This is a genomic window from Pseudomonas sp. DVZ6 (genome assembly GCF_024259445.1).
Classification (GTDB): Bacteria; Pseudomonadota; Gammaproteobacteria; order Pseudomonadales; family Pseudomonadaceae; genus Aquipseudomonas; species Aquipseudomonas peradeniyensis.
Map to the genome: position 1 here is coordinate 1 of NZ_JANCLM010000011.1, position 111,763 is coordinate 111,763.

Sequence of the window (111,763 nt, forward strand, 5' to 3'; positions counted from 1 at the left end):
CCCCCCCGGGGGGGGGGGGGCGCCCCCCCCCCGCGACAGCGTTCAGCGCTTGAGTTTGCCGCGTTACTCGGCCACTACCGCCTGCAACCGGGCCCACAGCCGCTCGACATGCGCACGCTCGGTCGGCAGCGCCCCCACCGACACCCGCACCATCCAGCGCCCGTCGAGAGTCGCCGGGGTCACGTAGGCATCGCCCGAATTGTTGAGACGTTCGGCCCAGGCACGGGTATGGGCATCCAGCGCCTCACCCGCGAGGCCCGCCGGGCAATGACGGATGCACAGGGTCTGCAATTGCACCGGCGCCAGCACTTCCCACTGCGCCGTCGCCTCGACCTGGGCAGCCAGCCAACGGGCGTTGTCCAGGTCGCGACGCAGGCGTTGCTGCAGGGCCTCGACCCCTTCGCTGCGCAGCATGAACCACAGTTTCAGCGCGCGGAACCGGCGCCCCAGCGGGATGCCCCAATCGCGCAGGTTCTTCACCTCGCCATCGACCGCCGATTGCAAGTAGCTGGGGTTGGTGCTCATCACCCGGATCAGATGCTGCGGATCGCGCACGTAGTAGATCGAGCAGTCGAAGGCCACACCCAGCCATTTGTGGGCGTTGACCACCACCGAGTCGGCCAGCTCGATGCCGTCCCACATCCAGCGGCACTCCGGAAGGATCATCGCCGAGCCGGCCATGGCCGAGTCCACATGCAGCCACAGCTGGTTGGCCTGGGCGATCTCGCCGATGGGACGCAGCGGGTCCAGCGCGGTAGTGGTGGTGGTGCCGGTGGTGGCGACCACGGCGCAGGGCTGGTTGCCGGCGGCCAGGTCCTGCTCGATGGCCTCGCGCAGCGCCTCCGGACGCATGGCGTAGCGGGCGTCGGTGGGGATCAGGCGGATATTGTCGCGGCCGAATCCGGCCAGCAGCGCGGCCTTGTCCACCGAGCTGTGGGCGTGGGCGCTGACGTAGACGATCAATGGCCTGGCCTGGGCCTGCAGGCCGCCGTGCACCTGGGCGTGGTCGGTGGCGCGTTCGCGGGCGCTGATCAATGCCACCAGGGTGCTGGTCGAGGCAGTGTCCTGGATCACCCCGCTCCACTGCCCGCTCAGGCCCAGCAGCTGGCGCAGCCAGTCGAGGGTGGTTTCCTCCAGCTCGCTCAGTGCCGGGCTGGACTGCCACGACAGGCCGAGCACGCCCAGGCCGGTGCTGAGGAAATCGCCGAGCACCGACGACAGGGTGCCGTTGGAGGGGAAGTAACCGTAGAAGTCCGGATGCTGCCAGTGGGACAGGCCGGGCATCACCAGCTTGTCGACGTCGGCGAGGATGGCTTCGAACGGTTCGCCTTGCTGCGGCGCGCCCTCGGGCAAGGCGGCCTTGAGGTAGCCCGGCTGGACCTGGGCCATGACCGGGCGCTCGCCGACGGTCTGGCGGTAGTCGGCGATCAGGTCGATCAGTTGGTGGCCGTACTGGCGGAATTGTTCGGGGGTCACGGGGGCTCTCCTGTGGATTGTCAGGTGCGTGTGCCGGCCTCTTCGCGGGGCAAGCCCGCTCCTACAGGGACCGCGCAATCCTGTAGGAGCGGGCTTGCCCCGCGAAGAGGCCGGCACAGGCAACACAATGCCCGCAGTCTAGGCGCCTGCCGGCTTGCGAATAACCCCGCTTCGCGCATAGCTGCTATGGCGAAGGCGCATGCCCACCTTGCACGCCGAACTGCGACTGGCGCCACACCTCGAATACCCGGTTGCGCAGCCAGCGGTGCTCGGCCGAGGCCTGCAGGCGCTGGTGCCACACCACCCAGTAGCGCTGGGTGTGGTCGATGAAGCCCATCGGCCGCCAGCTCAGGCCGTGCAGCCGCGCCAGTTGCCGGGCGATGTGCTCGGGCACTGTAGCCAGGGCCTGGCCATTGCCGAGCACCTGGACCATGGCACTGAAGAACGGCACCTCCAGGCTGATGCGCCGCTGCAGCCCCTGGGCGCGCAAATGACGGTCGATGAAGCTGTCCTTGTCGCCGCCCCCGGACACCCGCACATGCTTGAAGACCAGGTAGTCGTCCTGGCTCAGCTCGGCGCGGGTGCTCAGCGGATGGTCATGGCGCATCAGGCACACCGCCCGGTCCTCGCCCAGCAGCCGGCCGTGCAGGTTGGGCGGCGATTCGTCGAACAACGTGGTGGCCAGGTCGATCTCGCCGCTGGCAAGCAAGGCGTACTGCCCAGCCTGCCAGGTGCGGTACTCCAGCGACACGCCCGGCGCTTCCTGCTCCAGCACCGCGACCAGCTGCGGCAGCATGTGCTCGGCCACGTAGTCGGAGGCGGCGAGGCAGAAGCGCCGCTCGCAGCGCGCCGGGTCGAACGCCGCGGGCTGGCGCAGGGCGTTGAGCTCCTCCAGCACCTGGCGCAACGGCTCGACCAGCGCCTCGGCGTGCTCGCTGAGTACATAGCCACGGCCCTGGCGCACCAGCAGCGGGTCATCGAAGGCCTCGCGCAGGCTGGCCAGCTGGCGGCTCAGGGCCGATTGGCTGCAGCCCAGGCGCTCGGCGGCGTGGCTGAGGTTCTTCAGCTGCAGGAGGCAGTCGAGGGTGCGCAGGTGGGCGAGGCTGAGGGAGGCGAAGGTGGGGTGCATGGCACGGGTCCGGAAATGATCGCGGGGCAAGCCCGCTCCCACAGATATGCTGGGAGTGGGCTTGCCCCGCGAGGATGACGCGCGGATCAGTCGGTCAGGCCGACATAGACGTTCTGCACGTCTTCGTTCTCGTCGATCGCCTCGAGGAAGGCCTCGACCTCGGCCAGCGCTTCGGCGCTCAGGCTGGCGGCGCTCACCGGGTTCTTCGGGGTGTAGCCGATCTTCGCCGAGGTGACGGTGAAGCCATGCTCCGGCAGGGCCTTCTGCACGGCGTCGAGGTCGGTGGTGTCGGTGATGAACAGGGTCGAACCCTCTTCCTCACCATCCTCGAAGTCCTGGGCACCGGCTTCGATGGCCGCCATTTCCGGGTCGGCGTCGCCTTCCGGGGTGGCCTCGATCAGGCCGACATGGTTGAAGTCCCAGGCCACCGAACCGCTGGCGCCGAGCTGACCCTTGCGGAACAGCACGCGGATCTGCGCCACGGTACGGTTGATGTTGTCGGTCAGGCACTCGACGATCAGCGGCACCTGGTGCGGGGCGAAGCCTTCGTAGCTGACCGCATGGTACTGCACGGCCTCGCCGTCCAGGCCTGCGCCTTTCTTGATCGCACGCTCCAGGGTCTCACGGGTCATCGAGGCTTTCTTGGCCTGGACGATGGCCAGGCGCAGGCGCGGGTTCATGTCCGGGTCGGCACCGGACTTGGCAGCGATCTGGATCTCCTTGGCCAGCTTGCCCATGATCTTGCCTTTGGCATTGGCCGCTGTTTCTCTATGTTTGGCTTTCCACTGTGCGCCCATATCGACTCTCTTTGTTTCCGCGGCCGGTTCAGGAAGCGACCGGCCTTAATAAAGTGGGGAGAGTTTATACGCCCTGCGCACCGGGTTCGACAAGAAATCGCATAACCCACATGGGAGCTCAGCCCTTGTCCGCCTTCCCCGCCGCCGCCGCGAACTTCGCCAGGCGCACGTCCAGCCGGCGCGGCCGCACACCGCGGTCTTCGGCGCGCTCCTTGCGGCGGATGGCATTGCGCACCAGCAACGAGCCCAGGTAGCGCACCGGTTCCGGCGGGAACTGCCCCAGCGGCCCCTTGACCAGCGGCGAGCGGGTCCAGGCGTTGTCCAGCCCGAGTGCCAGCGACGACAGGATCTGCCCGCCCATGTGGCACGGCCCCACCCCGCTGCCGGAGTAACCGAAGCCGTAGAACACGTTGCCCTGCCCATCGAGCCGACCGAAGAACGGCAGCCCGGTCACCGAGCGGTCCGACGGCCCGTTCCAACTGGCCGCCAGCGGCACCTCGGCCAGCGCCGGGAAGAACTCGGCCAGGCTTTCGCGCAGCAGCGGCTGGTACGGCGACGGCTGGTCGAACACCGGCAGCATGCGCCCGCCATAAGCAAAGGTATTGCCGCCCTTGCCGAGCATCAACCGGCCATCGGAAGTGTTGTGGTAGTAGTGCACGAAGATCCGCGAGTCGAGCACGCTGACGCCACTGTCCAGGCCGATCCGGCCCAGCAGCTCGGGGCACGGCTCGGTGATCACCATGTCGCTGGAGACGATCGCCACGCTGCGCCCGAACTGCGGGAAGGCCCGCGCCATCCAGGCATTGAGGCCCAGCACCACGCGGTCGGCGCGGACGGTGCCGGCGCGGGTGCGCACCTGCACCGGCGCGCCATGCTCCAGGCCGGTCATCGCCGTGCCCTCGTGGATGCGCACGCCACGCTGCAAGGCCACCCGGCGCAGGCCGCGCACCAGCCGCCCCGGCTGCACCGTGGCCGCGGCCGGCGAGTACCAGCCCTCCAGATGCCGGTCGGAGCCGGCCAGGCGCTGCACCTGCTCCAGCGCCAGGCGCTGAAACGAATTGATCCCCTGCTGCTCCAGCGCGGCGATCACCGCATCGGTGCCACCGAGCTGGGCCTGGTTGGTGGCGGTGTAGAGCGTGCCGTCCATGCGGTAGTCGCAGCGAATGCCGTTGGCCGCGCAGAACTCGCCGATGGCGCCGATGCTGCGCTCGGACTCGCGCACCAGGCGCACCGCCTCGGCCACGCCGAACAAGCGCTCGAGGGTGAAGTACTTGGCCGACCAGGACAGCGCGCAGCCACCGTTGCGCCCGCTGGCCCCGGCGCCGCAGATGTCCGCCTCGAGCAGCAGCACCTCCAGCTGCGGCGCCTGTTCCTTGATCATCAGCGCGGTCCACAAGCCGGTGTAGCCACCGCCGACGATGCACACGTCGCAGCGCACGTCGCCGGCAAGCGGCGGGCACGGCGCCTGGTCTTCCTGGTCCAGGGCCTGTTGCAGCCAGAAGGGTCTCATCTACTTGCTTTCCTTTAGGTACGCAGTGGCTTGATCGCCATGCTGGTGTTGGGTGCCACATCGGTGGCCTGGGGTGCTGTTGCCGGGCGGCTGTTCCAGTGCGGCAGCAGCACCAGGGCGGAGAACAGCGCCGTGCCGGCGAAGACGATAAACACCGTGACGCTGTCGAAGTAACCGGGCAGCAGGCCGCCGAGCACCGCACCCACCGAGCCGCAGCCATTGACGAAACCGGCCGCGGTGGCGCCGGCCTTGGCCGTGCCGAAGTCGATGGCCGCGGCGCCGCTGATCATCGAGTCCGGGCCATACAGGGTCAGGCCCATCACAAACAGCAGGGCCACCACCAGCAGCACGCTGCCGCTGTGCATCGCCGCCATGAAACCGGCCAGGGTCAGGGTCAGCAGCACCAGGCTGATCACGCAGGCCGGCATGCGCCGGGCGCCGAACAGTTTGTCCGAGGCCAGGCCGATGAGGATCGGCCCGAGCAACCCGGCCAGTTCGAAGGCCGTGGGAATGATCGCCGCGCCGACCTTGCCCACCGACGGCATCTGCTCGAAGACGATCACCGGGCCCCACAGCAGGATGGCGTAGCGCGCAGGTTTGAGCATGAAGTAGGCCAGGCCCAGGGTCAGCACCGTGCGGTTGCGCAGGATCTCGCGCAGCGGCGCCCACACGCTGCACAGATTGCCCCCCGGGGCCATGCTCTGCGGCTCGGGCTCTACCGCCGGCAAGCCGACGTCCTCGGGCTTGTTGCGCTGGAAAATGAAGAACAGCACCGCCACCACGGCCACCACCACGGCGCTGGAGAAGAACGCCGCATGCCAGGTGCCGACCAGGGTGTAGGCCCACCAGCCGGCGAACGGCGAGGCCACCAGGCCGCCGAAGGCGTAGCACGAACTCCACAGCCCCAGCACCCGTCCGCGCTGGGAGGCCGGGAAGAAACTGCCGATGTTCTTGCACAGCCCCGCCCAGCCGGTGGACTGCGCCAGCCCCTGGATCAGCATGCAGGTGGCGAAGATCGGGAAGGTCGCGTAACTGCCCATCACCACCGCGGCCGCCGCCGAGATCAGCAGCCCGCCCAGCACCACCACACGGGGGCCAAAGCGGTCGGCGAGCATGCCCCAGGTGAACTGGCCCACGGCGTAGGCGGCCAGGTAGATCGCATCGAGGTTGGCCATGGCGGCCTTGTCGAGCATGAAATTCGGATCCTCGCCGATACCGAGCTTGGCCACCGAGAAGGCTTTGCGGGTGAAGTAGAAGGCGGCGTAGGCCAGCCAGGTGATCGCGAAGATCTGCACGCGCCAGCGTTTGATAGCGCCCAGGGATTGATTCATTGACTCTGACCTCTTGCTTGAGTGTGCCGGCAGAATGTGAAGAAACGCCTGTCTTGTTGTTGTGTTGCGCACTGCGTGACGGAGGGACGTCACCTGGTCAGATGGCGGTGGTGCCGCCATGGCCGACATGGCGCCGCTCGTGGCGGCGCAGCCGGGTTGAAACACATGGAAACAGCTGCTGACTGATAAATAAAATCGATTTATCGTATTTCACACATAAGCCCAGCTTGTAAGCGGAGTGTTCGATGTCGGTCTCCCATGCTCAACTCAAGGCCTTTCATGCAGTCGCCGAACAGGGCAGCTTCACCCGTGCGGCGCAGAAGCTGTTTTTGACCCAGCCGGCGGTGTCCGACCAGGTGCGCAAGCTCGAGGAGCGCTTCGGTGTGCTGCTGTTCCAGCGCAACAAGCGCTCGGTGCAGCTGACCGACCTGGGCGAGCGCTTGCTGGGCGTGACCCAGCGTCTGTTCGCCTGTGAGGCCGAGGCCGTGGAGCTGCTGCAGGACTCCCGCGCCCTGCACACCGGCAGCCTGACCCTGGCGGTGGACGCGCCGGTGCACGTACTGCCGCAGATCGCCCGGTTCTGCCAGCGCTATCCGGGGATCCAGGTGAAGATCGAGACCGGCAACACCGACGAGTCGCTGGCCCGGCTGTTCAGCTACCAGGCGGACCTGGCCCTGCTCGGGCGCGATGTCGATGATGAGCGGTTGTTCTGCGTGCCGATGCGGCGTGACCCGATGGTGGCGTTCGTTTCGCACAACCATCCGTGGGCAAGCCGGGGGCAGATCAGCCTGGCGGACCTGGATGACACGCCGTTGGTGCTGCGTGAGCCGGGGTCGGTGACGCGGCAGACGCTGGAGGAGGAAATGCAACGGGCCGGGTTGCGGATCCGGCCGGCTATCCAGGTCGAGGGGCGTGAGGCGGCGCGGGAGGCGGTGGTGGTGGGGATTGGCGTGGGGGTTGTTTCGGCGGCGGAGTTTGGGGCTGATGCGCGGGTTTGTGCTTTGCCGATTGTGGATTGTCGGCGGCATTTGACCGAGACGCTGGTTTGTTTGAGTGAGCAGAGGACGCGGCGGGTGGTGGCTACGTTTTTGGAGATGGTTTTGGAGGGGATTTAGGGGTGGGTCTGGGGGTGGGTCTGGGCCTTTGGTGATTGTTTTGGTTTTTGTATGCGCATTCGTAGAATATAACGACATTTAGGCACCTTTCCGCCCTTACGGCGGGTTACTTTGGTCTTGGCCAAAGTAACCAAAGCCGCCCCGCTCCGTTCATCCGGCCCCTACGCTGCGCTCCGGGGTTCCCTCGCTCCGTTCTTGCTCCCGGGAGGACCGCGCTGAACGCCCCATCCTGGGGCGCAGCGCTTGACGGCCATCCATGGCCGTCACCTCCCTTCGCAAGAACTCCGCTCGGCCTCCTGAAGTCGCAATTGGTGTTGCCTGAACTATTGCGCGCTTAGAAGCAAGAGCAAGAGCAAGAGCAAGAGCAAGAGCAAGAGCAAGAGCAAGAGCAAGAGCAAGAGCAAGAGATGCGAAGTTAGTTGTTTGACAGTTAGTTATGTATTGATTCTACCGGCCCTTTCGCGGGGCAAGCCCGCTCCTACAGGGATCTATATAACGGCGACTGTCGTGTAGGAGCGGGCTTGCCCCGCGATGCGATCGAGAGATTAATTAGATTTAAACTAGCGACAGCGGCGCCAGTCCAGGCGCCGCCCGTAACTTCGCGACTTCAGGAGGCCGAACGCAGGCCTTGCGGAGGGAGGTGACGGGCATGGATGCCCGTCAAGCGCTGGGGCCCAGGATGGGCCCTACAGCGCGGTCCTCCCGGGAGCAAGGCCGGAGTGAGGGAACCCGGAGCGAAGCGGAGGGCCGGATGAATGGAGCGAGGATTTTTTGGTGACTTTTTGATCCTTCAAAAAGTTACCCGCCGTAAGGGCGGAAAGGTGAATAAGCGTCGACATCGCAAATGAATGCGCATACAACTATCAAAACAACTACCGCCCAGCCTCAAAAACCCAGAAACCCAGAAACCCAGAATCAAAAAACCATGACAAACTAACCCGACTCCAACAGCAAGGCCCCACCCACCATGTTCTACCGCCTGGCCGCCGACACCCTGGTCCTGTTCCACCTCTCGTTCATCCTGCTGGTCCTGTTCGGCGGCCTGCTGGTGCTCTGGCGCCGCCGCGCCCTGCTGATCCACCTCCCCGCCCTCGCCTGGGGCCTGGCCGTGGAAGGCCTGCACCTGGAGTGCCCCCTGACCGACTGGGAAAACCACCTGCGCACCGCCGCCGGCGACGCCGGCTACCACGGCGGTTTCGTCGAACACTACGTCTGGCCAGTGATCTACCCCGCCGGCCTGACCCCACAGATCCAGCTGTGGCTGGGCACCGTCGTGCTGCTGCTCAACCTGGGGGTCTACGCCTGCGTGATCTGGCGCCTAGCGCGTCGCCACCACGAATAACCGCGGGAACGGCAACAACACCCTGCCATCGCTGGCCGGCGGATAGTCACGCTGCATGGCCTGCAGGTAAAGCTGCAGGAAACTCGCCTGCTCCTGCTCATCCAGCCGCGCCAGGTAAGGCCGCAGCGCCGAGCCCTTGAACCACTCCACCACCGCCTCGGCACCACCTTCCAGCGGGTGGTGATAGGTGGTGCGCCACACATCCACCCGCGTACACAGCGGGCTGAGCAGGTCGTAGTAGAAGCCGGCGTTGTGCCGCGGCGGCAGGCTGAAATCGGCGAACTTCCCGGCCCAGGGCCCCTGGCTGGCAATCTCGCGCAGTTGCCGGTGCGCCGGCTCATCGAGGTTGTCGGGGGTCTGCACGGCCAGGCTGGCGCCCTCGCTCAGTTGCCGCACCAGGTGCGGGTAAAGCTTGGCGTGGTCCGGCACCCACTGTAGCGACGCGTTAGCAAGGATCAGGTCCTGAGGCTCGTGGGCCGTCCAGCTGGCAATCTCGCCAATCTCGCAGCGCACCCGCGGAATGCTCAGGCGTGGCCGTTGCCGGGCCTTGTCGATCATGTCCGGGTCGCTGTCCAGAGCGACGACCTGGGCATCCGGACAGCGCTGCAGCAATACCTCGGTAGAGTTGCCGGGGCCGCAGCCCAGGTCCGTGGCGTGCCGCGCCGGACGCGCCGGCACGGCAGCCAGCAGATCGCGCACGGCGCGGGTGCGTTCGTCTTCGAACAACGAATACTGGGTGGCGGACCAGGCCATGGGCGACTCCTTGTAGGGCAATTGTGTGCAGCATAAGCCATGTCGGCATGTAGCAACGTAAGGATGATCTGACTGGCAAAGGAGGCGATGCCCACAAATGAAAACGGCCGATCCCTTAAAAGGGACCGGCCGTTGCCAGAGGCACTGCCGCGATCAGTGACGCGTGGCGGTACGGATCTGGTGCACCACGCCCATCGCCACCACGATCGCCGCGGCGATGCCGGTGGAAATCACCAGGATCTGGTAGTCAGGCATGAAGGCCATGGTCACCAGGGCCGCCACGATGAACAGGATCACCAGGTAGGTCAGCCACGGGAACAGCCACATCTTCAGGCGCACTTCCTTGCCCTCGGCGATCAGCTTGCGGCGCATGCGCAACTGCGAGAAGGCGATCACCAGGTACACCAGCAGGGCGATCATGCCGGTGGTGTTCATCAGGGTTTCCAGCACGTCCTTCGGCCGCAGGGTGTCGCTGAAGTTGATCAGCGCGCAGAACACCGCCACCAGGCACGAGCCGATGATCGCATTCACCGGCACGCCGGTACCGGTGCGGGTGTACTTGAACAGGCGCGGCGCGTCGCCGCGCTGGGCCAGGGAGAACAGCATGCGCGAGGCGGTGTAGTGGCCGGAGATCAGGCAGCTGCTCACCGAGGTCAACACCACGAAGTTCATCAGCAACTCGGCATACGGCACGCCCAGCAGCTCCAGGGTACGGCGGTAGGCGCCATAGCCGGAAACGCCCAGGTGCGGGTCGTTCCACGGTACCAGGCAGACGATCAGGAAGATCGAGCCGACGTAGAACAGACATACCCGCCACACCACCGAGTTGGTCGCCTTGACGATCTGGGTGGCCGGATCCTTCGCCTCGGAGGCCGCGATGGTGACGATCTCGGCGCCAAGGAAGGCAAACATCACCCCCAGTAAGGCCCCAATCACCGTGGTGATGCCGTTGGGCATGAAGCCTTCGGCAGTCAAATGAGTGATACCGCGCACTTCGCCGAACTGCCAGATGTTCATCACCGCGGCGGTGCACACCACCAGGAAGCAGACGATCGCCACCACCTTGATCAGCGCGAACCAGAACTCGAACTCGCCGTAGTGCTTGACGTTGAAGAAGTTGACGGTGATCAGCAGCAGCGTCGTGGCCAGCACGAACACGTTGACGCTCACGTCGGGGAAGAAACCGTGCAGGATCTTGCCCGCCACGTAGGCCTCCCAGGCCATGAGGATCACCCAGTACCACCAGTACAGCCAGCCGATGGTGAAACCGGCCCAACGGCCAATGGCGCGGTCGGCGTAGGTGGAGAACGAGCCGGTGTCCGGCGAGGAGGTCGCCATTTCGCCGAGCATGCGCATGATCAGCACCACCAGGATGCCGCCGGCGAGATAGGCCAGCACGGCGGCCGGGCCGGCGCTGTGGATCACGCTGCCGGAACCGACAAACAAGGCGCCGCCGATCACCCCGGCGATCGACATCATCGTCAGGTGGCGCGACTTGAGCGAGGCACTGAGCTTGCTCTCGTGCCCATCCTTCGCGGTGGTGGATGTGGATGTTGCGTCCATCAGTTATTTACCCCGTGCTTCTTTTTATCCAAGGAAAAACTGTGAAACCCCGATGGTTATCGGTCTCACCTGTACATCAGTGCTACTGCGGGCAGGGAGGTGTGCGGAGCACACGCAGGCCATCCGTGGCGGCCTGCTTACGCGGCCAGAGGCAACCCTCTGGACGAACTGAACCATGCTGGGGACGGACGAGAAGCGTCCGGCCAGGCGAAAGGAAGGTGCGGGGCAAACCCCGACGGCAAAGCAGCGATGTTGTGATTATTCATGGCGCTGGTACGTGCTGTGTTGGCTATATCTGACACGTAATGTAAAAATGTCGAACACATAGGGCCATGCACAGCGGCATGAAAATCGCACTGCACTGTACAGGCCGCCGATGCAATACACCCGCGATACCCCCTGCAGGCACCCGAATGCTCCAGCTCCATCCGGACTCCTCCACCCCGCTGGTCAACCAGATCATCGACGGGCTGCGCGCGCTGATCGACGACCAGACCCTCAAGCCCGGGGCCAAGGTCCCGTCGATCCGGGCGTTCGCCTCGACCTACTCGGTGAGCACCTTCACCGTGGTCGAAGCCTATGACCGCCTGGTGGCCCAAGGGTTGCTGGTGAGCAAGGGCAATGCGGGGTTCTTCGTCAATCGTGCGGCGAACGAGTTGCTGGACAAGCACAACGTCGAAGTCGACACCAGCCGCCCCACCTTCAATTCCGAGTGGTACCTGCAGCAGATCTTCGAGATCCGCCAGTTGCCATTCAAGCCGGGTTGCGGCTGGCTGCCCAACGACTGGATGTACGAGGAGGGCCTGCGCCGCGGCCTGCGCCAGGTGGCCGGCAGCCCGCTGGAGCTGTCCGGCTACGGCGACCCCCTGGGCCTGCCGGAGCTGCGTGCGCTGACCGCGCAGAACCTGCAGCAGGAACTGTCGATCGTCGCCAACCCGGCGCAGCTGATGCTCACCCACGGCGCCAGCCAGGCCCTGGACCTGGCCGTGCGCACCCTGGTACGCCCCGGCGACGTAGTGCTGGTGGACGACCCCGGCTACCCCAACCTGATGAGCATCCTGCGCACCCAGGGCGCCACCCTGGTGGGCGTGCCTCGCACTCCGGCCGGCTACGACCTCGACCAGCTAGAGCGCCTGCTGGCCCACCACCGCCCAACGGCCTTCTTCACCCAGCCACACCTGCACAGCCCGACCTGCTCGCGCACCCCGCTGGCGCAGCTGCACCGTTTGCTGCAACTGGCCAGCCAGCATGGTTTCCGCCTGGTGGAAAACAACCTCTACGCCGACATGATCGCCGACCCGCTGCCGTGCCTGGCCAGCCTCGACCACTTGCAGCAGGTGGTGTACGTGGGCAGCTACTCGAAAAGCATTTCACCCAACGTACGGGTCGGCTACCTGCTGGCCAACCCCGAACTGACCCAGCAACTGCTGCACCTGAAGATGCGCTCGGGCCTGACCACTTCGCAGGTGATGGAACGGGTGGTATACGCCGCGATCATCGACGGTCGCTGGCGCAAGCACCTCAAGCGCCTGCGCCAGCGCCTGGCCGAGGCGCACCAGGAAGTGGGCCGGCACCTGCACCGGCTGGGTTTCGAGCTGTTCATCGAATCGGATGAGGGGATGTACATCTGGACCCGCCATCCGGCGATCCCCGACAGCGCCGCGCTGCTGGATGATGCCCTGGAGAAAGGCATCATGCTCGGGCCCGGGCAGTTGTTCATGGTCGATGCCAAGGCCACCGGCTGGATGCGCTTCAATGTGGCGTTCAGTACCGATCCGGCGATGTGGGAGTTGCTGGAGAAGGTGTTGGTCAAGCACGTTCGCCGAGGTTGAAGTCAACACTTCTCATAAGCGCGGAAGTAGCCCGGCGTACTCACCTAAAGAGAGTGCGAAACACCCGCAGCCCTGCTCCGCCCCAGCCACGCATACGCCAACGCCAGCAACCCCAGCACCAGCCCGGCAAACACCGCCACCACCAGCTGGCTGTAGCGCGCCAGCAGCGCCGGGAACCCCACCACCTCGCGGGTCACCTGGATATCGGCGCTGCCATCGGCATCGCGGATGCTGATGCCGCCCTGGCGGATCTGCGAATAGTCGGCGTCGAAGTACACCCAGACCTTACTCTCGCTCACCCCGTCGATGGCCGGCAGGTCGATGCTGCTGGTGGGCGTCGGCACCAGCGTGTCATTGCCGGCGGCGTCGCGCACCTGCACCAGGCCTTTGGCCGGCAAACGGATGTGCACGGCCTTGAGCGGCGTCTGCGCGGGGTTGTACAGCTCGATGAGCAGGCCGGTGCGGTGATCCACCAATCCGGCCTCGAACGGCCTGGCAAACAGCTGCAGATACGGGGCCTGGGCCAGATCGACCAGCTTGTCGATCTGCGGATGGCTGAGGGAACCAGCGCCGATCTCGCTGATCTGCGAGTGCAGCCGCTCGTACTTGAGCAGGTCGTTGGCCTGGCTGATACGCTCGCTGAACTGGCCCGGATAGGTGAGATGGGCGTAGGTCAGGCGCGCCTGCAGGCGGTCGTCGTCGCGCAGCACCGCATAGAGCGCGGCGGCGACGGTGACCAGGGCCAGCAGGCCCACCAGGGATTTACCGACTTTTTCCCAATTCACCTTGAGGGTTCCTTGTTTACGGGTGTGACGAGAGGCAAGGCAGGCAAGGGTGCCAAGAACACCGGGTTCGGGCAAGGGTTGGCTGCCTGTGATGAAGCGGTCTTGTGCGATGACCGAAATGTAAGCGTTTCCCTGTAGGAGCGGCCTTGTGCCGCGAAAGGGCTGCGTAGCGGCCCCTGGATTTCAGCGTCGATGCAAAGATCGCCGGGGACGCTTTGCGGCCCTTTCGCGACACAAGGCCGCTCCTACAGGGGAGAGTGATCGGCCGTATCAACCCCGCGCCAGCAACCCCGGTACCGCGACCACCAGCATCGCCACCCCGGACAGGGTCAGCAGCCCCAGCACGATCCGGCGAAACGCCAGTTCACTGATCCCCAGGTACAGCCGCGTACCCAGCAGCGTCGGCACTGCCATCGCCAACGCCACTACCGCGAACGCCGGCAGCAACGCCGGGGTCACCAGTCCGCTGCCCAGGTAGGTGAGCATGGTCACCGCCAGCATCGACAGGTTGAAGTTCTGGATCACCGCCCGCTGGGTGTCGCGCTCGAACCCGCGCAGGGTGCACCAGAGCGTCGGCACCGTGCCGGTAAAGCCACCGATGCCGCCCAGCACCCCACCGACCATGCCCACCGCGCCATCGGCCAGGCGCCCGCCCTGCAGACGCGGCAGGCGCGGCGCCAGCAGCATCAGTGGGCACCACACCACCAGCAGCGTGCCGAACACCGCCTTGAACCACAGCATGTCCAGGTAAGGCAGCACCCACACGCCCAGTGGAATCCCCGCCAGCCCGCCCAGCACGAAGGGCCACAGCAGCGTCCAGCTGAAGCCCCGGCGCACGCTGAACACGGCGATCAACTGCCCGGTAAGGCTACCGAACACGGTCAGCACCGCCGCCACCCGTGGCTCCAGCCCCCAGGCCCAGAACGACATGGCCACCATGCCGAAGGCAAAGCCCGACAGACCCTGGACGAAACCGGCGACGATGGCGCCAAGGGCGATGAGATAGAGCGGATCCATGTGGGCCCCCTGCGACGATCGATGACATCGGCTGGGGAGCATTCCCCACCCAGCAATGGGTGTCCAGCCCCAGGTTTGCGGCAACACCTTGAGCGTTTCTCGTTCGCAACACTGCAACATCTTGAAACAACTGGCGTTTGGCCATTTACCGCTTGGCACAGCCGTTGCTGACCTCTGTTCAAGGCACATCGCCGCTCCTCGAGTGGCAACAGATGCCAGTCTGCACAACACGGGGCATACGGCAATGAAGAAACCAGCTGCAACATCGACCCAGGTGTCCAGGTTGTCCTCCCTCACGGCACTGCTGCTCAGCCTGGGGCTGGCCAGCGCGGTCGCCGGGTCGCTCGACGACGTGAGCCAGCCACCTCCTACCGATCCTTCCGCGTACAGCGACCCGCCCGCCACGCCAGCGGCCCAGGCGGCGGCACTGGAGGCCCTGAAGTCGATGCCCGAGGCCAACGAAGGCTCGCTGGAGCTGACCAATGGCGTCTACGGCACCCGCGCCACCGTGACCAGCAACAACGTGCTGCCCCCTGCGTTGCAGACTTCGCGCAAGTACCCCACCAACGGCAAGCCCAGCCCCTTGTTCGGCGCCGAGCCGTTCACTCAGCAACTGCTGCTGTTCGAAGAGTTCGGCCCGGAGAAACTCGACCCGGCCACCCCGCCCTACGCCATGACCTTCCCGCCGCCCGTGATCGGCGCGGCCCCCGCCCAGGACCCCGACTACGCCGCCCGCAGCAGCCCCAACGGCAACGCCCTGGAAGCGTTCCTGACCCAGCCGGGGCTGACGCCGTTCCCGTCGCAGTACGCCAACGTGCTCGACCGCAACCCGTGGAAGGCGCAGATCGAGATGTTCCTCAACCGCAGCGGGGTCGGCTCGCCCGCCGAAGGCCGTCCGCCAGGAAAGGGCTGGTCGCACCAGCGCTGGAACGAGTTCTACCCCCAGGCCGCGTTCAAGACCGCCCAGGCCGGGGCGCGCATCAACCAGGGCCTGCGCGACCGCAAGCAGCTGCACAACTACGCCAAGGGTGAATTCGCCCCGGGCGGGCTGTACTACCAGACCTCCGACATCCCCACCACCCTGGGCACCACCAAGGGCATCGACACGCGCTTCCACCCGAAAATGCCCCTGCAGGGCCACAAGGCGCTGTGGACCTTCGACGGCACCTTCCCGGTCAAGCTGCTGATGGTGCGCTACGGCCAGCCGGTACTGATGCGCCACTACAACGCCCTGCCGATCGACCCATCGGCCAACAACGGCTTCGGCCTGCACACCATCTCCACCCACGAGCATAACGGCCACTCGCCGGCCGAGAGCGACGGCTTCGCCAACGCCTACTTCTTCCCCGGCCAATATTACGACTACCGCTGGCCGATCCAGCTGGCCGGCTACGACACCATCAACACCCGTGCCCAGGACCCGCGCGCCGCCTTCCCCTGCGCGCCGGGCGAAACCCTGTACGTCAACGACGCCTCACCAGGCCTGAAGACCTGCGAGAACGGCAGCATCAAGATACGCGGCGACTGGCGCGAGACCATGAGCACCCACTGGTTCCACGACCACATGCTCGACTTCACCGCGCAGAACGTCTACAAGGGCAACGCGGTGATGATGAACTACTACTCGGCCATCGACCGCGGCAACGAGGCCCTGCAGGACGGCGTCAACCTGCGTTTTCCCAGCGGCGCGGCGATGCCGTGGGGCAACCGCGACTATGACGTCAACCTGGTGATCGCCGACAAGGCCTGGGATGCCAACGGCCAGCTGTGGTTCAACCCGTTCAACACCGACGGCTTCCTCGGCGACCAGATCCTGGTCAACTGGCAGTACCAGCCCAAGCTCAAGGTGCGCGCGCGCAGCTACCGCTTCCGCATTCTCAACGGCTCGGTGTCGCGTTACTTCAAGTTCGCCGTGGTGCGTGAAATCGCCGGCACCAGCGGCGAGTTCAAGGGCCCGACCGGCTCCAACCTTTCCTACGCCCGGGTGCCGTTCCACATGATCGCCAACGACGGCAACATCATGGAACACGCCGTGCCGTTCGACGGCACCCTGGACCTCAACGGTGACGGCAACCTGCAGGACAACAACGCCATCATGCCGCTGCAGGGCATCGCCGAGCGCTACGACATCATCATCAATTTCGCCAGGAACGGGATCAAGGTCGGCGACAAGCTGTACTTCGTCAACCTCATGGAACACGAGACCGGCAAGGGCCCGAAACAGCCCATCGCCCTGGCCGACGTGCTGTCGGGCAAGTACAAGCCTGTGATCAAGCAGACCAGCAACGGCCCGGAATGGGATGGCGGCGACCCGGTGGTCGGCAAGTTCATGCAACTGATCGTGCAGCCCTACACCGGCCAGGACGTCAGCATGGACCCGAGCCTGTATGAACCGGCCAAGCCCGGCAAGGCTGCTGGCCTGGCGATGATCCCCCTGCCCATCGACCGCAACAGCGCCAGCGATCAGGTCAAGATCAAGGCCGCTCGCCACCGCGAGTTCATCTTCGGCCGCTCCGACGGCACCGACAGCACGCCCTGGACTATCAAGACCGACGGCGGCTTTGGCTTCACCATGGACCCACGGCGTATCAGCGCCGCCCCGCAACTGGCCAACGAAGCCACCGACGCCGGCTTCAGCGGCGATGGCACCCTGGAAGTGTGGAAGATCAAGAACGGCGGCAACGGCTGGAGCCACCCGGTGCACGTGCACTTCGAGGAAGGGGTGATCCTCAGCCGCGACGGCAAGGCGCCGCCGGAATGGGAAAAATGGGCGCGCAAGGACGTGTACCGCATCGGCCCGGATGCTGATTCGTCGGAAGAAGTGGAAATGGCCATTCGCTTCCGCGAGTTCGCCGGCACCTACATGGAGCACTGCCACAACACCCAGCACGAGGACACCTCGATGCTGCTGCGCTGGGACCTGGAACACCCCGGCCAGTTCCAGATGATGCCGACGCCGCTGCCCGGCTGGGATGGCGTGGAATACATCAACTCCGCCGCCCTGCCGACCTTCCGCACTGCCAGCAGTGGCCCCGGCAACGACAGCAACAAGCCGCCGGTGGCGGTGAACGACAGCGCCGCGACCATGGCCGGCAAGCCGATCGTGCTCAACGTGCTGGCCAACGACACCGATCCCGACGGCAACCTGCCGCTGAGCATCAGCAGCCTGGCTCAGCCCGACTCCGGCCAGGGCACGGTGAGCAGCAACGGCACCCAGCTGACCTATACCCCCCCGGCCACGGTCGCCACGGCATTCACCGCCAGCTTCACCTATGCCGCGCGCGACGCCAAGGGCCTCGAGTCGCTGGCGCCGGCCACGGTGAGCATTGCGGTCTCGCCGGCGGTACCGATGGACCAGATCCAGGTCAGCAGCGCCACGGTACAGTTGCGCAGCAACAGCCGCTGGACCTGGGAAATCGCCGGGACCACCTCGGTGGCCGCCGGCAACAGTATCCGGGTCTCCACCAACACCACCAGCGGGCCGCTCGACCTGGGCCTGGCGACCCTGACCACCAGCGGCAGCGGCGCGCGCTGGAAGTTGTCGGTGACCACCACTGGCAGCGGCCCGGCCTCGCCACCGGCGGTGACGGTGAAGTCGGCGCTGGGGCAGAGCGTGACGGTGCCGCTGAGTATCCGTTGATTTCGCCAAGCCCCCATGAGGATTGGCGTGGGAGCGGGCTTGCCCCGCGATGGACCCACCGCGTGGCACCGGCTCTGCCGGTGTTCGCGGGGCAAGCCCGCTCCCACGCTGTCCTTGCCTGTCCCCTGACCAGAGGGTAGAACCATGCCCCGCCTTTGCCGCCTGCTGCTCCTGCTGCTGCTCCCCCTCAGCCTTGCCTGGTCGCTCCCCCCCAGCACCCGCGCAACGCCCTCCACACCCTGGGGCGCCGACTACTTCCCCAACATCCCCCTGCTCACCCAGGACGGCCAACAGGTGCGCTTCTTCGACGACCTGATCAAGGACAAGGTGGTGGCCATCAACTTCATCTTCACCGGCTGCGGCGACTCCTGCCCGGTGGAAACCGCGCGCCTGCGCCAGGTGCAGAAGCTGCTGGGCGAGCGCGTCGGCCAGGACATCTTCATCTACTCGATCAGCATCGACCCCTACAACGACACCCCCGCCACCCTCAAGCGCTACGCCGAGAAGTTCGCCATCGGCCCCGGCTGGACCTTGCTCACTGGCGAAGCCGCCGACATCGAGCAACTGCGCCGCAGCCTCGGGCTGTACATCGAAGGACTGGAGAACGGCCGCAGCAAGGACCACAACCTCAGCCTGATCATCGGCAACCAGGCCACCGGCCGCTGGATGAAGGCCTCGCCCTTCGAAAGCCCGTACATCCTCGCCGACCGCCTGGCCAACAGCCTGCACAACTGGAAGACCGCCAGCGCCCAGCGCCGCGACTACACCCAGGCCCCGGATATCCGCCCGCCGAGCGCCGGCGAACAACTGTTCCGTACCCGCTGCTCGTCGTGCCATACCCTGGGTGATGCCGAGCCCGGTGCCACCCGTGGCATCGGCCCGGACCTGCTGGGGGTGACCCGTCAGCGGGATGAACAGTGGCTCAAGCGCTGGCTGAAGGAGCCGGATCGGATGCTGGCGGAGCAAGACCCGCTGGCAATGCTGTTGTACGCGCAGTACAACCAGCTGGCGATGCCCAACATGCGCCTGGGGGAAACCGAAGTGGCCGCGCTGATCAGCTATCTCGAGGAAGAAACACAACGGCGCCAGGTGCCCTCGGCGCAACGTTGAACCTCGACCCTTGACCGCCAGCGCCGCCCCAGCCCATGCTCAACCGCTTCCATCCCACGCTCAAGGAACGACCGCATGAAGCTGGAAACACTCGCCATCCACGCGGGCTTCAGCCCCGACCCGACCACCAAGGCGGTGGCCGTGCCGATCTACCAGACCACCTCGTTCGCCTTCGACGACACCCAGCACGGCGCCGACCTGTTCGACCTCAAGGTCGCGGGCAACATCTACTCGCGCATCATGAACCCCACCAACGACGTGCTCGAGCAACGCATGGCCGCCCTCGAGGGCGGGGTCGGCGCGCTGGCCGTGGCCTCGGGCATGGCCGCCATCACCTACGCCATCCAGACCGTCGCCGAAGCCGGCGACAACATCGTCTCGGTGGCCAAGCTGTACGGCGGCACCTACAACCTGCTGGCCCACACCCTGCCGCGCATGGGCATCACCACCCGCTTCGCCGCCCACGACGACATCGCCGCCCTCGAGGCCCTGATCGACGCGCGCACCAAGGCAGTGTTCTGCGAGTCGATCGGCAACCCCGCCGGCAACATCGTCGATATCGCCGCGCTGGCCGAGGCAGCCCACCGCCATGGCGTGCCGCTGATCGTCGACAACACCGTGGCCACGCCGATTCTCTGCCGCCCGTTCGAGCACGGCGCCGATATCGTCGTGCACTCGCTGACCAAGTACATCGGCGGCCACGGCACCAGCATCGGCGGCATCGTCATCGACTCGGGCACATTCCCCTGGGCCGACCACAAGCAGCGTTTCGCCCTGCTCAATACTCCCGACCCGTCCTACCACGGCGTCACCTACACCGAAGCCTTCGGCCCCGCCGCCTTCATCGGTCGCTGCCGCGTGGTGCCGCTGCGCAACACCGGCGCCGCGCTGTCGCCATTCAATGCCTTCCTGATCCTGCAAGGCCTGGAGACCCTGGCCCTGCGCATGGAGCGCCATACCGAGAATGCGCTCAAGGTCGCCCGCTACCTGCAGGAACACGACCAGGTGGCCTGGGTGAAATATGCCGGCCTGCCGGACCACCCCGAGCACCAACTGGCCCGGCGCTACACCGGCGGCAAGCCGGCGGCGATCCTGTCGTTCGGCATCAAGGGCGGCCAGGCCGCCGGGGCGCGCTTCATCGATGCGTTGCAACTGGTGGTGCGCCTGGTCAACATCGGCGACGCCAAGTCGCTGGCCTGCCACCCCGCCTCCACCACCCATCGTCAACTCAACGACGAAGAGCTGGAGAAGGCCGGCGTACCGCGCGACATGGTGCGCCTGTCGATCGGCATCGAGCACAGCGACGACATCATCGCCGACCTCTCCCAGGCCCTTGAGGCCAGCCGCGGCTGATCGACCCGCGCCCCACCCAATGCCGACGGCGGGCGCGTACCCTGCAGAACCGGAACCTCGCGTAATGACCCTTTTCTACCTGAAACTCCTGGTCACCCCGCTGCTGATGTGGGCCATCTCCCTCGCCTCGCGGCGCTGGGGCGGACTGCTCGGCGGGCTGCTGTCCGGTCTGCCGATCACCTCGGCCCTGGTGATGACCTTCCTGTGCCTGGAGCAAGGCACGGGCTTCGCCCTGGGCGCGGTGCCCGGCGCGCTGGGTGGGTTGGCGGCGGTGCAGGCCACCTACGCCTTCTACCTGTTCGCCACGCGCAGGGTCGATATCGCCCCGGCCGTGCTGCTGGCGATCCTGTTCTACGGCCTGGCGGCCTATGCCTTCACCCACTGGGGTGGGCTTTACCTGTCGGTGGCCGTGGCGCTGCTGCTGATCGGCGTGCTGATCCGCGCCAGTGGCCGCGAGCCCAGGCCCGACACCCTCGCCCGTCCCCGGCAGCGGTATTGGGAGATTCCCTTGCGCATGGTATCCGCCACCTCGCTGCTGATGATCACCACCAGCCTGGCCAGCTGGCTGGGGCCGGCCACCAGCGGCATGCTGGCGCCAATTCCGGTGATCGCCTGGCCGCTGGTGGTGTTCGCCCATGTGCAGGGCGGCCGAGCCGGGATGGCGGCGATGGTGCGGGGCAATGCCATTGGTGCGCTGGGAGTGATTGCATTCTACCTGGCGATGGCGGGGTTGCTGGAACGATTGGGGGTTGCCGTGACCATCGGCCTCGCCATGGGCCTGGCAGTGGCACTGACCGTCGCGTTGGCGGCGGCGCTGCGCCGGGTACCGACCGATTGACCAGTGATTCGAACAGGTCCCGGGTTTGATCCATCCTCCCTGGGGCCAGCCCCTCCAGCGAAATATCGACTAGCCTGAATGCTCCTGTTGCCAACCTGACAAGGTGAAGACGATGAGCATGATGGACTGGGACGCCTACCGTAAGCAGTTGATGGCCGGCATCGGCGATCTCAAGCAACTCTCACCCGATACCGTGGCCGGCTACGCGACCGCCAGCGGCGCCGGGGCCAAGACCAATCACCTGGACGCCAAGACCCGTGAGCTGATCTCGTTGGCCGTGGCCGTCACCACCCGCTGCGACGGCTGCATCGCCGTGCATTCGCAGCAGGCGGTCAAGCACGGCGCCACCCGTGAGGAGATCGCCGAGGCCCTGGGCGTGGCGGTGGCAATGAACGCCGGCGCCGCGCTGGTCTACTCGGCCAGGGCGCTGGACGCCGTGGGCAAGACTGGCGCCTGAAACTTCATGGCGCCGCCGCCCTTGCGCGACGGCGCCGCGACACCCAGACTTGGCGGTTCAGTCCGTGCAGGAACCACCATGATCCAGATCCGCCCCATGACCCCGGAAGACTTCGAACGCTTCTGGCCGACCTTCCAGGCCATTGTCCAGGCCCGCCAGACCTACGCCTTCGACCCGGCCCTGGACGTCGACCAGGCGCGTCGGTTGTGGCTGGAAACCCCGTTGCGCACCCTGGTGGCCGAGGACGACGGCGTGCTGCTCGGCTCCTACTTCCTCAAGGCCAATGCCGCCGGCCCCGGCGGGCATGTCGGCAACTGCGGCTACATGGTCTGCGAGCAGGCCCGCGGCCGGGGTGTGGCCAGGCTGATGTGCGAGCACTCGCAGAAGCTGGCGCGCCAGGAGGGCTTCCTGGCCCTGCAGTTCAATTCGGTGGTGGCGAGCAACGAGGTGGCGGTGGCGCTGTGGCACAAGCTCGGCTTCGAGACCGTCGGCCGCCTGCCCAGGGCTTACCGCCATGCCGAGCTGGGCCTGGTGGACTGCCTGGTGATGTACAAGTGGCTGGCAGACGAGCCGGTGGTGGAAAAACCCGCGCTGCTGATCGGGCGCAAGAACATCGAGGCGCGAGTTTCGCGTCGGCGCGGGCGCTGAACCCATCGCGGGGCAAGCCCGCTCCCACGATCCGATTGCCTGGAGCTGCCAGGGTATCGCCGTGGGAGCGGGCTTGCCCCGCGATCAGCGACAACGCAATTGCAGCTAACCCATTGCCCCACCAGATATTTTCCTGCCACCCAGGCGATTGACTCGCCACCCGTTCGATGGTCAGATGCGCGCCAGTTTCAGGTGTCCTGCGCCGCCGCGCGCAGGGTGAAACGGGAAGCCGGTGCGTCGTTGTCACGACAAGTCCGGCGCTGCCCCCGCAACGGTAAGCGAGCGAATCCTTCGACAGACCACTGTGCGCACGCATGGGAAGGTGAAGGCTTCATGCTCCTCGCAAGCCCGGAGACCGGCCTGAGGCTTCACTTGGCAACCCGCGGTGGGCGGGCGCAGGCCGGTATCCGCGCGCGCCTGCGTGCGCGCTTCGCCGTTGCGTGTTTTCCACCGGGATCCATTCCTTCCTGCAGCAGTGGAACGACATGTCCCGATTCAACAAGCTTCACACCCTGGCGGCCTGCCTGGCCGTGTCCCTGCCAGCCCTGGCCGATGACCATGAAGTGGCGCCCCTCACCCTGCCCTCCACGGCGATCACCGACACCCGCGAGCCACAGGTCATCGACCTGGCCACGCCAACCCCGGCCGGCTCGCGCCTGAACCTCAGCGCCCTGGACACCCCGGCCAGCACCAGCAGCCTGACCGAGGCGCAGATCCAGCAGCGCAACAACCTCACCGTGCAGGACGCCGTGACCCGCTCGCCGGGCCTGACCTTCATCGGCACACCGGGCGACGGCGGTACCGGCCTGTCGGCCCGGGGCTTCACCGGGCAGAGTTCGGTGATGACCCTGTTCGACGGCTCGCGCCTGTACGCCGGCGCCGGCACCCTGACCTTCCCGGTCGACCCGTGGATGGTCGAGCGCATCGACGTGATCCGCGGCCCCGCCTCGGTGCTGTACGGCGAAGGCGCCACCGGCGCGGTGGTCAACGTGGTGCCGAAGAAGCCGTTCGCCGGTGACATCCGCAACCACCTGCGCCTGGGCTACGGCTCCTGGGACCGCCAGCAACTGGGCCTGGACAGCGGCGGCAGCCTGAGCGAGCGGCTGAGCTACCGCGTGACCCTCAACCAGCAGGCCGGCAACGGCTGGGTCGACCGCACCGACTCGCGCAGCCTGGCCCTCAGCGCCGCCCTGCGCTTCGATGCCAGCGACGACCTGAGCTTCACCCTCGCCCACGAACGCGGCGATGCGCAACCAGCCAACTACTACGGCACCCCGCTGATCGACGGGCACCTGCGCAGCAGCGTGCGCCGCAAGAACTACAACGTCAGCAACGACGAACAGCGCTACCACGACGAGTGGACGCGCCTGACCACCGACTGGACCCTCAGCGACAGTGTCATCGCCAGCAACCAGCTCTACTACATCAAGAGCCGCCGCCAGTGGCGCAACGCCGAGTCCTACGCCTGGGAGGCCGCCAACGGCGTGATCCAGCGCGGCAGCTTCCTCGAGATCCGCCACAACCAGGAACAGCTCGGCGATCGCCAGAGCTTTACCTTCGACCATGGCCTGTTCGGCCTGGCCAGCAAGACCGTGGTCGGCGCCGAATACAACCGCATCCGCTTCAACGTCGACAGCAACTCGCCCTACAGCGATGGCAATAGCGACCCGCTCGACCCGTGGCATCCGGCTCCGGGCGGTTTCCACAGCCTCAGCCCGACCCGCGCGCAGACGCTGTCCAAGGTCGACACCTTCGCCCTGTTCGCCGAAAACCGCACCCAGCTGAGCGACCGTCTCGCACTGGTCACCGGCATCCGCCGCGACCAGAACCACATCGACCGTGACGACCTGGTCAACAACGCCCGCAGCGACCGCAGCCTGCAAGGCGGCAACTGGCGCGCCGGGCTGGTGTACGCCCTCACCGACGACCTGTCGCTGTACGGGCAGTACTCCACCAGCGAGGACGGCGTCGGCGACCTGCTCACCCAGCGCCCGAACAAGCGCCTGGAGCTGACCGAAGCGAAGCAGACCGAGATCGGCCTGAAGCAACGCTTCTGGGATGCGCGTGGCGAGTGGACGTTGGCGGCCTATCACATCGTCAAGAAGAAACTGCCGGTGTACAACCCGCTCACCCACGACAGCCAGCAGGCCGGCCAGCAGACCTCCGACGGCCTGGAGGCCAGCCTGGAACTGGCGCTGGGCAACCAGTGGCAGCTCTCGGCCAATGCCGCGCTGGTGCGGGCCAAGTACGACGACTTCCTCGAGGAAGGCAGCAACGGCACGGTCCACGACCGTGCTGGCAACCGCCCGCAGGATGTGCCGCGGCGCACCGCCAACCTGTGGCTGAGCAAGGGCTTTGGCCAGACCGTGGACGCAGGCATCGGCCTGCGTTACGTGGATGAGCGCTACGCCAGCGCCGCCAACGACCAGCGCGTGCCGGGCTACGCCGTGGTCGATGCCAACCTGGGCTGGCAGGTACTGCCCGATGTGCGCCTGGGCCTGCAGTTGAACAACCTGTTCGACCGCCAGTACGCCCAGTCCAGCTACAGCGGCGAGCAATGGCTGCTGGGCGCACCGCGCTCGTATTTCGCCACGGTCGACTACAGCTTCTGAGGCAGGTACAGCCCACTCGGGGTTCAAAATGTAAATCTCCGATCTGACTGGGGCAGCGTGGGAACGGGCTTGCCCCGCGATGCTTCGCCAACCTGGGCCGACGTCATCGCGGGGCAAGCCCGCTCCCACGCTGTCCCTGCAAAGCCTCGGCGCCTGCGCCTGTCGCGCGGCGCTTGATCGGCGCCGCGCCAGGTGCTCGACTTAGCGCTACGCCTCCGTCACAAGCAGCGCGCCATGACCGACATCCCGCAGATCCCCACCCCGCCCGTGCACGCCCTGGATCAGCCGCGCACCCTGCTGTTCCTCGCCTACCCGCAGATGGGCCTGCTCGACCTCACCGGCGCGCAGACGGTGTTCTGGGCCGCGACCAAGGCCCGTACCGCGCGTGGCCTGCCGGGCTATCGCCTGGTCACTGCCAGCCTCGAAGGCGGCCTAGTGCCCACCGCAGAAGGCCTGTCGATAGGCACCGAACCGTTGGCCCCCTGGTTGCGCGAGCCGTTTGACACCCTGGTGGTGCCCGGCGCACCGGAGATCGTCCACACCCTCCCCGATCACGCCGAGCTGATCGCCTGGCTGGCCCAGGCCGCCCAGCGCGCCCGACGCACCGCCTCGGTGTGCAGCGGCACCTTCCTGCTGGCCGCCGCCGGCCTGCTCGACGGCCGCCGGGCCGCCACCCACTGGGCGATGTGCGATGCGCTGCACCGGCGCTTCCCGGCCATCGAGGTGGATGCCGAGTCGATCTTCGTGCAGCAGGACCAGGTGTGGACCTCGGCCGGGGTCAGCGCCGGCATCGACCTGGCGCTGGCCCTGGTCGAGGCCGACTGCGGCCGCGAGGTGGCGATGCAGGTGGCCCGCGAACTGGTGGTGTTCCTCAAGCGCCCCGGTGGCCAGGCGCAGTTCAGCGAACTGCTCAAGGCCCAGGGCGAGGACGGCGCCGCCTTCGAGGCCCTGCACCTGTGGCTCAACGAGCACCTGGGCGACCCGCGCCTGACGGTCGAGCGGCTGGCCGAGCAGGCGCGCATGAGCCTGCGCAACTTCACCCGGGTGTACAAGCACAAGACCGGCCGCACCCCGGCCAAGGCCATCGAAGTGTTCCGCCTGGAGGCGGCGCGGCGCTTGCTGGAGAACTCCGACCAGCATATCGAGCAGGTTGCCCGCCACTGCGGGTTCGGCAGCGAGGAGCGCATGCGCCTGGCGTTCCAGCGCCATCTGGCGGTGACCCCGCGGGACTACCGGGCACGCTTTGCCCGCAGCGTGCCGCTGGCCGAAATCCAGGGTTCTTTGGCCTAGGGGCAAACGGGGCACGCCTTTAGCATCTGCTGCACGCCTGTCGGGCCGCAATCCAGGCCCACCCACAAGGCGTACCCTTTTCCCACTGCCGCAGCGACAACATCGATAATCGCGGCATCCAGGAGCACCCCATGAAACAGATCCTGATCATTGGCGCAGGCTTCGCCGGGCTGTGGAGCGCCCTCGGCGCCGCCCGCCTGCTCGACCAGCACAAACACGACGACGTGCAGATCACCGTGCTCGCCCCCCAGGCGGAACTGCACATCCGCCCACGCTTCTACGAACCCGACGTGCACACCATGGGCGCGCCGTTGCAGGCGCTGTTCGACGCGGTCAACGTGCGCTTCGTCAAAGGCAGCGCCTACCACATCGACCAGGCCAGCCGTGAAGTGGCGTACCGCCAGCCCGGCGGCATCGACGCCAGGCTTGGCTACGACCGCCTGATCATGGCCTGCGGCAGCCTGCTCAACCGCCCGGCGCTGGAAGGCTTCGACCGCCACGCCTTCGACGTCGACAAGATCGAGTCAGCCACCCGCCTGGAAGAACACCTCAAGTCCCTGGCCGCCCGCCCCGACAGCCCGGCGCGCAACACCGTGGTGGTGGCCGGGGGCGGCTTCACCGGCATCGAGACCGCCACCGAGCTGCCCAGCCGGCTGCGGGCGATCCTGGGCGACAAGGTCACGCCGCGCATCGTCGTGGTCGACCGCGGGGCGAAGATCGGCGCCGCCCTGGGCGACGGTATCCGCCCGGCCATCGAGCAGGCCTCGGCGGCGCTGGGCATCGAATGGGTCTGCGGCGCCACGGTGGCCTCGGTGGATGCTGGCGGCGTGCTGCTCGACAACGGCGAACGCATCGCCGCCAATACGGTGGTCTGGACCGTCGGCTTCAAGGCCAACCCGCTGACCGAGCAGATCACCGGCGAGCGCGATCGCCAGGGCCGCCTGCATGTGGACGGGCAGCTCAAGGTCATCGGCAACCCGGATGTGTATGCCGCGGGCGATGTGGCCTACGCGGCCTGCGACGAGGTCGGCAACTTTGCCGTGATGTCCTGCCAGCACGCCATCCCCCTGGGCCGCTACGCCGGCAACAACGCCGCCGCCGAGCTGATCGGCGTGGCGCCGATGACCTACAGCCAGCCCAAGTACGTCACCTGCCTGGACCTCGGCGCCTGGGGCGCGGTGTACACCGAAGGCTGGGAACGCACCGTTTCGCCACCGACCGACAAGGCCGAGGCCAAGCAGCTCAAGCAGCAGATCAACTCGGTGTGGATCTACCCACCGGCGGCGGACCGGGCCACCGCACTGGCAGCGGCCGACCCGCTGATACCGGTCGCCTGACAGCACTGCCAACCTGCCACAGATCGCCCGCCCCCGGGGCTGCGCTGTTACTGAGAGCAGTCAGCGCAGCCCCTGCCGGCTTGCCCCGCAATGGCGGCAATAGCCGCCATTGCCTCGCCCCGCTCACAATCCAACCCTGTATTCATGACTCCAGGTCAAAGGACCTTGGCGCGTCGACGCCTTAATCAATCCCGCCGAACACCGCACACTGCGCCTACCCGTTCGATCCCGTGCCCCACTGCCCGGGCCTCGATCCCCTCACTCGACAGGAGCAGTTGCATGAGCATTCCATCCTTTGGCCTGGGTACCTTCCGCCTCACCGGCCAGGCCGTCATCGATTCGGTCAAGTCGGCGCTGGCGCTGGGCTACCGCGTCATCGACACCGCGCAGATCTACAAGAACGAGGCCGAGGTCGGCCAGGCCATCGCCGAAAGCGGCGTGCCGCGCGACGAGCTATTCATCACCACCAAGATCTGGGTCGACCACTACGCCGCCGACAAACTGATCCCCAGCCTGCGCGAGAGCCTGGCCAAACTGCGCACCGACCATGTCGACCTGCTGCTGATCCACTGGCCGGCGCCGGGCAACGGCGTCGAGCTGCCCGAATACATGCAGGCGCTGGCCGACGCCAAGCGCCAGGGCCTGACCCGCCAGATCGGCATCTCCAACTTCAATATCGAGCTGACCCGCCAGGCCATCGCCGTGGTCGGCCAGGGCGAGATCGCCACCAACCAGATCGAACTCAGCCCGTACCTGCAAAACAGCAAGCTGACTGCCTTCCTCCAGGAGCAGGGCATCACTACCACCTCCTACATGACCCTGGCCTACGGCAAGGTGCTGAAGGATCCGCTGCTGACCGAGATCGCCGCCAAGCACAAGGCCACCGTGGCCCAGGTGGCCCTGGCCTGGGCATTGCAACTGGGCTATGCGGTTATCCCGTCGTCCACCAAACGCGAGAACCTGGCCAGCAACCTGCTTGCCCGCAGCCTGCGCCTTGACGCCGACGACATGGCGCGCATCGCCACCCTGGAGCGCAACGGCCGCGAAGTCAGCCCGGACGGCCTGGCGCCAGCCTGGGACTGATATCCTTCGGGCATGGAGGCCCACCGCCCCGCTCTCAACCGCTTTTTCGGAGCTCCCAATGAGCACGCTTTCCCCCAAACGGGTGCTGTTCGCCCTGGCCATCGGCGCCTTCGGCATCGGCACCACCGAGTTCACCCCCATGGGCCTGTTGCCGGTGATCGCCGATGGCGTCGGTGCCAGCATCCCCAGCGCGGGCATGCTGATCACCGCCTATGCCATCGGCGTGATGGTCGGCGCGCCGATCATGACCTTGCTGTTCAGCCGCTTCGGCAAGCGTGCCGCGCTGATGATGCTGATGGGCATCTTCACCGTCGGCAACCTGCTCTCGGCCCTGTCGCCGGACTACTACACCCTGCTGCTCTCGCGCCTGATCACCAGCCTCAACCACGGCGCGTTCTTCGGCCTGGGCGCGGTGGTGGCCGCCAGCGTGGTACCCCGGGACAAGCAGGCCAGCGCCGTGGCCACCATGTTCATGGGCCTGACCATCGCCAACATCGGCGGCGTGCCAGCCGCCACCTGGCTCGGCCAGCAGGTCGGCTGGCGCATGGCCTTCGCCGGCACCGCGGTGCTCGGCGTGCTGGCCATCGCGGCGCTGTGGTACGCCCTGCCCAAGGGCGAGCGCGGCAGCGTGCCCCATGTGCGCAAGGAACTGGCGGTGATCGCCCGCCCCAACGTGCTGCTGGCCATGGCCACCACGGTCCTGGGCGCCGGCGCCATGTTCACCCTGTACACCTATGTCGCCCCGGTGCTCGCCGAGCTGACCGGCGCCTCCGACAGTTTCGTCACCCTCGGCCTGGTGCTGATCGGCGTCGGCTTCACCCTCGGCAACAGCCTGGGCGGCAAGCTGGCCGACTGGTCGCTGGACGGCGCCGCGCGGATCTTCCTCGGCGCGTTGGCGGCGATCATGCTGCTGATGCCGCTGGTGTTGGGCAGCCATGTCGGCGCCGCGCTGGCCTTGCTGGTGTGGGGGATGTTCACCTTCGCCGTGGTGCCGCCGCTGCAGATGCGAGTGATGATCGCCGCAGCCGAGGCTCCGGGGCTGGCGTCATCGATCAACGTGGGTGCATTCAACCTGGGCAATGCCGTCGGCGCCGCCCTGGGTGGCGCGGTGATCAGCCTGGACCTGGGCTATGCGGCGGTGCCGATGGCCGGTGGCCTGCTGGCGGCGACCGGGTTGCTGCTGGTGCGGCTGGGCGGTCGCGGCAAGGCCGCCGACGAGGCGCTGAGTAATCCAACCTGACCGGGATCACCCACATGGGGCGAGCTTGCCCGCGATAGCCCCAACACAAGAACGCCGCCATCCCCGAAGGAATGGCGGCGTTTTCACGTTTACACCCCGCTGCCGTCAGGCCGGCGCCGAAGTGCGGATCAGATGATCGAAGGCCGCCAGCGACGCCTTGGCGCCCTCGCCCACGGCGATGACGATCTGCTTGTACGGCACCGTGGTCACGTCGCCGGCGGCGAACACGCCGGGGATGCTGGTCTGGCCCTTGGCATCGACGATGATCTCGCCACGCGGCGAAAGCTCCACCGTGCCCTTGAGCCAATCGGTGTTCGGCAGCAGGCCGATCTGCACGAAGATGCCTTCCAGCGCCAGGTCATGCAGCGTGTCGCTGGTGCGGTCCTTGTAGCGCAGGCCGGTGACCTTCTCGCCATCGCCGACCACTTCGGTGGTCAGCGCGCTGGTGATCACCTTGACGTTCGGCAGGCTGTGCAGCTTGCGCTGCAGCACGGCATCGGCGCGCAGCTGGCTGTCGAACTCGATCAGGGTCACCTGGGCGACCACGCCGGCCAGGTCGATGGCCGCTTCCACGCCGGAGTTGCCACCACCGATCACCGCCACGCGCTTGCCCTTGAACAGCGGGCCGTCGCAGTGCGGGCAGTAGGCCACGCCACGGGCGCGGTATTGCTGCTCGCCCGGCACGTTCATTTCACGCCAGCGGGCGCCGGTGGCGAGGATCACGGTCTTGGCCTTGAGCGAGGCGCCGCCGGCCAGGCGTACTTCATGCAGGCCGCCATCGGTGGCCGGGATCAGCGCTTCGCCGCGCTGCAGGTTCATGATGTCGACGTCGTACTGCTTGACGTGCTCTTCAAGGGCCGTGGCCAGCTTAGGCCCTTCGGTCTCCTGCACCGAGATGAAGTTCTCGATCGCCAGGGTGTCGAGCACCTGGCCGCCAAAGCGCTCGGCGGCGACACCGGTGCGAATGCCTTTACGGGCGGCGTAGATCGCCGCGGCCGCGCCAGCCGGGCCACCCCCGACCACCAGCACGTCGAAGGCGTCCTTGGCGTTGATCTTCTCGGCCTGGCGAGCGCCGGCATTGGTGTCGATCTTGCCGAGGATCTCTTCCAGGCCCATGCGGCCCTGGCCGAACACTTCGCCGTTCAGGTAGATGCTCGGCACCGCCATGACCTTGCGGGCTTCGACTTCATCCTGGAACAGCGCGCCATCGATGGCGACGTGGCGCACATTGGGGTTGAGCACCGCCATCAGGTTCAACGCCTGGACCACGTCCGGGCAGTTCTGGCACGACAGCGAGAAGTAGGTTTCGAAGGTGAATTCGCCCTTCAGCGCCTGGATCTGCTCGATCACTTCGGCACTGGCCTTGGAGGGGTGGCCGCCGACCTGCAGCAGCGCCAGCACCAGGGAGGTGAATTCGTGGCCCATGGGGATGCCGGCGAAACGCAGGCTGATATCCGCGCCAGGGCGGTTCAGCGAGAACGAAGGACGACGGGCGTCGTTGCCATCCGCGCTGAAGGTAATGAGGTTCGACAGGCCGGCGATTTCCACCAGCAGGTCGTGCAGTTCGCGGGACTTCGCGCCGTCGTCGAGGGAGGCAACGATCTCGATCGGCTGGGTGACCCGCTCCAGGTAGGTTTTCAGTTGCGATTTAAGCGTGGCGTCCAACATACGGGCGATTCCTTTTTCAAAACTCGGATACAAAAACGCCCAGGCGAGATCGCCCGGGCGTTTTTACGGGGCGGTAACTACTTCAGCTTTGGCGGCTGTCTACCGCCCGCGATTGGCGCATAACCGGATTTTCGTTCGAGAAGTGACTGCGCGGCGATCAGGCAAGGCGAAAACAGGCGAGGAACGGTCGGAGTCGCGCTCGACTTTGCTGGTTGCAAATGAGCATTCCGAGCCTGTTTTCAACGCAGCATGGTCGTCGCGCAGGCGCTTATCGGACGAAAATTAGATCTTGCCGACCAGGTCAAGGGACGGAGCGAGAGTGGCTTCGCCTTCTTTCCACTTGGCCGGGCAGACTTCACCTGGGTGGGCGGCAACGTACTGGGCAGCCTTGACCTTGCGCAGCAGTTCGCTGGCGTCACGGCCTACACCACCGTCGTTGATTTCAACGATCTTGATCTGACCTTCCGGGTTGATCACGAAGGTACCGCGATCGGCCAGGCCGGCTTCTTCGATCAGCACGTCGAAGTTGCGCGAGATGACGTGGGTCGGGTCACCGATCAGCGGGTACTTGATCTTGCCGATGGTGTCCGAGGTGTCGTGCCAGGCTTTGTGGGTGAAGTGGGTGTCGGTGGACACACCGTAGATTTCCACGCCCAGCTTCTGGAACTCGGCGTAGTTGTCAGCAAGGTCACCCAGTTCGGTCGGGCAGACGAAGGTGAAGTCGGCCGGGTAGAAGAACACGACGGACCACTTGCCTTTCAGGTCGGCTTCGCTGACCTGGACGAATTCGCCATTGTGAAAAGCAGTGGCGTTGAACGGTTTGACCTGGCTGTTGATGATTGGCATGAGAGACGCTCCTTCATGGGTTGAATTCGGTTGACGGAGAGAATCCTAACCGCTGGTCCCCTCGAAGGCTCATTGGCAAAGCTCATGCTGGTGATTGGTTTTGGCTATAAGGCGGGATTATTAATAGAAGGGATTGGGCTGAGCAAAGGATTGCGAGGGCAAAATGCATCGCGGGGCAAGCCCGCTCCCACGCCAGAAGGTTTTCAGGCGTGGGAGCGGGCTTGCCCCGCGATCTGGGATAACGCGTATCAGCGGGTGACGGTGCGCATGGTCACGAACTCTTCGGCGGCGGTCGGGTGCACGCCGATGGTCTCGTCGAACTGCTGCTTGGTCGCCCCTGCCTTCAGGGCGATCCCCAGGCCCTGGATGATCTCGCCAGCATCCGGCCCGACCATGTGGCAGCCCAGCACCTTGTCGGTGTCGGCATCGACCACCAGCTTCATCAGGGTCTTTTCCTGGATATCGGTCAGGGTCAGCTTCATCGCCCGGAAGCGGCTCTCGAAGATCTGCACCTTGTGCCCGGCGGCCAGCGCCTGCTCCTCGGTCAGGCCCACGGTGCCGATTGGCGGCTGGCTGAACACTGCGGTCGGAATGTTCTGGTAGTCGACCGTGCGGTACTGCTCGGGCTTGAACAGGCGGCGGGCCACGGCCATGCCTTCGGCCAGCGCCACCGGGGTCAGTTGCACGCGGCCGATCACGTCGCCGATGGCCAGGATCGACGGGGCGGTGGTCTGGTACTGCTGGTCCACGCGAATGTAACCGCGCTCGTCCAGCTCCACGCCGGTGTTCTCCAGGCCCAGGTTATCCAGCATCGGCCGACGGCCGGTGGCGTAGAACACGCAATCGGCGACCAGCTCGCGACCATCCTTGAGGGTGGCCTTGAGGCTGCCGTCTGCAAGCTTGTCGATACGCTGGATGTCGGCGTTGAATTGCAGGTCCATGCCGCGTTTTTCCAGTTCTTCCTTCAGGTGCGTGCGCACCGAGCCGTCGAAACCGCGCAGGAACAGATCGCCCCGATACAGCAGCGTGGTGTCGGCGCCCAGGCCCTGGAAGATCCCGGCGAACTCCACGGCGATGTAACCACCGCCCACCACCAGCACGCGTCGCGGCAGTTGCTTGAGGTAGAACGCCTCGTTGGACGTGATGGCCAGTTCCTTGCCCGGAATGTCCGGCACCTGCGGCCAGCCGCCGGTAGCGATGAGGATGTTGGCGGCACTGTAGCGCTGGCCCTCGACCTCCACCTCATTGGCGCCGGTGATGCGGGCGTGGCCCTGCAACAGGGTGACGCCGCTGTTGACCAGCAAGTTGCGGTAGATGCCGTTGAGGCGCTCGATCTCGCGGTTCTTGTTGGCGATCAGCGTGCCCCAGTCGAAGTGGCCCTCTTCCAGGGTCCAGCCGAAACCTGCAGCCTGTTCCAGTTCGTCGGCGACATGGGCGCCGTACACCAGCAGTTTCTTCGGTACGCAGCCGACATTGACGCAGGTGCCGCCGAGGTAGCGGCTCTCGGCCACCGCCACTTTTGCGCCGAAACCCGCAGCAAAACGCGCCGCGCGCACACCGCCGGAACCGGCGCCAATCACGAACAGATCAAAATCGTAAGCCATGTATTCAGTCTCCTGGGCAGGCGCCCAGCATAGCGCCGTTGGCCGCCGCAAACAAAAAAGCCACCCGAAGGTGGCTTTTTACAACGCCGGGGACTCAGTAAGCCTTGCCGGTCTTGTAGAAGTTCTCGAAGCAGAAGTTGGTCGCCTCGATGTAGCCTTCGGCGCCACCGCAGTCGAAACGCTTGCCCTTGAACTTGTAGGCGATGACGCAGCCGTCCTGGGCCTGCTTCATCAGGGCGTCGGTGATCTGGATTTCACCGCCCTTGCCCGGCTCGGTTTCTTCGATCAGCTTGAAGATGTCCGGGGTCATGATGTAGCGACCGATGATCGCCAGGTTCGACGGTGCATCTTCAGGCTTTGGCTTCTCGACCATGTTGCGTACGCGGTACAGGTCGTCACCAATCAGGTCACCGGCGATCACGCCGTACTTGCTGGTTTCCTGAGGGTCGACTTCCATGATCGCCACGATGGTGCAGCGGTACTGCTTGTACAGCTTGACCATCTGCTTGAGTACGCCGTCACCTTCGAGGTTGACGCACAGGTCGTCGGCCAGCACCACGGCGAACGGCTCGTCGCCGATCAGCGGACGACCGGTGAGGATCGCGTGACCCAGGCCTTTCATCTCGGTCTGGCGGGTGTAGGAGAACGAGCACTCGTCGAGCAGACGACGGATGCCGACCAGGTATTTCTCCTTGTCGGTACCCTTGATCTGGTTTTCCAGCTCGTAGCTGATGTCGAAGTGGTCTTCCAGGGCACGCTTGCCACGGCCGGTGACGATGGAGATCTCGTTGAGGCCGGCGTCCAGCGCTTCTTCAACGCCATACTGGATCAGTGGCTTGTTGACCACCGGCAGCATTTCCTTGGGCATGGCTTTGGTAGCGGGCAGGAAGCGGGTGCCGTAACCGGCTGCCGGGAACAAGCATTTCTTGATCATATACGTCCTTAACAAGGGCTTTGCGTACGAAATTCGGCGCAGTCTAATCAGGCGGCGGTCACCTTACAATGCCCCCCGCGCTGGCCGATGCCATCATAGAGACATTCCAGTGTAGATAGTTCCGCCAGGCCGTGAATTTCAGGCGACCGGCGACATCATCGCGGGGCGGGCCCGACCCCACGATCGTCCCTTGCTGGGCGTGGGAGCGGGCTTGCCCCGCGAGGGTTTCAGCTCAACCGCCGATCCCCTGCCCGATCAACACGCCATCAACTTTCTGCCCGTACAGGTTGACCCCGTCGTTGGCATGGAACTTCAGCCGGGTCTTCTCGATCGAGCCTTCGACCAGCCGCGGATCCTGCGGCCGCTCATGGCGGTTGATCCACGCCGCCACGTCCCACGCCTGCTGGTCGCTCAGGCTGCCGGGCTTGCCCAGTGGCATGTTGTATTTGATGAACGACGCCGCAGTATTGATCCGGTGCATGCCGGCGCCCCAGTTGTAGGAGTCCTTGCCCCACAGCGGCGGCATCACGTACTCCCCGGCCACCTTCTGCCCTTCGCCATTGCCGCCGTGGCAGATCGCGCATTGCTCGTCGTACACCTGCTTGCCGCGCTTGAAGTCGTAACCGCCTTCGGGCTTGGGCACTTCCGGGTAGCCACGACCGGCGATCTCCACACCGGTCGGCGCCTGGGTCGACAGCCAGTAGGCGTAAACGCTCAAGGCGGTCATCTGCGGGCTGTCGGCCGCCGGCGGCTTGCCGTTCATGCTGAAGGTAAAGCAGCCCTGGATACGCTCGGCGAAGGTGTTGACCTTGTCGTTCTTCTTGCGATACGCCGGATACATCGGGTACGCCCCCCACAGCGGCGCGGAATGCGCCAGGCGCCCCTGGTCGAGGTGGCAGTTGCTGCAGTTCAAGCCGTTGCCGACCGCTTCGGGCATCAGCCGGCGGGTATCGACAAACAGGGCGTGGCCTTCACGAATCATCTTGCCGAAGGCGTTGTCCGGGATCGCGCTTTCCGCAGGCGGCACGAACTGCGGGGCAGCCTGCACACCCGGGACCTTGAGCTGGGACTGGTCTTCCATGGCAATGGGCGCGGCCTGGGCAGTGCCCATGGCCACCAGCAGCAGGGTTGGCATCAGGACTTTCATGGCTTGACCTCCTGGCTGGCCGGTTGGGCGAAGTAGTCGGCGACCGCCTTGACCTCGGCATCGGTCATCGCCTTGGCCACGTTGACCATCAACTGGTTGGGATCATTGCTGCGACTGCCATCGCGCCAGGCGTTGAGTTGCGCCACCAGGTAACCGGCGGGTTGTCCGGCCAGTGGCGGGAAGTGCTCACCGACGCCACTGCCGCCAGGACCGTGGCACTGCACGCAACCAGGTATCAGTCGACTCCAGTCGCCGTAGACGGCCAGACGGGTCACCGGATCGTTGGCAATCTGCTGGCGGCGCGTGTCCGCCGCGGCATCGGCCGGCAGCTTGGCCAGGTAGGCGCTGACCGCCTCGATCTCGGCATCGTCCAGGGCCTTGGCCAACGGTTCCATCACCGCCTGCTTGCGGCTGCCGTTGCGAAAGTCATGCAATTGCTTGCTGAGATAGCCGGCAGGCAGGCCGGCAAGACGGGGAAAACCGGCGGCGGCGATACCCTTGCCGTCCGGACCATGGCAGCCCAGGCAGGCCATGGCGGCGGGGTTCTGCCCGCCCTGGTTGAAGATTTTCTGGCCATCGGCAGCGTGCGCCGAGGGCCAGGCCAAGATCAGCAGGCTGCCGATCACGACATGGCTCAGGGGTTTCATCACGGAGGCTCCATTTCCTTGTTATAAGCTTAGGCTTAAACGATATAAGCCCAGAAATACTAGGCCTATTCCCCGACGTGCGACAACGTGTCACCGGGAAGGAAAGTGGCAAACCGCCAGCTAATTGCCGATTAACTGAGCTGGATCAAGAACCGGAGATGCACTGGGTCGCCGAGGTGCGCACATCACCCAGGCGCAGCGGGAAGTTGTTCAACCGCTCGTACACCTTGATCGCGCTGCCACTGCCGCGCTTGTCGATATCGAGCAGCGCCGCAGGGCCGACGCCGGCCGACACCTTCTGCGGCACGGTCAGGCGCAAGCCATCGCCACGCACCTCTTCCTGCAAGGGATCACGCGTATCGGCCAGCTTGCGCTTGACGCAGTCGGCATACTCGCGCGGCGTCTTGCCGGAGATCACATCCAGCGTCGCGTGGGACTGCTCGAGCTCCGTCACGCTGACACAGCCACCCAACGTCAGCGCCACCGCTGCTGCTACCCATTTCATCTACATCGTCTCCAGCTTCTTCAAAGTCATCCTCTGACCACATCCAGGCGGTTTTGCTCCCACGTCTGGCAGAAATCTCCTTGGCTTGGCCAGCCCGGGCGCAAGTGTAACCTCACATCGTGGTATCTTTCGCGTTTGCTGAACCAATCCTTGCGGAGCACCCCATGAAATTCGTACACCAGCGCGAGCACCTGAACGATGACGACATCGTCGTCATCGAGTGCTCCCAGCGCTGCAACATCCGCCTGATGAACGACGCCAACTTCCGCAGCTTCAAGAATGGCGGGCGCCACACCTACCACGGTGGTCACTTCGAGCGCTTCCCGGCGAAGATCACCGTGCCCAGCACCGGTTTCTGGAACATCACCATCGATACCGTGACCACTCGCCCGATCTCGGTGACGCGCAAGCCGGCCCTCAGCCACAAGATCAAGATCATCCGTCGCTCGTCGTCGAAACTCGGATAACACTCGGATAGCCGCATGACCCAGACCATCAAGTACGTGATCAAGTACAAGCTCGACGGTGAACGCCGCTGGGACTTCGCCCTGATGCCCGATGCCTCCCTCGAGCAGGCGCAGCAAGCCCTGCGCAAGATCCACGGCGACGACGCCGACAAGATCAGCGACATTCAGGTCAGCAAGGCCTTGTAACCACGCCGCACGCCCCGCACTCAAGGAGTCGCCCATGAGCCCCTGGCAAGACCGCCGCATCCTCGACCTGCTGGGTATCGAGTTGCCCATTCTCCAGGCGCCCATGGCCGGCGCCAGCGGTTCGGCCATGGCCATTGCCGTGGGCAACGCCGGTGGCCTGGGCGCCCTGCCCTGCGCCATGCTCACCGCCGAACAGGTGCGCGGCGAGATCGAGGCCTTTCGTGCCGCCTGCCAGGGCCCGCTCAACCTGAACTTCTTCTGTCACCAGCCGCCGGCGCCCGACCCCGAGCGCGACGCCCGCTGGAAGCAGGCGCTCAAGCCCTATTACGAGGAAGTCGGCGCGGACTTCGAGGCGCCAACGCCGGTGTCCAATCGTGCGCCCTTCGACGAACAGAGCTGCCGGCTGGTGGAGGAACTGCGCCCAGAGGTGATCAGCTTCCACTTCGGTCTGCCGACGCCCGAGCTGCTGCGGCGAGTCAAGGCGAGCGGGGCCAAGGTGCTGTCCAGCGCCACCACGGTGGAGGAAGCACTGTGGCTGGAGCAGCACGGCTGCGACGCGATCATCGCCATGGGCTACGAGGCCGGCGGCCATCGCGGCATGTTCCTCGGCAGCGACATCACCAGCCAGATCGGTACCTTCGCCCTGGTGCCCCAGGTGGTCGATGCGGTGCAGGTGCCGGTGATCGCGGCGGGCGGTGTCGGCGATCATCGCGGTCTGGTCGCCGCCCTGGCCCTGGGCGCTTCGGCGGTACAGGTGGGCACCGCCTACCTGTTCTGCCCCGAGGCCAAGGTGTCCCCGGCGCACCGTCACGCCCTGGACAGCGCGCCCGCCAGCGATACCGCCCTGACCAACCTGTTCACCGGTCGTCCGGCCCGCGGCATCAACAACCGCCTGATGCGCGAACTGGGGCCGATGAGTCCCCTCGCCCCACGCTTCCCGCTGGCCGGCGGCGCGCTGATGCCACTGCGGGCGATCACCGATCCACAGGGCAACGCCGACTTCAGCAACCTGTGGTCGGGACAGGCGCTGCGCCTCGGGCGGCATATGCCGGCGGGCGACCTGACTCGGGCCATTGCCGGGCAGACAACAAAAAGCTGACCCATAGATCAGGAAATATTCGGACACCCTCTTCCCGACGGATGGCGTATCGCTATATAGTTCAAGCCATAACGATAACCCGCCGTCCCTAGGAGCCGTTTGCATGCGTATTCGCCTGTCCCACCTGGCCTTCAGTGCCCTGGCCACCCTGATCACCGTCAATGCCGCCCAGGCCGATGAAGTCCAGGTCGCTGTAGCGGCCAACTTTACAGCGCCGATCCAGGCCATCGCCAAGGACTTCGAAAAGGACACCGGCCACAAGCTGGTCGCCGCCTACGGCGCCACCGGCCAGTTCTACGCACAGATCAAGAACGGCGCACCGTTCGAAGTGTTCCTCGCCGCCGACGACAGCACCCCTGCCAAGCTCGAGCAGGAAAAAGAGATCGTCGCGGGCTCGCGCTTCACCTACGCCATCGGCACCCTGGCGCTGTGGTCGGCCAAGCCGGGCTACGTCGACGCCAAGGGCGAAGTGCTGAAGAAGAACGAATACAAGCACCTGTCCATCGCCAACCCCAAGGCCGCTCCCTACGGCCTGGCCGCCACCCAGGTGCTGGACAAGCTGAAGCTGACCGAGGCCACCAAGGCGAAGATCGTCGAAGGCCAGAACATCACCCAAGCCTTCCAGTTCGTGTCCACCGGCAATGCCGAGCTGGGCTTCGTCGCCCTGTCGCAGATCTACAAGGACGGCAAGGTCAGCGAAGGCTCCGCCTGGATCGTGCCCGCCGAGTTGCATGAGCCGATCCGCCAGGACGCGGTGATCCTCAACAAAGGCAAGGACAACCCGGCCGCCAAGGCCCTGGTCGACTACCTCAAGGGTCCTAAGGCCGCCGCGGTGATCAAGTCCTACGGCTATGAGCTCTGATGCCGCTCGACGCCAGTGACCTGGGCGCGATCTGGCTGACCATCAAGCTGGCCAGCCTGACCACCGCCATCCTCCTGGTGCTGGGCACGCCCATCGCCTGGTGGCTGGCGCGCACCCGCTCCTGGCTGCGCGGGCCGATCGGCGCGGTGGTGGCCCTGCCCCTGGTGCTGCCACCGACGGTGATCGGCTTCTACCTGCTGTTGGCCCTTGGCCCTCATGGCTGGATCGGCCAGGCCACCCAGGCCATGGGCCTGGGCAGCGTGGTGTTCAGCTTCACCGGGCTGGTGATCGGCTCGGTGGTGTACTCCATGCCCTTCGTGGTGCAGCCGTTGCAGAATGCCTTCGGTGCCATCGGCCAGCGCCCGCTGGAGGTGGCCGCCACCCTGCGCGCCAGCCCCTGGGACACCTTCATCCACGTGGTGCTGCCACTGGCGCGCCCCGGCTTCGTCACCGCCAGCATCCTCGGCTTCGCCCACACCGTGGGCGAGTTCGGCGTGGTGCTGATGATCGGCGGCAATATTCCCGACAAGACCCGCGTGGTCTCGGTGCAGATCTTCGATCACGTCGAGGCCATGGAATACAGCCAGGCGCACTGGCTGGCCGGGGCCATGCTGGTATTCTCGTTCCTGGTGCTGCTGATGCTCTATGCAGGCCGCCGTGGCAAGGCTGGCTGGAGCTGACATGAGTGCATCGATACAGGCGCGCCTGAAACTGGCGCGCGACGACTTCACCCTGGACGTCGACCTGAACCTGCCCGGACGCGGCATCAGCGCCCTGTTCGGCCATTCCGGCTCGGGCAAGACCTCGTGCCTGCGCTGCCTGGCCGGCCTGGAGCGAGCCACCAGCGCCTACATCGAGGTCAATGGCGAGGTCTGGGAGGACAGCGCACGCGGGCATTTCACCCCGCCGCACCAACGCCCGGTCGGCTACGTGTTCCAGGAAGCCAGCCTGTTCCCGCACCTGTCGGTGCGCGGCAACCTCGAGTTCGGCTGGCGCCGCATCGCCCCCGAGGCGCGCAAGATCAGCCAGGAACAGGCCTGCCAGCTGCTGGGCATCGGCCACCTGCTGGCGCGCAAGCCGGCGACCCTGTCCGGTGGCGAGGCGCAGCGGGTCGGCATCGCCCGGGCCCTGCTCAGCAGCCCACGGCTGTTGCTGATGGACGAACCGCTGGCCGCGCTCGACAGCGCGCGCAAGCGCGAGATCCTGCCGTACCTGGAGCGCCTGCACGACGAACTGGATATCCCGCTGATCTACGTCAGCCATGCCCAGGACGAAGTGGCGCGCCTGGCCGACCACCTGGTCCTGCTCGAACAGGGCAAGGCCGTGGCCAGCGGGCCGATCGGCCAGACCCTGGCGCGCCTCGACCTGCCCCTGGCCCAGGGCGAAGATGCCGGCGTGGTGCTCGAAGGCGTGGTGGTGGGCCACGACCCGCATTACCAGCTGTTCGAACTGCGCCTGCCCGGCGGTGACGGCCAGTGCTTGCGCATCGCCCACCCCGGGCTGCACATGGGCAGCACCCTGCGCCTCAAGGTACAAGCCCGGGATGTCAGCCTGGCACTGACCGCAGACAGCGCCTCGAGCATCCTCAACCGCCTGCCGGTGCGGGTCCGCGAGTGCCGCCCGGCGGACAACCCGGCCCATGTGCTGGTCAGCCTGGATGCCGCCGGCAACGCCCTGCTGGCGCGCATCACCCGCTATTCGGCGGACCAGCTCGCGGTGCAGCCGGGCCAGATGCTGTGGGCGCAGATCAAGTCGGTGGCGCTGCTGGGTTGAGCAATGCAGCAACGGACGCTGTCCATTGCAGCAACAGTGCCCTTGATGGACCGCGCCCATGTCCGACTGCCCGCTGCCTGCCGCCCTGCACTACGTCGATGACAGCCAGCCCGGCCTGACCCGGCGGCGCTGGCGCGATGGTTTTCAGTATTTCGACGCCGGCAACCAGCGGGTACGCGATACCGACACCCTGGCGCGCATCGCCGCCCTGGTGATCCCGCCGGCCTACACCGATGTATGGATCTGCGCCGACCCGCAGGGGCACCTGCAGGCCACCGGACGGGATGCCCGGGGGCGCAAGCAGTACCGCTACCACGCGCAATGGCGCGAGCTGCGCGACCAGCACAAGTACGGACGCATGCTGGCCTTCGCCGAAACGCTGCCAAGGCTGCGCAAGCAACTGGACAGGTACCTTGCCTGCCCGGGGCTGGGCCGGGAGAAGGTCATGGCGCTGGTGATCAGCCTGCTCGACAGCACGCTGATCCGCATCGGCAACCGCCAGTACCTGCGTGACAACCGCTCCTACGGGCTGACCACGCTCAATACCCGCCATGTGCAGGTCAAGGGCAGCCGAATCCGCTTCCAGTTCCGCGGCAAGCGCGGGGTCGAGCACAACGTCACCCTGACCGACCGGCGTCTGGCCGGGCTGGTCAAGCGCTGCATGGAGCTGCCCGGCCAGGCCTTGTTCCAGTATCTGGACGACCAGGGCCAGCGCCATGGCATCGGCTCGACCGAGGTCAACCAGTTCCTCCAGCAACTGACCGGCGCCGATTTCACCGCCAAGGACTACCGCACCTGGGCCGGCAGCAGCCTGGCCCTGAGCCTGCTACGGCCACTGGACTGGAAGCCGGATAGCGAAGCGCGGCGCCAGGTCGCCGACACCGTCCGCCAGGTGGCGGCGCGCCTGGGCAACACACCCGCGGTGTGCCGGCGCTGCTACATCCATCCCGCGGTTCTCGAACACTTCCAGCTCGGACGCCTGGCGGACCTGCCCCGCGCACGGGCGCGCAAGGGCCTGGAACTCGAGGAAGTGTCGCTGCTGCGCTTCCTCCAGGCCCTGCAGGGCCAGAACGATCATTGAGCCCCACTATTTAGTTCATCGAGCAGAGAAATTTCCCATATGGCGCCAAGCACCCTATCCTTGCCACCGAGCACCTTGGCCAGTGGAATGCGTAGCACCCCCACTGGCACCTGCAACTAAAGATCGATAACAGAATTTGTCTGTCGGGGAATTACTATCCGCCGAAAGCGTCTTTAATGAGAAGGAAGAGGGACAGGCTCCCACCGCAGACCATCAGGCTCGGCGGTTTTCTACATCACCAAGGAGAACTACATGCTGATACTCACACGCAAGGTTGGCGAAAGCATCGTCATCGACGACGACATCAAAGTCACCATTCTGGGCGTCAAGGGGATGCAGGTGAGGATCGGTATCGATGCGCCGAAGGATGTCCAGGTGCACCGTGAAGAGATCTACAAGCGGATCCAGGCCGGCAGCCCGGCGCCGGAAAAGAGCAACGACGAGTAATCCCAAGCCAACGCATCATGCCGCACGGATGCGCCTGATCGATTGCCCGCCCATGCGGGGAGCCTCTCCCGAACCTCAGGTGCCGAGCAGCTCGCGCACCGTGGCGATCATTCGGTCCATGTCGAATGGCTTGTCGAACACCGCCGCGAACCTTCCGGGGCAGACCAGACCCTGGCTGGCCTGGGCGCCGCTCATGAGAATCACCGGCAAGTCCGCCAGCTGCAGTTCTTCACGAATTGCGTTGAGCAATTCCTCGCCATTGAGCACCGGCATCATGTAGTCGGTGATCACCAGGTCCACGCGCTTTTCTGTCAGGGCCTCCAGGGCCTTGCGCCCATTGCTGGCCTTTTCCACCAGATAGCCCTCGTCCTCCAGGGCGAACCCCAGGATATCGGCGATCAGGTACTCGTCGTCGACGATCAGGATGCTGTTCATCCCATCAGCGGTCTCCTGGCGTTGTCGCCGAGCCACTGAGCACGCCGCTGGCGCCATCGAACGCCCGCGCCAGGCTGATGCCCTTCGGTCCCAGGCTCAACGCCTGCAGGGCCGGATCGTGGTCGCTGTCGCGCACCTTGATGATCGACAGGGCACGGTGCAGTTGTGCATCAAGCTCGGCGAAGCGCATGAGAATCAGGTTGTCGACGATGCTAGACAGGTCCGGGGCCGGCGCGGTGATTTCCGAACCGAAGATGTCGCGCATCTCCCAGGTCAGCAGCACCGTGACGCCGCGGGCGCGCAGCTCGCCGGTCAGCGCGCGGAAGAACGCGTTCAGGCGGGCAGGCTCCAGCGCCAGGCGGCCGAAGGCGCCCAGGCTGTCGATCACCACGCGCCGCGCACCCAATGCCTCGACCTGCGCCAGCAGACGGGCGCCGAGCTGGTCCAGCAGGCCTTCGGTGGTCGGCTGCCAGCTCAGTTGCACCGCCCCCTCGCGCTCCAGCGCCGGCAGCTCAAAGCCCAGTGCAGAAGCCTTCAAGCGCAGCCGCGCCGGCGTCTCGTAGAAACCGAAATGCAGGCCCGGCGCGGCCTTCGTCGAAGCGGCGAGAAACGCGATGCCCAAGGCCGTCTTGCCCACACCGGAGGGTCCCATCAGCAGGCTCACCGAGGCCTCGGCCAGCCCGCCACCGAGCATGCCGTCCAGGTCGGCGACCCCGGTGGCGACCCGCGCCAGGGTTTGCGCATCCTGCTGGCTGGGCCGACTGTAGAGCGCTTCGAGGCGCGGATAGACCTGCAACCCCGACTCATCGATCTGGCATTCGTGGCGCCCGGATAGCGCGCTGCTGCCGCGGGTCTTGCGCAGCTGGACATGCCGCACCGCGGTACTGCCGACCAGGTGCTCGCCCAGCTCGATCACACCATCGACCATGGTGTGCTCGGGGCTGCCCTCCTCCAGCCTGGCACTGGTCAGCAACAGCACCGTGCAACCGGCGAACGCCGCATGCCCCTGCAGCTCGGAGACGAACTTCTTGGTGTCCAGGCTGGTTTCCGCCCGCGAGCGGGCGTTGAGCAGGCCATCGACGACCAGCAAGGTGGCCTGCTGCCGGGCAATCTCCTGGCGCAACAGCCTGACCACCGCATCCAGGCCATCCTGCTCCAGGGTGTCGAAGGCGCTGACGAACTGGATGCTGTCACCGACCAGCGCCGGGTCGAAGAAACTCAGCGTCGACAGGTACTGGAACAGGCGCTCATGGGACTCGCTGAGCAGGGTCGCCACCAGCACCCGGCCACCGTCGCGCACATGGTTGCAGGCCAGCTGGTTGGCGAGGATGGTCTTGCCCGAGCCCGGGTGCCCCTGGACGATGTAGGAGGCGCCGACCACCAGCCCGCCCTTGAGCAGCGCATCGAGCCCTTCGATGCCGGTGGCCAGTCGCTTGAGTTGCTCGACCATGGTCGTCTATCCCTCGCTCGCAGGCGTATCGTCGCCCGTTCGGGCGGGCAGGTACAGGCTCATGCAGGTGCCTTCGCCAGGGCGGCTGGACACGCTGATCGCGCCCTCACTCTGGCGGGCGAAACCATAGGCCTGGCTCAGCCCAAGGCCGGTGCCCTTGCCGAAGGCCTTGGTGGTGAAGAACGGCTCGAAGATGCGCGGCAACACCTGAGGGTCGATGCCCTGCCCGTCATCACGCACATCGAAGCGCACGAAGTGCCCATGCAGCCCCTCCACCTCGCCGGCCAGGCGAACCCTTTCGACTGCCAGGTGGATCTGCCCGGTCGCCGCGATGGCGTCGCGGGCGTTGAACACCAGGTTGAGCAGGACCATCTGCAACTGCCCGGCGTCCACCTCGATCAGCGGCAGGTCCGGCTGCACCTGCGGCAGCAGTTCGATGTCCCTGGGCAGCGCGTGCTCCGCCAGCCCGCAGGTGGTGTCGACCATCTGGGCCGGGGCGATGCGGGTGATGCTCAGTTGCCGATGCCGGGCAAAACTGAGCAGTTGCTGGGTCAGTTGGGTACCGCGCTCGCCGGCATCAAGAATATGCTCGAGCAGGCGTCGTACCCGTGCCGGGTCCTGGCTGCCAGAGGCCAGCCGGGCAGAGCTGAGGATGATGGTCAGCAGATTGTTGAAGTCATGGGCCAGGCCGCCGGTCAACTGCCCCAGGGCCTCGAGCTTCTGCGCCTGGAACAGCTGCGCACGCATGGCGTCCAGTTGCAGGGCGGACTCGCGGCGGTCGGTGATGTCGCGGGTGACCTTGGCCAGGCCGATGACCTCGCCAGTTTCGTCACGGATCACATCCAGCGCCGCCAGCGCCCAGAACTGCGTACCGTCCTTGCGCACGCGCCAGCCCTCGTCCTGCACCTTGCCCTCTTCCAAGGCCTGGTGCAGCAGCTGTTGCGGACGGCCTTCGGCACGGTCCTGGTCAGTAAAGAACAACGAGAAATGCCGGCCGATCACCTCGTCGGCGCGATAACCCTTGATCCGCTGCGCACCCGCGTTCCACGACACCACATGGCCGGTCGGATCGAGCATGTAGATGGCGTAGTCCACCACTGCCTGGACCAACTGCTCGTAGCGCGCTTCGGGCATCACCGAATGGGTGGGGCGGTCTGTCGACACCATGCAAGCTCCACAAGCACCGCGAAAGGACATATTGAGCGTAGTCAAAAGTCCCGCCGACACAGCCCTTCAGGCGACGATCGTCAGTGCTCGCGCTCCACCACCGTCGGCACCAGCCGGCGCGGCATCGCCACCTTCAACAGCCACAACCCCAGCAGCAGGATCGACGCCCCGCCGCCCAATGCCAGCACGCGCTGTGGTTCTGGGTGCTCCTGATCGAGCCCGAGCATCAGCAGGTAGCCGCCCAGGCTCATGAAACCGGCGTACAAGAATGCCGCCAGCAGGCAGACAAGCAGGAACAGCAGACGCCAGAACAGCTTCGGGCGCACACGCCGGATTGCCTCTGGGTCGGGGGAACGCGATGACATGGCGATACAACCCGTTGGATCCAATGCCTGGACAGTGGCGTAATGGCGGCATCCTGTCAATTGACCTATAGTGGCCGCGCACCGATTTCACAAGGAAGCGACATGACTTCGAACCTTCGCATGCAAGGGCTGCAGGACGACCTGGTGCGCAGCGCCGGCGAACTCGACCAACTGTGCCAGGCCCTGGACGGCCATGCGCGGTTCCTGCGCCATTCGATCCACCAGGCCGATGCCCAGGCCATGGACGGGCATGTCGATGACCTGCACCACTCGGCCTGCGAGATGCGTGAAATCGCCCGTAGCATCAGGCCCTGAACCCTGTGGCCGGTTGACGCTCCTATAACAATGGGTTATAAAGCGCGCCTGATTGCCTTGGCCCTGCTGCTATGAAGCATGCCGGTCAATCGTGCGAGTGTGGTGGAATTGGTATACACAGCAGACTTAAAATCTGTCGGCGTGAGCCTTGCGGGTTCGAGTCCCGCCACTCGCACCATCTTCTGTCGATCGAGGCGCCCTTGCGGCGCCTTTTTCATGCCCGCCGGAAAACCGCCGCGCAGCTGCTAGAGTGGAACCTGTCACTGTCCACTGGAGCGCCGCCATGCGCTATAGCTTGCTCGACGGTCAACGCGACGTCATCCTGCTGCTCGCCCGCATCCTGCTGATGATCCTGTTCGTGCTCTCTGGCTGGAGCAAACTGAGCGGTTTCGAAGGCACGGTCGGCTACATGACCTCTCTCGGCGCGCCCGCGCCCATGCTGGCGGCGGCCGTTGCCGTGATCATGGAGCTGCTGGTCGGCATCCTGCTGATCCTGGGCTTCTACACCCGTCCGCTGGCCCTGCTGTTCGCCCTGTTCGTGCTGGGCACCGCGCTGCTCGGGCACCCGTTCTGGAACATGGTCGAGCCCGAGCGCAGCGCCAACATGACCCAGTTCCTGAAGAACCTCGCCATTGTCGGCGGGTTGCTGCTGCTGGCCCTCACCGGCGCCGGGCGCTTCTCCCTTGACCGTCGCTGAACGCGACTGCGGTGATTTCAATCATCGCAGTCGTCGTGCCAGGCCGGATGGTCATCTTCATCATCGAAGTCGTCGAGTGACTCTTCGTCCTCCTCGACTTCGTCCAGCGCCCCGTAGGCGTCCGCCTCGGGGTCGAAGTCTTCGTGGAATTCAGGGTCGAGCAGATGGTCGTGCTCGGGTTCGGGCAGATCGTCTTCGTCGTGCATCGCAGGCTCCGGTAACAACGGCACGCCTGTATAGGCGCATCGACGCGGGCGGTCAATCCTCGCGGCGCTTAACCCCGGCTTAACCGACAAGGCGCATGGTGCAGGCTCTCCCTTCAAAAACGTTCTTTGCCCGCCGCCCTGGCGGGCTTTTTTTGCCCGGCCCTCCCCCGCACCACTGAACCGCCCGTCATTTCAGCGCTCGCATGGTTGCAGGATCTTTTTCACCAAGGAGCTTTCCCCATGGCCGTGAACATCGACCAACTGATCATTACCACCCCGGTGCCCAAATCCGCTACCAACCCTGTGGCCCTGGAGGTCACCGGCGCCCAGGCCCTCGCCAGCCTGCCCCAGGTTGTGAGCCGGCTGAGCAGTGGCGCAGTGCGCATGACCGCCCCGACCAAGGGCGCATCGAGCAAGAGTACCCATCGAACCCGCTGCGAGTGGAAGGAGGCCACCTATTGGGCCATGAGCAGCGCCAGCCGACATTTCAGCCACCAGCGCATGGTGCTGGAGCAGGTCAACTCGGCACAGAAGGTGGTGATCGCGCAGCTGCATGTGAAAGACGACGACAGCCCGGCGATCAAGGTGTTCTGGAACAAGGGCAAGATCACCCTCGGCTTTCGCCGGGACTTCAACCAGGCGACGCCGACCAACAGCACCCTCCTCGTCGATGTACCCCTGGGCACGCCCTTCGACATCACCCTCGAAGTCACTGCGGCCAGGGTCGCGACGGTGACCGCTGCCTGCAACGGCCGCAGCGGCGACTCCGGCCTGCTGCAGATGACCTCGGGCTGGCGGGACCACACCTTCAACTTCCATGGCGGTGTCTACAACCAGGTGGACTTCAGCGATGACACCCCGTCCACGGATGCGTCTGTCTGCGTGATCAGCCAGCTGGAGCTGCTGCACCGTTAGAGGCTCGGGAGCCGTTGCCGGGGAACGTTCGCCGGACTTATGAAAAACTCAGTAACGTTTACTGCACGATTACCCGGATGGCCTTCACGAAATTCTGACAAACGCCCAGGCAGACTGACCTGGCTTCGATACGTTCTGTTCAACCCGCCTTTTTGGCGGGTTTTCTTTTTTGCGCTTTCCGTACAAACCAGAGCGCGCCAATTGACAACTTTTTCACCTCTGCCGTGCCAAGGTAATGACTCATCCGTGAAACACTTGGCCCGCCCTCCCCAGCGGGCCTTTTCTTTGCCTGCGCGCTAGTCGAAAGCGCCGTTGAGTACTTCGTAGATCACCCCCGTGGCGACTGCCACCAGAATCAGGTCGACACCCGCCTGCATCCATTCATAACCGTCATAACGCGGCAGTTGGCCCAGCAACCGGCCATCGAGCTTCTTGGCGATGCCTGGGGGCAACGGCTTGCCACGCGCCAGGTTCTTCTGGATGCCGGGAGGCAATGCAGGCCCCGGGCTCCAGTAGTCGCGGTGCCCACCCAGGATACCGAGCACATCGCCCCGGTCGATCACGGGACCGCCATGACCGCCATCGTGCTTGCCCGCCCCTTGGTTGCCATGGTTCTGCTGGGATTGCCCCTTGCCGTGCCCCTTGCCATTACCCGGGTCGGCGAAGGATATGCAGGGCACCAGTACCAGTGCGATGGATGTCAGTGTGGCAATGACTGTGCGGCGTTTGCTCATCGCTGCTTGCCTCTGAAGATTGGGGTCTGTGCAATCCTAGACCATGACAACGACATGGGGCTTCGCCATGACCCTGCTTGAGCAATCAGGCCTATCGGCACCACGGCGGGCGCGCATATTACCGTTGCGACTTGGTAAAGTGGCATCCAGCCGGTATTGAAGGACCACAGGTCAAAGGAACGACATGCTGAAACTGCTCACCGACATAGCCTTCCTGTGCGCGGGGCTATTGCTACTGATCGCCCTCTTCTGGGCATGCACCTTCGAGCGCAATCGCTGGCGCGCAGCCTTCGAAGCAGACTTCACGACCAGGCTGGGCAACCTGGGTATCGACGGCTATGAACTGGTGGTCGACAACGTCACGCTGCCAACCCCCCATAGAGCTGCCGATGTGTACCGGATCTTCCACGATCTGAAGGGCAACTATTTTCTTTACATCAAGAACGGCTACGCCGCGGGAGCACTCAAGCCCTTGACCAGCGAGCGGGCGCTGCAGGCCGCGAAAATGAGTGGATACCCCTGCAAAGGTCCGCAGGTCTAGAGGGCGCTGGCTGTGCTGCAAAATCTGGCAACACTTACAGGCCACCCCGTCGATGAAACTCAATGGGATCGATGCTGTCCCATTGCCATCGGTTACTGCCGAGGCCGTCCGATAGCGCTCACAGACGTGGCAAGGTCCACATCGCGAAGCGATCCTGAAACGGCCTCGATATCCCGGTTTACCGGCGCGCGCATCCCACCTGTCGAGGATGCCGCCCTCATTTTTCAAGGCTGAAAGAGCGAACCATGAAACAGAACATTCTCCTCGTTGCCGTCTGCGCCGCCCTGCTCCAGGCATGTGCCCCGGCTTCCACCTCCCATGAAGGGACGCCTTCCATGCCCGCCACTGCCGCATCCAGCGCCACCCAGCCCAACCTCTCGGCCTACTACTGGAACCTGGTAGCGGCCAACGATGCGTCGGGCAAGCCCATCACCGCCATGGCCCCAGGCATCGAGGGCAAACTGCGGTTGAACTTCGCCGAACGCAAGCTGAACATCAGCGGAGGCTGCAACAACCAGTTCGGCGGCTATTCCTACCAGGACGGCGTACTGAAGGTGCAATCACTGGCCTCGACCCTGAAGGCCTGCGACAAGCCCCTGATGGAACTGGACGCCCAGGTCGGGCGCCTGTTCAAGGGCGACCTGCGTACCACCCTATCCGACGATGCCGGGGAGCCGATGCTGCAACTGACCACCCAGGACGGCTCTGTGCTGAAGTTCCAGGGTGAAGCCACCCCGGAGACCCGCTACGGCAGCAAGGGCGAGATCAAGTTCCTGGAAGTGGCCGCCAAGACCGTCAAGTGCAGCCATCCACTGATCCCCAACTACCAGTGCCTGCAAGTGCGCGAGCGTCGCTATGACGACGCCGGCCTGCAGTTGGCGACCCAGGACAGCTGGCACCCGCTGTACCAGTCCATCGAGGGCTTCGAGCACCGTGACGGCGTGCGCACCGTGCTGCGCGTGAAGCAATACGAATGGAAGAACCCGCCGGCCGACGCCCCGTCGCAGGTCTATGTGCTGGACCTGGTGGTCGAGCAGGACGCTTCGGGCAAGTAATTGCCAGTCGGCGCAGGCCGCCCTGCAGCGGCCTGCGCCTGGAACCGACAGCGACCTCAGGTGAGCGCCGCGTTGACCTGCGCACTGTCGACGTATTGCTCCATGCTGACGATCTTGCCGTTGTTCAGCCGGTACAGGTGGGCAAAGGTAGCCGTCATCGCCTTCCCGGTCTTGCGATAGGTCCCCGAGTAAACGCCAAAGGCGGCAACTCGGTCGTCCTCGGCCACATAGGTATGCACCTTGGCCTGGTAGCCATCCCATTCGGTGGCCAGGCGATGGAACACACCCTCCATGATCGCCCGGGGGCCGACATAGGTACCGGCATAAGGGAAACCGGCCGCCTCGGTCCAGGTCACGTCCGCTGCCAGCGCCGCCAGCAGGTTCTGGCCATTCTGTTCGGCTGAGCCTTCGTACGAGGCTCGGATGATGTCCAGGTTGCTCTTGCTCATGGCTTTACCCCCACGTTCAGCTCGCGAATGAAGGCCTGAAGATCTGAAAAGATAGCGCTGGCAGGTAACAACTGCAGGGCATCGTCCGCTTCTTGCAGGACAAATGTCGGGACGCCTCGGCCGCCCACGCGACCCAGCAAGGCACGCCCCTGCCCCACACGATCGTCATTAGCCTGCAGCAAAGCCGAATCCGGGCGCGTCAGCCGCTCGGCGGCGGCATTCAAGCCCAGGTTCGCCAGCACAGCTGCCAACGTCTCCAGTCGAGTCACATCCAGGCCATCGACATAGCGCGCCGCCTGAATCGCCTTGAGCGCTTCGAACTCGCGCTCAGGCGCAGTCAGGTTCACTGCGCTGAGCGCCAGGGTAGACGGACCACTGTCGAACGCCTGAAGGCGGTCGGCGAGTACCTGGTCGCGATAGCGCTCACTGAAGACCTGCCCGGTCAGCCGCTCGATGCGTTGGTCGTTGCTCCAGGCGTAGGCCGCAAAGTCATCATCCATGGCGCGAGCACCGCTGCCGGAAAACAGCCCCGTCGGTATCAGGCGCAACGCGAGGCCCGTGGATTCGAGAACCCGAGGCAGCGGTCCTCCTGCACCGTAGCACCAGCCGCACAGTGGGTCGAAGAGGTAAACCAGGGTCTTGTTCATGGTGAAACGCCTTGAATGGAATGCCTCGAATCTTATAGCGAGCGAATTGACATTTAAACGCATACGAAATAAACACACTGTATGCTACAAACATACATTAAAGGATATATCAATGACCGGCGCTTCCAGCCTGAACAGGCTTGCGTACTTCACCGCAGTGGTCGAAACCGGCTCCTTCACCGCAGCAGCAGAGCGCCTCGGCATCACCAAGGCCGTGGTCAGCCAACAGGTAGCGCGGCTGGAAAGCGACTGTCGTACCACACTGCTGGTTCGCAGCACGCGCAAAGTCCGCACCACCGAGGCGGGCCAACAGTTCTATCACCGCTGTGCATTGATCCTCAAAGAAGCTGAAGAGGCTTTCGAGGAATTGTCCGAAGCGGCCAGCGAGCCGACGGGCACCCTACGCCTGACCGCCCCTTTCGATTACGGCATCGGTGTCGTGGTGCCGGCCATCACCGCATTCTCGCAGCGATATCCGCAGTGCAAGGTCGAGGCACACTTCAGCGACCAGACCCTGGACCTGGGCGCCAACGATCTGGACCTTTCCATTCGCGTTGGCTGGATTACCGAGCAACATCTGCAGGCCCGGCGAATCGGCGAGTTTGCGCAACGGTTGGTGGCCGGCCCTCAGTGGCAAGCGCGAGCGGACAAACTGCAGGCCCCAGCGGAGGTGGCCGAGTTGCCGATCGTGGCGAACCTGGCGCTGCGAGAACCGACCCGGTGGGTATTTGCCAAGGACGCCACGCAGCGCGAAACAGTGGAGATGAAAGCCAGCCTGTCGCTCAACGCCACCTTGGCGGTGCGCGAAGCCACGCTGCTCGGGGCCGGGCTATCGGTCCTTCCGGACTATGTGGCGGAACCAGACCTGCAAGCAGGCCGGCTGATCGAGGTCCTGCCGCAATGGTCGCTGCCCCGAGGCGAGATCCATGCGGTCTTCCCGACGGCTCGCTTTCGACCGGTCAAGGTGCGTGCATTCATCGAGCTTCTGGCAAGCCGCCTGGCTTAATGAGACGGCACAGACCATCAGGTCAGGGCACGCCCGCGCAGCCGCCGACAATGCTACGCTCCTGGGATCACAGCCATCCAAGGGAATGAAGATGAGCTTCGACTGGCATGCTGGACCGATCACCCGCGCCACCCCACTGGACCGGCACTACCGGAACACACAGAAGGTCCGGCGGTTCCTGGTCGGTGAATGTGGCGAGGCCTTCAAGTTCGACCGCGCCTTCATGGCCTGGATCAAGAGCGCAGCGCCTGCCACCATGGGGGAAGTTGCGGATGAATGGCTGCGCAGACGCGGCTGATCCAGGCCGCTTGCTGTCCCACGCTGGCCGCCCGTACCCCCACCCCGGATGCTACCCGGTAGCCGCCTTCAGGATTGGCCTTTTTTAGCGTGGAACGGCGCGAAGGTCATACCGAAGAACCAGCCGCCGATCATTGCCAGCCAGATCGATTTGTATCCCTCTACGTTGTAGGCGCACCAATAGTTGATCGCCGTAATCACAACGAAAATCGAGAAAAACTGCTTGCGGGAGTACCTGCTCAGGTAACGGGTGGCTGCGGCGTCCAGTTCTTTGAGCTTTTTCATTGCGTTTCATCCTTGAATAACCAGTAGAAGCTCACAGCGGATCTACCGGCGGTCGCACACTTTCCTTCGTGGCCCACGATTGTCCCAGATGGCGGGGCGACGAACAATTCGCAGGCATTAAAAAACCGCAGCCACAGATCTGCGGGGTTTTGCCAATCTTCCAGCTTGTCCGCCAATGGGCTTGCAGCGCTGGCACCCAACTGAACCAGTCTCGCCGCACGTCCAGGCATCCCCCGAAGGGCCACCCTGGCTGTGGCGAGCCTGAATCAGAAATGAAAAAGCCCAGCGCGACGGCTGGGCTCCATTACGCAAGGAGATAGAAGATCATGGAGTCCAGTAAGCAATCTTGCCGGCTGCACCAACAGCTACAAAATTGCCGTTGCCGTAGGCGACGCTCCGGATATCGGTTCCTGCGAAAGTGTTGGCTTGCTGAACCCAGCCGATCCCATCCTCGGAAACGGCTGTCTTGCCGCCGTCGCCGACAGCTACATACTTGCCATTACCGTAAGCAATGTCGCGGATGATGGTTCCACCGAAACTGGTATCTTCAACAGCAGTCCAGCTAAGCCCATCGGATGAATATGCCATCTTGCCATCCGCACCAACGATAAACATTTTCCCGTTGCAAAGCTTCATGGAAAGGATGGTGCTAGTGCCGAAGGTGCTGGTTCTGGTCGCGAATGATTGCGGATTACCCGTTGGCATCTTCACAGCGCTAAGCAGCTTCCCATTCGATCCCGCAATCAACACAAAAACGCCAATGACGTTGACGCAGTGCACAGTCTCGCTAGAAGTGAAGGTCGTAGTGCGCTCCACCGTGCCTGACCAATCCTCATAACGGGAAAAGACTTTACCGTTAGACCCAACCAGTATCCAGGTCGCGATGTCGCCGTAAATTGGCTGATAATACACAATGCCATGCAAGTCTACATACGCGCGAGCAGCTGCCGTAAGGTCTGTCCAATCATTTAAAGGGCGTGCAATGCTGCCGTGGACCACATTGCCGGATTGAGAAAGGCCTTGAAGCGTTGTCCCAAGACCGTTCCAGTACAGCTCGTTGAGGACCTTTCCGCTATCAGAGGTGACGGCGCCCTTGAGCTTGGTCCACGCTGTACCAGTTGCGTCTCCGCTGATGAGCTGAGTGGTTGTGGGAAGACCGTTGCCACCAGCCGCATAAAACTTGCCTTGCGCAAAAACCACGCGCCTAAGCATGCCGGTGTTCTCCACCGGGTCTACTTGAGTCCAAAGATCTTGCAGGGTTTGAGACGCCGAGTTTGCGTTATCCATTTTAAACTCCGTTACTGAGCTGATTTAAGTTCAGGCCTCTGTATTGGGCGTATGGCGCTCATGGGCGATGGTTCGAGACTCGAGGTCCTCTGGCGAAGATCAGGGGTGATGAGGTTTCACCAACCTCAGACCTGTCGCTGATGTAGGAAATTATGCCACACGAATACTGTATATTCAACCAGTATTTTGAGGTTTTTATTCAGTGAACTTCGACGCATCCACCGCGCTTGAGTGGATTCGCTGATCGACATGCTCCGGTGTACCGGAAAGAGGGAATCACCGAGCGCGTTTACCGTCGAGTCGGTGCGATCGCCAAGCCCTCGAAGGGTTGAAGTTTCGGAACTCCATGCCTTTTGTTTCGGAACTCTTGGCATTTTCTGCGCACAAAGAAAAACCCCGCAGACCTAGATCTGCGGGGTTTCGAATGGTGGAGGCCGAGGTCGGAATCGAACCGGCGTAGACGGATTTGCAATCCGGAGCATAACCACTTTGCTACTCGGCCTCAAAGTCGGAGTCAGCTTTCGCTATCTCCTTGAAACCGCTGGGCTTTTTCAAGTCAGCTGCGTTTCGATGGACGCCATTATGTCGGCATTCGATGCACCTTGCAACCCCCTTGAAGAAAAAAATCTTCAAGGGGTTCAAGGTGTTAGCGCAGACGCCCGAGTTTGCTCCACAAACCGACCAGGGTGTTCTCCACTGCCCCGCTGGCGGCCACGCCGATACGCTCCTGCAGGCTCTTGCGCTCGGCGAAGCGCAGGTGGAACACATTGGCCTCGCGGGCGCTGCGGCTCAGGTACTCGTCGCTGGTGCCCAGTTCGTCGACCAACTGGCGATTGAGCGCGGCGATGCCCAGCCAGACTTCGCCAGTGGCCACCTCGTCTATATGAAGCTGCGGGCGGTAGCGGGCGACGAAGTCCTTGAACAGCTGGTGGGTGATGTCCAGGTCTTCCTGGAACTTCTCCCGGCCCTTGTCGGTGTTCTCGCCGAACACGGTCAGGGTGCGCTTGTATTCGCCGGCGGTCAGAACCTCGAAATCGATGTCGTGCTTTTTCAGCAGGCGGTTGACGTTGGGCATCTGCGCCACCACGCCGATCGAGCCCAGCACCGCGAACGGCGCACTGACGATCTTCTCGCCGATGCAGGCCATCATGTAGCCGCCGCTGGCGGCAACCTTGTCGATGCAGATGGTCAGCGGGATACCGGCCTCGCGGATGCGCGCCAGTTGCGAAGCCGCCAGGCCGTAGCTGTGCACCATACCGCCGCCGCTCTCCAGACGCAGCACCACCTCGTCACGCGGGGTGGCCAGGGTCAGTAGTGCGGTGATCTCGTTGCGCAGGCTCTCGGTGGCCGAGGCCTTGATGTCGCCGTCGAAGTCGAGGACGAACACCCGGCGCTTGTCCTCGGGCTTTTTCTTCTGCTGTTTTTCCGCCTTGGCCTGCTGCTTGCGCAGGGCCTTGAGTTGGGCCTTGTCGAGCAGGCCCGACTCAAGGCGCTCGCGCAGCTCCTTGTAGAACTCGTTGAGACGGGTAACCTGCAATTGCCCGCCCGGCTTGCGCCGCCCTTTGCCACGCAGGCCGGCGATGGCCGACAGCACCACCAGGATGGCGATCACCAGGGTGGCGGTTTTGGCGAGAAAGCTTGCGTATTCGGCAAGAAACTCCACATTGACTCCTTGATAAACCAGCGCCGCAACGGCGCGAACTGGATGCAAGCATACCGGGGCGCCAGGGCCGCTGCCAGCCGGTGAAAATGCTGGCAACACAGTTCAAACGACCTTTTCAAACGCTTGTATGTTTTTTCGTTGACAGCCCGCCTGGGGCAACCTAACCTCGCAGCAACCTCCAACCGGGCCGGACTTCAACGTGGGCAATCTCTACCTGATCCGACATGGGCAAGCCTCCTTTGGTGCCGCCGACTACGACGTGCTCTCGCCGGTCGGCGAGCGTCAGAGCCAGGCACTGGGCGAGCACTTCGCCCAATTGGGCCTGCGCCTGGACCGTTGCGTGGCCGGCACCCTGCGGCGCCAGCAGGACACCGCCCGCCTGGCCCTCGACGCGCTGCAGGCCCATGGCGAAGCAGCCCCGGCCATAGAGACCGACGCGGCCTTCAATGAGTTCGACGCCGACGGCGTGATCCGCGCCCTGCTCCCGGCCCTGCTGCCCGAAGAGCCCGAGGCCCTGCATGTGCTGCGCAACGGCGCCCAGCACCGCGGCGAGTTCCAGCGCCTGTTCGCCCTGATGGTGCAGCGCTGGCACGACGGCGAACATGCCCACGACGAACACCTGGAAACCTGGCAGGCCTTCACCGGCCGGGTCGGCGATGGCCTGCGGCGCCTGCTCGACAGCGCGGCCAGCGGCGACAACATCGCCCTGTTCACCTCCGGCGGCACCATCGCCGCCCTGCTGCACCTGGTAAGCGGAATCACGCCGGCTCAGGCGTTCACCCTGAACTGGCAGATCATCAACACGTCGCTCAGCCACCTGAAGTTCCGTGGCCGCGACGTCACCCTGGCTTCCTTCAACAGCCAAGCCCATGTGCGGCTGTTGCGGTTGCCGGAGCTCGTCACCTACCGATGAGCCCGGTCTGTTGTGTCCCTGCGGACGCGAATATCACTTAACAAGGAATACACCATGAGCGATGTAGCTAAAGCCGTCGAGGCGATGAAGGCAAAATTCAACCCATCCGCTGCCGCCGGCCTGGACCTGGTGTTCGGCTTCAACATCACCGACGAAGACAAGCACTACGCCCTGCTGGTCAAGGACGGCACCTGCGAGATCCAGGAAGGCGAGAACGCCGATGCCAACTGCACCCTGGTGATGGACAGCGAAACCCTCAAGGGCATCGTCAGCGGTGACACCGACGGCATGCAGGCCTTCATGGGCGGCAAGCTGCGCGTCGAAGGCGACATGATGCTGTCGATGAAGCTCAGCGAGCTGTTCCCGTCCTGATCGGCGCGGCGAATCGCCAATGAAAAAACCGAAGCCTGACGGGCTTCGGTTTTTTTTTGCCCGCTGCAAGGCCCGCCCATCAGGGCCATTGATCGCCCGGCAACACCCAGGCCAATAAACGTCTGGCACGCTTGTACCAGCTTTGACAGGAAATTAGATTAGCCAATAGTCCTTGCTACTGATCATAAGGAAATCGCATGACGCTCACCGACCAGTCCACCCAGGTACGCCCCGGCGAAGAACTCGACGCGGCCGTCATCGATCCGTACCTCAAGGATCACATTCCCGGCCTCGCGGGCACGCCGAGCATCAGCCAGTTCCCCGGCGGCGCCTCCAACCTGACCTACCTGGTCAGCTATCCGGACCGGGAGTTCGTGCTGCGCCGCCCGCCATTCGGCCACAAGGCCAAGTCGGCCCACGACATGGGCCGTGAGTTTCGCATCCTCAACCAGCTCAACGCTGGCTTCCCCTATTGCCCCAAGGCCTACGTGCACTGCACCGACGAGTCGCTGATCGGCGGCGAGTTCTATGTGATGGAACGGGTCAACGGCATCATCCTGCGCTCGGACATCCCCGCCGAACTGGACCTGGACGCCGGCCGCACCGAAGCCCTGTGCAAGAGTTTCATCGACCGCCTGGTCGAGCTGCACCAGGTGGACTACCAGGCCTGCGGCCTGGCCGACCTGGGCAAGCCGGAAGGCTATGTGCAGCGCCAGGTCGAAGGCTGGGCCAGCCGCTACGAAAAAGCCCTGACCCCCGACGCGCCGCGCTGGGAGCAGGTGATCGCCTGGCTGCGCGAGAAGATGCCCGCCGACCATCCGCGCCCGGGCATCGTGCACAACGATTACCGCTTCGACAACGTCATCCTCGACAGCGCCAACCCGATGCGCATCATCGGCGTGCTGGACTGGGAGATGGCCACCATCGGCGACCCGCTGATGGACCTGGGCAACAGCCTGGCCTACTGGATCGAGGCCGGCGACCCGGCGCCGGTGCAACTGATGCGCCGCCAGCCGAGCAACGCCCCCGGCATGCTTACTCGCCAGCAGTTCGTCGACTACTACGCCGAGCGCGCCGGCATCCGCATCGACAACTTCGACTTCTATTATTGCTACGGCCTGTTCCGCCTGGCCGGCATCGTCCAGCAGATCTACTACCGCTTCTTCCACGGCCAGACCCAGGACAAGCGCTTCGCCCAGTTCATCCACATGAACCGGCTGCTGGAGCAGATGAGCCTGCAACTGATCGGCAAATCCAGCCTGTAACTTCGGCAGACAACAAGGAATACGCGCATGTCCAAGACCCACCTGTTCGACCTCGACGGCAAGATCGCCTTCGTTTCCGGCGCCAGCCGCGGCATCGGCGAAGCCATCGCCCACCTGCTGGCCCAGCAGGGCGCCCATGTGATCGTCTCCAGCCGCAAGCTCGACGGCTGCCAGCAGGTGGCCGAAGCGATCGTCGCCGCCGGCGGCAAGGCCACCGCGGTGGCCTGCCACATCGGCGAGATGGAGCAGATCCAGCAGGTGTTCGCCGGCATCCGCGAGCAGTTCGGCCGTCTCGATATCCTGGTCAACAACGCCGCCACCAACCCGCAGTTCTGCAATGTCCTGGACACCGACCTGGGGGCGTTCCAGAAGACCGTCGACGTCAACATCCGCGGCTACTTCTTCATGTCGGTGGAGGCCGGCAAGCTGATGCGCGAGCACGGCGGCGGCAGCATCATCAACGTGGCCTCGATCAATGGTGTCTCGCCCGGGCTGTTCCAGGGCATCTACTCGGTGACCAAGGCGGCGGTGATCAACATGACCAAGGTCTTCGCCAAGGAGTGCGCGCAGTTCGGCATCCGCTGCAACGCCCTGCTGCCGGGGCTGACCGACACCAAGTTCGCCTCGGCGCTGGTGAAGAACGACAGCATCCGCAACGCCGCGCTGCAACAGATCCCGCTCAAGCGCGTGGCCGACCCGAGCGAGATGGCCGGCGCGGTGCTGTACCTGGCCAGCGATGCCTCCAGCTATACCACCGGCACCGCGCTCAATGTCGATGGTGGGTTCCTGTCCTGATCCGGATCCACGCACGCCCTGTGTAGGAGCGGCCTTGTGCCGCGAAAGGGCTGCGCAGCAGCCCCAGGATTTCAGCGCTGATGCAAAGATCGCGGGGCTGCTTTGCAGCCCTTTCGCGGCACAAGGCCGCTCCTACAGGGATGGCGCAACCCGCGGATCTATCCCTTGATCGCCTGCAACGTATAGCTCAGCGGCAACCGCCACGGCGCCTCGTTCAGGCGCCACTCGCCGTCATCGCCCAGCGTCATCTGCCCCGGCAGCGCTTCCCAGGGGATGCTCTGGTGCTCCTCCAGGCCAGTGATGCGCAGGCCGTTGTTCAGCAGCGCGGTGATCACCTCGCCCAGGCCATGGTTCCACTCATGGGTTTCGGTCTGGGTCAGTGCCTGGTCGGTTTCGACATAAGTCTCGTCACTGTGCCACACCGTCGGCGCCTCGCGCTCGAAGTACGGGTACTCCAGTTGCAGGCAGTCCTGATGGTCCTCGTTCACGGCCATCAGCATCGGGTGGCCGTCGCGCAGGAACAACCGCCCGCCCGGCTTGAGCAACGTCGCCACGGTCTGCGCCCAGCGCTCGATGCTCGGCAGCCAGCACAGCGCGCCGATGCCGGTGTAGACCAGGTCGAAAGCTCCCGCCGGCAATACCTGCGCGGCCTGATAGACGTCCGATTCGACATAGGCGATGCCCGCCCCACAACGCTCGGCCAGCTGGCGCGCCTGGGCCAGGGACGCCGCAGAGAAATCCAGGCCGCAGACCTCGGCGCCCAGGCGCGCCAGCGACAGGGTGTCGGTGCCGATATGGCATTGCAGATGCACCGCGCGCAGGCCGTGGATATCGCCCAGGCGTGGCAGGTCGAAGCGCACCACCTCGGACAGGTGCCCGGGCTCGGCGACGAAGCGCTCGACCTCGTAGTCCCCGGAGGCAGCGTGCAAGGGTGCGCGCTCGTCCCAACTGGCGCGATTGAGTTCCAGTGATCGGCTCATAGCGGTGCTTCCCTGTCCTGAGTGAGTCAGGCGCCACGTTAACCGGCCCTCGCCAACCCGGCAACCACCCCGTCAACCAGAAGTTGACGGCTCGGGTATACTGCCCGCTTCGTGCCCGCCCAAGGATCCAGCGCCCATGACCGAAAACAGCTTCGCCTTTCGCCTCAAGGAACTGCTCGAACACCACAAGCTGACCCTGCAGGCCGTGGGCACGGCGCTGGGGATCTCGCGCACGGCGGTGCACAAGTGGACCCGCGGCGGCGAGATCGACTACGACAACCTGCGCCGCCTGGCCGACCTGCTCAAGGTCAACTGGATCTGGCTGCGCTACGGCGAGGAGGCCCTGCACAACGTGCAGCAGGCCGAGGTGGTCGAGCTGCCAATGACCGACGTGCGCCGCCGCTACACCGCCGAGATCATGGAAAGCGAGACGCGCATGAAGCTGGCCCAGGAAGGCGCGCGCATCGTCACCTGGGAATGGAACCTGGTCACCGACGAGGTGACCTACTCGCCCAACGTCGAGGCGGTGTATGGCTGGCCGCTGCGCCGCAACGAGGACTTCTGGGAACACATCCACGCCGATGACGCCCGCCACATGCAGGGCATGTATGCCCAGGCGGTGGCCGACGGCACCGGCTGCGAATGCGATTTTCGCATCACTCGCCCCGATGGCGGCCAGCGCTGGATCGCCTCGCGCGCCACGGTGCTGCGTGACAGCGTCGGGCGCCCGGTGAAGATGGTCGGCATCAGCATGGACAACACCGAGCGCAAGGTCGCCGAAGAAGAGCTGCGCCAGAGCGAGGCGCGTTTTCGCACCATCTTCGAACTGGCCTGGGGCGCGCTGGCCTATATCGACCCGGATGGCAGCTGGCAGCGGGTCAACGGCAGCTTCTGCGAGCTGCTGGGCTACCGCGAGGACGAACTGTACGGCACGACCTTCCAGCAGATCACCCACCCCGACGACCTGCCGGGCAACCTGGCGTTGCTGCAGCGCATGCTGGCCGGCGAGATCGAGCGTTACGAGGTGCAGAAGCGCGTGCGCCACAAGGACGGGCGCTATATCTGGGTACGGGCGCGCACCTCACTCGAACGTCGCGCCGACGGGCAGCCGGAGCATCTGATCAGCGTGTTCGAGGACATCACTGCCGAGCGCGCGGCAGGGTAAGCATCACAGCGCCCCCCTGTGGGAGCGGGTTTACCCGCGAAGAATCCGACGCGGTGCTTGGCACCGGCTACGCCGGTGTTCGCGGGCAAGCCAGCTCCCACAGGTATCGCGCCAGACTCCAAAAATTGAGCAAGACAGTTGCTCCCACAGGGTGTCGATTTGCCTGTTCTAGTCCTGCACTGGCCTGGCTTCAAGTTATAGACAGGTGGCCGCCGCCGCCCGGCGCTGCAACGCCACGCCGTCATTCTTCTGCGCGTAATAGTCCACCCGCGTGCCTCCCGCCTGGGCGTAGACATCGACGAACGACTCCGCCTCCCGGGTATACACCGTGAACCCACCCTGCTTGCGCGCCTCCAGGTAGCCGCTGGCATCGACCCCGAAGGTGGTCTCTTCCTGCCAGCTGAACTGGATGCACTGGGCGACCAGGTCGGGCGTCTTGTGCGAATCCAGGCGTGCGGTGGGCGAGCCGTTGCGCGCCGCTTCCATGGTCGACGATGCACAGCCCGCCAGCAGCAGCGCCACGGTGATCGGCAGAATTGCTCGCATGTTCCATCCTCGGGACAAAAAAGAAGCAGACTCTAGCACTGCCGGGCCGGCCGGGGAATCGCCGCTACCGCTCATCGCCGCCGCGATAAAAGTTTGCGCGGCAAAGAACCAAATCGATCGCCACAGGTCACAGGAGGTACCGCGTAAACCGTTGCGGATCAAGGACCTATAACGTGATGAAACGCCTTGCAAGCCTTTCGATGGTCGCCACCCTGCTGCTGCTCGGTGGCTGCTACAGCAACCACTACCACGACGATGACGACGGCTGGCGCGACCGTGACCGCGGCCACCGTCATCACCATCGCCACGACCGTGACGATGACGACCGCCAGTACCGTGACCGCTACTACCGCTGAAGCGTCTTTCAAACCCTGACTCGCCGCCAACCACGCGGCACCCTCCCCCTGATGATTCCCCTGAGGTTCACAACATGCGTCTGACTCTGCCTTCCCTCGCCCTCGGCCTGCTGCTCTGCCAGGGCGCCTTCGCCGGTGACGGCACCGCTGCCATCGGCGGCGGCCTGGGCGGTGCCCTGGGCAACGTCGTCGGCAAACAGATCGGCGGCAGCACCGGCGCGGCCATCGGCGCGGGCCTGGGCGGCGCGGCCGGCAGCGCGGTGGGCGCACGCAAGGGCAACCGTGCCGAAGCCGCCATCGGCGGTGGCCTGGGTTCGGCCGGCGGCTCGCTGATCGGCGGCAAGCTCGGCGGCTCCACCGGCTCGACCGTCGGCGCGGGCCTGGGCGGCGCGGCGGGCGGCGCGATCGGCAACCACATGGGCGACAACAACCGCAAGCACAAGCATCGCCACTGATCCTGCAGGCGATCGCCCAGCCCTACGAGCGGCTTCACGCCCCCTGTGGGAGCGGGTTTACCCGCGAAACAAGCACCGCGGTGCCTGGCACCAGCTTTGCTGGTGTTCGCGGGTAAACCCGCTCCCACAGGGTTGGGTAATCCCCGGCAAAACACTGCAGCACGTCAACGACGCATTCGCGTCAAGCTGCCACACTAGGGCCATCGCCTTTCGTGCCCCTGTGTGAAGGAACATCCCCTCCCCATGAACCATGAGCTGCTCTGGGTCCTAGGCCTGCTGGCCGTCGTCGTCGTCCTGTTCATCATCAACCGCCCGCGCATGGACGTGGTCGCCCTGCTGGTGATCCTCGCGCTGCCGCTGTCCGGCATTCTCACCGTCGAGCAGGCCCTGGCCGGTTTCAGCGATCCCAACGTGGTGCTGATCGCCGCGCTGTTCGTGATCGGTGAAGGGCTGGTGCGCACCGGCATCGCCTACCGCATAGGCGAATGGATGAGCGAGCGCGCCGGCAACAGCGAGGCGCGCCTGCTGGTGCTGCTGATGGTGGCAGTGGCCGGCCTGGGCTCGGTGATGAGCTCCACCGGCGTGGTGGCGATCTTCATCCCGGTGGTGCTGAGCATCGCCGCGCGCCTGCAGCTCTCGCCCAGCCGGCTGATGATGCCGCTGAGCTTCGCCGGCCTGATCAGCGGCATGCTCAGCCTGGTGGCGACCCCGCCGAACGTGGTGGTGCACAGCGAGCTGGTGCGCCACGGCGAAAGCGGCTTCGGCTTCTTCAGTTTCACGCCCTTCGGCCTGGTGGTGCTGGTGCTGGGCATCGGCTACATGCTGCTGACCCGCCATTGGCTCAACGGCGAGGTGCGCAAGGACGGTCGCGTCGAGAGCCGCCGCACCCTGCTCGACCTGGTGCTGGACTACAAGCTCAGCGGCCGCGAGCGGCGCCTGCGTATCCGCCCCCATTCGCCGCTGATCGGCCATACCCTGGGCGAGCTGGAGCTGCGCACCCGCCACGGCGCCAACGTGATCGGCATCGAGCGCCAGCACAAGTTCACCACCCGGGTGATCACCGCCGACTCCGGCACCCTGCTGCAACAAGACGACGTGCTGCTGCTCGACCTGTTCGCAAACCGCGACGACCTGCGCAGCCTGTGCCAGTCGATGCTGCTCGAGCCCCTGCACTTCAAGGCGGCCTATTTCATCGACCAGTCCCAGGAAGTGGGCATGGCCGAGATCTCGCTGCCTCCGGGCTCGCAACTGATCGGCAAGACCCTTCTCGAGCTGACCTTCCGCACCCGCTATGACCTCAACGTGGTCGGCCTGCGCCGCGACCAGCAGGCGATCGAAGGGCAGCTGGTGGAAGAAAAGCTGCGCCTGGGCGACACCCTGCTGGTGGTTGGTCCGTGGAAGGCAGTGCGCCAGCTGCAGGGCAAGCCCCGCGACTTCCTGGTGTTGAGCCTGCCGGCGGAGATCGACCAGGTCGCCCCGGCCCGCGCCCGCGCGCCCTACGCGCTGATCAGCCTGGCGGTGATGGTCGTGTTGATGGTCAGCGGCCTGGTACCCAACGTCATCGCCGCCTTGATCGGCTGCCTGCTGATGGGCGCCGGCCGGTGCATCGACATGAACAGCGCCTACCGCGCCATCCACTGGCAGAGCCTGGTGCTGATCGTCGGCATGCTGCCCTTCGCCCTGGCCCTGCAGAAGACCGGCGGCATTGACCTGGCCGTCGGCGCCTTGGTCAGTACCCTCGGCGGCGCCGGGCCGAGCGTGATCCTCGCCTGCCTGTTCGCCCTTACCGCGCTGATCGGCCTGTTCATCTCCAACACCGCGACGGCGGTGCTGATGGCCCCAGTAGCGGTCAGCACCGCGCAGCAGCTGGGCATGTCGCCCTACCCATTCGCCATGACCGTGGCCCTGGCGGCGTCGGCGGCGTTCATGACGCCGGTGTCGTCGCCGGTCAACACCCTGGTGCTGGGCCCCGGCCAGTATCGCTTCGCCGACTTCGTCAAAATCGGGGTGCCCTTCACCCTGCTGGTGATGCTGGTCACCGTGCTGATGGTGCCGTGGGTGTTCGGCTTGTAGTCGGCGGCACGATCCAGGCGATTTGCGGCGAATTGACATCAATTGGCGACTTGAAAGACACTCTCAGACTATCGTCCCAGGTGCCTACGGCCGTTTTCCTGGATTTCGTCTTCGCTTGCCGGTCGAACCCATGGTGTCACCAGCCCCGTCGCGCCTGCTGCCCCTGCTGAGCCTGTTCGGCCTGACCCTGGCCTTGACCCTGGCCGGCATCCTCGCCCGCCCCATCGAATCGCTGTCGCTGTTCTGGCCGGTGAACGCGGTGCTCGCCGGGGTGCTGCTGCGCAATCCGCGCCAGGCCACCCCCTCCGGCTTCGCCCTGATCTACCTGGCCATGGTGGGCGCCGACCTGGCCTGCGGCAGCGCCTGGAAGCCAGCCTTGTGGTTCAACCTGTGCAACCTCGGCGCCATCGTCAGCATCTGGTACCTGATGGCCCGCCTGCCACGCGTGCACCGACGCCTGCGCACGCCCCACGGCACCCTGTACCTGTTCGGCGCCTGCGCGGTCGGCGCCGTGGTCGCCGCCAGCCTGGCCTGCGTGATGGCCACGCCCTGGTTCGAACAATCGCTGCGCGCCACCTGGCTTGCCTGGTTCAGCGAGCAGTTCTCCACCAGCGTGCTGGTCCTGCCCGTGCTGCTCACCGCGCCCTCGCCACGCGCCCTGAGCGGCCACGGCAGCGCCAGCCAGCCGATCCGCCTGGCGCCGCTGCTGGTGCTGCTCGCCTCGCTGGCGGTCAGCATCGTCTTCGGCGGCCCCGGGGCCATCGCCTTCCCGATCGCCGCGCTGCTGTGGTGCGCGCTCAGCTACTCGCCATTCCTGGTGGCGCTGCTGGCGCTCACCGCCGGCAGCACGCTGATCGTCGCCGTAGCGCAGAACCTCATGCACTTCAGCATCCCGCAGAGCGAATCGGGGGTCACCACCCTGATGTCGGCGCGCCTGGGCATCGCCATGCTGGTGCTCGGCCCGCTGGTGCTGGCCTGTGTCAGCAGCGCCAACCGCAGCCTGATGGCGCGCCTGGCGCATCAGGCGACCATCGACCACCTCACTGGCACCCTGTCCCGCAGCGCCTTCATCCGCCGCGCCCACGCCCTGCTCGACAACCGCCGGCAAGCGCCGCTGACCTTGATGATGCTCGACATCGATCACTTCAAGACCATCAACGACCAGCATGGCCACGCGGTCGGCGACCAGGTGCTGCGCCAGTTCGCCATGACCCTGCAGGACCAGTTGCACGACGGCGAGCTGTTCGCCCGCCTGGGCGGCGAGGAATTCGTCATCGTCGTGCCGGGGCTGGCGCCGGAACTGGCCAGGTTCACCGCCGAGCGCCTGCGTCGGGCGGTACAGGACCAGCACATCGCGCAGCCCGGGCAGGCGCTGCGGATCACCGTGAGCATCGGAGTAAGCGGCTGCACCGCCGACACCCCGGCGCCCAGCCTCGACGAACTGCTGGCCAGCGCCGACCAGGCGCTCTACCGGGCCAAGGCCCAGGGTCGCAACCGGGTCGAACAGGCCGAGGGACAGCGCCAGGTGGTGTGACTCAGCCGGCCAGCAGGTCCCAGCTCAGCTTGGCGATCAGCACGCACAGCAGCACCAGGAACAGCCCACGCACGAACCCCGCACCCTTGCGCACCGCCAGCCAGGTGCCAGTCAGCGCGCCGAGGATGTTGAACAGCGCCATCGGCAGCGCAATGGCCCACAGCACATTGCCCGACGGAATGAAGAACACCAACGCCGCCAGGTTGGTGGCGATGTTGACCAGCTTCGCCGAAGCCGAGGCATGCAGGAAGTCCAGGGCGAAGAAGCGGATGAACAGGAAGATCAGGAAGCTGCCAGTGCCTGGGCCGAACAATCCGTCATAGAAGCCGATGGCGCCGCCGATCAACACCGCCAGGCACTGTTCCTTGCGGCCGATCGCCATGGGTTTGTGCAAGGTGCCGAAGTCCTTCTTGCAGAAGGTGTAGATGGCCATCAGCACGATCAACACCAGCACCATCGGCCGCATCACGCTGGCCGGCACCAGCGACACGGTGGCCGCGCCGCAGAACGACATGACGAAGGCGCTCAGCGCCGCCGGCACGATCAGCCCCCAGTCCAGCTTGACCTTGCGGATGAACGAACGCGCCGCAAAGCTGGTGCCGCACACCGAGGCCAGCTTGTTGCTGCCCAGCAACGCCGCCGGCTGGGCGTTGGGCAGCACGTTGAACAGCGCCGGGATCTGGATCAACCCGCCGCCTCCCACGGCGGCATCGATCAGGCCAGCGGCGAAGGCGAACAGTGAAAGCAGGGCGATATCCATCATCTCGGGGTCCGGGCGGCATAAAACAGGCTGCCAGACTAATCAAAGCGGCGCGCTTGTGTTGAAATGCCATATTGCGAAAACTGCAACAAGGAACCCCGCTATGGCACTGGACATGCTGCGAGAAATACAGGCGTTCGTCAGCGTCGCGCACAAGCGCAGCTTCGTCAGCGCTGCCCGCGCCCTGGGTCGTTCGCCCAGCGCGGTGACCCGGGCCGTGCAGGCCCTGGAGGATAACAGCGGCGCCAAACTGTTCAACCGCAGCGCCAGTTCAGTATCGCTCACCGAGGCCGGCGAGCGGCTGCTGCCCCATGCCGAGCGCTTGCTGGATGTGCAACGGGACGCCGCCGACGAACTGGCAGCGCTGACCGGCGACGCCCAGGGCTGGATCCGCCTGGCCGCGCCCGAGGTGCTGGCCCAGCAGGTGCTGCCGGCGGTGCTGGCCGAATTTTCCCGCCGCCACCCCCACGTCACCCTCGACGTACAGTACGGCGACCAGGCCTTCGACCCGTTGCAAGGCAAGCTGGATTTCGTGATCCGCGGGGCCTTCCCGCAGTCCAGCGAACTGATCGGCTATCCACTATGGCGTTACCGCCGCCATCTCTACGCCAGCCCTCAGTACCTGGCATTGGCCGGCACGCCGCAGGTGCTGGAAGACCTCGAGCGGCATACGCTGATCCTGCACACCGCGCCGCGCATCCTGAAGGCCTGGCATTTCAGCAAGGACGGACACATCGTCAGCCTGCGCCCGCGACCACGGCTGCGCCTGGGCTCGGGGGTAGCTGTGCTGCAAAGCACCCTGGCGGGGGCCGGTATCGCCCGGCTGGCGGATTGGCTGGGGGAGCCGGAGGTACGTGCCGGGCGCCTGGTGCGGGTCTGCCCCGACTACCACCTGACATCCAGCACCGGGCAGGACCCGCAGATGCACGCCGTGTACCCGGCCGGCGACCTGCCGGCGAAGGTCCGCGAGCTGCTGCAGACCCTGCGCGAGGCCGGTCTGCGGGGAGGGGAACAGCCCTGAACCGGGCTGCTCAATTTCTGCTCAATCTAACAGAGGCCCTGAGAACCATGGCCTGTAGCGCTTTATCCACAGACCTACCCACGAATTTTGTGGACAGTTTCTGCAAGCCTTGAAGGAATTTTTACAAGCGCAGCAAGGCCGCATTGGCCAACTTGACCAACTCGATCCATTCGCTTGCGCTGATCACACCGGAACGCTCCAACTCTTCGGCACGGCGCAGTGCCTGATCGTAGTCCGCTTCGTGGAGGATGCCCTCACCGAGAAAACGACCGCGCCACTCCAGCATCGCTGCAGTGCCTTTCTTGCATTCCATAGTGTGTATTGTCTCCAAGGCAAGTAAACGGCCCGTGTGCCCGGGCCCTGGGATTGGGGGCGGGAGATTACACGAGCGACTTGTACTTGAGAACGACTTGCAGCTACCGCTTGTCTAGACGACTGCGGCCAGGAGGCGGGAAAAACTTGGGGAAGGGTCTGGCCCGCCATTGTGCCAGGCGGGCCGGGACAGGAAAAAGTTGCGGCTCAGCTTGGCGGAATGGTACCCAGCAGGCCAATCATGATAGTCAGCAGCAGAAAACCACCCAGAAACAGCGCGAGCTTGCCCATCGGAACCTCTACAGTGTGATGACGTAACGGCGCGGCTGGCCGCTGCGGCAGTGCAGCGGGGCAGCCTGCCCAGCGCACACCGGGTTGGAAGGCTGGGCCTGGACGTATTGTCCGGCAGCGGCTGATACGGTTACAGATTCAGGTTCGTGGAAAAAAAGCATATCAGATGATGATTTCTCCCATCGCGGGGCAAGCCCGCTCCCACGGGTAAACGACGCGAGGTTAATGCGATCGGCGTGGGAGCGGGCTTGCCCCGCGATGACATCTGCGCAGGCAATACACCTGTGCTACGGTCCAAAGCCCAGACAAGGAGAACTCCCGGAGATGACCGCGCCCGCCAGCAACGCCGCCCTGCTGATCATCGACATGCAGAACGGCATCAACCACCCACGCCTGGGCCGACGCAACAACCCCGAAGCCGAACAGCGCATCAGCGAACTGCTCGCCGCCTGGCGCGCAAGCACCCGTCCGGTGATACACGTGCGGCACATCTCCCGCGATCCGGATTCAGTGTTCTGGCCGGGCCAACCCGGTTGCGAGTTCCAGCCCACCTTCACCCCGCAGGCCAGCGAGACCGTGTTCGAAAAACACGTGCCCGACGCCTTCTGCAACAGTGGCCTTGAACGCTGGCTGCACCAGCGCGGCATCAGCCAACTGGTCATCGTCGGCGTGATCACCAACAACTCGGTGGAATCGACCGCGCGCTCGGCGGGCAACCTGGGGTTCGATACGGTGGTGGTGGCCGATGCCTGCTACACCTTCGACCAGCACGACCTGCAGGGCCGACTGTGGCCGGCGGAGGACGTCCATGCCTTGGCCCTGGGCAACCTGGCCATGGACTATGCGCGGATTCTCGACAGCGCGGCCGTACTGGACATGGCCTGAGCTCAGTCCTGCAGGCGCAGCTTCGCCAGCGGTACCCAGCCCAGCTCCCCGTTGCCAGCCCGACGACACCAGAGCCAGCCGTTCAGGGGGCGCAGGCCCTCCAGCGACTGGCCGGGGTCGACGTCCAGCTCATGGGCCGAATAGGCCTCCACTGCCCTGCCCCGGCCAACGCCAAGCCGCTCGATGAGCTGGCCGGGCACCCAGCCCGGCTCCTGGCCCTGGCAACGGCACAGGTACCAGTCCTCCCAGTGCTCGTCACCCTCGTAACGCTGGCCGATGTCCAGCAGCGTGCCTCGGGCGAAGGTGATGGGCGCAGGATACTCACTGCGGTGTGCGGCAATCACGACGTAGTTCACAGGCCTCTCCCTGGCTGCGAAAAGCGTCGATGCTAGTCGAAGGCCCTTCAGAGCACCATGATCATTTCGTGCCAGGCCATGCCGCCATGATCGGAGGCCGACGGGCGTACATAGGCGTAGCCCATCTTCTCGTACAGCCCGACATGCCGCTCCTTGCACATCAGGTGAATGGTCGCCTTGCCGCGCTCGCGCATCTGTTCGACGAAACGCGCCATCAGCCGGCTGGCATGGCCCAGGCCCTGGTACGCAGGGTCGAGCACCACCGACATGATCACCACGTTGGGTGCCAGCGGATCATGCCCGACCAGCTCCTTGAAGGCCTCGTCCGACATCACCACCTGGTCGGCGCAGCCGCTGTTGATGAAGCCGATCACCTGGCCATCGACCTCCAGCACCAGAAAGCCCTCCGGGTACTGGGCGATGCGCGTGGCGATCTTCTCGCGGGTGGCGGCTTCGTCGCCTTCGTAGGCGCTGGTTTCGATCTGGTAGCAACGGTCCACGTCGGTTGCCGTGGCCTGGCGGAACATCGGGGTGCTCATGGGGCAGATCCGGATAGCGGGAAACAGGGGCGACATGCTAACGGAAGTCGCCGCCCAGCTGTATGCCCGCCACGCCAGTTACACCGAACGGGTGATGCCGCCATCGACCCGCAGGTTCTGCCCGGTGATGTAGCCCGCGCCCTCGGAGGCCAGGAAGGCGACAGTGGCCGCGATCTCCTCGGCCTTGCCGTACCGCTCCATGGGAATCCGGCTACGGAATTCCTCTTTCTCCGGCAGGCTGTCGATAAAGCCCGGCAGCACGTTGTTCATACGGATGTTCTCGGCCGCGTAACGGTCGGCGAACAGCTTGGTGAAGGCCGCGAGCCCGGCGCGGAACACCCCGGAAGTCGGGAACGTCGGATCCGGCTCGAAGGCGGCGAAGGTCGAGATGTTGATGATGGCGCCGCCACCCTGGCGCTGCATGATCGGCGTCACCAGGCGGGTCGGGCGCACCACGTTGAGGAAATACACCTCCATGCCACGGTGCCAGTCGTCGTCGCTCAGCTCGAGAACCGGCGCGCGCGGGCCGTGGCCTGCGCTGTTGACCAGCACATCGACCCGCCCCCATTGCTGCATCACCGTGTCGACCACACGCTGCAGGTCTTCTACCGACTGGTTGGAGCCGGTCACGCCGATGCCGCCCAACTCGGCCGCCAGCGCCTCGCCCTTGCCGGACGACGACAGGATCGCCACCCTGAAGCCATCGGCGGCCAGCCGCCGCGCGGCCTCGGCACCCATGCCACTGCCGCCTGCGGTGATGATTGCAACTTTCTGGGAAGACATATGCTGCTCCTTATGGGAGTTGATCAAGTAGGCCCATGAAGCCAGAATCCGGCTTATCGCACCAATCACAAATACTGGCAGCAGCCTGCAGGAAATCTACTGGATGAGCGCGCCCAAGCGACGCAATGCCCCCGCCATCGTCAATCACCTGGTGGCCTTCGAGGCCGCCGCTCGCCTGGGCAGCTTCCGCGCCGCCGCCGACGAGCTGCACGTCACCCCCGGCGCCGTCGCCCAGCAGGTGCGCACCCTCGAGGACAAGCTCGGCCGCCCGCTGTTCGAGCGCCTGCCCCGAGGCCTGCGGCCCAACCCGGACGGCGCCGACTACCTGACCCGCGTGCGCCTGGCCCTGGACATCATCGAGGACGCCACCGGCGAACTGCTGGAGCGCGACAGCCAGCGCGATCCCCGGCAGATCCTGCTCAGCACCACCCCCGCCTTCGCCAGCCGCTGGTTGATCCCGCGCCTGGGCCTGCTGGCCCAGGCCCACCCGCCGGTGGCGCTGATGATCGATGCCTCCGACAGTACCCGCCCGTTGAGCGGCAAGGGCGCCGTGGACCTGGCGGTGCGCTGGGGAGCCCCGCCCTTCGCCGACGCCTATGCCCTGCCCCTGCTGCCCGGCGTGGCGGTGCCGGTATGCGCGCCGGCATTGCGCGGTGAACACCCTTGGCGGCAAGCCGCGGATCTTGCGCAGCAGCCGCTGATCTCCGACAGCCACAACAACTGGAAGCGCTGGTTCGATCACTACGCGCTGCCCGGCACGCGCTTCAGCGGCCCGGTGTTCTCCCAGACCATCCTCGCCATCGAGGCCGCCGAGCAAGGCATGGGCATCGCCCTGGTGCCCCGCCTGCTGGTGGCGAATGCCCTGAAGGCCGGCACGCTGGTACTCGCCCTTGAAGACCATGAACTGCACAGCAACGCCGGCTTCCACCTGCTCGCCGGCCATGCTCCGCAGGCAGGCTCGGCCGCCGAGCAAGTGGTGCACTGGCTGCAGGCGCAAGCGAACGATGAAACCCAAGAACGCCCAAATCACAACGCTCTGATTTAGCGGGCTAGCGAGGTCTGCGTGGGAGCGGGCTTGCCCCGCGATCACCGGCATGGCCGGTGCCATCCATTGCATCGCGGGGCAAGCCCGCTCCCACGCAGATAGCTGAAACTGCTCACGAAGCCCTGCCCTTGTGTAGCATTCTGTGTACCAACCGCCTCCCGATACACACGAACGCCCACCCCACCAGCACCCGACACACCCCGGACACAGCCACCTCCTTAACTACACGCCATCCCGCCCACACCGATGGCCCGCCAAGGAGATGCACCATGTTCGCCAGCGCCAACCGCCTCAACCGCTCAGCCCTGCTCGCCTGCGCCCTGCTGCCTCTGGCCCTGCTGACCACCACCCCCGGTCAGGCCGAGGAAACCCGCTCGCCTGCCGCAGCCCGCCAGTCCACCCCCTTCGGCCCGCTCAAGCATGTCCAGGCCGGCGTGCTGGACGTCGCCTACGTGGAACAAGGCCCCGCCGACGGCCCGGTGGTGATCCTCCTGCACGGCTGGCCGTACGACATCCACAGCTACGAGCAGGTGGCGCCGCAACTGGCCGCCCAGGGTTACCGGGTGCTGGTGCCCTACGCCCGCGGCTACGGCGACACCCGCTTCCTCTGCGCGAACACCCCGCGCAATGCCCAACCCGCCGCCCTGGCCAGCGACGTCATCGCCTTCATGGACGCCCTTGGGATCAAGCGCGCCGTGCTCGGCGGCTTCGACTGGGGCGCGCGCACCGCCGATATCGTCTCGGCCCTGTGGCCCGAGCGGGTCAAGGCGCTGGTGTCGGTCAGCGGCTACCTGATCAGCAGCCAGGAAGCCGCCAAGGCCCCGCTGCCGCCCAGCGCCGAACTGCAGTGGTGGTACCAGTACTACTTCGCCACCGAGCGCGGCCGCGCCGGCTACGACAGCAACCGCCACGCCTTCGCCCGGCTGATCTGGCAGACCGCCTCGCCGCAGTGGAAGTTCGACGACGCCACCTTCGAGCGCAGCGCCAAGGCCCTGGACAACCCCGACCAGGTCGCCATCACCGTGCACAACTACCGCTGGCGGCTCGGCCTGGCCCAGGGCGAGACCCGCTACGACCCGCTGGAGGCGAAGCTGGCCACCTTCCCCGCCATCGGCGTACCCACCATCGCCCTCGAAGGCGATGCCAACGGCGCGCCGCATCCACCGGCCGAGGCCTACGCCAAACGCTTCACCGGCAAGTACGCCTACCGCCTGGTGAGCGGTGGCATCGGCCACAACCTGCCGCAGGAAGCGCCCGAGGCATTCGTCAAGGCCGTGGTGGATGCGGACCATCTGTAAGGGCAATTGCAACATATCGTTTCGGCAGCGCATGTCGGGTGCCGGGAGACGCGGATTGCCTCTGCAACCCGTCTGTTCCGTGGCAGGCCTTATACTCCGGGGCCTGCCGCAGAATGAGCGGACGCATGCCGAAACATTCACCCCGGCCATCCTGTAAGACGCCTCTTTTGTTGCTGTAGGACGTTTCTACGGGTTTGTGATCCGGTGTATGAATAATCAGTATTGGCCGGGGAATTGACCTGATACCGTCGAGCCTTTCCTACAACGGCACGGATGCCCACGGCCAGTGAGAACGACATGGACAACTACGACAGCTCGGCGCTTGGACTGCAGAAATGCCTGCTGAACCTGCGCCGGGATCATGCACGGATGAAAGCGTCGGGAGAGCTGGAAAGAGCAGCGATACTGGCGCAGGTAATTGGGCGGATGGAGCAGGGATTGAAGGAGGCCTCCCAGGGAAGGAAGCCCGAAACACTGCAGTGAAGTGATGCCAGCAAGATGGTGATGGATTTGCGGCTCGCCCTGGTGAGGCGCCGCAAGCCCATCGCGTACACCGCCCACGCTCAATATAAGACCCACTCCCTCATTTTTCGTCGCCACCCGCAGCATTACCGCCCCATGCTCGTGCCCGCCCCCATCCCACGCCCAGCTCCAGTGCAACTTTCTAACCGAAAGGTCAGCTAAAACCCCGAGTTCGGCTTTTATTTCAAGCACCTCTGGCAGGTTGGTACAGAGTATGCAAACGTTTGCTCAAAACAATTAAGCTAACAATCGCCGAAGCTTTCGCTCACCTCAGCCTTTCGGGGCTACCACCGCATGAACAAGGACTTTCAATGCGTCAACCTGCATCCCTGCGCCCAGCGGCTCGCTCCCCCCTGGCTGTCTCCTTGCTACTGGGCGCTGTTACGGGACTACTCAGCGTCACCACCCAGGCCCAGGAAAATCCCCCCAGCGAGTCAGCCCAGGGCGAGGCCCTGAGCCCGGCCGCCGCACCGGCCAAATCGGGGCCCTACCTGTCGAACTGGTACAACCAGAACTTCACCCTGATCGGCACCAAGGACATCAGTTTCGGCCCCCGCCCTGTCGACGATATCTACCTCGAATACGAGTACTTCGGCCGCAAGGGGCCGTTCGAGCTGTACGGCTACATCGACATCCCGAAGATCCTCGACATCGGCAACAGCCATGACAAGGGCGCGTGGGACCACGGCTCGCCGCTGTTCATGGAGCACGAGCCGCGGATCTCCATCGACTACCTGGCCGGCCGCAGCCTGGCCGTCGGCCCGTTCAAGGAGTGGTACGTAGCCTTCGACTGGATCTACGACCACGGCAGCAACAGCGCCAACCGCGCCAACACCCTGTACAGCGGCCTGGGCACCGACATCGACACCCATTCGCGGATCAATCTGTCGGCCAACTTCTACGGCCGCTACCAGTGGGAGAACTATGGCGCCAGCAACGAGTACTCGTGGGACGGCTACCGGGCCCAGCTCAAGTACATCGTACCCCTCGGCAAGTTCGACAACGGCGCCTCGCTGACCTATATCGGCTTCACCAACTTCGATTTCGGCTCGGACCTGCACAAGGACAACCCCAACCGCACGGCCAATGCCACGGTATCCACCAACGTGTTGCTGTACGCCTTCACCCACCTGCGCTTCACCCTGGTGGGCCGCCACTTCCACAATGGCGGCAACTGGCAGGACGGCAGCCAGCTGAATTTCGGCGACGGCGATTTCCGCGGCCGGTCCGATGGCTGGGGGTATTACGCCGGGGTCGGCTACCAGTTCTGATCGCTTGCGCCATGGAGGCTTGCATGCACCCGATGCACCGTCTTTCCCTCGCCGCGGGCCTGGCCTGCGGCATCCTGCTCACCTCGACGGCCCAGGCCGGCGAGACGGCTGCGCCGCCGATCAGGCCCAAGGTGATGCTGATCGCCATGTTCGCTCCCGAGGCCCAGCACTGGATCGAGCGCCTGGAACTGAAGCAGGAGGTGCGTGTGCCGGGCCTGTCGGCGGAATATCCGGTGATACGTTGCAACAGCCAGGACGTCTGCCTCCTGGTGACCGGCATGGGCCAGACCAACGCCGCGGCCTCGACCCTGGCACTGGCGCTGTCGCCGAAGTTCGACCTGCGCAAGAGCTACTTCCTGGTCGCGGGGATTGCCGGGATCAACCCGAAGCACGGGACCCTCGGCACCACCGCCTGGGCCCATTACCTGGTGGAGTTCGGCACGCAGTGGGAGCTGGACTCGCGGGATGCGCCCAAGGACTGGCCGACGGGCTACCTGGGGATCAACACCAAGGGGCCGAACGAGAAGCCGCCGCTGGACTACAAGACCGAGGTCTTCGAGCTCAATCCGAAGCTTCAGGCCAAGGCCTATGCCCTGTCACACGGGGTTAGCCTGAGCGAGAGCAAGGAGTCGGCGGCCTGGCGGCTCAAGTACCCGATGGCGCCGGCCAACCAGCCGCCGGTGGTGACCCGGTGCGACACCGTGGCGGGCAACACCTGGTTTTCCGGGACGCGCCTGAGTGAGCGGGCCGAGGTCTGGACTCGGTTGCTGACGGATAACAAGGGGGAATATTGCACTACCCAGCAGGAGGATAACTCCACCTATGAAGCGCTGCTGCGGGCCAGCCGTGAAGGGTTGGTGGATGTGCAGCGGGTGGCGGTAGTGCGGGCGGGGTCTGACTTTGATCGGCCTGAGCCGGGGGGCAGCGAGGTGGGGAACCTGCTCAAGTATGCCGACCAGGGCGGTTTTGTTCCGGCGCTGGAGAATCTCTATCGGACTGCCAATCCGCTGGTGCAGGAGATTCTGAAGAATTGGACCGTTTGGGAGAAAGGGGTTCCGGAGGTTTGAGCCTCACCCCAAGGCCGGCTAGGAGATGGTCGCTTCAATTCAAGATTGCCGGGGCTGCTTTGCAGCCCTTTCGCGGCACAAGGCCGCTCCTACAGGATGGCGCGGTCACCTGTAGGAGCGGCCTTGTGCCGCGAAAGGGTCGCAAAGCGACCCCGGCAAATCCAAGTCGAACGCCCATTCTCAACACCTTGTAAGGGCTGGTCCTCAAGCCCAAATGGTGGTCGCCCAACCCTTCCCTCTTTTGCATCTGCCGCTATCGCTTCCTTGATTCGGAAAGGGCCATAAAGCTCCACACGACGCCCTTGAAAAGATGCTGAAAAAGTCCATGCCATCATGGGATCCAAAATACTTGCCGAAACGAGCGAGACGCACTATGTTGTGTTCAGCCTAATCAGAAAACACCACATAGTGTGGATACACGTTCTGAATGGCTTGCGGCTTACTGAACACCTCTCGTAACTCACATTGCTGAACGAAGGAGATTCCGTATGACAGATCGTCGCCCTCTCAACCCTAACGTGAACGTTCCAAAGCCTGGCGGTGGTGAACAACCACGCTCTCGCAACAAGGACGGCCAAGTCCGTGATAAGCGCAGCGATGCTGGCAAGCCTCGCGGTAAGTAACGACAGACAGGGCAGCGGCGAAAAATGCCTGCTGCTCTCCTCCGACCCACTGGCACTTCCCGTCAGCGCCTCACTGTCTTCTGGTCGACTCGGGCATGAGGCCGCCTATGAGGAAAACGGCTGCTGGCCCTATCAGCCAATCCACCGTCGTTCCTGAGCTGACTGCCGGAATCAAAATAAACGCGGCTAACAGGCCTACACCTGCCCAGATGCGCCTGCGAGGCGTGAGCCACCCTCGGACCTTTTCCAACCTTTTGCCCATTGGCACTCACTCTCCTTGTTTGCTCTGCGGTGAAGCGGATCGCCTGCGGTGCTGCGAGGCACCAACGAACCAAAATTACTAGACACATCCACCCGGCGACAACTCAAGCCTGAGCCACTCCAGGTACTCGAGAATCTCGGCATCGTTACGCTTGCAGTACGACCACTTATGCTGCTTTGAAACCGAGATAAACCTCGCCTGCCTGAGGATCTCAAGGTGACGGCTCGCTGTTGGCTGGGCAATACCCAGCGCACTTGCGATAAGGGTCATGCAGACACCGAACTCGACGGGGTCTGCCGACCATTGTTCAGCGAAGTGGTCACGCGGTGCTGCGAGCAGGCGAAGGATCGCCATGCGGACCTCACTGCTCATCGCTTTCATCTGTATTGATCTGTCCATGCCCACATCATATAGTCATTTAGCTAAATGACAATGTGAGGTGAGCCATGTTGGATCTACCCTACGCATCGAGCATCGAAGGCAACACCGTCAGATGGGGAAAAACGGGGACCGGCTCGCCGCTGGTCGCCATCCATGGCACCCCCTTCTCTTCGCAGGTATGGAGGCGCGTCATACCTCATCTCGCTGACCGCAGAACCGTGTATTACTTCGACCTGGTTGGCTATGGCCTGTCTGAAATGAGGGAGGGCCAGGACGTTTCATTGGCGATGCAGAACAACGTCTTGGTTGCGCTTTTCGAGGAATGGGGCATCGAGCGCCCTGACGTCCTGGCCCATGACTTTGGAGGCGCGACAGCACTGCGCGCTTACTACCTGAACGGTCTGCGCTATGCGTCCCTCACCATTTTCGATGCCGTAGCCCTGGCACCTTGGGGCTCTCCTTTCGTTCAGCATGTCCGTCAACATGAGGCCGCCTTTGCCGGTATGCCCGACTACATGCACCGAGCGCTGCTGGCAGCCTATCTGCAAACCGCTGCGGCCAATCCCCTCAGTGACGAAGCCCTGCAAGCGTACAGCGCCCCATGGCTGGGGCCGATTGGCCAGGCGGCCTTCTACAGGCAGATCGCACAGATGAATCAGGGCTACACCGACGAAATCGAACCCCTCTACGGGCAGCTGGATTGCCCCGTATCGGTGCTTTGGGGATCGGAGGATGCCTGGATTCCCTATTCCCAGGGGGAGCGTCTTGCTGGGCTTATCTCCCGACAGCCCTGCGTCCGAGTAAAGAACTCAGGCCACCTGATGCAGGAAGACAGGCCGGAAGCGATTGTGGCGGCAGTTCTGAAGCAGCTTGGCCCCTGAGGCAGGTTCGCTGGGCTGTCTGTATGTCCAAATTCCCAGCGGTCTGTGTCTATTGGCAGAGCGATTTCATCGGTACGGTTCAGGCCTCACTGTTTCTACGAGGTTGTCATGGAACTGTCAGCAATCCCGTTTGGTACCACGGACTGGTCAAAAATCGATCCTGTCGCTTATCCGGGCGAGAACGGTACGGCGTATTGGCGTACCTGTCTGTTTGGAGACGTTCGGGTTCGATGGGTTGAGTACACCCCAGGATATGTGGCCGATCATTGGTGCCGGAAGGGTCATATTCTGTTTTGCCTGGAAGGTCGGCTGGACACCGAGCTGGAGGATGGTCGGACTTTCACCTTGCAGCCGGGTATGAGCTATCAAGTGGGGGACGGTGCGGAGGCGCACCGGTCATCGACACGTACTGGAGCTAAACTCTTTATTGTGGACTGACCAAATGTCTCTGATCACACAGCGTGTGGAACTGGCGCGTAACGGCGCTAACGACAAAGTAATCTGCAGAATGCAATCAGGCTGGGCGGTGATGGGCGATGTGCAATTTCTTGAAGGCTATTGCCTCTTGCTGCCTGACCCTGTGGTACCCAGCCTGAACGATCTGGACTCAGAATCCAGGGCGGCTTACCTCCTCGACATGGCTCGACTTGGAGATGCGCTGCTACAGGTTACTGGAGCCCTGCGGATCAACTATGAAATCCTTGGAAACTCCGAGCCCGAGCTGCATTGCCACCTATTTCCTCGCTATGCCCACGAGCCGGACGAAAAACGTAGAATGCCCGCATGGTTTTACAACTGGACATCGGCGCCCCTCTACGCAGAGGAGAGACATGGAAAAATTCGAAGCGAGCTGACGCTGGCACTCCAAGGAAAGTGACCGTAGACCTCGCCAAAAGCCTGCCTTTCGAGGTGCTCACCGAAAGGGATGCAGCGCCTAAGAGATCGAGCGCCGCGCGGGCGGCGCTCGAACTCAGGAATACTGCACGGCGATCGCCAGACCCCTGCCCGCCCACATGCGATCAAAACCCACTCACCCGCTCCTCCAAGAACGCCCTCCCGGACCATCCCAAACCCCAAAAACGCAAAAAGCCCTGACAATGTCAGGGCTTTGAATATGGCGGAAGCGTAGAGATTCGAACCCTTATCCAAGGTACCCTTCCCCCATAACCCTACCTACCCTAAAAACCAATAAAAGCAAAACCTACAGAAGCCAGGAAATCCGGGCCTGCTGGAACCCATCGTGCTCCCACCCCAAGCATGCACTTGGATGCACACTTTGAAAGCCCTTACAAATCAATTTCTTAGAAACGGCTTAGTCCACGCGACGGTTGGATGACGCCACCCCGTCAATTTCGCTGATCGTGTCCCGGGAAGTGGTGTAACTGAACCAGCCGAAGGCGCCCTGCGGGCGAAAGAGGATGGTCATCGTGGTTCTTGGCTAACGTTGAGTTTGCGGACTTAACCTTCACCAGAGAAACCACGATGACCAAGCCCACTATCGCATTGACCGAGTTGGTTGAGAAAGGGGCAGACGCTGATCTGCTCAAGCAAATGATCCAGTTTGTTGCCCAGCGCATGATGGAGTTCGATGTCGAAGGCCTGTGCGGCGCCGGCTTCGATGTCAAAAGCCCCGACCGCACGAACAGCAGCAACGGCTACCGGGATCGCCTCTGGCAAACCCGCGCCGGTGACGTTGACCTGAAGATCCCGAAGTTACGCCAAGGCAGCTACTTTCCTGGCTTTCTCGAGCCTCGACGTACTGCCGAGAAGGCCATGGCAGCGGTGATCCAGGAAGCCTACATTCAAGGCGTTTCAACGCGTTCGGTGGACGAGCTGGTCAAGGCCATGGGCATGACTGGCATCTCCAAGAGCCAGGTGTCACGGCTGGCTAGCGAGATCGATGAGCGCGTTCACGCCTTCCTTGACCGCCCGCTTGAAGGCGACTGGCCTTACCTCTGGATCGATGCCACCTACGTCAAGGTGCGGGAGGCCGGGCGCATCGTCTCGGTCGCCGTAATAATCGCTGTGGCCGTGAACACCGACGGTGGCCGTGAAGTCCTGGGCATGCGGGTTGGCCCGTCAGAAGCCGAGCCCTTCTGGACGGACTTCCTGCGCAGCCTGATGCGGCGTGGCCTGCGTGGCGTGAAGCTGGTCATCTCAGACGCCCACGAAGGGCTCAAGGCAGCTGTTTCCAAGGTCTTCAACGCGACCTGGCAGCGTTGCCGCGTGCATTTCATGCGCAACGCCATGGCTCATGTGGGCAAGGGCCAGCGCACGATGGTGGCGGCGCTTCTGCGTACGATTTTCGCCCAGGACAGCCGCAACGAATGCCACCAGCAGTGGCGCCTAGTTGCCGATCAGCTGCGCGAAAAGTACCCCAAGATCGCGACGCTCATGGACGGCTGCGAGGATGAAGTGCTGGCACACATGGCGTTTCCAAAAGCGCACCGCCAGCAGTTGCACAGCACCAATCCACTGGAACGGCTCAACGCCGAGATCAAGCGCCGCACCGACGTCGTGGGCATCTTTCCCAATGATCCAGCAATCACGCGGCTGGTAGGCGCGATGCTGCTGGAGCAGAACGACGAGTGGTGCCTGCAACGGCGATATATGCAGTTGGAGGCCTTCGAAGCAGTCAGCGATAATCCACAGGCCAAGCTGTCGGCCGTGATCAACTAAACGGCAAACTCAGTGGCCAGAACCACAATGAGTTACACCACTTCCTGGGACACGATCATTTCGCTCTCCCACTTCATCGGCGCTAACTCCCCCTCACCCCTACCGGCGCTCAATCGAAGTACCCCCGCCCGATGCCCTCTTTAATCCGCACCGACGCTAGAGAGCCTTGCAGCCCGGATCAACGGATTGATGGCAGATGGCCGCCCAGCCATACTCACTTGCAGATCGAGCCAGTCTGGCGCTTACAACTCTCAAAGGCAGGAAGCAGTCCGTATGCAAGACAAATACACCATGACGGAACATCGTCATCGCTTCGCGATCTGGGCCGCAGGGCGTGCTTACTCAAGACAAGGGCCAGGCCACACGATGGTGGTGGCGTCTCAATTGATCAATGAAACGCGGGTGGGTCGAATTGCCACCCTGGACGACCTTCCTCCGCCTCATGAAATTGATGGCCATTTGGATGAGCTTTTCCATGAGGTGATGGATCGTGCCGCGAAGATCAAATACGTCCGCAAGTGGAAAGATGAAACCACTGGCCTCTATCGAGAAGAAGAATGCCAGCTCGAATGCAGCTTCGGCAGAGCCCAGAAGCTGGTGAACATTTACCTCAAGTCCAAACTCATCCTGGCGGGCATGGATGAAAGCAACGCCAAGCTTGCCAAGCTGCATCCTCCTATAGACCGGCAACTGCTCGGAGCAATTGATCGTCATCTTAATACTGTGCCTTTCAAAGGGTCGAAGCTCCAGCAGGCCTTCAAGGCAGCGCTCGTAAAAGGCAGCAGTTGGACGACATTCGATAAGCCAGCGTATGACGCTCACATCACGGTGGTGAAAGAGATCCAGCAAGATCGGCCGCTGTGGGGCATCGAATGGCTCTGGCAACCGACAGCTACAGACGAGTAATTGAAGGCCCGTGAGTGTTAAGGTTGATGTTCCTGCCTTTCATTAGCGCTTTGGAGAGCAGGAACACTCCGCAAAAGTCATTTAACGACACTGCCTGATGCTCAGCGGCGCACTTACTCAAACCTACCCAAGTATGGCTCAAGGTTTTTCCAAATCTCATCAGCAGCCTCATCAGAAAACCTGTGCATTTCAGTGACGGAGCCCACGATGTAGTTTGATGGGAACCATTCTTCTAGCTGCCCATCTCGCTCGAAGCAGTGAATCACACGATGGAACAGACTTGGTTCCAGTGGAATGGCAGCGTTGGGATTGTGGAACATGTAGATCCCGTCGTGCCATGCCTCGCTGTACCTGGGATCTTCAGCGACAGCCCTAAAGGGGCCAAGCTCGCCATCGGCATTCGTGCGCACGCCATGGACGATCGCCAATGAGTTATTGTCCCGCACACCTGCAATCCGACCCATCCGATTGAATTTGGGCACCGTAGCCTGGGTGACCAGCATGACCGCGGAGACATGACGGTTGCCCAGCTGGCCGAAAAAGTTGGATGCGATGGTGCGCCCTTTATGCTCATGCCGCTCGATGCGCACCATCTTGCCGTCGACCAATTCTAGCCCGTAGAGATATCTCTGCATCGGGCTGGAAGACATAGCCATGGACATGCTTTTCGAGTAGTCGTGCACCGCGATGACGAAAGGCTTGCCTTTGGTGTGTGGTAGCTCCCAGTACGGCAGATTCAATGGTTCTGGACGGTGACGCACCTTCTTCGCCAGGGTGCGCTGAAACTTGAAAGGCAACTCGTTTTCGACGTGCTCCATGAGCTTCTCGATTGCGCTCTGATCTAACCTTTTACCTCTTCGTCTTGCCAGGGCTGGGTCTACCGATTCAGAAGCATCATCTTCCCCATCAGCATCGTAGTCACCGCCACCATTCTCAGCATCGGCAGCAGCACCGAGATCAGCATCCTTTCCCCCCTCCTCCTCAAGCTCAGCCACGGTGGCAGCTTCGACAGCAACCTGATGACCGTGCTTGGAGAGGAGATAATCCGGCTGCGCGTTGGAGTGATCGATGGTGAAGTCGAGCTCGTAGAATGCTGCATGCAGGTAGAGCTCGAACAGGCGTGAGTTAAATTCGTTGCCCTGCAGCCCCCGAATGAAAATGCCGTCGGGGTCTTCAAACCAGTGGGCGAGCTCCTCCATAGCTACTCGGGCAGGGTAATAGGTCGGATCGTCGAGAAGCATCTTCAGATAGCGATTGCGTTTATGCTGCGAAACTTTCGCCGCAAAAATTGCGAAGGGGCTGGGAGTCTCATCGCCTTGAGAGATCAGCCCATCAACAGCAGACGCGGCGAGCTTCGGCACGCCTTCCAAGGCTTCCTTCATCGCGTCTTCAGGGGTTGGCAGGGAACACCGCGTGTCCACGGCCCTGAATCGCTTGTTCAAATCCCTAGCGAGCACGATGGCGTTGTAGTCATTGTCGATCTTACAGTGCAGGACGACGGCCAAGAGCGTGATTTCAGGCGATTCGTAGATGTACCAGTGGCTTTCTTCAGTGAACTGCTTTACGAAAGGCGATCGTCCATAGAAATACGCGTCGAATTTGCTTTTGCTGATGGGTTTGAAATCACTCATAGTTCCTGATCCAAAGATTTGCCAAGGGCATGTGCCCGCGTAACTCGCGTCCTCGCGTTTGATTTCACGGGATAGGTCTTGACCTAACCCGTATACATCACCCGGAAAGATCACGGGCCATCAGCTCTGCTCTTCAGTATCTCCAAACCACGAAGGCACGAGCTTTTTGTCTCGCCACGCCTCGGTGAGTACAACACCTGGAATGTCCCCCAGACACCCTCATCGGCATGGTCAAGGACGATGATCTGCAGACGCCCCTCCAAAGCACTCACTGCAGCCGCCAAGGCCAGAAAGACCTTGCGCACCGCAATGCGGTCTTCATCGTTGAGCTCATGCTCCCCATCGTCCTTCGCTGCCCGCTTCACTGGGAAGTAGACCTGGCTTGGCTGGTCGAAGATAAGGAAATGAGGTACCGGGTGCTCGACCGCTTTCCTAGACATGAACAGCTTCTGCAGGGCGAGAAGCATAGTCACGTCAGTCCTTCAGCACATGGGCATCCTGCCAGGCTTCTATTAGCTCCGACCGTCCAACCCAGCGTGCAGCTTCTGCATACGCTTCAAGGAATGCAGGCTGCGCCATCCAGTCGTCTGGCCGCCCTTCAACACGCTGCCCATAGGTTTTCAGGACGATGATTTGGAAGTCCACCTCATCATCCAGGTAAGCTATCTCTGCTTGACCCGTCTCGATCATGAGAGTCTTGAGCATTTCCACCATGCTGGTCACTTCAGCTTCAGCCAGCTTCCACAGCAAACTCACCATGCCCTTAGCAAGATCATCTAGTAACGCTGAGCCGTCATCGCTGATCACACTTCGTGCGACCCTGGTCTCCCTCGCCTTGAGCTTGGCACGTTTGGCTCTCTTGGCCATCTTCTTGTCTGACGCCATTGTCTTCATCCTTGAGTTATCTAAACGGCGAACCACGTGTTCGCATCAAATGTCGATAATTGCCCAGCCCGCCTGCTGCAGTGCTGCCCTCCTCTTGGTCTCGGCTTTACCCTCACCCATCGAGCTTTTTCGCATGGCCAGACAGAGCATGTGGGTCGGCCTAGTCATCCCTACATACATGAGCATCATGCTCTTCTTTGCTGCCTCGTTCGGACGCTTAGCAGATGAGGCTTTGCCTTCGAGCCACGGCAAGAGCTTGTTGACGAAGTGAGTGCGGTTGTACGTTTCCAGAATCAGGGTGGCAGCATGCGTTTTACCCTTCTCGGCGTGAATCGAAGACAACCGGATGTTCACGCTCTCAGAATCGGTCTCAAACCTGTATGTGTTGAGAAGCGCACCACCGTTGTAACCTGGGTCTTCTACCAGAGGAGCAGTTGACCAGGCGAGATAGGCTTCAGCATCCGCTGCTGCCAGCAGTTGATCAGAAAAGACCAAATCCGCAGCAAGATCCATCAAGTGTGAGGCGACCGTTGCATCCCATTCCGCCTGGGTAAACCCAACGGGGCTGAACAACAGCCGTTCGAGCCATCCGCGATAAGCGGCGAGTATTCCAGCACGACCGGCAAGATGCTGTTCGACGCATTGATGACTGCGAGACCTTGCCACAATCGCATCCATGGGAAACGCCAGGCGCACCAGGGTTAACAGGCAGGACGCTATCAGTTCCACGCCTAGAGCCGCAGTTGCATCCCTAGCAACATAGCGACGGGCGATGTGCACACCCTCTGAAAACGTACGCGGCTTGAACGAAGGCTTATTAACCTCTGACTGATACGGAGCCCAGTAATGCTCAACCGCTTTGGGGTAATGCTCTGGCTTGTCATTCTCCAGTCGATGTACCGCTCCAACCGCATAGACACCTGATGTTCGGACACCGGCAGGTAGGTGCTGGATCAACAGCTGCCCATAGGCATTCAGGACGTTACTCACGTCGCCATCAGGGAAGACGATGATGGTGTTGGGAGTAGGTTGGCCTGTACCACTCTGCCGTAACCCTACCAGGCCGCCAGTGATTGGTAGGTAGGCAAAGGGATTGGCGATGGACGCGATCGACTGATTGAAACGGAAGCTACTTGCGATTTCCATGGTGCTCGACTGATCAGGAAACGGCTCTGGTAGCTCCACCTTCACTTCGAAGATTTCCTGGTTGGGATCCCCAACCCTGATGACACAAACATCTGGATCCTGACGCGGGAAAACCTTGCTCAAGATGTCGGCCTGCTCGTACCGCGTATCTTGCATCTCATCGACCAAAACGCAGGGAAAGCGCGCTCGCAAAGCGCTCGCTACCTCAGGCTCGTCAACCAGCAGCGCATCAGCCAAGACGAATACTTCATCGAAGCAAAAATGCCCTGTCTTCGCTGCATGAGCCATCGCTTTGCAGGCATTTTTGTAGGTGTCCGTATGAGCCCCGAATTTCAGATTCCAACCGGTTAGCGGATTGTCGAAATCGATAGTTCTTAAGCGCAAACTTTCCACTTTGATGAACGCCGATTCGAACGTTTTCTTCATGCCCGCGTATTCCCAGGGCTTCAGTGCTTTCCGGCGGGCGGCATGCGTAAGTTCATCGTCGATGGCAGTGAGTGGAATGCCCTTCGAGCGCAGCCACGGTGAAGCAAGGAATCGCCCAGTGAAGCCATGGATGGTATCGATGTAATGTGGGTAGCGAAGCAGACGCTGCCCAATCTCCGAGCCTCCTAAGCGATGCTCAATTTCCTCCCGAGCTGCGTTGGTATGTGAAAGGACGCAGATACCCTGAGTTCGACTCTTCCAATGACGAGCGAGGATAGCCAGCTTGGCCACCACCAATGTGGTCTTGCCGCTGCCGGGGCAAGCAGAGACGTCCAGTGTGCTCATGGATTTCAGGAAGAGGCGTCGAGACTCGTCCAATGCATCCAGCCTCATGAGCTTGGTGACCCACTCTACATCGTCATCGGTTATCGGATCGATGAGCTGGGCCAGGTTCATTCCTCGCTCTCCTCAACAGCCTCTGAGGTGCCGGCTACCGTGCCCATGGTAACCGGTGTGACCGTAGAACCAGTCTGCGGTACTGCTGAGCCACTGGTGGCGTATTCGATCGCGTGAATCACAGACTTTGAAAGCGAGCCACGCAGAGTTGCCGCATCCAGCGTCTTGGCCTCGAAACGCTCTTCTATCAGGTCGATCAGGTGCTGAGCCGTAATGGTTTTGGAGGCCTTCTTGACCAACTTGTAGACAGCGGAACACCTAGCCTCCTTTGTGGAGTGGGCTGTCTCGATGGCCTTGAATGCGGTTTCAGCTTCAACCAAAAGAGCTGCTCTAGTCACCTTCCTCTGATCAACCTTTCCCTCGTTGATCGCGAGGTAAGCTGCCGCGTGCACTTCCCGCGCAAGACCGGAGAAGGCCAGGTCATATTCTAGTGTCCAGTGGTCAGCTACGAATGTTCGAACACACTGCCCGTCGCTTGCCATCCGCTTCTGGCGATGCTCAGCCATACCGGCTTTTTGCTCTGCAGCAGTCGCGCCGAAATCTCGCACAGCCTTCCAGCGACGGGTAGTACTGTTCCACTTGGGATCTGTTGGCCCCGTTACCAATTCGTGAATCTCAGGCGCGCAGTCAGGCATGACATCCATGTCGGTAATGCACGCCGTAGGAATGGAAATTTCACCCTTACTCGTGTCTCGACGCTGCATGATCTTGGAGTAGCGCCGCAACCCTACTCCGCCCACATTAATCACCGACACACCATGCTTGGTCAGGTCTTTTCCAAGCCTGCGCGCAAGGGCCGGGAGAAGGATCGCTTCAGCATCGCCCTCCACTACCAGCAGCCCCTTTGCGAAGAACAGTCCTGCTTTCGTGACATCAAGGAAACGACTCAGGAATCGGTAGTCATCAGCCCCCAGGCATGTCTGATCCTCGGCCAGGGAGAACGCCTGCCCTCGGTGCATGAGAACAAGATTCTGGATCGGGATCTTTGAGCTCAGATTCGGGCTGTGGGTGGTCAGAATCACTTGCACCGGTCTCAACCCATCTGCCGGCTTCGCGGCCTTCTCAAGAAACTCCATGAGCTGCAACTGCCGCTGTGGGTGCAGGTGAGCCTCAGGCTCTTCAACTAACAGCAGCGGCAGACCATCGGGCTCCTTCCCAAGCAGAAGTAGCTCGCACGCCATGAACAGCACGTTGTTCGAACCCAAACCATACACGCCCCTCGACTCACCCGACGCGTGATCAAGCAAACCGAGCTCCAGGCGTTCAAGGATCTGCTTAAGCCTTGCCTCGTCAGTACCGCCTTCACCGAAACTGATCCGGCTCGACAGCGGCTGGCCGGCAAGAGAAAGCGGGGCCAGGTAGTTATGGTTAATGGCATGTTCCGCAATGACGATAGCGCTGTGCTTGTTCACCAAGTACCGCATGTAGTCGCCCATACCAGCAATGCTCAGTGCTTCTGCATCCAGCGTAGTGGCAGGCGGGGTTGCGATATCGAACGCGTTTCCCACATCGATGCTTGGGAAACTGCTCAAGACCTGAGACAGCCGAGAATTTCGACCTGGCGACATCTCCCGCTCGGCATCACGCAAGGGTTTCAGGTACGCAGCAGCGAGCAGCAAACGTGCCCCCGCATCCAGTGACGGCCCTTCGCCGTTCTCTCCTGATCGGACAGAAATATCTACCCACCGACGGGTTAGCGTTGAGCCCGCAACGCGTGTTGCTGACCAGTGGATGTGCAAACGGCCTACGCCGCTCTTGTAGGTCACATATTCAGCGAATGCCCCCAGTTCCGTCTTGCTCAAGCCCTCTAAGGTGCATCGCAGCGTGATGGTATTGGCCTGGGCGCCGCTGTCATCGATATGAAAATCTTCGAGCTGCAGCTTGAGGTACTCGGCATCCCGGGTTTGCAGCACATACCGGATCGCATCAATGACGGCTGTTTTACCCGCATCGTTTTCCCCAACCAGTGCAGTAACGCCAGGGTTAAAGCAGACCTCCAAGCCACGGGCAGCTTGGCCAAACTGGCGGAAATTTTCGAGTTTTAAGACGGACAGATACACAGCGACACTCCCTGTTACTAATAACAAAACAGGGATGCCAATCTGGCAGTGTCTGCCGGCGCATAGATCATCCCTGATGACTAGTAGCTATATGACATGACCTTGAATCAGAACCAATACCACCTTGTTGACCAACCGACAAGTCGTGTGGGGATGGTTTCATTGAACATGTGCGGGGGGCAGAGCCAAGCTTTCCAGTCCAAATCTCTTCAGGTAGCGATGCCGAACCATCGTAGAAGTATTGCCGGAGCCGGCGGAGGCAATAAGCTGAACCAGATTGTCGAAGCAAACCACGGCTTTTGCTTGCTCATCATTGAGCTCACGGGACTCGACGTTATCCAGAAGATCTGAGCAAACATCGAGCTCCCGGATCATGTGTACAGAGCCTAGACCCCTCTGCAGCATTGCAGTTGGTTTACGATGAACCACCCTTTAACTGTGTCCCCCCCTCCCTTTGCACCAATCCGTTGCCTTCACCTGATACGGCTTGCCATTCGATGCTGCGAGCCGGTAGTCGTCGAAAAAGGAGCTTCCATCCCATCCTATCGGAAGCCCCTTCGGGGAGAAACGATCAAGCAAGGGCGAGTTGTGACGATGGAAATAACCACCGATGGCGATCACTCGTAGCTCTGGTGTTCTGGTGCTATCGCCGGTGATAGGTGACTGAAAAACTGCCCAACAGGTAGCTCAGGGACGATGGTAGTCAGTTCATCAAATCGACATCAGAGCCTCAATCATAGCCATGCTCGAGGAGCGCCGGAGGGCACGAACCTGTCGGTTTTGCTCCACTAATGGTGGGCTTGTGACTAGGGGAGTTACCTCTCATCACAAAATCCCAAGCAATCCTCTAGGAGCAAAATTGACTGGCCATGAAATTGGCATCAATCTGTCAGGGCTGGCAGTTTTCAAGGACGAGAGCCAGGTGCGGGGCGCGTGCATTGCTTGGCCAGCGCTCCCCTCACACGAAATCACTCGCCCAGTCTGTCAGCTTTTATCGATTGGTAAAGGTGGCCAGTGGCCCCTATGGGAATATGGCGTATGAGTGATACGGTGAACACGGAACCAGCACTGGAACAGAAAGCATGTGCACTGTGCGGTGAAGAGCACGATTTGCAAGATAGTCATCTGCTGCCCAAGCACTTCTACAGATATATGGAGAAGATGAAGAAAGGAGGCACAAAGCTACAACTGAAAAACAATAAGGGTTTTTTGCTAAATCTCACCAGACAAATCACCCAATACTTGCTAGGTGTAAATTGTGAGCAGCGCTTCTCTAAGCTCGGCGAAGCATATTTTTCAACGCTGATCTTTCCTAAACCTTCTGAAGCACCAGCAATTTATCAGCATCTTAAAGGATTGAAAGATTCAAACCTTTATGGCTCAGATGTTCCAGACCTAGATGCGAAACAGTTATACTACTTCGCCCTTAGTATCGTCTGGAGAGCCGCGCAACCAGGGTGGCCGTCCTACACCTCTATTTCGCTCCCAGAAGTAGATCTTGCCGATATTAAAAAATTCCTGCTGTCAGATGGAGCATCTAAGTACCCACCAGGCTACTGTGTTGAGTTAAGCATTTCTCCTATACCATCCAAAGTATGGACGGCGTCATTCCCTCAACCTACATCAGAGGGGAATATATTTTTTAACTTTACCGCAGTCGAATTCCATGTAGTAAAAAACCCTTATGCATTCGATATCTATTCACATCCCCGGCAAGGTGGCGTACCGATCATTTACAAAAAACAGATTAAGCGGTCTCAAAATTTCGCTGCCGGCTTGATCAATAGCTACGAAAAATCTACAGCCGTCAAGAATGTAGTTCGCCTAGGGCAAGATCCTGAGGTAACTGATTCTTAATCGATAGGAGGGGCTTCAGCCCCTCTTCTGTGCTCATTAGTTTCGGAGATATCTTTCTATCCAGGGGGTAACGCTCTCGACCCGGTAATAAATGCGCCGTGGGATCGTTTGGTGGACGTTCAACATCAAAAACTTAATTCCACTGCGGGACGATCGATATCATCATACTTCTATGCACCACCGCTCCGCAGGGATTCACGACCAAGCCGTCACGTGCGCATGCTTCTAGCTTGCCGGGGTTTCTTCGCGCTTCTATTCTAGGAGAATCTCTCAATAAAGCTAGTCTGGTATGGCCCATTAGCCAGGCAGACTCGCTTTATTGACCGCAAAAAAGCAAGGGCGCGCCCCAGCAACCGCCTCCTGGTTTGGGTGCCGTACAATTACCTTACGGCGCGATGACCAAATGTCTCAGTCTCGGACTGTTCGACGCCTGACAACCGTCCCTTTCAAAATTCTACTGTTGATTTTTCTTTTCCAAGAAATCTGACCAGGTGATAGGTTCCGCTTTTTCATGGTGCTCTTCAAAAACGCGTACTCGTTCTCACCAAACAGGTAACCATTACCCCAAGCATACTCGATCAAGTCCGCATTAGCATTTGCGCTCGAGTTGAGTGTGATCCGCTTCAGGCCATCAAATAGGTTGCCTGTATCAATGCCCAGGAAGCGTTCAATACACACGTTTCCTACGTAGGTCTTGTTGCCGTTCCTAGTATTCAGAATGTAGCAGTGCTCTTTAATTTCTTTCCCGCAAGGGCACTGATCAAATTCCTCACTAATCTCCACAGCATCGAGCTTCCACTCAAACCTAGCCTGGTCGAAATTCAAAGCGACTGAGAGATCCAGAATATGCGCCTTCAAACGCTCAAAGTTATGACCTTCCATCCTGACCTCCGAAGTCAAAAATCACAAAAACGCTGAGTGTGGAATTACGACTTGGCGAGATGCTGACGTGCCGAGTCCAGCTTTTTGAGGTGATCTCTCAGCGGCTTTGAGTCCAGGTATGTGCCCGTCATGATCGAGCGGAGACGATCAACCGCCTCGAGAGTCTCGATCCGGTTTGCGTAACAGGGGATGTCGCTCCCACCGTAGTAGGCATCCGTGTCGAATTCAGGGGGCTTTCCCCCCCGATACTCGGCATCCATCCAGTTTTCCAACTCAGCCTGGAGCTCCGACAACGGCGTGCGGGCAGTGAAGGGCATCGCTGTAGCGTACAACCTTTTAAGTATCCACCCCATTTCGTTGTGGCCGACGATGCTCATTTTCTGCGCGGGCCGCCAGATGGAACCCCAACCCTCCATGCGGCGGTATTCGACTGCATTCTTGCTGAAACCGTAAGTGGTACCAGGGCGAGGTTTCCGCTTCTTCCCAGACTCAGCTCGTGCAGGACTCACGAACTGGCTGCCGAAGTTCGCTGACTGGAAATCCCATGCAGTAGTCGCGTTCGCACCAAGGCGCTCGACCGTGACGATCACACGATCCAACAGGTCGACGTTATGACCCAGGAAGTGCGCCACGGCGCTGCCCGGGTTGTACAAGCCCTCCCAGACGGGTATTGCCAGCTTGAATCCATGCTCGGTTGACCAGGCGTGACGCTTGGCTTGATATTCCGGTTTGGCAACATGTCCATAGGGCTCGTCGAGCATCAGCCACGCGCCGGTGTCTGCGCATATCCAGCGCGAGATGTGGTCTGCAGAAGGCAGCTGCTCTGCATTTTCCATCGCGGAGCGCTGGATCTTGGTGGTTGCCGGCTGGAGCCGTGCTGCTTCCATAAATTGAAGAGACAGAGCTGCACGAGTCAGCAATTCCCTCGCTCTATCCAAGCTCTCGGCGGTGCTCCTCATTTCCACATGATCCACCGACTCAACGAAGAAGCCCTGCAGGTTTTGAGCGTGGTGGCATTGATGCTTTGTCAGGAAGTCAGCGAGTGGCCTCGGGAGCTTAATCTCCAGAATTTCCAACCCAGCGGATCGAGGCTTGGTCGAAGTATCACGCCAGTAGGCAGAGAGATAAACGCTGTGGAGGACTGGAATTGTGAACCCAGCATTAAGCAATTTACGTGCGTGCTGATAGCCTTCAAAACCCGACTGCTTCGCAGACAGATCTAGAGCGACGTGGCGAGGGATATCGGGGTACTGCCCGGTGATACGAGTGGCCGTGCGTTTGATACCCTTGAGGGTAGAAGGACGACCGTTGGGAATGGTGCTCATGTTGGTTTTCTCCGCCCCTTTTGCAACGCCACCCGCCTACGCCGCTACAGGGCCTCGAAATAACATGGCCTTGAGCATGAGAGAACCAACAGGTAGTGCCGTTTCCAGCTTTCAAAGACGGGTGTGGTGCGCCTACCCTGCGCGGGGATTAATCTAGCAAACCGGAAAACGAAAACGCAAGCCCTCTCTACACTGCCGGCGCCCCTAGCAGCAGTGGTAGAAAGATCTGATGGCTTGGTAAGGGTCTGCGCGATGACCGATTGCGCACGTTCAGATACGTCGGCTGGTCACGACGCGTCCTCAAACTCGTTATTTGCCTTCGCTCGATTTACTTCCCAAGGCAAAGCAGGCTGAGAGCGGATTTTTCTGTATTTGCCCTTGGCAAACATATAGGTCTGCAGCTCCTTGAAATGCCGCTTCCTCCCGGATATCTCATAGGTAATCAGGAACGATATCAGCGGCTTGTTGGCGGTCTGCCAGCGCTTGCGGATCTGTTCGATCGTGACCTTGAGATCGGCAACTCTGCTGTAGCCGATGAAGGTCTGAAACACTGCGGAATCAGTCTTGTTGAGCAGCTTGGTGAACTCATTGATTTCGGTGTGAGCCCGCGTCCACTCCCACTCTACGAACGAAAGCGTATCCGTGTCGCTATATCGAATCACCGCGTCTGTACGCCCCCCCTGCTCAAACAGGGCTCGAGCACCAAGCAGTGTGGCGCACTGCCTTACGACCAGGCCAAGATGGATTGTCCAGTCGGTGCGTCCCGCTAGAGCATGCGTCTCAGATACCGGGAAATCCCGATACCACAGACAATTAAACAATGTGATGAAATCCCGTTCGACTCGCTTCATGTGTTCCCTTACTGACTTGGACAACTCAGCACTTTTTCGGCTGCGCTCATCCAAAATTGAGTGAACCGGCAGCCACCTAAGATGGCGCGTAGCTTGAGCATGAACCGATTAGAGTTCTGGCCCAGATCATGGCGATTGAGCAGGGACGCTCCGTGTCTTGATTTCGACGGTTCCAAAAACGACGAAGCCCGCACTATGCGGGCTTTCGTTCGTCGATTTCAGTTGGGATTGTCAAGCCCCAACGTCAGCTGCAACTGATCCTTCAGATGGGCCACACGATACTCGAGGCGCGGCTTCTTATTGCGCCACTCCAGGAGCCCTCTTCCATGCTCACTTGCCTCTCGCCGGCCTTCATTCAACACCTTGCACGCAGCGTCGAAACGCTCTTTTATCGAAGAGTTACCACGCGCAATCCTATCAATGGTGATGTCGCACCATCGAGCAAGCTTACGATCGATCTCCCTGACAAATTCCACAGCCACCTTTGGGTGCAGCCAAATGCCGTCCGCATTGATCTGGATGAGCTCTTGGGCGTCCTCCACGCTGAGTGCCGCAGCAATATCAGCCAGATACTCCTGCGTTTCAGGTGATCTCAGCCAGCTGTCTACTGAAGCCGAGTAAAGCTTCGCAACATGACTGGCGTTGAGCCAGCCGCTCATGCTGAACACAATGGTTTTGTTTTGATACTCAACATGGATCGAGTCTTTCATATCTGGGCTCCGCCATTTTCTATGGACGTGCGCATGCCTCACGAACGAGAGGTCGCGATTGAGTAGGCATAGGTACGTTTAGGATCAAAAATGCCGCAGGAACGCGGCGAGAGGGAAATCCAAGACACAAAAAAACCGGCTAAAAGCCGGCCTCTATGTCTTGCTGATGCAGATACCACATCATAGGGCTTATATTGAATTAACTGCACATTTTTGGCAAGCCCCTCTGGAAGCCGTGTTCAGTCTGAGGTTTTGGTCAGCCATCGTAGACAGGAATGGCAGATGCGAAGGCTTGAGCCCAATGAGTCCTTTGTAATTTCAGATTGGTCTTTGGTTGTGGGGCGACGGCAGGTTTTGCAACTCATTGTCCGACCTCGGCTTGAGCGCACGATCAGATTGCCTGGCTCACAGTTAAGGTAATTACCGTCCTGCATGACCACCTTTTTTCCTGGAGTGCGGCCCTCTTCAGCAATCAACTCAGCAAGGGTGAGGTGCAGCCCTTCCGATTCACCTGCATAGCTGATACTAATTCTGGATCGATGGCCCCGTTCAAAGAAAAGCCCCTCCACAATCTGCTCAAGCCAGTACTGATGGGATCCTTCCGAACCAAATTCCCTCGCTAGGCTTTCCTTCTCGAATGGCCTCAAGCTACTGAACAAGGCCGCCGGCGATTGCGAACGAATCAGGGACTTCCACCCCACACTAATTTCGATGGTGATACCGAGCCTGTCCTGAGGGGTCTCCCCTGGGGGTAGCGCAAGCCATTGCTTGGGTTTCTTGTACCCATCTGAACTCAGTTGCGATCTCCTGTCTAGGTAGATCCAGGTGTTCCCGTAAGGAAAATACCCGTACAGCATGAGCTCAAGCAGCCGCGTCGTGGGAGGCGCTAGGTACTCGACGCCATGGTAAACACCCTGCCGGCTAAAATGGTACGCATGATGGAGTCGTCGCTTCGTATCGGTCGGAGCGAGAAACTCACTAGCGGGCGGGCATTTGAAGATTTTGTCCAAGTGGGTGATGAACTGGGCCTCCGCTTCCATGGAGTCCAAGCGATGGCCCTCAAGCCCGAACAACTGCCACCAACGAACCGAGGCCTCATGCTCCATCCGCTCCCGCAGCTTCATTGCTAGCTCTCGATCTAAATAAACCTCCTCCTCAGCCGAGAGGGATCTGGCGTCTTTAGCCTTGGCACGCAGCCAGGCCCTGTTTTTTTCATAGCCACTGTAAGACACGTGTACCTGACCTTAGGAAATCGAATCACCGGCGTGCGCCGACTTCTCGGCCCTGCGGACGCCTATCCGTCACGTCTGCGCGCTCCGCTTGCTGCAACAGCTACTTATCTATCGATCAGAGGATGACCTGGCCATTTACAGCCATGACCGACCTGAACGCAACGCCGTAAGCCTCAAAACCAAGGTTGGGCCACTCAATCCTGTAATCCAGAGAGTCATGATGATGACCATGCACGACCATTTTTGCGCCCATTGCCAGAGCGAGCTCGTCGATCCCTGAGTAGCCGTACGGATGAGAGCTTGGGGCCTCATGACAGACCAAAATATCCGCCTTCTCCATTGCAAGCATGAAGTAGTCGTCAGGGTATATTGCTGACAGCGCATGCTGCCTGTTCGTCGCGAGGATGTCTGCGTGCTGCGGCTTTAGGCACCGTACGAAAGGTAATGTCGTAAACACCGCCGCCAGCAAGCCAGCGTGACCATCGCAGCAAAGCTTTCCGCTAGCTTGCAATAGCGCGCACCCAGGCGGCGGTGCTCCTTTAACCAACCAAATAGCCGTTCGATAGCGTTCCGCTGCCGATACTTGGGCTTGTCAAGCAGGCACGGTAAGCCCGGCTTTGGCTTGCACTTCATGTCACGCAGCGGAATCACCGGCTGCATCCGATAGCGGTCGTAGTATTGCCTCAAGGATTCTGCGTCATAGCCTTTGTCGGCCAGGAGCCAGCGGCAGCACTTGCGTGGCCTACCTCGATTCGAAGGGATATGGACACCGTCCAGCAGTCGCTGAGCATGGGAGATGTCGCTGGCGTTACCACCTGAGAGCGTGAAGTGGAGTGGAATGCCAGGGACGTCACTGACCATGTGAATTTTCGTCGTCAACCCGCCCCGGCTTCGTCCAAGTGCGTGGTCCGTTGGTTCTTCAGGCCCCCTTTTTTGCCTGCTCCGGCAGAGGCACGGGCGGCCCTCACGGCGGTTGAGTCGATGCACCAGGTGGTCAAGTCAATCTGGCCCTGTGCATTGAGTTTGAGGTGTAACCGCTTGAGCATCTTGTTGAAGGTTCCTTGGTTTCGCCAGTCTCGAAATCGTTGATAGACCGTCGACCATGGCCCGAATCGTTGAGGCATGTCCTGCCAGGTTGCACCGGAGCACAGCACCCATAAAACGCCATTGAGCATCAAGCGATCGTCAACTCTTGGGCGTCCGGTACGTCGATGTGCGGTGAAGAGGTCCGCGACTATTTCCCATTCTGCGTCGGAAAGTTCGTATCGCTTGGACATGGCAGAATCCTTCGCCTAAAAAGCGAGAACTCTACGGAAAATCAGGCCTCCAGAGGCTCCGGTGAAGTTTCAAAGGTTTTCATACAGAACCTAGCCTTCGAGGTGTTCGCCGAGAGAGATGCAGCGCCGATGAGATCGAGCGCCGCCCGCGCGGCGCATCGCGGGACAAGCCCGCTCCCACATCTGTTTCGGGCCAGTTATGCCAGTGCCGCCGCGGCTGTACGCCTTGGCGCATGCCTCAAGTCAGGTGAGACGACTGCAGCGACCACGCGCAAACAGCGTTGTGCAAACAGGGCGAACCAGGCAATGACACAGGAGTGATTGGCCCGAAATAGATGTGGGAGCGGGCTTGCGCCGCGCGGGCGGCGCTCGACCTTGAGAACGCTGCAAGGCTATCGACAGGCCCCTGCCCGCCCACATGCGATCAATAGCCCCTCACCCGCCCCTCCAAGAACGCCCTCCCGGACAATTCCCAACCCCAGAAACGCAAAAAGCCCTGACAATGTCAGGGCTTCAAATATGGCGGAAGCGTAGAGATTCGAACTCTAGGATAGTTGCCCATCGACGGTTTTCAAGACCGTTGCCTTAAACCACTCGGCCACGCTTCCAGCTTGTTTTGCGGCGGCAATCATACCGTAATGTAACAAGCTGTCAAACTCTCTGTGTCGCGCCCTGCGACAGCTCTGATATGCTCTGCCTCATACGTTCCACTACCGCCGGTCCCGGACCGCGGTCTCACCCCAAAGGAGTGCGCCATGCGCGAACAGGATTACGCCGTCCAACACGGCCAGCAGGTCGAGCAGCAGGAGGTCAGCAAGGTCCTGCGCAACACGTACAGCCTGCTGGCCCTTACCCTCGCCTTCAGCGGCATCATGGCCTTCGTCGCCCAGCAGATGCGTGTCGGCTACCCAAACATCTTCGTGGTGCTGATCGGCTTCTACGGCCTGTTCTTCCTCACCAACAAGCTGCGTGACTCGGCCTGGGGCCTGGTGTCCACCTTCGCCCTCACCGGCTTCATGGGCTTCATCCTCGGCCCGATCCTCAACCGCTACCTGGGCATGGCCGGTGGCGCCGAAGTGGTCAGCTCGGCCTTCGCCATGACCGCCCTGGTATTCGGCGGCCTGTCGGCCTACGTGTTGATCACCCGCAAGGACATGAGCTTCCTCAGCGGCTTCATCACCGCCGGCTTCTTCGTCCTGCTGGGTGCCGTGGTGGCCAGTTTCTTCTTCCAGATCAGCGGCCTGCAACTGGCGATCAGCGCTGGCTTCGTACTGTTCTCGTCGGTCTGCATCCTGTTCCAGACCAGCGCCATCATCCATGGCGGCGAGCGCAACTACATCATGGCCACCATCAGCCTGTACGTGTCGATCTACAACCTGTTCGTCAGCCTGCTGCAGCTGTTCGGCATCATGGGCCGCGACGACTGATCGAATCGGTCGACAGCGCCTCGCAAAAAGCCCGCTTCGGCGGGCTTTTTCGTGCCTGCTGAACAGAGCCTTTACGGTCTTGGGGGGCTCGGATGGGGCGCGACCGCATTAGGGCCGCCAGGTGCTCGTCACAGCCCTTGCAGCGGCTGTGAGATCGAGCGCCGCGCGGGCGGCGCTCGATCTGATAGGCGCTGAAGCTCTAACGTCGAACCTTGGAAGGCCTGACCGCAAAGCCGACAAAGATTGACTTAAAAGTCAGCTTATTGCCCCATTTCTCCGCGATTGTGCGGCCATCGTGCTTGCCTCTACCCCTATGGCCTTTCTGCCCGTAGAATGCGCTCCTTTTTTCTTCCGGGGCGGCATTTTCCCATGAGTTCACACGAACACGGCCCAGGCGCGGCGGCGCCTGCCAATGAACTGGTCCTTGGCCTCGAGGATAAGCCTCGCCTGCTGATCGGCCTGCTGGCGGCGCTGCAGCACCTGCTGGCGATCATCGTGCCGATCGTCACGCCGGGCCTGCTGATCTGCCAGGCGCTGGGCGTGTCGGCGCGTGACACCAACCTGATCGTGTCGATGTCGCTGGTGATCTCGGGTATCGCCACCTTCGTCCAGTGCAAGCGCTTCGGGCCGTTCGGCGCCGGGCTGCTGATCGTCCAGGGCACCAGCTTCAACTTCGTCGGCCCGCTGATCGCCGGCGGCGCGCTGATGGTCAAGCAGGGCACACCGGTCGAGAGCGTGATGGCGGCGATCTTCGGCGTGGTCATCGCCGGCTCGTTCGTGGAAATGGGCGTGTCGCGCATCCTGCCCTTCGTCAAGCGCCTGATCACCCCGTTGGTGACCGGCATCGTCGTGCTGATGATCGGCCTGACCCTGATCAAGGTCGGCCTGATCAGCATGGGCGGCGGCTTTGGCGCCATGGCCAACGGCACCTTCGCCGATGGCGAGAACCTGCTGCTGTCGGGCGTGGTACTGGCGATCATCGTCATCCTCAACCGCATTCCGGTGGTGTGGATGCGCAGCTGCGCCATCGTCATCGCCCTGGCCGTGGGCTATGCCCTGGCCGGCTACCTGGGCCGCCTGGACTTCACCGGCATGCACCAGGCCGCGCTGTTCCAGGTGCCAACGCCGCTGCACTTCGGCCTGGGCTTCTCCTGGTCGCTGTTCATCCCGATGCTGGTGATCTACCTGGTCACCTCGCTGGAAGCCATCGGTGACGTGACCGCCACCAGCAAGGTCTCGCGCCAGCCGGTGGAAGGCCCGGTATGGATGCAACGGATCAAGGGCGGGGTGCTGGTCAACGGTGCCAACTCGCTGCTGGCCGGTCTGTTCAACACCTTCCCCAGCTCGATCTTCGCCCAGAACAACGGCGTGATTCAGCTGACCGGCATCGCCAGCCGCCATATCGGCATCTGGATCGCCGCCATGCTGATCCTGCTGGGCCTGTTCCCCAGCGTCGCCGGGGTGATCCAGGCGGTGCCGGAGCCGGTGCTCGGTGGCGCGGCCATGGTGATGTTCGGCGCCGTGGCGGCCTCGGGCATCAATATCCTCGCCAGCACCCGCCTCGACCGCCGCGCCCTGCTGATCATCGCCGTGTCGCTGTCGCTGGGCCTGGGCGTGGCCCAGGTGCCGGAGTTCCTCGCGCACATGCCGGCGGCGCTGCGCAACGTACTGGAGTCGGGCGTCGCCACCGGCGGCATCTGCGCCCTGCTGCTCAACTGGTTCCTGCCCGAGGGCAAGGAACAGGCCTGAGCCGTGCCAGCCAGAGCCAAAAGCCCGCGCCCACCAGCGCGGGCTTTTTGCTTTATCATGGCCGCATTCATTTGCACGAGCCTTCCATGAAATTCGCCATCGCGGTCTTTTCCCCGGCCCATGCGCCCTCCTCGCGCCGCGCCTTGCGCTTTGCCGAGGCGGTGCTGGCCGGCGGGCATGAAATCGCCCGATTGTTCTTCTACCAGGATGGGGTGCACAGCGCCTCGGCCAACATCGTCACGCCCCAGGACGAACTCGATGTGGCCGCGCAATGGCGCGCCTTCGTCAGCGACCACCGCCTGGACGCCGTGGTGTGCATCGCCGCGGCCCTGCGCCGGGGCGTGCTCGACGACACCGAGGCCAACCGCTACCAGCGCCCGGCGGTGAACCTGCCGATGCCATGGGAGCTGTCCGGCCTGGGCCAGCTGCACGAAGCCGCGCAACTGGCCGACCGCCTGGTCTGCTTCGGAGGTGATTGAAATGGCCAAGTCCTTGCTGATCATCAGCCGCCAGGCGCCGTGGAGCGGCCCGTCCGCCCGCGAGGCGCTGGACATCGCCCTGGCCGGCGGCGCCTTCGACCTGCCGCTGGGCATGCTGTTCCTCGATGACGGCGTGTTCCAGCTCGCCGCCGCGCAGCAACCCGATACCCTGCAGCAGAAGAACCTGACCGCCAACCTCCAGGCCCTGCCGATGTTCGGGGTCGAGGAACTGTTCGCCTGCGGCCACAGCCTGGCCCGTCGTGGGCTGGACGGTGATGCCCTGGCGCTGCCGGTCGAGGTGCTCGACGCTACCGCGCTGGCCGCGCTGATTGCCCGTTTCGACCAGGTGGTGACGCTCTGATGACGACCCTGCATGTAATCGCCCACTCGCCCTTCGGCGACGAGCGCCTGGCCAGCTGCCTGCGCCTGCTGGGCCCGCAAGACGCGCTGCTTTTGTGCGGCGACGCCACCTACGCGCTCAAGGCCGGCAGCGAGCCGTTCGCCGCCCTGCAGGCCGCCAACCTCGGCGGGCGCCTGTTCGCCCTCGCCGAAGACCTGCAGGCCCGCGCCCTCGACAACCCGCTGGCCAAGGCCGTGGACTACGCCGCCTTCGTCGAGCTCTCCCTGCACCACGACAAGGTCAACAGCTGGCTATGAGTACCCTGACTGTCGGCGATCGCCACATCGCCCTGGACAAGGACGGCTTTTTGGTCGAGCTGCAGGACTGGTCCCACGAAGTCGCCGAGGCCCTCGCCACCCGCGAAAGCATCGCCCTGACCGCGGACCACTGGGAAATCCTCGAGCTGTTGCGTCAGTTCTACCAGGAGTACCAGCTGTCGCCGGCCACCCGCCCGCTGATCAAGTACACCGCGCTCAAGCTCGGTGCGGAAAAAGGCAACAGTCCGCACCTGAACCGCCTGTTCAATGGCACCCCCGCCAAACTCGCCGCCAAGCTGGCGGGCCTGCCCAAGCCGACCAACTGCATATGACCGAGCCACAGCTGAACGACGTACGCCCGCTGACCCTGGAAACCCCGGCCGAACACCCGTTCGCCGAATTCGTGCGCATCCTCGGCAAGGGCAAGCGCGGCGCCCGCGGCCTGACCCGCGAGGAGGCCCGCGCCGCCATGACCCTGCTGCTCGAAGGCAAGGTCGAAGACACCCAGCTGGGCGCCTTCCTGATGCTGCTGCGGCACAAGGAAGAAAGCGCCGAGGAACTGGCCGGCTTCACCGAGGCCCTGCGCGCCCACCTGCAGGCGCCGCGCATCGCCGTCGACCTCGACTGGCCGAGCTACGCCGGCAAGAAGCGCCACCTGCCCTGGTACCTGCTGGCGGCCAAATGCCTGGCAGGCAATGGCGTGCGCATCCTGATGCACGGCGGTGGCGCCCATACGGCCGGGCGGCTGTATACCGAGCAACTGCTCGACCTGCTGGATATCCCACTTTGCCGTGACTGGACAGCCGTGGAGCAAGCCCTGGACAGCCGCCGGCTGGCCTTCTTCCCGTTGCAGGACTGGGCGCCGCAACTGCAGCGCATGATCGACCTGCGCAACACCCTGGGCCTGCGCTCGCCCATCCACTCGCTGGCCCGGGTGCTCAACCCGCTTGCCGCCCGCTGCGGCCTGCAGAGCATCTTCCACCCCGGTTACCAGGCCGTGCACCGCGAAGCCAGCCGCCTGCTCGGCGATCATGTCGTGGTCATCAAGGGCGACGGTGGCGAGATCGAGGTCAACCCGGATGTCATCAGCCACCTGTACGGCACCTCGGCCGGCGAGGCCTGGGACGAAGAGTGGCCGGCGCTCAGCGCCCAGCGCCATGTGAAGCCGGCCAGCCTGCAGCCCGAGCACCTGCTGGCGGTGTGGCGCGGCGAGGCGCAGGACAGCTACGGCGAACTGGCCGTGGTCGCGACCATGGCCCTGGCCCTGCGCGGGCTCGGCCAGGAACGCGAGCAGGCGTTCGGCAATGCCCGCGCCTACTGGGCCGCCCGTAAAGACATCGAATAAACCGATAGGAATAGGGCAGTCTTTGCGCTATTTCTTCGAACGCTTTGCCCTAGACTGAGCTCCAACGACAAACGATTGTGTTTCGAGGAGCTCCGAGATGGGCCTTTTGATCGATGGCCGCTGGCATGACCAGTGGTACCAGAGCAGCAAGGACGGCGCCTTCCAGCGCGAGAACGCGCAGCGGCGCAACCCGCTGCCCGCCGCCGAGGCCGGCCGCTATCACCTGTACGTGTCGCTGGCCTGCCCTTGGGCGCACCGCACCCTGATTTTCCGCGCCATCAAGGGCCTGGAGCCATTGATCGATGTCTCGGTGGTCAGCTGGTTGATGGGCGAGCACGGCTGGACCTTCGACCAGCAGCAAGGCTCCAGCGGCGATCAACTGGATGCGCTGCAGTACCTGCACCAGCGCTACACCCAGGACGACCCGCACTACACCGGGCGAGTGACCGTGCCGGTGCTGTGGGACAAGCAGGAGAAACGCATCGTCAACAACGAGTCGGCCGAGATCATCCGCATCTTCAACAGCGCCTTCGACGGGCTGACCAGCAATACCCTGGATCTCTATCCCGAGCCGCTGCGGGCGACCATCGATGGGCTCAACGAGCGTATCTATCCGGCGGTGAACAACGGCGTGTACCGCGCCGGCTTCGCCACTTCGCAGGACGCCTACGAGACCGCCTTCGACGAGGTGTTCAATGAGCTGGATCATCTGGAGGGGCTGCTGGGTCGCCAGCGCTACCTGGCCGGCGAGTACCTGACCGAGGCCGATGTGCGCCTGTTCACCACGCTGGTGCGTTTCGACGCGGTGTACCACGGGCACTTCAAGTGCAACCTGCGCCGGTTGAGCGACTACCCGAACCTGTCCAACTGGCTGCGCGAGCTGTACCAGTGGCCGGGGGTGGCGGGCACGGTGAACATGGAGCATATCCAGAAGCACTATTACATGAGCCACAAGACCATCAACCCGAATGGGATCGTGCCCAAGGGGCCGTTGCAGGACTTTGGCTTGCCGCATGACCGGGAGCGGTTGTCGGGCAAGGGAATCTGGCAGAGAGGATGAAGACCCCACGTGGGAGCGGGCTTGCCCCGCGATGGCGCCGGATCAGGCAACAATGTTGCCGCCTCTGACGCTATCGCGGGGCAAGCCCGCTCCCACGTGGATCTACAACGTGCTCAGGCGTCTTGCGCCCCTTCAAACCACGCCAGCTTCTCGCGCAGCTGCACCACTTCCCCAACGATCACCAGGGTCGGCGCATGCACTTCATGCCGCGCCACCAGCTTCGGCAGGTCAGCCAGGGTACCGGTGAACACCCGCTGATTGCGCGTGGTCCCCTGCTGCACCAGGGCTGCCGGCGTGCTCGCCGCACGCCCATGACGGATCAACTCGGCGCAGATGGTCGGCAACCCGACCAAACCCATGTAGAACACCAGGGTCTGGGCCGGCGCCACCAGGTCATCCCAGGGCAGGTTGCTGGTGCCATCCTTAAGGTGACCGGTAACGAAACGCACCGACTGGGCATAATCGCGGTGGGTCAGCGGAATTCCGCCATAGGCGGAACAACCACTGGCCGCGGTGATGCCCGGCACCACCTGGAACGGAATACCCTCGTCCGCCAGCTCCTCGATCTCCTCGCCACCCCGACCGAAGATGAACGGATCACCCCCCTTGAGCCGCAGCACGCGCTTGCCCTGACGGGCCAGGTCGACCAGCAGGCGGTTGATCTTGTCCTGTGGCACGGCGTGGTCGGCGCGGCGCTTGCCGACATAGATACGCTCGGCGTCACGCCGGCACATCTCGATGATGGCCGGGGCCACCAGGCGGTCGTACAGCACCACGTCGGCCTGCTGCATCAGGCGCAGGGCACGGAAGGTCAGCAGGTCCGGATCGCCCGGCCCCGCGCCCACCAGGTACACCTCGCCGCCCTGCTGCACCGGCGCGCCATCGACCATCGCCTGCAACAGGCGTTCGGCCTCGGCGCCCTGCCCGGCCAGTTGGCGCTCGGCGACCGGGCCCTGGAACACACTCTCCCAGAAGCCACGGCGCTGGTTGACGTCCGGGTACAAGGCCTTGACCTTGTGCCGGAAACGCGCCGCCAGCCCGGCCAGCTCGCCGTAGGCGGACGGGATCCAGGCTTCCAGCTTGGCGCGGATCAAGCGCGCCAGCACCGGGGCGTCGCCACCGCTGGAGACCGCCACCACCAGGGGTGAACGGTCGACGATGGCGGGGAAGATCACCGTGCACAGGGCCGGGGCATCCACCACGTTGACCGGCAGGCTGCGTGCCTGGGCCTCGGTCGAGACCTGGGCGTTGAGCGCCGAGTCGTCGGTGGCCGCGATTACCAGGCGGCAACCCTCCAGGTCGCTCGCCTGGTAGCCACGCACCAGCACCTCGCCACCGCCCTCGCGGGCCAGCGCGGCCAGCTGGCCGTCGACCTCCGGCGCCACCACCCGCAGCGCGGCGCCGGCATCGGCCAGCAGGCGCGCCTTGCGCAAGGCGATCTCGCCGCCACCGACGACCAGCACCCGGCCGCCCTGCAGCTTATGGAAAAGCGGCAGGTAGTCCATTCAGCGAATGACCTCGACGCCACCCATGTACGGCTTGAGCACGTCCGGCACGCGGATCGAACCGTCGGCCTGCTGGTAGTTCTCCAGCACCGCCACCAGGGTCCGGCCGACAGCCAGGCCCGAACCGTTGAGGGTGTGTACCAGCTCCGGCTTGCCGGTTTCCGGGTTGCGCCAGCGGGCCTGCATGCGCCGCGCCTGGAAATCACCGCAGTTGGAGCAGGAGCTGATCTCGCGGTACTTGTCCTGGCTCGGCACCCACACTTCCAGGTCGTAGGTCTTCACCGCGCCGAAGCCCATGTCGCCGGTGCACAGCGCCAGCACGCGGTACGGCAGTTCCAGCAGCTGCAGCACACGCTCGGCGTTGGCGGTCAGGCCTTCCAGGGCTTCCATGGATTTCGCCGGCTCGACGATCTGCACCATCTCGACCTTGTCGAACTGGTGCTGACGGATCATGCCGCGGGTGTCGCGGCCCGAGGCGCCGGCTTCGCTGCGGAAGCACGGGGTGTGGGCGACCAGCTTCAGCGGCAGCTGCTTGGCGTCGAGGATCTCGCCGGCCACCAGGTTGGTCAGCGACACTTCGGCGGTCGGGATCAGGTAGAAGTCGGCCTCGCCTTCGCGGCTGATCTTGAACAGGTCTTCCTCGAACTTCGGCAGCTGGCCGGTGCCCTGCAAGGCCGGAGCCTGCACCAGGTACGGGGTGTAGTGTTCCTCGTAGCCGTGCTCGCCGGTGTGCAGGTTGATCATGAACTGCGCCAGGGCGCGGTGCAGGCGGGCGATCGGGCCGCGCAGCACGGCGAAGCGGGCGCCGGACAGCTTGGCCGCGGCCTCGAAGTCCAGGCCACCGCTGACTTCGCCCAGGGCGACGTGGTCCTTGATCTCGAAGTCGAAGGTGGTCGGGGTGCCCCAACGGCGCACTTCGACGTTGTCGTCTTCACTGGCACCGACCGGCACGCTGGCGTCCGGTAGGTTGGGGATGGTCAGCAGGATGCCGTCCAGCTCGGCCTGGATACCGTCCAGCTCGGTCTTGCCGGCGGCCAGCTCATTGGCCATGCGCTCGACGTCAGCCATCAGCGGCGCGATGTCCTCGCCCTTGGCTTTGGCCTGACCGATCGATTTGGAACGGGCGTTACGCTCGGCCTGCAGCTGCTCGGTGCGGGTCTGCACCGCCTTGCGGCGCTCTTCCAGCGATTCGATGCGCGCGACATCCAGGCTGAAGCCACGGGAGGCCAGGCGGTCCGCCACTTCCTGAAGTTGGCCGCGTAACAGTTTGGAATCGAGCATATCGTTCTCTCGTTATAAGTAGGTGTTGGTTCAGAATCGGGTCAGGGACAGGCCGGCCCAGGTCGCGAGCAGGCCGCCTACCACGCTGATAATGGTATAGCCCAAGGCCAGCGGGACCTGCCCGCTTTCCATCAGGCGCACGGTATCGAGCGAGAAGGAGGAAAAAGTGGTCAGGCCGCCGAGAAAGCCGACGATCAGCCCGGCGCGCAGCTCGACCGGCACCAGCGGCTTGTGCAGGAACAAGCCGTAGAGCAGGCCGATCAGCAGGCAGCCAACCAGGTTGACCGCCAGCGTACCGGCATAGAAGTGCCGTGGCCAGTGGGCCGCGACCCAGTTGGCGGTGGCGAAGCGCAGCAGCGTGCCGGCAACCCCGCCGGCGCTGACGGCAGCGATAAGTGCAATCACGGTTTTCTCCGCTGGCGGGGGCTGTTGCGGTCGAGCTCGGCCAGGTGCTTGAGCTTCTCGCCGATCTTCAGCTCAAGCCCTCGCGGCACCGGCTGGTAATACTGGCGCGGCTCGAGCTGTTCGGGGAAATAGTCCTCGCCGGCGGCGTAGGCATCCGGCTCGTCGTGGGCGTAGCGGTACTCCTCGCCATAGCCCAGTTGCTTCATCAACTTGGTCGGCGCGTTGCGCAAGTGCAGCGGCACTTCCAGCGAACCGTGCTCGGCGGCCTCGCGCATGGCCGCCTTGAAGCCCATGTACACCGCGTTGCTCTTCGGCGCGCAGGCAATGTAGGTGATGGCCTGGGCCACCGCCAGCTCGCCTTCAGGGCTGCCCAGGCGCTCCTGCACGTCCCACGCCGCCAGGCACAGGCTCAGGGCGCGGGGGTCGGCGTTGCCGATGTCCTCGCTGGCCATGCGCACCACCCGGCGGGCGATGTACAGCGGGTCACAGCCGCCGTCGAGCATGCGCGCGTACCAGTACAGCGCGCCGTCCGGATTGGAGCCGCGCACCGATTTGTGCAGCGCGGAAATCTGGTCGTAGAAGGCCTCGCCACCCTTGTCGAAGCGCCGGCGGCTGTCGCCGAGCAGGCTCTGCAGCAGCTCGACGCCGATCTCGCCGCCGTCTTCGGCCAGGTCCGAGGCATTCTCGAGGAAGTTGAGCATGCGCCGGCCATCGCCGTCGGCGGCGGCCATGAGCATCTTGAACGCCTCATCGCCCACCCGCAGGTTGCGCTTGCCCAGGCCGCGCTCCTCGCTCAGGGCGCGATCGACCAGCTTGCGCAGCGCGGCCTCGTCCAGGCTCTTGAGCACGTAGACCCGCGCCCGCGACAGCAGCGCGTTGTTCAGCTCGAACGACGGGTTCTCGGTGGTGGCGCCGATGAAGATCAGCGTGCCGTCCTCCACGTAGGGCAGGAAGGCGTCCTGTTGCGACTTGTTGAAGCGGTGCACCTCGTCGACGAACAGGATGGTGCGCCGGCCATACTGGCCGGCCTGCTGTTTCGCCACCTCGACCGCCTGGCGGATCTCCTTGACCCCGGCCAGCACCGCCGACACCGTTTCGAAGTGGGCGTCGCAGAACTGCGCCAGCAGCCGCGCCAGGGTGGTCTTGCCCACCCCCGGCGGCCCCCAGAAGATCATCGAGTGCAGCGCACCCTGCTCCAGCGCCTCGCGCAGCGGCTTGCCACGCGCCAGCAGGTGCTCCTGGCCGACGTACTCGTCCAGGTTGGACGGACGCAGGCGGGCGGCCAGGGGCTGGGCGACGGGTTCGCTTCGAAACAGGTCCATCACAGGCTCCGCTTACTCCTTGATGACGTCAGCGCCCTTGGGGATGTCGAACTGGAACTTGCTGTCCGGCACCGCCTGGTTGGCCTTGACGCCATTGAACAGGATGTTGGTGCGCTGGCCGACGCTGTCGATCAGCTGCATGTCATTGATCAGGCCCCTGCGGAACGACACGCGCAGCGAGTCGAACAGGGTGTCCTTGGTCTTGGGCTTCAAGGTGAAGTCCATCACTTCGCCCTGTTCCTTGGAGGTGATGTCGAAGCTCTGGCTGATCTTCGACACATCGCCGGACAGCAGCAGCGCCGGGGTCTGGTTCAGGCGCACGTCGAGCTTCTTGATGGTCGCCTGCTCCAGGTCCGGGTCCCACAGGGTGACGTTCTTGCCGTCGGACACCACTACCTGCTCCTGGGGCGCATCGGTGTGCCAGTAGAACAGGCCCGGGCGCTTGACGGTCATCTTGCCGTTGGTCTCCTGCAAGCTGGTGCCGCCGGCATCCAGGGTCAGCTGGGAGAAATTGGCTTCGATGGTCTGCGACTTTTCCAGCAATTGCGTCAGGCGCTGGACGTCCTGTTCGCCGGCCTGGGCCGACAGGCTGGCCGTAGCCAGGGCAGAAACCAACAGCATGCGAATCGCGCGCATGGAAATCCTCATTGCACAGTGAAGGGGCCGGACGCCGTCAATGGTGCCCGGCAGGTTGTTCATCAGTCGCGCGGGCCGCCCGGGGCAATCACTTCCCGCGAGCCGTTGCTGTTCATCGGCGTGACCACGCCGGCCATCTCCATCGACTCGATCATCCGCGCGGCGCGGTTGTAGCCGATCTTGAGCTTGCGTTGTACCGCCGAGATCGACGCCCGGCGGCTTTCCAGCACGAACTGCACGGCTTCGTCGTAGAGCGCGTCGGCTTCCGGGTCGTCGCCATCGCCGCCGCCACCGCCGCCTTCGAAGCCACTGCCGGCCTCCTCGACGCCGTTGAGGATGTCATCGTTGTAGTCCGGCGCGCCGCGCAGCTTCCAGGCCTCGACCGTACGATGCACCTCGTCGTCGGAAACGAACGCGCCATGCACGCGGATCGGCAGGCTGGTGCCCGGCGGCATGTAGAGCATGTCACCGTGACCGAGCAGCTGTTCGGCGCCGCCCTGGTCGATGATGGTCCGCGAGTCGATCTTGCTCGACACCTGGAACGCCATGCGGGTCGGGATGTTGGCCTTGATCAGGCCGGTGATCACGTCCACCGACGGGCGCTGGGTGGCCAGGATCAGGTGGATACCGGCGGCACGGGCCTTCTGGGCGATACGCGCGATCAGCTCTTCGACCTTCTTGCCGACGATCATCATCATGTCGGCGAATTCGTCGACCACCACCACGATGGTCGGCAGGGTCTTCAGCGCCGGCGGCTCGTCGTCCATGCTCTCGCGACGGTACAGCGGGTCGTGGATGATCTCGCCGGCTTCCTGGGCGTCCTTGATCTTGCGGTTGAAGCCCGCCAGGTTGCGCACGCCCATGGCCGCCATCAGCTTGTAGCGGCGCTCCATCTCGGCCACGCTCCAGCGCAGGGCGTTGGCGGCGTCCTTCATGTCGGTGACCACCGGGCACAGCAGGTGCGGGATGCCTTCGTAGATCGACAGCTCGAGCATCTTCGGGTCGATCATGATCAACCGCGCGTCTTCCGGGCCCGACTTGAACAGGATCGACAGGATCATCGCGTTCACACCCACCGACTTACCGGAACCGGTGGTACCGGCCACCAGCAGGTGCGGCATCTTGGCAAGGTCGGTGATCACCGGCTTGCCGCCGATGTCATGGCCCAGGGCCAGGGTGACCGGCGACTTGTTCTCGTCGAACTGCGGCGACGACAGCACCTCGGAGAAGCGCACCATCTGGCGGTTCTCGTTGGGGATCTCGATACCCACGGTAGTCTTGCCGGGAATGACCTCGACCACGCGCACGCTGGTCACCGCCAGCGAGCGCGCCAGGTCCTTGGCCAGGTTGGCGATACGGCTGACCTTGACGCCTGCGGCCGGCTGGATCTCGTAGCGGGTGATCACCGGGCCCGGGTGGATCGAGTCGACCGCGACTTCCACGCCGAATTCCTTGAGCTTGATCTCCAGCAACTGGCCGACGCCGGCCAGGGATTCCGGCGAATACTCGATCTTTTTCTGCTCGGCCGGGTCAAGAATGGAAATCGACGGCAAGGTGCCTTCCACAGCGCTGTCGATGAACAACGGCGCTTGTTTTTCCTTCATGACCCGCTTGCTCGGCTCCGGCGCCTTGTCCGCGGTCGGCGGGATGATCACCGGGGTGGCGGGCTGCGGGCGAGCTACCACGGTTTCGCGCGGTGCGACCGGACGGGCCGGCGGCTCCTCGCGCATCACCACGGGCTCGGCGCGTTCACGCGGCTGCGGCTTGGCCGGCTCGCGCTTGTCG

Annotated in this window: 112 protein-coding genes, 3 tRNA genes, 1 pseudogene and 1 riboswitch (1 of these 117 cut by a window edge); of the genes and pseudogenes, 60 read left to right on the forward strand and 56 right to left on the reverse strand. The window is 63.4% G+C overall.

Annotated elements, in window-relative coordinates; genetic code table 11:
* Positions 1 to 63: 63 nt before the first annotated feature.
* The 5 genes and pseudogenes from NMG10_RS08275 to NMG10_RS08295 all read right to left on the reverse strand — a co-directional run.
* Positions 64 to 1,476 (reverse strand): pyridoxal-dependent decarboxylase, encoded by a 1,413-nt coding sequence (locus tag NMG10_RS08275; protein WP_203652324.1) that lies wholly within the window; start codon positions 1,474 to 1,476, stop codon positions 64 to 66.
* A gap of 184 nt (positions 1,477 to 1,660) precedes the next feature.
* A complete protein-coding gene (locus NMG10_RS08280; protein WP_254464151.1) occupies positions 1,661 to 2,605 on the reverse strand; it encodes a LysR family transcriptional regulator in 945 nt (314 codons plus the stop codon).
* 86 nt (positions 2,606 to 2,691) lie between these two features.
* Positions 2,692 to 3,402: a YebC/PmpR family DNA-binding transcriptional regulator gene (locus NMG10_RS08285; protein WP_198745486.1), complete on the reverse strand. Its 711-nt coding sequence runs from the start codon at positions 3,400 to 3,402 to the stop codon at positions 2,692 to 2,694.
* 118 nt (positions 3,403 to 3,520) lie between these two features.
* The gene (locus NMG10_RS08290; protein WP_254464152.1) at positions 3,521 to 4,912 is read right to left on the reverse strand and encodes an FAD-dependent oxidoreductase; all 1,392 of its coding nucleotides are present in this window, start codon (positions 4,910 to 4,912) and stop codon (positions 3,521 to 3,523) included.
* A gap of 83 nt (positions 4,913 to 4,995) precedes the next feature.
* Positions 4,996 to 6,243, reverse strand: a pseudogene (locus NMG10_RS08295) (MFS transporter); the annotation flags it as partial.
* A gap of 245 nt (positions 6,244 to 6,488) precedes the next feature.
* Here NMG10_RS08295 and NMG10_RS08300 point away from each other — a divergent pair.
* Together NMG10_RS08300 and NMG10_RS08305 are read left to right on the forward strand one after the other, a co-directional pair.
* Complete coding sequence (locus NMG10_RS08300; RefSeq protein WP_186733062.1) at positions 6,489 to 7,358, forward strand: LysR substrate-binding domain-containing protein; 870 nt, start codon at positions 6,489 to 6,491, stop codon at positions 7,356 to 7,358.
* A 967-nt stretch (positions 7,359 to 8,325) separates the two neighbouring features.
* Positions 8,326 to 8,700, forward strand: a complete 375-nt coding sequence (locus tag NMG10_RS08305) for a DUF2784 domain-containing protein (protein WP_232855585.1) — start codon at positions 8,326 to 8,328, stop codon at positions 8,698 to 8,700.
* Here the strand turns inward: NMG10_RS08305 and tam are convergent.
* The gene (tam, locus tag NMG10_RS08310) at positions 8,677 to 9,453 is read right to left on the reverse strand and encodes a trans-aconitate 2-methyltransferase (protein ID WP_254464153.1); all 777 of its coding nucleotides are present in this window, start codon (positions 9,451 to 9,453) and stop codon (positions 8,677 to 8,679) included. The two genes, NMG10_RS08305 and tam, sit on opposite strands and share 24 nt — an antisense overlap.
* Before the next feature lie 153 nt (positions 9,454 to 9,606).
* Entirely contained in the window at positions 9,607 to 11,016 is a 1,410-nt protein-coding gene (locus NMG10_RS08315) for an amino acid permease (RefSeq protein WP_234560700.1), read from the reverse strand.
* 413 nt (positions 11,017 to 11,429) lie between these two features.
* Between NMG10_RS08315 and NMG10_RS08320 the strand changes: the two genes are divergently transcribed.
* Positions 11,430 to 12,848, forward strand: a complete 1,419-nt coding sequence (locus NMG10_RS08320; protein ID WP_186715225.1) for a PLP-dependent aminotransferase family protein — start codon at positions 11,430 to 11,432, stop codon at positions 12,846 to 12,848.
* A 44-nt stretch (positions 12,849 to 12,892) separates the two neighbouring features.
* On the opposite strand, the gene NMG10_RS08325 is transcribed toward NMG10_RS08320, so the two are convergent.
* Together NMG10_RS08325 and NMG10_RS08330 are read right to left on the reverse strand one after the other, a co-directional pair.
* Entirely contained in the window at positions 12,893 to 13,633 is a 741-nt protein-coding gene (locus tag NMG10_RS08325) for a hypothetical protein (protein ID WP_254464154.1), read from the reverse strand.
* 270 nt (positions 13,634 to 13,903) lie between these two features.
* Complete coding sequence (locus tag NMG10_RS08330) at positions 13,904 to 14,650, reverse strand: sulfite exporter TauE/SafE family protein (RefSeq protein WP_186734299.1); 747 nt, start codon at positions 14,648 to 14,650, stop codon at positions 13,904 to 13,906.
* Between the two features lie 244 nt (positions 14,651 to 14,894).
* On the opposite strand from NMG10_RS08330, the gene NMG10_RS08335 reads away from it, so the two are divergent.
* From NMG10_RS08335 to NMG10_RS08385, 11 genes are all read left to right on the forward strand, one after another.
* Positions 14,895 to 18,290, forward strand: a complete 3,396-nt coding sequence (locus NMG10_RS08335) for an Ig-like domain-containing protein (RefSeq protein ID WP_254464155.1) — start codon at positions 14,895 to 14,897, stop codon at positions 18,288 to 18,290.
* A 144-nt stretch (positions 18,291 to 18,434) separates the two neighbouring features.
* Positions 18,435 to 19,400: an SCO family protein gene (locus NMG10_RS08340; RefSeq protein WP_232855590.1), complete on the forward strand. Its 966-nt coding sequence runs from the start codon at positions 18,435 to 18,437 to the stop codon at positions 19,398 to 19,400.
* 75 nt (positions 19,401 to 19,475) lie between these two features.
* Positions 19,476 to 20,753, forward strand: a complete 1,278-nt coding sequence (locus tag NMG10_RS08345) for a bifunctional O-acetylhomoserine aminocarboxypropyltransferase/cysteine synthase (protein WP_254464156.1) — start codon at positions 19,476 to 19,478, stop codon at positions 20,751 to 20,753.
* A gap of 64 nt (positions 20,754 to 20,817) precedes the next feature.
* A complete protein-coding gene (locus NMG10_RS08350; protein WP_234560703.1) occupies positions 20,818 to 21,591 on the forward strand; it encodes a hypothetical protein in 774 nt (257 codons plus the stop codon).
* Positions 21,592 to 21,703: 112 nt separating this feature from the next.
* Positions 21,704 to 22,048: a carboxymuconolactone decarboxylase family protein gene (locus NMG10_RS08355; RefSeq protein WP_198742706.1), complete on the forward strand. Its 345-nt coding sequence runs from the start codon at positions 21,704 to 21,706 to the stop codon at positions 22,046 to 22,048.
* Between the two features lie 78 nt (positions 22,049 to 22,126).
* Entirely contained in the window at positions 22,127 to 22,696 is a 570-nt protein-coding gene (locus tag NMG10_RS08360) for a GNAT family N-acetyltransferase (RefSeq protein ID WP_203652316.1), read from the forward strand.
* A 173-nt stretch (positions 22,697 to 22,869) separates the two neighbouring features.
* Positions 22,870 to 23,075, forward strand: a riboswitch (cobalamin riboswitch).
* Positions 23,076 to 23,181: 106 nt separating this feature from the next.
* On the forward strand, positions 23,182 to 25,308 hold the full coding sequence (locus NMG10_RS08365; protein WP_254464157.1) for a TonB-dependent siderophore receptor: 2,127 nt from the start codon (positions 23,182 to 23,184) through the stop codon (positions 25,306 to 25,308).
* A gap of 234 nt (positions 25,309 to 25,542) precedes the next feature.
* Positions 25,543 to 26,598 (forward strand): GlxA family transcriptional regulator, encoded by a 1,056-nt coding sequence (locus tag NMG10_RS08370; RefSeq protein WP_232855594.1) that lies wholly within the window; start codon positions 25,543 to 25,545, stop codon positions 26,596 to 26,598.
* 131 nt (positions 26,599 to 26,729) lie between these two features.
* The gene (locus NMG10_RS08375; RefSeq protein WP_232855595.1) at positions 26,730 to 27,935 is read left to right on the forward strand and encodes an NAD(P)/FAD-dependent oxidoreductase; all 1,206 of its coding nucleotides are present in this window, start codon (positions 26,730 to 26,732) and stop codon (positions 27,933 to 27,935) included.
* Between the two features lie 279 nt (positions 27,936 to 28,214).
* Positions 28,215 to 29,018 carry a 2,5-didehydrogluconate reductase DkgB gene (dkgB, locus tag NMG10_RS08380; RefSeq protein WP_254464158.1) on the forward strand — a complete coding sequence of 268 codons (804 nt, stop codon included), beginning with the start codon at positions 28,215 to 28,217 and terminating at the stop codon, positions 29,016 to 29,018.
* 58 nt (positions 29,019 to 29,076) lie between these two features.
* Entirely contained in the window at positions 29,077 to 30,258 is a 1,182-nt protein-coding gene (locus NMG10_RS08385; RefSeq protein WP_254464159.1) for an MFS transporter, read from the forward strand.
* A gap of 105 nt (positions 30,259 to 30,363) precedes the next feature.
* Here the strand turns inward: NMG10_RS08385 and ahpF are convergent, their stop codons facing one another.
* The 7 genes from ahpF to NMG10_RS08420 form a co-directional block, all read right to left on the reverse strand.
* Positions 30,364 to 31,926 (reverse strand): alkyl hydroperoxide reductase subunit F, encoded by a 1,563-nt coding sequence (gene ahpF / locus NMG10_RS08390; RefSeq protein ID WP_254464160.1) that lies wholly within the window; start codon positions 31,924 to 31,926, stop codon positions 30,364 to 30,366.
* 282 nt (positions 31,927 to 32,208) lie between these two features.
* Positions 32,209 to 32,772, reverse strand: coding sequence for an alkyl hydroperoxide reductase subunit C (ahpC, locus tag NMG10_RS08395; RefSeq protein ID WP_008090543.1), 564 nt, complete (start codon positions 32,770 to 32,772; stop codon positions 32,209 to 32,211).
* A gap of 248 nt (positions 32,773 to 33,020) precedes the next feature.
* Complete coding sequence (gene gorA / locus NMG10_RS08400) at positions 33,021 to 34,376, reverse strand: glutathione-disulfide reductase (RefSeq protein WP_203652310.1); 1,356 nt, start codon at positions 34,374 to 34,376, stop codon at positions 33,021 to 33,023.
* Positions 34,377 to 34,470: 94 nt separating this feature from the next.
* On the reverse strand, positions 34,471 to 35,310 hold the full coding sequence (gene galU, locus NMG10_RS08405) for a UTP--glucose-1-phosphate uridylyltransferase GalU (RefSeq protein WP_010223914.1): 840 nt from the start codon (positions 35,308 to 35,310) through the stop codon (positions 34,471 to 34,473).
* Positions 35,311 to 35,542: 232 nt separating this feature from the next.
* Entirely contained in the window at positions 35,543 to 36,457 is a 915-nt protein-coding gene (locus tag NMG10_RS08410) for a c-type cytochrome (RefSeq protein WP_203652309.1), read from the reverse strand.
* Positions 36,454 to 37,104, reverse strand: a complete 651-nt coding sequence (locus NMG10_RS08415; RefSeq protein WP_254464161.1) for a cytochrome c — start codon at positions 37,102 to 37,104, stop codon at positions 36,454 to 36,456. The genes NMG10_RS08410 and NMG10_RS08415 overlap by 4 nt, the downstream gene beginning before the upstream one ends.
* A gap of 145 nt (positions 37,105 to 37,249) precedes the next feature.
* On the reverse strand, positions 37,250 to 37,609 hold the full coding sequence (locus NMG10_RS08420; protein WP_050706248.1) for a hypothetical protein: 360 nt from the start codon (positions 37,607 to 37,609) through the stop codon (positions 37,250 to 37,252).
* Between the two features lie 164 nt (positions 37,610 to 37,773).
* Between NMG10_RS08420 and NMG10_RS08425 the strand changes: the two genes are divergently transcribed.
* From NMG10_RS08425 to csrA, 8 genes are all read left to right on the forward strand, one after another.
* Complete coding sequence (locus tag NMG10_RS08425) at positions 37,774 to 38,076, forward strand: DUF1883 domain-containing protein (RefSeq protein WP_254464162.1); 303 nt, start codon at positions 37,774 to 37,776, stop codon at positions 38,074 to 38,076.
* 15 nt (positions 38,077 to 38,091) lie between these two features.
* Complete coding sequence (locus NMG10_RS08430; RefSeq protein ID WP_203652307.1) at positions 38,092 to 38,262, forward strand: hypothetical protein; 171 nt, start codon at positions 38,092 to 38,094, stop codon at positions 38,260 to 38,262.
* A gap of 34 nt (positions 38,263 to 38,296) precedes the next feature.
* Positions 38,297 to 39,361 (forward strand): nitronate monooxygenase family protein, encoded by a 1,065-nt coding sequence (locus tag NMG10_RS08435; RefSeq protein WP_203652306.1) that lies wholly within the window; start codon positions 38,297 to 38,299, stop codon positions 39,359 to 39,361.
* A gap of 103 nt (positions 39,362 to 39,464) precedes the next feature.
* Positions 39,465 to 40,223, forward strand: coding sequence for a molybdate ABC transporter substrate-binding protein (gene modA / locus NMG10_RS08440; protein WP_203652305.1), 759 nt, complete (start codon positions 39,465 to 39,467; stop codon positions 40,221 to 40,223).
* Entirely contained in the window at positions 40,223 to 40,903 is a 681-nt protein-coding gene (gene modB / locus NMG10_RS08445) for a molybdate ABC transporter permease subunit (protein ID WP_203652304.1), read from the forward strand. The genes modA and modB overlap by 1 nt, the downstream gene beginning before the upstream one ends.
* 1 nt (position 40,904) lies before the next feature.
* Positions 40,905 to 41,996 carry a molybdenum ABC transporter ATP-binding protein gene (gene modC / locus NMG10_RS08450; RefSeq protein WP_232855604.1) on the forward strand — a complete coding sequence of 364 codons (1,092 nt, stop codon included), beginning with the start codon at positions 40,905 to 40,907 and terminating at the stop codon, positions 41,994 to 41,996.
* Positions 41,997 to 42,054: 58 nt separating this feature from the next.
* A complete protein-coding gene (locus NMG10_RS08455) occupies positions 42,055 to 43,077 on the forward strand; it encodes a DNA topoisomerase IB (protein ID WP_254464163.1) in 1,023 nt (340 codons plus the stop codon).
* Between the two features lie 252 nt (positions 43,078 to 43,329).
* A complete protein-coding gene (csrA, locus tag NMG10_RS08460; protein WP_023628788.1) occupies positions 43,330 to 43,524 on the forward strand; it encodes a carbon storage regulator CsrA in 195 nt (64 codons plus the stop codon).
* A 75-nt stretch (positions 43,525 to 43,599) separates the two neighbouring features.
* Here csrA and NMG10_RS08465 read toward each other — a convergent pair whose 3' ends face one another.
* From NMG10_RS08465 to NMG10_RS08480, 4 genes are all read right to left on the reverse strand, one after another.
* Positions 43,600 to 43,959: a response regulator gene (locus NMG10_RS08465; RefSeq protein WP_254464164.1), complete on the reverse strand. Its 360-nt coding sequence runs from the start codon at positions 43,957 to 43,959 to the stop codon at positions 43,600 to 43,602.
* A 4-nt stretch (positions 43,960 to 43,963) separates the two neighbouring features.
* Positions 43,964 to 45,409: an ATPase domain-containing protein gene (locus tag NMG10_RS08470; protein ID WP_203652300.1), complete on the reverse strand. Its 1,446-nt coding sequence runs from the start codon at positions 45,407 to 45,409 to the stop codon at positions 43,964 to 43,966.
* 6 nt (positions 45,410 to 45,415) lie between these two features.
* Entirely contained in the window at positions 45,416 to 46,576 is a 1,161-nt protein-coding gene (locus tag NMG10_RS08475; RefSeq protein ID WP_203652299.1) for a nitrogen regulation protein NR(II), read from the reverse strand.
* Between the two features lie 80 nt (positions 46,577 to 46,656).
* On the reverse strand, positions 46,657 to 46,941 hold the full coding sequence (locus NMG10_RS08480; protein WP_203652298.1) for a hypothetical protein: 285 nt from the start codon (positions 46,939 to 46,941) through the stop codon (positions 46,657 to 46,659).
* A 102-nt stretch (positions 46,942 to 47,043) separates the two neighbouring features.
* Between NMG10_RS08480 and NMG10_RS08485 the strand changes: the two genes are divergently transcribed.
* From NMG10_RS08485 to NMG10_RS08495, 3 genes are all read left to right on the forward strand, one after another.
* The gene (locus tag NMG10_RS08485; protein ID WP_203652297.1) at positions 47,044 to 47,256 is read left to right on the forward strand and encodes a hypothetical protein; all 213 of its coding nucleotides are present in this window, start codon (positions 47,044 to 47,046) and stop codon (positions 47,254 to 47,256) included.
* A 93-nt stretch (positions 47,257 to 47,349) separates the two neighbouring features.
* Positions 47,350 to 47,434, forward strand: a tRNA-Leu gene (locus NMG10_RS08490).
* Between the two features lie 105 nt (positions 47,435 to 47,539).
* Positions 47,540 to 47,953, forward strand: a complete 414-nt coding sequence (locus NMG10_RS08495) for a DoxX family protein (protein ID WP_028692439.1) — start codon at positions 47,540 to 47,542, stop codon at positions 47,951 to 47,953.
* Between the two features lie 17 nt (positions 47,954 to 47,970).
* Here the strand turns inward: NMG10_RS08495 and NMG10_RS08500 are convergent, their stop codons facing one another.
* Complete coding sequence (locus NMG10_RS08500; RefSeq protein ID WP_050706261.1) at positions 47,971 to 48,159, reverse strand: hypothetical protein; 189 nt, start codon at positions 48,157 to 48,159, stop codon at positions 47,971 to 47,973.
* A gap of 240 nt (positions 48,160 to 48,399) precedes the next feature.
* Between NMG10_RS08500 and NMG10_RS08505 the strand changes: the two genes are divergently transcribed.
* Positions 48,400 to 49,074: a polysaccharide lyase family 7 protein gene (locus NMG10_RS08505; RefSeq protein WP_254464165.1), complete on the forward strand. Its 675-nt coding sequence runs from the start codon at positions 48,400 to 48,402 to the stop codon at positions 49,072 to 49,074.
* 296 nt (positions 49,075 to 49,370) lie between these two features.
* Here NMG10_RS08505 and NMG10_RS08510 read toward each other — a convergent pair whose 3' ends face one another.
* A complete protein-coding gene (locus NMG10_RS08510; protein WP_254464166.1) occupies positions 49,371 to 49,808 on the reverse strand; it encodes an anti-virulence regulator CigR family protein in 438 nt (145 codons plus the stop codon).
* Between the two features lie 184 nt (positions 49,809 to 49,992).
* Between NMG10_RS08510 and NMG10_RS08515 the strand changes: the two genes are divergently transcribed.
* Positions 49,993 to 50,349, forward strand: a complete 357-nt coding sequence (locus NMG10_RS08515) for a hypothetical protein (RefSeq protein ID WP_203652295.1) — start codon at positions 49,993 to 49,995, stop codon at positions 50,347 to 50,349.
* A 335-nt stretch (positions 50,350 to 50,684) separates the two neighbouring features.
* Entirely contained in the window at positions 50,685 to 51,404 is a 720-nt protein-coding gene (locus NMG10_RS08520; protein WP_232855606.1) for an META and DUF4377 domain-containing protein, read from the forward strand.
* A 56-nt stretch (positions 51,405 to 51,460) separates the two neighbouring features.
* Here the strand turns inward: NMG10_RS08520 and NMG10_RS08525 are convergent, their stop codons facing one another.
* Positions 51,461 to 51,853: a nuclear transport factor 2 family protein gene (locus tag NMG10_RS08525; protein ID WP_232855607.1), complete on the reverse strand. Its 393-nt coding sequence runs from the start codon at positions 51,851 to 51,853 to the stop codon at positions 51,461 to 51,463.
* The gene (locus NMG10_RS08530) at positions 51,850 to 52,500 is read right to left on the reverse strand and encodes a DsbA family protein (RefSeq protein WP_232855608.1); all 651 of its coding nucleotides are present in this window, start codon (positions 52,498 to 52,500) and stop codon (positions 51,850 to 51,852) included. Before NMG10_RS08530 ends, NMG10_RS08525 begins: the two co-directional genes overlap by 4 nt.
* A gap of 112 nt (positions 52,501 to 52,612) precedes the next feature.
* Between NMG10_RS08530 and NMG10_RS08535 the strand changes: the two genes are divergently transcribed.
* On the forward strand, positions 52,613 to 53,506 hold the full coding sequence (locus tag NMG10_RS08535; protein ID WP_232855609.1) for a LysR family transcriptional regulator: 894 nt from the start codon (positions 52,613 to 52,615) through the stop codon (positions 53,504 to 53,506).
* Between the two features lie 91 nt (positions 53,507 to 53,597).
* The gene (locus NMG10_RS08540; protein ID WP_198742680.1) at positions 53,598 to 53,804 is read left to right on the forward strand and encodes a DUF6434 domain-containing protein; all 207 of its coding nucleotides are present in this window, start codon (positions 53,598 to 53,600) and stop codon (positions 53,802 to 53,804) included.
* A 68-nt stretch (positions 53,805 to 53,872) separates the two neighbouring features.
* On the opposite strand, the gene NMG10_RS08545 is transcribed toward NMG10_RS08540, so the two are convergent.
* From NMG10_RS08545 to sohB, 4 genes are all read right to left on the reverse strand, one after another.
* Positions 53,873 to 54,088: a hypothetical protein gene (locus tag NMG10_RS08545; RefSeq protein WP_028692450.1), complete on the reverse strand. Its 216-nt coding sequence runs from the start codon at positions 54,086 to 54,088 to the stop codon at positions 53,873 to 53,875.
* A gap of 324 nt (positions 54,089 to 54,412) precedes the next feature.
* A complete protein-coding gene (locus NMG10_RS08550; RefSeq protein ID WP_232855610.1) occupies positions 54,413 to 55,375 on the reverse strand; it encodes a hypothetical protein in 963 nt (320 codons plus the stop codon).
* A gap of 428 nt (positions 55,376 to 55,803) precedes the next feature.
* Positions 55,804 to 55,877, reverse strand: a tRNA-Cys gene (locus tag NMG10_RS08555).
* 144 nt (positions 55,878 to 56,021) lie between these two features.
* On the reverse strand, positions 56,022 to 57,038 hold the full coding sequence (sohB, locus tag NMG10_RS08560; protein ID WP_232855611.1) for a protease SohB: 1,017 nt from the start codon (positions 57,036 to 57,038) through the stop codon (positions 56,022 to 56,024).
* 199 nt (positions 57,039 to 57,237) lie between these two features.
* Between sohB and NMG10_RS08565 the strand changes: the two genes are divergently transcribed.
* From NMG10_RS08565 to NMG10_RS08580, 4 genes are all read left to right on the forward strand, one after another.
* Entirely contained in the window at positions 57,238 to 57,951 is a 714-nt protein-coding gene (locus NMG10_RS08565; RefSeq protein WP_232855612.1) for a histidine phosphatase family protein, read from the forward strand.
* A gap of 54 nt (positions 57,952 to 58,005) precedes the next feature.
* Complete coding sequence (locus NMG10_RS08570; RefSeq protein WP_203652286.1) at positions 58,006 to 58,323, forward strand: SCP2 sterol-binding domain-containing protein; 318 nt, start codon at positions 58,006 to 58,008, stop codon at positions 58,321 to 58,323.
* A gap of 197 nt (positions 58,324 to 58,520) precedes the next feature.
* A complete protein-coding gene (locus NMG10_RS08575) occupies positions 58,521 to 59,588 on the forward strand; it encodes a phosphotransferase family protein (protein ID WP_186715188.1) in 1,068 nt (355 codons plus the stop codon).
* Positions 59,589 to 59,615: 27 nt separating this feature from the next.
* Positions 59,616 to 60,383 (forward strand): SDR family oxidoreductase, encoded by a 768-nt coding sequence (locus NMG10_RS08580; RefSeq protein WP_046856224.1) that lies wholly within the window; start codon positions 59,616 to 59,618, stop codon positions 60,381 to 60,383.
* Between the two features lie 158 nt (positions 60,384 to 60,541).
* Here the strand turns inward: NMG10_RS08580 and NMG10_RS08585 are convergent, their stop codons facing one another.
* A complete protein-coding gene (locus NMG10_RS08585; RefSeq protein ID WP_232855613.1) occupies positions 60,542 to 61,363 on the reverse strand; it encodes a bifunctional 2-polyprenyl-6-hydroxyphenol methylase/3-demethylubiquinol 3-O-methyltransferase UbiG in 822 nt (273 codons plus the stop codon).
* A gap of 136 nt (positions 61,364 to 61,499) precedes the next feature.
* On the opposite strand from NMG10_RS08585, the gene NMG10_RS08590 reads away from it, so the two are divergent.
* The gene (locus NMG10_RS08590; RefSeq protein ID WP_232855614.1) at positions 61,500 to 62,528 is read left to right on the forward strand and encodes a PAS domain-containing protein; all 1,029 of its coding nucleotides are present in this window, start codon (positions 61,500 to 61,502) and stop codon (positions 62,526 to 62,528) included.
* A gap of 195 nt (positions 62,529 to 62,723) precedes the next feature.
* Here NMG10_RS08590 and NMG10_RS08595 read toward each other — a convergent pair whose 3' ends face one another.
* On the reverse strand, positions 62,724 to 63,074 hold the full coding sequence (locus NMG10_RS08595) for a hypothetical protein (protein ID WP_232855615.1): 351 nt from the start codon (positions 63,072 to 63,074) through the stop codon (positions 62,724 to 62,726).
* Positions 63,075 to 63,250: 176 nt separating this feature from the next.
* Here NMG10_RS08595 and NMG10_RS08600 point away from each other — a divergent pair, with 176 nt between their 5' ends.
* The 4 genes from NMG10_RS08600 (at position 63,251) to NMG10_RS08615 (ending at position 67,492) form a co-directional block, all read left to right on the forward strand.
* On the forward strand, positions 63,251 to 63,430 hold the full coding sequence (locus NMG10_RS08600; protein WP_046855050.1) for a hypothetical protein: 180 nt from the start codon (positions 63,251 to 63,253) through the stop codon (positions 63,428 to 63,430).
* Positions 63,431 to 63,504: 74 nt separating this feature from the next.
* Positions 63,505 to 63,885, forward strand: a complete 381-nt coding sequence (locus NMG10_RS08605; RefSeq protein WP_203652278.1) for a glycine zipper domain-containing protein — start codon at positions 63,505 to 63,507, stop codon at positions 63,883 to 63,885.
* A 243-nt stretch (positions 63,886 to 64,128) separates the two neighbouring features.
* Positions 64,129 to 65,958, forward strand: coding sequence for an SLC13 family permease (locus NMG10_RS08610; RefSeq protein WP_254464167.1), 1,830 nt, complete (start codon positions 64,129 to 64,131; stop codon positions 65,956 to 65,958).
* A 115-nt stretch (positions 65,959 to 66,073) separates the two neighbouring features.
* On the forward strand, positions 66,074 to 67,492 hold the full coding sequence (locus tag NMG10_RS08615; RefSeq protein WP_232855617.1) for a sensor domain-containing diguanylate cyclase: 1,419 nt from the start codon (positions 66,074 to 66,076) through the stop codon (positions 67,490 to 67,492).
* Between the two features lies 1 nt (position 67,493).
* On the opposite strand, the gene NMG10_RS08620 is transcribed toward NMG10_RS08615, so the two are convergent.
* Complete coding sequence (locus tag NMG10_RS08620) at positions 67,494 to 68,255, reverse strand: TSUP family transporter (protein ID WP_232855618.1); 762 nt, start codon at positions 68,253 to 68,255, stop codon at positions 67,494 to 67,496.
* 100 nt (positions 68,256 to 68,355) lie between these two features.
* Here NMG10_RS08620 and NMG10_RS08625 point away from each other — a divergent pair, with 100 nt between their 5' ends.
* A complete protein-coding gene (locus NMG10_RS08625; protein WP_203652269.1) occupies positions 68,356 to 69,273 on the forward strand; it encodes a LysR family transcriptional regulator in 918 nt (305 codons plus the stop codon).
* A 121-nt stretch (positions 69,274 to 69,394) separates the two neighbouring features.
* Here the strand turns inward: NMG10_RS08625 and NMG10_RS08630 are convergent, their stop codons facing one another.
* Entirely contained in the window at positions 69,395 to 69,586 is a 192-nt protein-coding gene (locus NMG10_RS08630) for a hypothetical protein (protein WP_028691846.1), read from the reverse strand.
* Positions 69,587 to 70,200: 614 nt separating this feature from the next.
* On the opposite strand from NMG10_RS08630, the gene NMG10_RS08635 reads away from it, so the two are divergent.
* Positions 70,201 to 70,761: a cysteine hydrolase family protein gene (locus NMG10_RS08635; protein WP_254464168.1), complete on the forward strand. Its 561-nt coding sequence runs from the start codon at positions 70,201 to 70,203 to the stop codon at positions 70,759 to 70,761.
* A gap of 2 nt (positions 70,762 to 70,763) precedes the next feature.
* On the opposite strand, the gene NMG10_RS08640 is transcribed toward NMG10_RS08635, so the two are convergent.
* From NMG10_RS08640 to NMG10_RS08650, 3 genes are all read right to left on the reverse strand, one after another.
* On the reverse strand, positions 70,764 to 71,117 hold the full coding sequence (locus NMG10_RS08640) for an SH3 domain-containing protein (protein ID WP_220689834.1): 354 nt from the start codon (positions 71,115 to 71,117) through the stop codon (positions 70,764 to 70,766).
* Positions 71,118 to 71,164: 47 nt separating this feature from the next.
* On the reverse strand, positions 71,165 to 71,656 hold the full coding sequence (locus NMG10_RS08645; RefSeq protein ID WP_254464169.1) for a GNAT family N-acetyltransferase: 492 nt from the start codon (positions 71,654 to 71,656) through the stop codon (positions 71,165 to 71,167).
* A 78-nt stretch (positions 71,657 to 71,734) separates the two neighbouring features.
* Positions 71,735 to 72,439, reverse strand: coding sequence for an SDR family oxidoreductase (locus tag NMG10_RS08650; protein ID WP_254464170.1), 705 nt, complete (start codon positions 72,437 to 72,439; stop codon positions 71,735 to 71,737).
* A gap of 103 nt (positions 72,440 to 72,542) precedes the next feature.
* On the opposite strand from NMG10_RS08650, the gene NMG10_RS08655 reads away from it, so the two are divergent.
* From NMG10_RS08655 to NMG10_RS08675, 5 genes are all read left to right on the forward strand, one after another.
* The gene (locus tag NMG10_RS08655) at positions 72,543 to 73,484 is read left to right on the forward strand and encodes a LysR substrate-binding domain-containing protein (protein ID WP_254464171.1); all 942 of its coding nucleotides are present in this window, start codon (positions 72,543 to 72,545) and stop codon (positions 73,482 to 73,484) included.
* Between the two features lie 269 nt (positions 73,485 to 73,753).
* Positions 73,754 to 74,782 carry an alpha/beta fold hydrolase gene (locus NMG10_RS08660; RefSeq protein WP_232855624.1) on the forward strand — a complete coding sequence of 343 codons (1,029 nt, stop codon included), beginning with the start codon at positions 73,754 to 73,756 and terminating at the stop codon, positions 74,780 to 74,782.
* Positions 74,783 to 75,079: 297 nt separating this feature from the next.
* On the forward strand, positions 75,080 to 75,265 hold the full coding sequence (locus NMG10_RS08665) for a hypothetical protein (protein WP_102682584.1): 186 nt from the start codon (positions 75,080 to 75,082) through the stop codon (positions 75,263 to 75,265).
* A gap of 350 nt (positions 75,266 to 75,615) precedes the next feature.
* Positions 75,616 to 76,575, forward strand: coding sequence for a nucleoside-specific channel-forming protein Tsx (locus tag NMG10_RS08670; protein ID WP_254464172.1), 960 nt, complete (start codon positions 75,616 to 75,618; stop codon positions 76,573 to 76,575).
* Positions 76,576 to 76,598: 23 nt separating this feature from the next.
* Positions 76,599 to 77,642: a purine nucleoside permease gene (locus NMG10_RS08675; RefSeq protein ID WP_254464173.1), complete on the forward strand. Its 1,044-nt coding sequence runs from the start codon at positions 76,599 to 76,601 to the stop codon at positions 77,640 to 77,642.
* A gap of 963 nt (positions 77,643 to 78,605) precedes the next feature.
* On the opposite strand, the gene NMG10_RS08680 is transcribed toward NMG10_RS08675, so the two are convergent.
* Entirely contained in the window at positions 78,606 to 78,908 is a 303-nt protein-coding gene (locus tag NMG10_RS08680; RefSeq protein ID WP_254464174.1) for a helix-turn-helix transcriptional regulator, read from the reverse strand.
* A gap of 65 nt (positions 78,909 to 78,973) precedes the next feature.
* Between NMG10_RS08680 and NMG10_RS08685 the strand changes: the two genes are divergently transcribed.
* The 5 genes from NMG10_RS08685 (at position 78,974) to NMG10_RS08705 (ending at position 83,374) form a co-directional block, all read left to right on the forward strand.
* The gene (locus tag NMG10_RS08685) at positions 78,974 to 79,789 is read left to right on the forward strand and encodes an alpha/beta fold hydrolase (RefSeq protein WP_254464175.1); all 816 of its coding nucleotides are present in this window, start codon (positions 78,974 to 78,976) and stop codon (positions 79,787 to 79,789) included.
* 108 nt (positions 79,790 to 79,897) lie between these two features.
* A complete protein-coding gene (locus NMG10_RS08690; protein WP_254464176.1) occupies positions 79,898 to 80,227 on the forward strand; it encodes a DHCW motif cupin fold protein in 330 nt (109 codons plus the stop codon).
* A gap of 4 nt (positions 80,228 to 80,231) precedes the next feature.
* The gene (locus NMG10_RS08695) at positions 80,232 to 80,666 is read left to right on the forward strand and encodes an HIT family protein (RefSeq protein WP_254464177.1); all 435 of its coding nucleotides are present in this window, start codon (positions 80,232 to 80,234) and stop codon (positions 80,664 to 80,666) included.
* A gap of 605 nt (positions 80,667 to 81,271) precedes the next feature.
* A complete protein-coding gene (locus NMG10_RS08700) occupies positions 81,272 to 82,468 on the forward strand; it encodes an IS256 family transposase (RefSeq protein WP_254464178.1) in 1,197 nt (398 codons plus the stop codon).
* A 273-nt stretch (positions 82,469 to 82,741) separates the two neighbouring features.
* Positions 82,742 to 83,374, forward strand: a complete 633-nt coding sequence (locus NMG10_RS08705; RefSeq protein ID WP_254464179.1) for a hypothetical protein — start codon at positions 82,742 to 82,744, stop codon at positions 83,372 to 83,374.
* Between the two features lie 113 nt (positions 83,375 to 83,487).
* Here the strand turns inward: NMG10_RS08705 and NMG10_RS08710 are convergent, their stop codons facing one another.
* From NMG10_RS08710 to NMG10_RS08735, 6 genes are all read right to left on the reverse strand, one after another.
* The gene (locus NMG10_RS08710) at positions 83,488 to 85,005 is read right to left on the reverse strand and encodes a hypothetical protein (RefSeq protein ID WP_254464180.1); all 1,518 of its coding nucleotides are present in this window, start codon (positions 85,003 to 85,005) and stop codon (positions 83,488 to 83,490) included.
* Positions 85,006 to 85,115: 110 nt separating this feature from the next.
* Positions 85,116 to 85,472 (reverse strand): DUF3732 domain-containing protein, encoded by a 357-nt coding sequence (locus tag NMG10_RS08715; RefSeq protein ID WP_254464181.1) that lies wholly within the window; start codon positions 85,470 to 85,472, stop codon positions 85,116 to 85,118.
* A 7-nt stretch (positions 85,473 to 85,479) separates the two neighbouring features.
* Entirely contained in the window at positions 85,480 to 85,890 is a 411-nt protein-coding gene (locus NMG10_RS08720) for a hypothetical protein (protein ID WP_254464182.1), read from the reverse strand.
* 45 nt (positions 85,891 to 85,935) lie between these two features.
* Complete coding sequence (locus NMG10_RS08725) at positions 85,936 to 87,918, reverse strand: UvrD-helicase domain-containing protein (protein WP_254464183.1); 1,983 nt, start codon at positions 87,916 to 87,918, stop codon at positions 85,936 to 85,938.
* The gene (locus tag NMG10_RS08730) at positions 87,915 to 89,978 is read right to left on the reverse strand and encodes an ATP-dependent endonuclease (protein WP_254464184.1); all 2,064 of its coding nucleotides are present in this window, start codon (positions 89,976 to 89,978) and stop codon (positions 87,915 to 87,917) included. Before NMG10_RS08730 ends, NMG10_RS08725 begins: the two co-directional genes overlap by 4 nt.
* A 159-nt stretch (positions 89,979 to 90,137) precedes the next feature.
* Positions 90,138 to 90,353 (reverse strand): hypothetical protein, encoded by a 216-nt coding sequence (locus NMG10_RS08735; protein WP_254464185.1) that lies wholly within the window; start codon positions 90,351 to 90,353, stop codon positions 90,138 to 90,140.
* Between the two features lie 663 nt (positions 90,354 to 91,016).
* Here NMG10_RS08735 and NMG10_RS08740 point away from each other — a divergent pair.
* Entirely contained in the window at positions 91,017 to 91,835 is an 819-nt protein-coding gene (locus NMG10_RS08740) for a hypothetical protein (RefSeq protein WP_254464186.1), read from the forward strand.
* Positions 91,836 to 92,243: 408 nt separating this feature from the next.
* Here the strand turns inward: NMG10_RS08740 and NMG10_RS08745 are convergent, their stop codons facing one another.
* The 8 genes from NMG10_RS08745 to NMG10_RS08780 all read right to left on the reverse strand — a co-directional run bounded on the left by NMG10_RS08745 (position 92,244) and on the right by NMG10_RS08780 (position 98,720).
* Positions 92,244 to 92,717: a hypothetical protein gene (locus NMG10_RS08745; RefSeq protein ID WP_254464187.1), complete on the reverse strand. Its 474-nt coding sequence runs from the start codon at positions 92,715 to 92,717 to the stop codon at positions 92,244 to 92,246.
* 44 nt (positions 92,718 to 92,761) lie between these two features.
* A complete protein-coding gene (locus tag NMG10_RS08750; RefSeq protein ID WP_254464188.1) occupies positions 92,762 to 94,042 on the reverse strand; it encodes a hypothetical protein in 1,281 nt (426 codons plus the stop codon).
* A 287-nt stretch (positions 94,043 to 94,329) separates the two neighbouring features.
* Complete coding sequence (locus tag NMG10_RS08755) at positions 94,330 to 94,893, reverse strand: hypothetical protein (RefSeq protein WP_254464189.1); 564 nt, start codon at positions 94,891 to 94,893, stop codon at positions 94,330 to 94,332.
* Between the two features lie 218 nt (positions 94,894 to 95,111).
* The gene (locus NMG10_RS08760; RefSeq protein ID WP_254464190.1) at positions 95,112 to 95,603 is read right to left on the reverse strand and encodes a KilA-N domain-containing protein; all 492 of its coding nucleotides are present in this window, start codon (positions 95,601 to 95,603) and stop codon (positions 95,112 to 95,114) included.
* A gap of 239 nt (positions 95,604 to 95,842) precedes the next feature.
* Positions 95,843 to 96,835, reverse strand: a complete 993-nt coding sequence (locus tag NMG10_RS08765; protein WP_254464191.1) for a hypothetical protein — start codon at positions 96,833 to 96,835, stop codon at positions 95,843 to 95,845.
* Between the two features lie 115 nt (positions 96,836 to 96,950).
* Entirely contained in the window at positions 96,951 to 97,184 is a 234-nt protein-coding gene (locus NMG10_RS08770) for a hypothetical protein (protein ID WP_254464192.1), read from the reverse strand.
* Between the two features lie 74 nt (positions 97,185 to 97,258).
* Positions 97,259 to 98,112, reverse strand: a protein-coding gene (locus NMG10_RS08775) for an IS5 family transposase (protein ID WP_254464193.1) whose coding sequence is annotated in 2 segments (ribosomal slippage) — positions 97,259 to 97,768 and positions 97,771 to 98,112 — 852 coding nt in all. Because the reading frame shifts where the segments join, the coding sequence is not laid out codon by codon here.
* A gap of 520 nt (positions 98,113 to 98,632) precedes the next feature.
* A tRNA-Ser gene (locus NMG10_RS08780) sits at positions 98,633 to 98,720 on the reverse strand.
* Positions 98,721 to 98,867: 147 nt separating this feature from the next.
* Between NMG10_RS08780 and NMG10_RS08785 the strand changes: the two genes are divergently transcribed.
* The 8 genes from NMG10_RS08785 to NMG10_RS08820 all read left to right on the forward strand — a co-directional run bounded on the left by NMG10_RS08785 (position 98,868) and on the right by NMG10_RS08820 (position 104,829).
* Entirely contained in the window at positions 98,868 to 99,539 is a 672-nt protein-coding gene (locus tag NMG10_RS08785; RefSeq protein ID WP_028692373.1) for a Bax inhibitor-1/YccA family protein, read from the forward strand.
* Between the two features lie 369 nt (positions 99,540 to 99,908).
* A complete protein-coding gene (locus tag NMG10_RS08790) occupies positions 99,909 to 101,288 on the forward strand; it encodes a nucleobase:cation symporter-2 family protein (protein WP_062573555.1) in 1,380 nt (459 codons plus the stop codon).
* An 86-nt stretch (positions 101,289 to 101,374) separates the two neighbouring features.
* On the forward strand, positions 101,375 to 101,767 hold the full coding sequence (gene tusD / locus NMG10_RS08795; protein WP_028692375.1) for a sulfurtransferase complex subunit TusD: 393 nt from the start codon (positions 101,375 to 101,377) through the stop codon (positions 101,765 to 101,767).
* Between the two features lies 1 nt (position 101,768).
* Positions 101,769 to 102,128, forward strand: coding sequence for a sulfurtransferase complex subunit TusC (gene tusC / locus NMG10_RS08800; RefSeq protein WP_254464194.1), 360 nt, complete (start codon positions 101,769 to 101,771; stop codon positions 102,126 to 102,128).
* On the forward strand, positions 102,128 to 102,424 hold the full coding sequence (gene tusB / locus NMG10_RS08805) for a sulfurtransferase complex subunit TusB (RefSeq protein ID WP_050706345.1): 297 nt from the start codon (positions 102,128 to 102,130) through the stop codon (positions 102,422 to 102,424). The genes tusC and tusB overlap by 1 nt, the downstream gene beginning before the upstream one ends.
* On the forward strand, positions 102,421 to 102,756 hold the full coding sequence (locus NMG10_RS08810; protein ID WP_028692378.1) for a TusE/DsrC/DsvC family sulfur relay protein: 336 nt from the start codon (positions 102,421 to 102,423) through the stop codon (positions 102,754 to 102,756). The genes tusB and NMG10_RS08810 overlap by 4 nt, the downstream gene beginning before the upstream one ends.
* A gap of 29 nt (positions 102,757 to 102,785) precedes the next feature.
* Entirely contained in the window at positions 102,786 to 103,769 is a 984-nt protein-coding gene (locus NMG10_RS08815) for a glycosyl transferase family protein (protein WP_254464204.1), read from the forward strand.
* A 97-nt stretch (positions 103,770 to 103,866) separates the two neighbouring features.
* The gene (locus tag NMG10_RS08820) at positions 103,867 to 104,829 is read left to right on the forward strand and encodes a glutathione S-transferase family protein (protein WP_254464195.1); all 963 of its coding nucleotides are present in this window, start codon (positions 103,867 to 103,869) and stop codon (positions 104,827 to 104,829) included.
* A 113-nt stretch (positions 104,830 to 104,942) separates the two neighbouring features.
* Here NMG10_RS08820 and cysG read toward each other — a convergent pair whose 3' ends face one another.
* From cysG to NMG10_RS08850, 6 genes are all read right to left on the reverse strand, one after another.
* Positions 104,943 to 106,334 carry a siroheme synthase CysG gene (cysG, locus tag NMG10_RS08825; RefSeq protein WP_254464196.1) on the reverse strand — a complete coding sequence of 464 codons (1,392 nt, stop codon included), beginning with the start codon at positions 106,332 to 106,334 and terminating at the stop codon, positions 104,943 to 104,945.
* Positions 106,335 to 107,615, reverse strand: a complete 1,281-nt coding sequence (gene serS, locus NMG10_RS08830) for a serine--tRNA ligase (protein ID WP_254464197.1) — start codon at positions 107,613 to 107,615, stop codon at positions 106,335 to 106,337.
* Between the two features lie 30 nt (positions 107,616 to 107,645).
* On the reverse strand, positions 107,646 to 108,020 hold the full coding sequence (crcB, locus tag NMG10_RS08835; RefSeq protein ID WP_110733660.1) for a fluoride efflux transporter CrcB: 375 nt from the start codon (positions 108,018 to 108,020) through the stop codon (positions 107,646 to 107,648).
* A complete protein-coding gene (locus NMG10_RS08840) occupies positions 108,017 to 109,342 on the reverse strand; it encodes a replication-associated recombination protein A (RefSeq protein WP_110733657.1) in 1,326 nt (441 codons plus the stop codon). Before NMG10_RS08840 ends, crcB begins: the two co-directional genes overlap by 4 nt.
* A gap of 12 nt (positions 109,343 to 109,354) precedes the next feature.
* Positions 109,355 to 109,978 (reverse strand): outer membrane lipoprotein chaperone LolA, encoded by a 624-nt coding sequence (lolA, locus tag NMG10_RS08845; RefSeq protein WP_028692385.1) that lies wholly within the window; start codon positions 109,976 to 109,978, stop codon positions 109,355 to 109,357.
* 62 nt (positions 109,979 to 110,040) lie between these two features.
* Positions 110,041 to 111,763, reverse strand: partial view of a DNA translocase FtsK gene (locus NMG10_RS08850; protein ID WP_203652230.1) — the 3' portion only. Its footprint extends 710 nt past the window's final position; only the last 1,723 of its 2,433 coding nucleotides appear in the window; the start codon falls outside the window, past its right edge; its stop codon occupies positions 110,041 to 110,043.

Bases quoted from the DNA above. Each gene is read 5' to 3' on its own strand.
- NMG10_RS08280 (WP_254464151.1), bottom strand. From the start codon at position 2,605: ATGCACCCCACCTTCGCCTCCCTCAGCCTCGCCCACCTGCGCACCCTC.
- NMG10_RS08285 (WP_198745486.1), bottom strand. From the start codon at position 3,402: ATGGGCGCACAGTGGAAAGCCAAACATAGAGAAACAGCGGCCAATGCC.
- NMG10_RS08290 (WP_254464152.1), bottom strand. From the start codon at position 4,912: ATGAGACCCTTCTGGCTGCAACAGGCCCTGGACCAGGAAGACCAGGCG.
- NMG10_RS08300 (WP_186733062.1), top strand. From the start codon at position 6,489: ATGTCGGTCTCCCATGCTCAACTCAAGGCCTTTCATGCAGTCGCCGAA.
- NMG10_RS08305 (WP_232855585.1), top strand. From the start codon at position 8,326: ATGTTCTACCGCCTGGCCGCCGACACCCTGGTCCTGTTCCACCTCTCG.
- tam (WP_254464153.1), bottom strand. From the start codon at position 9,453: ATGGCCTGGTCCGCCACCCAGTATTCGTTGTTCGAAGACGAACGCACC.
- NMG10_RS08315 (WP_234560700.1), bottom strand. From the start codon at position 11,016: ATGGACGCAACATCCACATCCACCACCGCGAAGGATGGGCACGAGAGC.
- NMG10_RS08320 (WP_186715225.1), top strand. From the start codon at position 11,430: ATGCTCCAGCTCCATCCGGACTCCTCCACCCCGCTGGTCAACCAGATC.
- NMG10_RS08330 (WP_186734299.1), bottom strand. From the start codon at position 14,650: ATGGATCCGCTCTATCTCATCGCCCTTGGCGCCATCGTCGCCGGTTTC.
- NMG10_RS08335 (WP_254464155.1), top strand. From the start codon at position 14,895: ATGAAGAAACCAGCTGCAACATCGACCCAGGTGTCCAGGTTGTCCTCC.
- NMG10_RS08340 (WP_232855590.1), top strand. From the start codon at position 18,435: ATGCCCCGCCTTTGCCGCCTGCTGCTCCTGCTGCTGCTCCCCCTCAGC.
- NMG10_RS08345 (WP_254464156.1), top strand. From the start codon at position 19,476: ATGAAGCTGGAAACACTCGCCATCCACGCGGGCTTCAGCCCCGACCCG.
- NMG10_RS08350 (WP_234560703.1), top strand. From the start codon at position 20,818: ATGACCCTTTTCTACCTGAAACTCCTGGTCACCCCGCTGCTGATGTGG.
- NMG10_RS08355 (WP_198742706.1), top strand. From the start codon at position 21,704: ATGAGCATGATGGACTGGGACGCCTACCGTAAGCAGTTGATGGCCGGC.
- NMG10_RS08360 (WP_203652316.1), top strand. From the start codon at position 22,127: ATGATCCAGATCCGCCCCATGACCCCGGAAGACTTCGAACGCTTCTGG.
- NMG10_RS08365 (WP_254464157.1), top strand. From the start codon at position 23,182: ATGTCCCGATTCAACAAGCTTCACACCCTGGCGGCCTGCCTGGCCGTG.
- NMG10_RS08370 (WP_232855594.1), top strand. From the start codon at position 25,543: ATGACCGACATCCCGCAGATCCCCACCCCGCCCGTGCACGCCCTGGAT.
- NMG10_RS08375 (WP_232855595.1), top strand. From the start codon at position 26,730: ATGAAACAGATCCTGATCATTGGCGCAGGCTTCGCCGGGCTGTGGAGC.
- dkgB (WP_254464158.1), top strand. From the start codon at position 28,215: ATGAGCATTCCATCCTTTGGCCTGGGTACCTTCCGCCTCACCGGCCAG.
- NMG10_RS08385 (WP_254464159.1), top strand. From the start codon at position 29,077: ATGAGCACGCTTTCCCCCAAACGGGTGCTGTTCGCCCTGGCCATCGGC.
- ahpF (WP_254464160.1), bottom strand. From the start codon at position 31,926: ATGTTGGACGCCACGCTTAAATCGCAACTGAAAACCTACCTGGAGCGG.
- ahpC (WP_008090543.1), bottom strand. From the start codon at position 32,772: ATGCCAATCATCAACAGCCAGGTCAAACCGTTCAACGCCACTGCTTTT.
- gorA (WP_203652310.1), bottom strand. From the start codon at position 34,376: ATGGCTTACGATTTTGATCTGTTCGTGATTGGCGCCGGTTCCGGCGGT.
- galU (WP_010223914.1), bottom strand. From the start codon at position 35,310: ATGATCAAGAAATGCTTGTTCCCGGCAGCCGGTTACGGCACCCGCTTC.
- NMG10_RS08410 (WP_203652309.1), bottom strand. From the start codon at position 36,457: ATGAAAGTCCTGATGCCAACCCTGCTGCTGGTGGCCATGGGCACTGCC.
- NMG10_RS08415 (WP_254464161.1), bottom strand. From the start codon at position 37,104: ATGAAACCCCTGAGCCATGTCGTGATCGGCAGCCTGCTGATCTTGGCC.
- NMG10_RS08420 (WP_050706248.1), bottom strand. From the start codon at position 37,609: ATGAAATGGGTAGCAGCAGCGGTGGCGCTGACGTTGGGTGGCTGTGTC.
- NMG10_RS08425 (WP_254464162.1), top strand. From the start codon at position 37,774: ATGAAATTCGTACACCAGCGCGAGCACCTGAACGATGACGACATCGTC.
- NMG10_RS08430 (WP_203652307.1), top strand. From the start codon at position 38,092: ATGACCCAGACCATCAAGTACGTGATCAAGTACAAGCTCGACGGTGAA.
- NMG10_RS08435 (WP_203652306.1), top strand. From the start codon at position 38,297: ATGAGCCCCTGGCAAGACCGCCGCATCCTCGACCTGCTGGGTATCGAG.
- modA (WP_203652305.1), top strand. From the start codon at position 39,465: ATGCGTATTCGCCTGTCCCACCTGGCCTTCAGTGCCCTGGCCACCCTG.
- modB (WP_203652304.1), top strand. From the start codon at position 40,223: ATGCCGCTCGACGCCAGTGACCTGGGCGCGATCTGGCTGACCATCAAG.
- modC (WP_232855604.1), top strand. From the start codon at position 40,905: ATGAGTGCATCGATACAGGCGCGCCTGAAACTGGCGCGCGACGACTTC.
- NMG10_RS08455 (WP_254464163.1), top strand. From the start codon at position 42,055: ATGTCCGACTGCCCGCTGCCTGCCGCCCTGCACTACGTCGATGACAGC.
- csrA (WP_023628788.1), top strand. From the start codon at position 43,330: ATGCTGATACTCACACGCAAGGTTGGCGAAAGCATCGTCATCGACGAC.
- NMG10_RS08465 (WP_254464164.1), bottom strand. From the start codon at position 43,959: ATGAACAGCATCCTGATCGTCGACGACGAGTACCTGATCGCCGATATC.
- NMG10_RS08470 (WP_203652300.1), bottom strand. From the start codon at position 45,409: ATGGTCGAGCAACTCAAGCGACTGGCCACCGGCATCGAAGGGCTCGAT.
- NMG10_RS08475 (WP_203652299.1), bottom strand. From the start codon at position 46,576: ATGGTGTCGACAGACCGCCCCACCCATTCGGTGATGCCCGAAGCGCGC.
- NMG10_RS08480 (WP_203652298.1), bottom strand. From the start codon at position 46,941: ATGTCATCGCGTTCCCCCGACCCAGAGGCAATCCGGCGTGTGCGCCCG.
- NMG10_RS08485 (WP_203652297.1), top strand. From the start codon at position 47,044: ATGACTTCGAACCTTCGCATGCAAGGGCTGCAGGACGACCTGGTGCGC.
- NMG10_RS08495 (WP_028692439.1), top strand. From the start codon at position 47,540: ATGCGCTATAGCTTGCTCGACGGTCAACGCGACGTCATCCTGCTGCTC.
- NMG10_RS08500 (WP_050706261.1), bottom strand. From the start codon at position 48,159: ATGCACGACGAAGACGATCTGCCCGAACCCGAGCACGACCATCTGCTC.
- NMG10_RS08505 (WP_254464165.1), top strand. From the start codon at position 48,400: ATGGCCGTGAACATCGACCAACTGATCATTACCACCCCGGTGCCCAAA.
- NMG10_RS08510 (WP_254464166.1), bottom strand. From the start codon at position 49,808: ATGAGCAAACGCCGCACAGTCATTGCCACACTGACATCCATCGCACTG.
- NMG10_RS08515 (WP_203652295.1), top strand. From the start codon at position 49,993: ATGCTGAAACTGCTCACCGACATAGCCTTCCTGTGCGCGGGGCTATTG.
- NMG10_RS08520 (WP_232855606.1), top strand. From the start codon at position 50,685: ATGCCCGCCACTGCCGCATCCAGCGCCACCCAGCCCAACCTCTCGGCC.
- NMG10_RS08525 (WP_232855607.1), bottom strand. From the start codon at position 51,853: ATGAGCAAGAGCAACCTGGACATCATCCGAGCCTCGTACGAAGGCTCA.
- NMG10_RS08530 (WP_232855608.1), bottom strand. From the start codon at position 52,500: ATGAACAAGACCCTGGTTTACCTCTTCGACCCACTGTGCGGCTGGTGC.
- NMG10_RS08535 (WP_232855609.1), top strand. From the start codon at position 52,613: ATGACCGGCGCTTCCAGCCTGAACAGGCTTGCGTACTTCACCGCAGTG.
- NMG10_RS08540 (WP_198742680.1), top strand. From the start codon at position 53,598: ATGAGCTTCGACTGGCATGCTGGACCGATCACCCGCGCCACCCCACTG.
- NMG10_RS08545 (WP_028692450.1), bottom strand. From the start codon at position 54,088: ATGAAAAAGCTCAAAGAACTGGACGCCGCAGCCACCCGTTACCTGAGC.
- NMG10_RS08550 (WP_232855610.1), bottom strand. From the start codon at position 55,375: ATGGATAACGCAAACTCGGCGTCTCAAACCCTGCAAGATCTTTGGACT.
- NMG10_RS08570 (WP_203652286.1), top strand. From the start codon at position 58,006: ATGAGCGATGTAGCTAAAGCCGTCGAGGCGATGAAGGCAAAATTCAAC.
- NMG10_RS08575 (WP_186715188.1), top strand. From the start codon at position 58,521: ATGACGCTCACCGACCAGTCCACCCAGGTACGCCCCGGCGAAGAACTC.
- NMG10_RS08580 (WP_046856224.1), top strand. From the start codon at position 59,616: ATGTCCAAGACCCACCTGTTCGACCTCGACGGCAAGATCGCCTTCGTT.
- NMG10_RS08585 (WP_232855613.1), bottom strand. From the start codon at position 61,363: ATGAGCCGATCACTGGAACTCAATCGCGCCAGTTGGGACGAGCGCGCA.
- NMG10_RS08590 (WP_232855614.1), top strand. From the start codon at position 61,500: ATGACCGAAAACAGCTTCGCCTTTCGCCTCAAGGAACTGCTCGAACAC.
- NMG10_RS08595 (WP_232855615.1), bottom strand. From the start codon at position 63,074: ATGCGAGCAATTCTGCCGATCACCGTGGCGCTGCTGCTGGCGGGCTGT.
- NMG10_RS08600 (WP_046855050.1), top strand. From the start codon at position 63,251: ATGAAACGCCTTGCAAGCCTTTCGATGGTCGCCACCCTGCTGCTGCTC.
- NMG10_RS08605 (WP_203652278.1), top strand. From the start codon at position 63,505: ATGCGTCTGACTCTGCCTTCCCTCGCCCTCGGCCTGCTGCTCTGCCAG.
- NMG10_RS08610 (WP_254464167.1), top strand. From the start codon at position 64,129: ATGAACCATGAGCTGCTCTGGGTCCTAGGCCTGCTGGCCGTCGTCGTC.
- NMG10_RS08620 (WP_232855618.1), bottom strand. From the start codon at position 68,255: ATGATGGATATCGCCCTGCTTTCACTGTTCGCCTTCGCCGCTGGCCTG.
- NMG10_RS08625 (WP_203652269.1), top strand. From the start codon at position 68,356: ATGGCACTGGACATGCTGCGAGAAATACAGGCGTTCGTCAGCGTCGCG.
- NMG10_RS08630 (WP_028691846.1), bottom strand. From the start codon at position 69,586: ATGGAATGCAAGAAAGGCACTGCAGCGATGCTGGAGTGGCGCGGTCGT.
- NMG10_RS08635 (WP_254464168.1), top strand. From the start codon at position 70,201: ATGACCGCGCCCGCCAGCAACGCCGCCCTGCTGATCATCGACATGCAG.
- NMG10_RS08645 (WP_254464169.1), bottom strand. From the start codon at position 71,656: ATGAGCACCCCGATGTTCCGCCAGGCCACGGCAACCGACGTGGACCGT.
- NMG10_RS08650 (WP_254464170.1), bottom strand. From the start codon at position 72,439: ATGTCTTCCCAGAAAGTTGCAATCATCACCGCAGGCGGCAGTGGCATG.
- NMG10_RS08655 (WP_254464171.1), top strand. From the start codon at position 72,543: ATGAGCGCGCCCAAGCGACGCAATGCCCCCGCCATCGTCAATCACCTG.
- NMG10_RS08660 (WP_232855624.1), top strand. From the start codon at position 73,754: ATGTTCGCCAGCGCCAACCGCCTCAACCGCTCAGCCCTGCTCGCCTGC.
- NMG10_RS08665 (WP_102682584.1), top strand. From the start codon at position 75,080: ATGGACAACTACGACAGCTCGGCGCTTGGACTGCAGAAATGCCTGCTG.
- NMG10_RS08670 (WP_254464172.1), top strand. From the start codon at position 75,616: ATGCGTCAACCTGCATCCCTGCGCCCAGCGGCTCGCTCCCCCCTGGCT.
- NMG10_RS08675 (WP_254464173.1), top strand. From the start codon at position 76,599: ATGCACCCGATGCACCGTCTTTCCCTCGCCGCGGGCCTGGCCTGCGGC.
- NMG10_RS08680 (WP_254464174.1), bottom strand. From the start codon at position 78,908: ATGAAAGCGATGAGCAGTGAGGTCCGCATGGCGATCCTTCGCCTGCTC.
- NMG10_RS08685 (WP_254464175.1), top strand. From the start codon at position 78,974: ATGTTGGATCTACCCTACGCATCGAGCATCGAAGGCAACACCGTCAGA.
- NMG10_RS08690 (WP_254464176.1), top strand. From the start codon at position 79,898: ATGGAACTGTCAGCAATCCCGTTTGGTACCACGGACTGGTCAAAAATC.
- NMG10_RS08695 (WP_254464177.1), top strand. From the start codon at position 80,232: ATGTCTCTGATCACACAGCGTGTGGAACTGGCGCGTAACGGCGCTAAC.
- NMG10_RS08700 (WP_254464178.1), top strand. From the start codon at position 81,272: ATGACCAAGCCCACTATCGCATTGACCGAGTTGGTTGAGAAAGGGGCA.
- NMG10_RS08705 (WP_254464179.1), top strand. From the start codon at position 82,742: ATGCAAGACAAATACACCATGACGGAACATCGTCATCGCTTCGCGATC.
- NMG10_RS08710 (WP_254464180.1), bottom strand. From the start codon at position 85,005: ATGAGTGATTTCAAACCCATCAGCAAAAGCAAATTCGACGCGTATTTC.
- NMG10_RS08715 (WP_254464181.1), bottom strand. From the start codon at position 85,472: ATGCTTCTCGCCCTGCAGAAGCTGTTCATGTCTAGGAAAGCGGTCGAG.
- NMG10_RS08720 (WP_254464182.1), bottom strand. From the start codon at position 85,890: ATGGCGTCAGACAAGAAGATGGCCAAGAGAGCCAAACGTGCCAAGCTC.
- NMG10_RS08725 (WP_254464183.1), bottom strand. From the start codon at position 87,918: ATGAACCTGGCCCAGCTCATCGATCCGATAACCGATGACGATGTAGAG.
- NMG10_RS08735 (WP_254464185.1), bottom strand. From the start codon at position 90,353: ATGATCCGGGAGCTCGATGTTTGCTCAGATCTTCTGGATAACGTCGAG.
- NMG10_RS08740 (WP_254464186.1), top strand. From the start codon at position 91,017: ATGAGTGATACGGTGAACACGGAACCAGCACTGGAACAGAAAGCATGT.
- NMG10_RS08745 (WP_254464187.1), bottom strand. From the start codon at position 92,717: ATGGAAGGTCATAACTTTGAGCGTTTGAAGGCGCATATTCTGGATCTC.
- NMG10_RS08750 (WP_254464188.1), bottom strand. From the start codon at position 94,042: ATGAGCACCATTCCCAACGGTCGTCCTTCTACCCTCAAGGGTATCAAA.
- NMG10_RS08755 (WP_254464189.1), bottom strand. From the start codon at position 94,893: ATGAAGCGAGTCGAACGGGATTTCATCACATTGTTTAATTGTCTGTGG.
- NMG10_RS08760 (WP_254464190.1), bottom strand. From the start codon at position 95,603: ATGAAAGACTCGATCCATGTTGAGTATCAAAACAAAACCATTGTGTTC.
- NMG10_RS08770 (WP_254464192.1), bottom strand. From the start codon at position 97,184: ATGCTTGCAATGGAGAAGGCGGATATTTTGGTCTGTCATGAGGCCCCA.
- NMG10_RS08785 (WP_028692373.1), top strand. From the start codon at position 98,868: ATGCGCGAACAGGATTACGCCGTCCAACACGGCCAGCAGGTCGAGCAG.
- NMG10_RS08790 (WP_062573555.1), top strand. From the start codon at position 99,909: ATGAGTTCACACGAACACGGCCCAGGCGCGGCGGCGCCTGCCAATGAA.
- tusD (WP_028692375.1), top strand. From the start codon at position 101,375: ATGAAATTCGCCATCGCGGTCTTTTCCCCGGCCCATGCGCCCTCCTCG.
- tusC (WP_254464194.1), top strand. From the start codon at position 101,769: ATGGCCAAGTCCTTGCTGATCATCAGCCGCCAGGCGCCGTGGAGCGGC.
- tusB (WP_050706345.1), top strand. From the start codon at position 102,128: ATGACGACCCTGCATGTAATCGCCCACTCGCCCTTCGGCGACGAGCGC.
- NMG10_RS08810 (WP_028692378.1), top strand. From the start codon at position 102,421: ATGAGTACCCTGACTGTCGGCGATCGCCACATCGCCCTGGACAAGGAC.
- NMG10_RS08820 (WP_254464195.1), top strand. From the start codon at position 103,867: ATGGGCCTTTTGATCGATGGCCGCTGGCATGACCAGTGGTACCAGAGC.
- cysG (WP_254464196.1), bottom strand. From the start codon at position 106,334: ATGGACTACCTGCCGCTTTTCCATAAGCTGCAGGGCGGCCGGGTGCTG.
- serS (WP_254464197.1), bottom strand. From the start codon at position 107,615: ATGCTCGATTCCAAACTGTTACGCGGCCAACTTCAGGAAGTGGCGGAC.
- NMG10_RS08840 (WP_110733657.1), bottom strand. From the start codon at position 109,342: ATGGACCTGTTTCGAAGCGAACCCGTCGCCCAGCCCCTGGCCGCCCGC.
- lolA (WP_028692385.1), bottom strand. From the start codon at position 109,978: ATGCGCGCGATTCGCATGCTGTTGGTTTCTGCCCTGGCTACGGCCAGC.